The 112,831-nt window shown below is 67.7% G+C and carries 106 protein-coding genes, 1 tRNA gene and 4 pseudogenes (2 of these 111 running past the window's edge); 57 read left to right on the top strand and 54 right to left on the bottom strand.

Features of this window, described 5'->3' with window-relative positions:
• Together MAA8898_RS07515 and MAA8898_RS07510 are read left to right on the top strand one after the other, a co-directional pair.
• Window positions 1–946 carry the 3' portion of a M16 family metallopeptidase gene (locus MAA8898_RS07515; RefSeq protein ID WP_094020364.1) on the top strand. It extends 407 nt beyond the left edge of the window, so the window shows 946 of its 1,353 coding nt (coding positions 408–1,353); its start codon lies off the left edge, out of view; its stop codon occupies window positions 944–946.
• Window positions 943–2,262 (top strand): M16 family metallopeptidase, encoded by a 1,320-nt coding sequence (locus tag MAA8898_RS07510; protein WP_094020363.1) that lies wholly within the window; start codon window positions 943–945, stop codon window positions 2,260–2,262. The genes MAA8898_RS07515 and MAA8898_RS07510 overlap by 4 nt, the downstream gene beginning before the upstream one ends.
• A gap of 102 nt (window positions 2,263–2,364) precedes the next feature.
• Here MAA8898_RS07510 and MAA8898_RS07505 read toward each other — a convergent pair whose 3' ends face one another.
• The 4 genes from MAA8898_RS07505 to MAA8898_RS07490 all read right to left on the bottom strand — a co-directional run bounded on the left by MAA8898_RS07505 (window position 2,365) and on the right by MAA8898_RS07490 (window position 7,817).
• A complete protein-coding gene (locus MAA8898_RS07505; RefSeq protein ID WP_245853276.1) occupies window positions 2,365–2,958 on the bottom strand; it encodes a methyltransferase family protein in 594 nt (197 codons plus the stop codon).
• Between the two features lie 147 nt (window positions 2,959–3,105).
• The gene (gene purH, locus MAA8898_RS07500; protein WP_094020361.1) at window positions 3,106–4,695 is read right to left on the bottom strand and encodes a bifunctional phosphoribosylaminoimidazolecarboxamide formyltransferase/IMP cyclohydrolase; all 1,590 of its coding nucleotides are present in this window, start codon (window positions 4,693–4,695) and stop codon (window positions 3,106–3,108) included.
• Between the two features lie 37 nt (window positions 4,696–4,732).
• On the bottom strand, window positions 4,733–6,481 hold the full coding sequence (locus tag MAA8898_RS07495) for a heparinase II/III family protein (RefSeq protein ID WP_094020456.1): 1,749 nt from the start codon (window positions 6,479–6,481) through the stop codon (window positions 4,733–4,735).
• An 88-nt stretch (window positions 6,482–6,569) separates the two neighbouring features.
• On the bottom strand, window positions 6,570–7,817 hold the full coding sequence (locus MAA8898_RS07490; RefSeq protein WP_094020360.1) for an RsmB/NOP family class I SAM-dependent RNA methyltransferase: 1,248 nt from the start codon (window positions 7,815–7,817) through the stop codon (window positions 6,570–6,572).
• Window positions 7,818–7,937: 120 nt separating this feature from the next.
• On the opposite strand from MAA8898_RS07490, the gene MAA8898_RS07485 reads away from it, so the two are divergent.
• A complete protein-coding gene (locus MAA8898_RS07485; RefSeq protein WP_094020359.1) occupies window positions 7,938–8,129 on the top strand; it encodes a DUF1674 domain-containing protein in 192 nt (63 codons plus the stop codon).
• 169 nt (window positions 8,130–8,298) lie between these two features.
• On the opposite strand, the gene dapB is transcribed toward MAA8898_RS07485, so the two are convergent.
• The gene (gene dapB, locus MAA8898_RS07480; RefSeq protein WP_094020358.1) at window positions 8,299–9,108 is read right to left on the bottom strand and encodes a 4-hydroxy-tetrahydrodipicolinate reductase; all 810 of its coding nucleotides are present in this window, start codon (window positions 9,106–9,108) and stop codon (window positions 8,299–8,301) included.
• Between the two features lie 113 nt (window positions 9,109–9,221).
• Between dapB and rbfA the strand changes: the two genes are divergently transcribed.
• The 6 genes from rbfA to lpxK all read left to right on the top strand — a co-directional run bounded on the left by rbfA (window position 9,222) and on the right by lpxK (window position 14,969).
• Window positions 9,222–9,617: a 30S ribosome-binding factor RbfA gene (gene rbfA, locus MAA8898_RS07475; RefSeq protein WP_094020357.1), complete on the top strand. Its 396-nt coding sequence runs from the start codon at window positions 9,222–9,224 to the stop codon at window positions 9,615–9,617.
• Between the two features lie 4 nt (window positions 9,618–9,621).
• Entirely contained in the window at window positions 9,622–10,374 is a 753-nt protein-coding gene (locus tag MAA8898_RS07470) for a phosphodiester glycosidase family protein (protein WP_094020356.1), read from the top strand.
• A 102-nt stretch (window positions 10,375–10,476) separates the two neighbouring features.
• A complete protein-coding gene (locus tag MAA8898_RS07465; protein WP_094020355.1) occupies window positions 10,477–11,820 on the top strand; it encodes a TldD/PmbA family protein in 1,344 nt (447 codons plus the stop codon).
• Window positions 11,807–12,580: a 3'(2'),5'-bisphosphate nucleotidase CysQ gene (locus MAA8898_RS07460; protein WP_094020354.1), complete on the top strand. Its 774-nt coding sequence runs from the start codon at window positions 11,807–11,809 to the stop codon at window positions 12,578–12,580. Before MAA8898_RS07465 ends, MAA8898_RS07460 begins: the two co-directional genes overlap by 14 nt.
• Window positions 12,581–12,759: 179 nt before the next feature.
• Complete coding sequence (locus MAA8898_RS07455; protein ID WP_245853274.1) at window positions 12,760–13,968, top strand: 3-deoxy-D-manno-octulosonic acid transferase; 1,209 nt, start codon at window positions 12,760–12,762, stop codon at window positions 13,966–13,968.
• Window positions 13,968–14,969 carry a tetraacyldisaccharide 4'-kinase gene (gene lpxK, locus MAA8898_RS07450; RefSeq protein WP_094020353.1) on the top strand — a complete coding sequence of 334 codons (1,002 nt, stop codon included), beginning with the start codon at window positions 13,968–13,970 and terminating at the stop codon, window positions 14,967–14,969. The genes MAA8898_RS07455 and lpxK overlap by 1 nt, the downstream gene beginning before the upstream one ends.
• Window positions 14,970–15,047: 78 nt before the next feature.
• Here the strand turns inward: lpxK and MAA8898_RS07445 are convergent, their stop codons facing one another.
• A complete protein-coding gene (locus MAA8898_RS07445) occupies window positions 15,048–15,923 on the bottom strand; it encodes an N-formylglutamate amidohydrolase (RefSeq protein WP_094020352.1) in 876 nt (291 codons plus the stop codon).
• Between the two features lie 150 nt (window positions 15,924–16,073).
• On the opposite strand from MAA8898_RS07445, the gene MAA8898_RS07440 reads away from it, so the two are divergent.
• Window positions 16,074–16,148, top strand: a tRNA-Val gene (locus MAA8898_RS07440).
• A 99-nt stretch (window positions 16,149–16,247) separates the two neighbouring features.
• On the top strand, window positions 16,248–16,373 hold the full coding sequence (ykgO, locus tag MAA8898_RS07435) for a type B 50S ribosomal protein L36 (protein ID WP_005859170.1): 126 nt from the start codon (window positions 16,248–16,250) through the stop codon (window positions 16,371–16,373).
• Window positions 16,374–16,538: 165 nt separating this feature from the next.
• Here ykgO and MAA8898_RS07430 read toward each other — a convergent pair whose 3' ends face one another.
• Both MAA8898_RS07430 and MAA8898_RS07425 read right to left on the bottom strand, forming a co-directional pair.
• Window positions 16,539–18,218, bottom strand: coding sequence for a peptidoglycan-binding domain-containing protein (locus MAA8898_RS07430; RefSeq protein WP_094020351.1), 1,680 nt, complete (start codon window positions 18,216–18,218; stop codon window positions 16,539–16,541).
• A gap of 149 nt (window positions 18,219–18,367) precedes the next feature.
• On the bottom strand, window positions 18,368–19,540 hold the full coding sequence (locus MAA8898_RS07425) for a phenylacetate--CoA ligase family protein (RefSeq protein WP_094020350.1): 1,173 nt from the start codon (window positions 19,538–19,540) through the stop codon (window positions 18,368–18,370).
• A gap of 91 nt (window positions 19,541–19,631) precedes the next feature.
• Here MAA8898_RS07425 and MAA8898_RS07420 point away from each other — a divergent pair, with 91 nt between their 5' ends.
• Entirely contained in the window at window positions 19,632–20,450 is an 819-nt protein-coding gene (locus tag MAA8898_RS07420) for a hypothetical protein (RefSeq protein ID WP_094020349.1), read from the top strand.
• A 52-nt stretch (window positions 20,451–20,502) separates the two neighbouring features.
• Here MAA8898_RS07420 and MAA8898_RS07415 read toward each other — a convergent pair whose 3' ends face one another.
• The 9 genes from MAA8898_RS07415 to MAA8898_RS07375 form a co-directional block, all read right to left on the bottom strand.
• Window positions 20,503–20,898, bottom strand: coding sequence for a cupin domain-containing protein (locus MAA8898_RS07415; protein ID WP_094020348.1), 396 nt, complete (start codon window positions 20,896–20,898; stop codon window positions 20,503–20,505).
• A gap of 63 nt (window positions 20,899–20,961) precedes the next feature.
• Complete coding sequence (locus MAA8898_RS07410; protein WP_094020454.1) at window positions 20,962–21,786, bottom strand: ABC transporter ATP-binding protein; 825 nt, start codon at window positions 21,784–21,786, stop codon at window positions 20,962–20,964.
• Window positions 21,787–21,892: 106 nt separating this feature from the next.
• On the bottom strand, window positions 21,893–23,191 hold the full coding sequence (locus MAA8898_RS07405; RefSeq protein ID WP_094020347.1) for an ABC transporter substrate-binding protein: 1,299 nt from the start codon (window positions 23,189–23,191) through the stop codon (window positions 21,893–21,895).
• Window positions 23,192–23,299: 108 nt separating this feature from the next.
• A complete protein-coding gene (locus MAA8898_RS07400; RefSeq protein ID WP_094020346.1) occupies window positions 23,300–24,376 on the bottom strand; it encodes a branched-chain amino acid ABC transporter permease in 1,077 nt (358 codons plus the stop codon).
• Window positions 24,377–24,386: 10 nt separating this feature from the next.
• Complete coding sequence (locus MAA8898_RS07395; RefSeq protein ID WP_094020345.1) at window positions 24,387–24,725, bottom strand: hypothetical protein; 339 nt, start codon at window positions 24,723–24,725, stop codon at window positions 24,387–24,389.
• The gene (locus MAA8898_RS07390) at window positions 24,718–24,966 is read right to left on the bottom strand and encodes a hypothetical protein (RefSeq protein ID WP_094020344.1); all 249 of its coding nucleotides are present in this window, start codon (window positions 24,964–24,966) and stop codon (window positions 24,718–24,720) included. The genes MAA8898_RS07395 and MAA8898_RS07390 overlap by 8 nt, the downstream gene beginning before the upstream one ends.
• A gap of 133 nt (window positions 24,967–25,099) precedes the next feature.
• On the bottom strand, window positions 25,100–26,017 hold the full coding sequence (locus MAA8898_RS07385; RefSeq protein ID WP_094020453.1) for a branched-chain amino acid ABC transporter permease: 918 nt from the start codon (window positions 26,015–26,017) through the stop codon (window positions 25,100–25,102).
• A 129-nt stretch (window positions 26,018–26,146) separates the two neighbouring features.
• Window positions 26,147–26,959 carry an ABC transporter ATP-binding protein gene (locus tag MAA8898_RS07380; protein WP_094020343.1) on the bottom strand — a complete coding sequence of 271 codons (813 nt, stop codon included), beginning with the start codon at window positions 26,957–26,959 and terminating at the stop codon, window positions 26,147–26,149.
• A 373-nt stretch (window positions 26,960–27,332) separates the two neighbouring features.
• A complete protein-coding gene (locus MAA8898_RS07375) occupies window positions 27,333–29,297 on the bottom strand; it encodes an AMP-binding protein (RefSeq protein WP_094020342.1) in 1,965 nt (654 codons plus the stop codon).
• A 384-nt stretch (window positions 29,298–29,681) separates the two neighbouring features.
• Here MAA8898_RS07375 and MAA8898_RS07370 point away from each other — a divergent pair, with 384 nt between their 5' ends.
• Together MAA8898_RS07370 and MAA8898_RS07365 are read left to right on the top strand one after the other, a co-directional pair.
• Window positions 29,682–31,595 carry a PAS-domain containing protein gene (locus MAA8898_RS07370; RefSeq protein WP_094020341.1) on the top strand — a complete coding sequence of 638 codons (1,914 nt, stop codon included), beginning with the start codon at window positions 29,682–29,684 and terminating at the stop codon, window positions 31,593–31,595.
• A complete protein-coding gene (locus MAA8898_RS07365) occupies window positions 31,592–32,290 on the top strand; it encodes a response regulator transcription factor (RefSeq protein ID WP_094020340.1) in 699 nt (232 codons plus the stop codon). The genes MAA8898_RS07370 and MAA8898_RS07365 overlap by 4 nt, the downstream gene beginning before the upstream one ends.
• A 38-nt stretch (window positions 32,291–32,328) precedes the next feature.
• Here MAA8898_RS07365 and MAA8898_RS07360 read toward each other — a convergent pair whose 3' ends face one another.
• The 5 genes from MAA8898_RS07360 to fdhF all read right to left on the bottom strand — a co-directional run bounded on the left by MAA8898_RS07360 (window position 32,329) and on the right by fdhF (window position 38,517).
• Entirely contained in the window at window positions 32,329–33,246 is a 918-nt protein-coding gene (locus MAA8898_RS07360) for an HNH endonuclease (RefSeq protein WP_094020339.1), read from the bottom strand.
• 67 nt (window positions 33,247–33,313) lie between these two features.
• Window positions 33,314–33,955, bottom strand: a complete 642-nt coding sequence (locus MAA8898_RS07355) for an alternative oxidase (protein WP_094020338.1) — start codon at window positions 33,953–33,955, stop codon at window positions 33,314–33,316.
• A gap of 138 nt (window positions 33,956–34,093) precedes the next feature.
• On the bottom strand, window positions 34,094–34,279 hold the full coding sequence (locus MAA8898_RS07350) for a hypothetical protein (RefSeq protein ID WP_094020337.1): 186 nt from the start codon (window positions 34,277–34,279) through the stop codon (window positions 34,094–34,096).
• Window positions 34,280–34,347: 68 nt separating this feature from the next.
• Complete coding sequence (locus tag MAA8898_RS07345) at window positions 34,348–35,550, bottom strand: hydantoinase/carbamoylase family amidase (RefSeq protein WP_094020336.1); 1,203 nt, start codon at window positions 35,548–35,550, stop codon at window positions 34,348–34,350.
• Between the two features lie 183 nt (window positions 35,551–35,733).
• Window positions 35,734–38,517, bottom strand: a complete 2,784-nt coding sequence (gene fdhF / locus MAA8898_RS07340; protein ID WP_094020335.1) for a formate dehydrogenase subunit alpha — start codon at window positions 38,515–38,517, stop codon at window positions 35,734–35,736.
• Between the two features lie 274 nt (window positions 38,518–38,791).
• Here fdhF and MAA8898_RS07335 point away from each other — a divergent pair, with 274 nt between their 5' ends.
• The 13 genes from MAA8898_RS07335 (at window position 38,792) to MAA8898_RS07275 (ending at window position 50,490) form a co-directional block, all read left to right on the top strand.
• Window positions 38,792–39,655, top strand: a complete 864-nt coding sequence (locus MAA8898_RS07335) for a branched-chain amino acid aminotransferase (RefSeq protein ID WP_094020334.1) — start codon at window positions 38,792–38,794, stop codon at window positions 39,653–39,655.
• Window positions 39,656–39,827: 172 nt separating this feature from the next.
• Window positions 39,828–40,283, top strand: a complete 456-nt coding sequence (locus MAA8898_RS07330; RefSeq protein ID WP_094020333.1) for a universal stress protein — start codon at window positions 39,828–39,830, stop codon at window positions 40,281–40,283.
• A gap of 43 nt (window positions 40,284–40,326) precedes the next feature.
• The gene (locus MAA8898_RS07325) at window positions 40,327–41,379 is read left to right on the top strand and encodes an alpha/beta hydrolase family protein (protein WP_094020332.1); all 1,053 of its coding nucleotides are present in this window, start codon (window positions 40,327–40,329) and stop codon (window positions 41,377–41,379) included.
• A gap of 84 nt (window positions 41,380–41,463) precedes the next feature.
• Window positions 41,464–42,027: a NifU family protein gene (locus MAA8898_RS07320; protein WP_094020331.1), complete on the top strand. Its 564-nt coding sequence runs from the start codon at window positions 41,464–41,466 to the stop codon at window positions 42,025–42,027.
• Window positions 42,028–42,181: 154 nt separating this feature from the next.
• Window positions 42,182–42,829 carry a tRNA (adenosine(37)-N6)-threonylcarbamoyltransferase complex dimerization subunit type 1 TsaB gene (gene tsaB / locus MAA8898_RS07315; protein ID WP_094020330.1) on the top strand — a complete coding sequence of 216 codons (648 nt, stop codon included), beginning with the start codon at window positions 42,182–42,184 and terminating at the stop codon, window positions 42,827–42,829.
• Complete coding sequence (locus MAA8898_RS07310) at window positions 42,819–43,232, top strand: GNAT family N-acetyltransferase (protein WP_094020329.1); 414 nt, start codon at window positions 42,819–42,821, stop codon at window positions 43,230–43,232. Before tsaB ends, MAA8898_RS07310 begins: the two co-directional genes overlap by 11 nt.
• 125 nt (window positions 43,233–43,357) lie before the next feature.
• Complete coding sequence (locus MAA8898_RS07305) at window positions 43,358–44,362, top strand: BMP family lipoprotein (protein ID WP_094020328.1); 1,005 nt, start codon at window positions 43,358–43,360, stop codon at window positions 44,360–44,362.
• A gap of 120 nt (window positions 44,363–44,482) precedes the next feature.
• Complete coding sequence (locus tag MAA8898_RS07300) at window positions 44,483–46,090, top strand: ABC transporter ATP-binding protein (RefSeq protein WP_094020327.1); 1,608 nt, start codon at window positions 44,483–44,485, stop codon at window positions 46,088–46,090.
• A 107-nt stretch (window positions 46,091–46,197) separates the two neighbouring features.
• Window positions 46,198–47,292, top strand: a complete 1,095-nt coding sequence (locus tag MAA8898_RS07295; protein ID WP_094020326.1) for an ABC transporter permease — start codon at window positions 46,198–46,200, stop codon at window positions 47,290–47,292.
• A 1-nt stretch (window position 47,293) separates the two neighbouring features.
• Entirely contained in the window at window positions 47,294–48,259 is a 966-nt protein-coding gene (locus tag MAA8898_RS07290) for an ABC transporter permease (RefSeq protein WP_094020325.1), read from the top strand.
• 89 nt (window positions 48,260–48,348) lie between these two features.
• Window positions 48,349–49,263, top strand: a complete 915-nt coding sequence (locus tag MAA8898_RS07285) for a sulfite exporter TauE/SafE family protein (protein WP_094020324.1) — start codon at window positions 48,349–48,351, stop codon at window positions 49,261–49,263.
• A complete protein-coding gene (locus MAA8898_RS07280) occupies window positions 49,263–50,018 on the top strand; it encodes a TIGR02186 family protein (RefSeq protein WP_370738615.1) in 756 nt (251 codons plus the stop codon). Before MAA8898_RS07285 ends, MAA8898_RS07280 begins: the two co-directional genes overlap by 1 nt.
• 40 nt (window positions 50,019–50,058) lie before the next feature.
• On the top strand, window positions 50,059–50,490 hold the full coding sequence (locus MAA8898_RS07275; RefSeq protein WP_094020323.1) for an acyl-CoA thioesterase: 432 nt from the start codon (window positions 50,059–50,061) through the stop codon (window positions 50,488–50,490).
• 205 nt (window positions 50,491–50,695) lie between these two features.
• Here MAA8898_RS07275 and uvrC read toward each other — a convergent pair whose 3' ends face one another.
• The 6 genes from uvrC to MAA8898_RS07245 form a co-directional block, all read right to left on the bottom strand.
• On the bottom strand, window positions 50,696–52,564 hold the full coding sequence (gene uvrC, locus MAA8898_RS07270) for an excinuclease ABC subunit UvrC (RefSeq protein WP_094020322.1): 1,869 nt from the start codon (window positions 52,562–52,564) through the stop codon (window positions 50,696–50,698).
• Between the two features lie 307 nt (window positions 52,565–52,871).
• Window positions 52,872–53,663, bottom strand: coding sequence for an SDR family oxidoreductase (locus MAA8898_RS07265; protein WP_094020321.1), 792 nt, complete (start codon window positions 53,661–53,663; stop codon window positions 52,872–52,874).
• A 10-nt stretch (window positions 53,664–53,673) separates the two neighbouring features.
• Window positions 53,674–54,621, bottom strand: a complete 948-nt coding sequence (locus tag MAA8898_RS07260; protein WP_094020320.1) for a calcium/sodium antiporter — start codon at window positions 54,619–54,621, stop codon at window positions 53,674–53,676.
• 1 nt (window position 54,622) lies between these two features.
• Entirely contained in the window at window positions 54,623–54,814 is a 192-nt protein-coding gene (locus MAA8898_RS07255; RefSeq protein WP_094020319.1) for a hypothetical protein, read from the bottom strand.
• On the bottom strand, window positions 54,811–55,608 hold the full coding sequence (locus MAA8898_RS07250; protein ID WP_094020318.1) for a S49 family peptidase: 798 nt from the start codon (window positions 55,606–55,608) through the stop codon (window positions 54,811–54,813). The genes MAA8898_RS07255 and MAA8898_RS07250 overlap by 4 nt, the downstream gene beginning before the upstream one ends.
• Window positions 55,609–55,755: 147 nt before the next feature.
• A complete protein-coding gene (locus tag MAA8898_RS07245; protein ID WP_094020317.1) occupies window positions 55,756–57,957 on the bottom strand; it encodes a primosomal protein N' in 2,202 nt (733 codons plus the stop codon).
• Between the two features lie 56 nt (window positions 57,958–58,013).
• Here MAA8898_RS07245 and fsa point away from each other — a divergent pair, with 56 nt between their 5' ends.
• Complete coding sequence (gene fsa, locus MAA8898_RS07240; protein ID WP_094020451.1) at window positions 58,014–58,667, top strand: fructose-6-phosphate aldolase; 654 nt, start codon at window positions 58,014–58,016, stop codon at window positions 58,665–58,667.
• Window positions 58,668–58,804: 137 nt separating this feature from the next.
• Here the strand turns inward: fsa and MAA8898_RS07235 are convergent, their stop codons facing one another.
• Window positions 58,805–59,647 carry a DUF6206 family protein gene (locus MAA8898_RS07235; protein ID WP_094020316.1) on the bottom strand — a complete coding sequence of 281 codons (843 nt, stop codon included), beginning with the start codon at window positions 59,645–59,647 and terminating at the stop codon, window positions 58,805–58,807.
• A 20-nt stretch (window positions 59,648–59,667) separates the two neighbouring features.
• The gene (parA, locus tag MAA8898_RS07230) at window positions 59,668–60,309 is read right to left on the bottom strand and encodes a ParA family partition ATPase (protein ID WP_094020315.1); all 642 of its coding nucleotides are present in this window, start codon (window positions 60,307–60,309) and stop codon (window positions 59,668–59,670) included.
• 168 nt (window positions 60,310–60,477) lie between these two features.
• Between parA and MAA8898_RS07225 the strand changes: the two genes are divergently transcribed.
• Window positions 60,478–61,149, top strand: coding sequence for a hypothetical protein (locus MAA8898_RS07225; protein WP_094020314.1), 672 nt, complete (start codon window positions 60,478–60,480; stop codon window positions 61,147–61,149).
• 70 nt (window positions 61,150–61,219) lie between these two features.
• Here the strand turns inward: MAA8898_RS07225 and MAA8898_RS07220 are convergent, their stop codons facing one another.
• Window positions 61,220–61,636 carry a DUF4864 domain-containing protein gene (locus tag MAA8898_RS07220; RefSeq protein WP_094020313.1) on the bottom strand — a complete coding sequence of 139 codons (417 nt, stop codon included), beginning with the start codon at window positions 61,634–61,636 and terminating at the stop codon, window positions 61,220–61,222.
• 62 nt (window positions 61,637–61,698) lie between these two features.
• Window positions 61,699–63,276 carry a lysine--tRNA ligase gene (locus MAA8898_RS07215; protein ID WP_094020312.1) on the bottom strand — a complete coding sequence of 526 codons (1,578 nt, stop codon included), beginning with the start codon at window positions 63,274–63,276 and terminating at the stop codon, window positions 61,699–61,701.
• 100 nt (window positions 63,277–63,376) lie between these two features.
• On the opposite strand from MAA8898_RS07215, the gene MAA8898_RS07210 reads away from it, so the two are divergent.
• Window positions 63,377–63,799 (top strand): tellurite resistance TerB family protein, encoded by a 423-nt coding sequence (locus tag MAA8898_RS07210; protein ID WP_094020311.1) that lies wholly within the window; start codon window positions 63,377–63,379, stop codon window positions 63,797–63,799.
• 179 nt (window positions 63,800–63,978) lie between these two features.
• Window positions 63,979–64,407, top strand: coding sequence for a L,D-transpeptidase (locus MAA8898_RS07205; protein WP_094020450.1), 429 nt, complete (start codon window positions 63,979–63,981; stop codon window positions 64,405–64,407).
• 68 nt (window positions 64,408–64,475) lie between these two features.
• Here the strand turns inward: MAA8898_RS07205 and dacB are convergent, their stop codons facing one another.
• From dacB to MAA8898_RS07190, 3 genes are all read right to left on the bottom strand, one after another.
• Window positions 64,476–65,981 (bottom strand): D-alanyl-D-alanine carboxypeptidase/D-alanyl-D-alanine endopeptidase, encoded by a 1,506-nt coding sequence (dacB, locus tag MAA8898_RS07200; RefSeq protein WP_094020310.1) that lies wholly within the window; start codon window positions 65,979–65,981, stop codon window positions 64,476–64,478.
• Between the two features lie 58 nt (window positions 65,982–66,039).
• Window positions 66,040–66,621 carry a nicotinate-nucleotide adenylyltransferase gene (locus MAA8898_RS07195; RefSeq protein WP_094020449.1) on the bottom strand — a complete coding sequence of 194 codons (582 nt, stop codon included), beginning with the start codon at window positions 66,619–66,621 and terminating at the stop codon, window positions 66,040–66,042.
• Between the two features lie 210 nt (window positions 66,622–66,831).
• On the bottom strand, window positions 66,832–67,572 hold the full coding sequence (locus MAA8898_RS07190; RefSeq protein ID WP_094020309.1) for a choice-of-anchor E domain-containing protein: 741 nt from the start codon (window positions 67,570–67,572) through the stop codon (window positions 66,832–66,834).
• A 161-nt stretch (window positions 67,573–67,733) separates the two neighbouring features.
• Between MAA8898_RS07190 and ettA the strand changes: the two genes are divergently transcribed.
• Window positions 67,734–69,389: an energy-dependent translational throttle protein EttA gene (ettA, locus tag MAA8898_RS07185; RefSeq protein ID WP_094020308.1), complete on the top strand. Its 1,656-nt coding sequence runs from the start codon at window positions 67,734–67,736 to the stop codon at window positions 69,387–69,389.
• Between the two features lie 256 nt (window positions 69,390–69,645).
• Here ettA and MAA8898_RS07180 read toward each other — a convergent pair whose 3' ends face one another.
• From MAA8898_RS07180 to MAA8898_RS07170, 3 genes are all read right to left on the bottom strand, one after another.
• Window positions 69,646–70,305: a hypothetical protein gene (locus MAA8898_RS07180; protein WP_094020307.1), complete on the bottom strand. Its 660-nt coding sequence runs from the start codon at window positions 70,303–70,305 to the stop codon at window positions 69,646–69,648.
• A gap of 280 nt (window positions 70,306–70,585) precedes the next feature.
• The gene (locus tag MAA8898_RS07175; RefSeq protein WP_094020306.1) at window positions 70,586–71,155 is read right to left on the bottom strand and encodes an REP-associated tyrosine transposase; all 570 of its coding nucleotides are present in this window, start codon (window positions 71,153–71,155) and stop codon (window positions 70,586–70,588) included.
• Between the two features lie 102 nt (window positions 71,156–71,257).
• On the bottom strand, window positions 71,258–71,731 hold the full coding sequence (locus MAA8898_RS07170; RefSeq protein WP_094020305.1) for a DUF2938 family protein: 474 nt from the start codon (window positions 71,729–71,731) through the stop codon (window positions 71,258–71,260).
• 277 nt (window positions 71,732–72,008) lie between these two features.
• On the opposite strand from MAA8898_RS07170, the gene MAA8898_RS07165 reads away from it, so the two are divergent.
• The 3 genes from MAA8898_RS07165 to MAA8898_RS07155 all read left to right on the top strand — a co-directional run bounded on the left by MAA8898_RS07165 (window position 72,009) and on the right by MAA8898_RS07155 (window position 73,730).
• The gene (locus MAA8898_RS07165; RefSeq protein WP_141194813.1) at window positions 72,009–72,485 is read left to right on the top strand and encodes a hypothetical protein; all 477 of its coding nucleotides are present in this window, start codon (window positions 72,009–72,011) and stop codon (window positions 72,483–72,485) included.
• A 242-nt stretch (window positions 72,486–72,727) separates the two neighbouring features.
• On the top strand, window positions 72,728–73,339 hold the full coding sequence (locus MAA8898_RS27270) for a DUF1036 domain-containing protein (protein WP_094020303.1): 612 nt from the start codon (window positions 72,728–72,730) through the stop codon (window positions 73,337–73,339).
• A 184-nt stretch (window positions 73,340–73,523) separates the two neighbouring features.
• Complete coding sequence (locus MAA8898_RS07155) at window positions 73,524–73,730, top strand: cold-shock protein (RefSeq protein ID WP_094020302.1); 207 nt, start codon at window positions 73,524–73,526, stop codon at window positions 73,728–73,730.
• Window positions 73,731–73,761: 31 nt separating this feature from the next.
• Here MAA8898_RS07155 and MAA8898_RS07150 read toward each other — a convergent pair whose 3' ends face one another.
• Window positions 73,762–74,148 carry an acyl-CoA thioesterase gene (locus MAA8898_RS07150; RefSeq protein ID WP_094020301.1) on the bottom strand — a complete coding sequence of 129 codons (387 nt, stop codon included), beginning with the start codon at window positions 74,146–74,148 and terminating at the stop codon, window positions 73,762–73,764.
• Window positions 74,149–74,211: 63 nt separating this feature from the next.
• Window positions 74,212–74,904, bottom strand: a complete 693-nt coding sequence (locus MAA8898_RS07145) for a hypothetical protein (RefSeq protein ID WP_094020300.1) — start codon at window positions 74,902–74,904, stop codon at window positions 74,212–74,214.
• A gap of 134 nt (window positions 74,905–75,038) precedes the next feature.
• Between MAA8898_RS07145 and MAA8898_RS07140 the strand changes: the two genes are divergently transcribed.
• Window positions 75,039–75,473, top strand: coding sequence for an RbsD/FucU family protein (locus MAA8898_RS07140; protein ID WP_094020299.1), 435 nt, complete (start codon window positions 75,039–75,041; stop codon window positions 75,471–75,473).
• Between the two features lie 464 nt (window positions 75,474–75,937).
• On the opposite strand, the gene MAA8898_RS26175 is transcribed toward MAA8898_RS07140, so the two are convergent.
• The 8 genes and pseudogenes from MAA8898_RS26175 to MAA8898_RS07105 all read right to left on the bottom strand — a co-directional run.
• Entirely contained in the window at window positions 75,938–76,105 is a 168-nt protein-coding gene (locus tag MAA8898_RS26175) for a hypothetical protein (protein ID WP_176445091.1), read from the bottom strand.
• A gap of 42 nt (window positions 76,106–76,147) precedes the next feature.
• Window positions 76,148–76,336, bottom strand: coding sequence for a hypothetical protein (locus tag MAA8898_RS07135; protein ID WP_176445090.1), 189 nt, complete (start codon window positions 76,334–76,336; stop codon window positions 76,148–76,150).
• Window positions 76,337–76,401: 65 nt separating this feature from the next.
• Window positions 76,402–76,989: a hypothetical protein gene (locus MAA8898_RS07130; protein ID WP_094020297.1), complete on the bottom strand. Its 588-nt coding sequence runs from the start codon at window positions 76,987–76,989 to the stop codon at window positions 76,402–76,404.
• Window positions 76,990–77,161: 172 nt separating this feature from the next.
• Window positions 77,162–78,501: pseudogene (locus MAA8898_RS07125) on the bottom strand (urease subunit alpha).
• A gap of 511 nt (window positions 78,502–79,012) precedes the next feature.
• Complete coding sequence (locus MAA8898_RS07120; protein WP_094020296.1) at window positions 79,013–79,408, bottom strand: carboxymuconolactone decarboxylase family protein; 396 nt, start codon at window positions 79,406–79,408, stop codon at window positions 79,013–79,015.
• Window positions 79,408–80,223 carry a cyclase family protein gene (locus tag MAA8898_RS07115; RefSeq protein ID WP_094020295.1) on the bottom strand — a complete coding sequence of 272 codons (816 nt, stop codon included), beginning with the start codon at window positions 80,221–80,223 and terminating at the stop codon, window positions 79,408–79,410. The genes MAA8898_RS07120 and MAA8898_RS07115 overlap by 1 nt, the downstream gene beginning before the upstream one ends.
• 50 nt (window positions 80,224–80,273) lie before the next feature.
• A pseudogene (gene ureB, locus MAA8898_RS07110) lies at window positions 80,274–80,590 on the bottom strand (urease subunit beta).
• A gap of 169 nt (window positions 80,591–80,759) precedes the next feature.
• Window positions 80,760–80,945 (bottom strand): annotated as a pseudogene (locus MAA8898_RS07105) (urease subunit gamma); the annotation flags it as partial.
• A 724-nt stretch (window positions 80,946–81,669) separates the two neighbouring features.
• Here MAA8898_RS07105 and MAA8898_RS07100 point away from each other — a divergent pair.
• The 5 genes and pseudogenes from MAA8898_RS07100 to MAA8898_RS07080 all read left to right on the top strand — a co-directional run.
• Window positions 81,670–82,887, top strand: a pseudogene (locus tag MAA8898_RS07100) (transporter substrate-binding protein); the annotation flags it as partial.
• Between the two features lie 447 nt (window positions 82,888–83,334).
• Window positions 83,335–84,798: a methyl-accepting chemotaxis protein gene (locus MAA8898_RS07095; protein WP_094020293.1), complete on the top strand. Its 1,464-nt coding sequence runs from the start codon at window positions 83,335–83,337 to the stop codon at window positions 84,796–84,798.
• A 341-nt stretch (window positions 84,799–85,139) separates the two neighbouring features.
• Window positions 85,140–87,569, top strand: coding sequence for an FAD-dependent oxidoreductase (locus tag MAA8898_RS07090; RefSeq protein ID WP_094020292.1), 2,430 nt, complete (start codon window positions 85,140–85,142; stop codon window positions 87,567–87,569).
• Between the two features lie 80 nt (window positions 87,570–87,649).
• A complete protein-coding gene (locus MAA8898_RS07085; protein WP_094020291.1) occupies window positions 87,650–88,126 on the top strand; it encodes a DUF411 domain-containing protein in 477 nt (158 codons plus the stop codon).
• Window positions 88,127–88,230: 104 nt separating this feature from the next.
• Window positions 88,231–89,193: an aldo/keto reductase gene (locus MAA8898_RS07080; protein ID WP_094020290.1), complete on the top strand. Its 963-nt coding sequence runs from the start codon at window positions 88,231–88,233 to the stop codon at window positions 89,191–89,193.
• 3 nt (window positions 89,194–89,196) lie between these two features.
• On the opposite strand, the gene MAA8898_RS07075 is transcribed toward MAA8898_RS07080, so the two are convergent.
• The gene (locus MAA8898_RS07075) at window positions 89,197–90,015 is read right to left on the bottom strand and encodes a metallophosphoesterase (RefSeq protein WP_094020289.1); all 819 of its coding nucleotides are present in this window, start codon (window positions 90,013–90,015) and stop codon (window positions 89,197–89,199) included.
• A gap of 193 nt (window positions 90,016–90,208) precedes the next feature.
• On the opposite strand from MAA8898_RS07075, the gene MAA8898_RS07070 reads away from it, so the two are divergent.
• From MAA8898_RS07070 to MAA8898_RS07035, 8 genes are all read left to right on the top strand, one after another.
• The gene (locus MAA8898_RS07070; protein WP_245853270.1) at window positions 90,209–91,045 is read left to right on the top strand and encodes an ABC transporter substrate-binding protein; all 837 of its coding nucleotides are present in this window, start codon (window positions 90,209–90,211) and stop codon (window positions 91,043–91,045) included.
• Window positions 91,046–91,162: 117 nt separating this feature from the next.
• Window positions 91,163–91,975: an amino acid ABC transporter permease gene (locus MAA8898_RS07065; RefSeq protein ID WP_094020287.1), complete on the top strand. Its 813-nt coding sequence runs from the start codon at window positions 91,163–91,165 to the stop codon at window positions 91,973–91,975.
• Complete coding sequence (locus MAA8898_RS07060; protein ID WP_094020286.1) at window positions 91,975–92,703, top strand: amino acid ABC transporter ATP-binding protein; 729 nt, start codon at window positions 91,975–91,977, stop codon at window positions 92,701–92,703. The genes MAA8898_RS07065 and MAA8898_RS07060 overlap by 1 nt, the downstream gene beginning before the upstream one ends.
• Before the next feature lie 139 nt (window positions 92,704–92,842).
• Window positions 92,843–94,729: an SH3 domain-containing protein gene (locus MAA8898_RS07055; RefSeq protein WP_141194812.1), complete on the top strand. Its 1,887-nt coding sequence runs from the start codon at window positions 92,843–92,845 to the stop codon at window positions 94,727–94,729.
• 43 nt (window positions 94,730–94,772) lie between these two features.
• On the top strand, window positions 94,773–97,307 hold the full coding sequence (locus tag MAA8898_RS07050) for a DUF4384 domain-containing protein (RefSeq protein WP_094020284.1): 2,535 nt from the start codon (window positions 94,773–94,775) through the stop codon (window positions 97,305–97,307).
• A 13-nt stretch (window positions 97,308–97,320) separates the two neighbouring features.
• Window positions 97,321–98,046 (top strand): OmpA family protein, encoded by a 726-nt coding sequence (locus MAA8898_RS07045; protein WP_176445089.1) that lies wholly within the window; start codon window positions 97,321–97,323, stop codon window positions 98,044–98,046.
• Between the two features lie 195 nt (window positions 98,047–98,241).
• Entirely contained in the window at window positions 98,242–98,706 is a 465-nt protein-coding gene (locus MAA8898_RS07040; protein ID WP_094020282.1) for a MarR family winged helix-turn-helix transcriptional regulator, read from the top strand.
• Window positions 98,707–98,799: 93 nt separating this feature from the next.
• Complete coding sequence (locus MAA8898_RS07035) at window positions 98,800–99,675, top strand: FkbM family methyltransferase (protein ID WP_094020281.1); 876 nt, start codon at window positions 98,800–98,802, stop codon at window positions 99,673–99,675.
• Window positions 99,676–99,688: 13 nt separating this feature from the next.
• On the opposite strand, the gene MAA8898_RS07030 is transcribed toward MAA8898_RS07035, so the two are convergent.
• A complete protein-coding gene (locus tag MAA8898_RS07030) occupies window positions 99,689–100,813 on the bottom strand; it encodes a Gfo/Idh/MocA family protein (protein ID WP_094020280.1) in 1,125 nt (374 codons plus the stop codon).
• Between the two features lie 139 nt (window positions 100,814–100,952).
• Here MAA8898_RS07030 and MAA8898_RS07025 point away from each other — a divergent pair, with 139 nt between their 5' ends.
• The 8 genes from MAA8898_RS07025 to iolB all read left to right on the top strand — a co-directional run bounded on the left by MAA8898_RS07025 (window position 100,953) and on the right by iolB (window position 109,566).
• On the top strand, window positions 100,953–101,984 hold the full coding sequence (locus MAA8898_RS07025; protein ID WP_094020279.1) for a LacI family DNA-binding transcriptional regulator: 1,032 nt from the start codon (window positions 100,953–100,955) through the stop codon (window positions 101,982–101,984).
• A 195-nt stretch (window positions 101,985–102,179) separates the two neighbouring features.
• Window positions 102,180–104,081: a bifunctional 5-dehydro-2-deoxygluconokinase/5-dehydro-2-deoxyphosphogluconate aldolase gene (locus MAA8898_RS07020; protein WP_094020278.1), complete on the top strand. Its 1,902-nt coding sequence runs from the start codon at window positions 102,180–102,182 to the stop codon at window positions 104,079–104,081.
• Window positions 104,078–104,506, top strand: a complete 429-nt coding sequence (locus MAA8898_RS07015) for an OsmC family protein (RefSeq protein WP_094020277.1) — start codon at window positions 104,078–104,080, stop codon at window positions 104,504–104,506. The genes MAA8898_RS07020 and MAA8898_RS07015 overlap by 4 nt, the downstream gene beginning before the upstream one ends.
• On the top strand, window positions 104,503–106,320 hold the full coding sequence (gene iolD, locus MAA8898_RS07010; RefSeq protein WP_094020276.1) for a 3D-(3,5/4)-trihydroxycyclohexane-1,2-dione acylhydrolase (decyclizing): 1,818 nt from the start codon (window positions 104,503–104,505) through the stop codon (window positions 106,318–106,320). The genes MAA8898_RS07015 and iolD overlap by 4 nt, the downstream gene beginning before the upstream one ends.
• A gap of 92 nt (window positions 106,321–106,412) precedes the next feature.
• Window positions 106,413–107,312 (top strand): myo-inosose-2 dehydratase, encoded by a 900-nt coding sequence (gene iolE, locus MAA8898_RS07005; RefSeq protein WP_094020275.1) that lies wholly within the window; start codon window positions 106,413–106,415, stop codon window positions 107,310–107,312.
• A 6-nt stretch (window positions 107,313–107,318) separates the two neighbouring features.
• On the top strand, window positions 107,319–107,546 hold the full coding sequence (locus MAA8898_RS07000) for a hypothetical protein (RefSeq protein WP_094020274.1): 228 nt from the start codon (window positions 107,319–107,321) through the stop codon (window positions 107,544–107,546).
• A complete protein-coding gene (locus MAA8898_RS06995) occupies window positions 107,543–108,709 on the top strand; it encodes a phytanoyl-CoA dioxygenase family protein (protein ID WP_094020273.1) in 1,167 nt (388 codons plus the stop codon). Before MAA8898_RS07000 ends, MAA8898_RS06995 begins: the two co-directional genes overlap by 4 nt.
• A gap of 32 nt (window positions 108,710–108,741) precedes the next feature.
• Window positions 108,742–109,566, top strand: coding sequence for a 5-deoxy-glucuronate isomerase (gene iolB, locus MAA8898_RS06990; protein WP_094020272.1), 825 nt, complete (start codon window positions 108,742–108,744; stop codon window positions 109,564–109,566).
• Window positions 109,567–109,665: 99 nt separating this feature from the next.
• Here the strand turns inward: iolB and MAA8898_RS06985 are convergent, their stop codons facing one another.
• The 4 genes from MAA8898_RS06985 to nudC form a co-directional block, all read right to left on the bottom strand.
• Window positions 109,666–111,078, bottom strand: coding sequence for an FAD-binding oxidoreductase (locus tag MAA8898_RS06985; protein ID WP_306456391.1), 1,413 nt, complete (start codon window positions 111,076–111,078; stop codon window positions 109,666–109,668).
• Window positions 111,075–111,869 carry a DUF4198 domain-containing protein gene (locus tag MAA8898_RS06980; RefSeq protein WP_094020271.1) on the bottom strand — a complete coding sequence of 265 codons (795 nt, stop codon included), beginning with the start codon at window positions 111,867–111,869 and terminating at the stop codon, window positions 111,075–111,077. The genes MAA8898_RS06985 and MAA8898_RS06980 overlap by 4 nt, the downstream gene beginning before the upstream one ends.
• Window positions 111,870–111,931: 62 nt before the next feature.
• Window positions 111,932–112,393 (bottom strand): SRPBCC family protein, encoded by a 462-nt coding sequence (locus MAA8898_RS06975; protein ID WP_094020270.1) that lies wholly within the window; start codon window positions 112,391–112,393, stop codon window positions 111,932–111,934.
• Window positions 112,394–112,451: 58 nt separating this feature from the next.
• Window positions 112,452–112,831 carry the end of an NAD(+) diphosphatase gene (gene nudC, locus MAA8898_RS06970; RefSeq protein ID WP_094020269.1) on the bottom strand. The gene runs 586 nt beyond the window's last position, so 380 of the gene's 966 nt are visible here — the last part of the coding sequence; its start codon lies beyond the right edge, outside the window — the gene reads right to left on this strand; its stop codon occupies window positions 112,452–112,454.

The raw sequence follows: 112,831 nt of genomic DNA, 5'->3' as shown, positions 1-112,831 counted from the left end.
CCTGTCGGAGCAGGACATCCTGACCGAGCGCGAGGTCATCATCGAAGAGCGCAACCAGCGGGTCGAAAACAGCCCCGGCGCGCTGTTCCGCGAGCAGGCCAACGCCGCGCTCTACCTCAACCACCCCTACGGCACGCCGATCATCGGCTGGCGGCACGAGATGGAGCAGCTCGATCTCGACGACGCGCTGGCCTACTACCGCCAGTTCTACGCGCCCAACAACGCGATCCTGATCGTCGCCGGTGACGTCACGCCCGACGAGGTGCGCGCCCTGGCCGAACAGCACTACGGCCCGCTGCCGCCCAACCCCGAGCTGACCGAGCGCGCGCGCCGGACCGAGCCGTCCCACCTGGCCGCGCGGCGCATGGTCTACGAGGATCCGCGTGTGTCGCAGCCCTATGTCACCCGCACCTACCTGGCCCCGCCGCGCATGTCCGGCGCACAGGAAGAGGCGGCGGCGCTGACGCTGCTGACGCAGGTGCTGTCGGGCGGGCAGACCTCGGTCCTGACGCAAAAGCTGCAATTCGAGACGCAGAAGGCGGTCTACACCGACGCCTATTACGACGACACCACGCTGGACGCCTCCACCTTTGGGCTGGTCATCGTGCCCGCCCCGGGCGTGTCGCTGGACGAGGCCGAGGCCGCAATGGACCAGGCCCTGGCCGAGTTCATCGAGACCGGGGTGGACGCCGCGCAGCTGGACCGGATCAAGTTCCAGATCAAGGCGCAGCTGATCTATGCGCTGGATGACCCCGACCGCATCGCCCGGCGCTACGGCAACGCGCTGACCACCGGCCTGACGGTCGAGGACGTGCAGGCCTGGCCCGAGGTGCTGCAGGCGGTCACCGCCGAGGACATCATCGCCGCCGCCAAACACGTCTTTGACCGCCGCAAATCCGTGACCGGCCACATCAAGAGCGCTGCGGCGCGGGAGGTGACCCAATGATCCGCCGTTTCGTTCTGGCCTTCGGCCTGGTCTGCGCCGGCTTTGCCGCCCATGCCGAAATCAACATCCAGGAAGTCACCAGCCCCGGCGGGATCAAGGCCTGGCTGGTCGAGGAGCCGTCGATTCCCTTTGTGGCGCTGGAAATCCGCTTTCGCGGCGGCGCATCGCTGGACGCGCCGGGCAAACGGGGGGCGACCAACCTGATGGTCGGCCTGCTGGAAGAAGGCGCCGAGGGCATGGACGCCCGCGCCTTTGCCCAGGCGCGCGAGGAACTGGCGGCCGAGTTCCGCTACAATGCCGGCGACGATTCGGTGAGCATCTCGGCCAAGTTCCTGTCCGAGACGCGCGATGCCGCGGTGGACCTGCTGCGCGCCTCTCTGGTGGCGCCCAGCTTTGACGACGACGCGGTCGAACGGGTGCGCAAGCAGGTGCTCTCGGGCATCCTGTCGGACGCGACCGACCCGGACGAGATCGTCAGCGACGCCTTTTACAAGGCGATCTTCGGCGATCATCCCTACGGCTCCAACGACAGCGGCACCGCCGAAAGCGTGACCGCGCTGACCCGCGATGACCTGATCGCAGCGCACAAGGCGGCGCTGGCCAAGGACCGCGTCTATGTCGCGGCGGCCGGCGACATCAGCGCCGAGGACCTTGGCACGCTGCTGGACCGGCTGCTGTCGGACCTGCCAGAGACCGGCGCGCCGATGCCCGCGTACTTCGACGTCAAGACACAGGCCGGCGTGACCGTGGTGCCGTTCGACACGCCGCAGTCGGTGGCGATCTTCGGCCACAAGGGGATGAAGCGGGACGACCCCGACTTCTTTGCCGCCTACGTGATCAACACCATCTTCGGCGGCGGCGGCTTCGAGGCGCGGCTGATGAACGAGGTGCGCGAAAAGCGCGGGCTGACCTACGGCGTCTATTCCTACCTCTCGCCGCGCGACAATGCGGAACTGGTGCTGGGCCGGGTGGCCTCGGCCAACGACCGCATCGCCGAGGCGATCACCGTGATCCGCGACGAATGGACCAAGATGGCGACCGAGGGCGCCACGCCGCAGGAACTGGACCGCGCCAAGACCTACCTCACCGGCGCCTACCCGCTGCGCTTTGACGGCAACGGACCGATTGCGCAGATCCTGGTGGGGATGCAGATGGACGGGCTGACGCCCGACTACATCAAGACCCGCAACGCCCAGATCGAGGCGGTCACGCTGGACGACGTGAAACGCGTGGCCGCCGATCTGCTGCGCCCGGAAGAGCTGGTGTTCGTCGTGGTGGGCCAGCCGGTCGGCCTGGAAAGCACGGTCGGCCAGTAAGCCGCCGGATCGGACAAGACATAGGCCGGGGCATGTCCCCGGCCTCTTTCGTTAAAAGCCGAGAGCGTCGGTGAGCCGGCAGCGCGGATGTCCGCTCGGGCACTAGCTATCCCGAGGGGTTTCCCGGGGCCAACCGATCCACCGCGGAACCCGTGAGGCGAAGGTCTGGAACGCCGCGCCGTGGGTTTCCCGCAGCACGGCCTCTTCGGATCGGATTTGCAGTTCGGCGGAGGTCAGGAAAAGCAGCAAGGCCGCGATTCCCGGCAGGCTGGGATTGGCCAACGCCAGACCGGCCAGAAGGGCGGCTTGGCCCAGAAAGGTGGGATTGCGCGACACGGTGTAGAGGCCCCCGGTCACGAGCGCGCCAACGGCATCGGGTCGCACGCCAACGCGCCACGATGCGCCCATGGCCATCTGCGAGGCAAAGGCCAGCATCGCTCCGGCAACCGCCAGCATGTGCCCGGCCATGGCCAGCCAGTGGGGACCTCTCTGCCAAACCGGATCAAAGACGGAAACCGCAGGCGCGGCGATCCAGAGCAGCGGACCACCCAGCGCCAGGGCAAAGCTCGCCCGGAATCCCACGGCCGCGATTCGATCCTTTCCGCGCGCGGTTCCGAACAACCAGACAGACCGCTGCGCGGCCCGGGCGGCCAGGGCCGATCCGGCAAAGAACGCACCGAGGTAGAGCACCAGCACCAACAAGCTCGCGGCTTGAATAGCGGTCATCGACGGGCTCCGGGACAGCGGGCAGACCGGCAATTGCCGGCCAGACCCTCGGTTTCATCATGGACTGCCAGCGGCCGGGTCATATCCCCCGCCCATTCGGTCCTGCCCCACCCGCGCTCAGTGGCGGAAATGGCGCATCCCGGTGAACACCATGGCCAGCCCGGCTTCGTCCGCGGCGGCGATCACCTCGTCGTCGCGCATCGACCCGCCCGGCTGGATGACGCAGCTCGCTCCTGCCGCCGCCGCCTCCATCAGCCCGTCCGGGAAGGGAAAGAACGCATCCGAGGCCACGGCAGAGCCTTGCGTCAGCGGCGCAGGCAGGCCCAGCGCCTCGGCCATGCGCTCGGCCTTCTTCGCGGCGATCAGGGCGGAATCGACCCGGCTCATCTGCCCCGCGCCGACCCCCACGGTGGCCAGGTCGCGGACATAGACGATGGCGTTGGATTTCACATGCTTGGCCACCTTCCAGGCAAACAGCAGGTCGGCCATCTGCGCTTCGGTCGGGGCCTTCTTCGTGACCACCTTGAGGTCCGACAGCGCCCGCGCGCCGTTGTCGCGGTCCTGCACCAGCAGCCCGCCCGACACCTGCCGCCAGGCCAGCCCCGCCTGCGCCGGATCGGGCAGGCCGGGGGTCAGCAGCAGGCGCAGGTTCTTCTTGCCGGCAAAGATCTCGCGCGCCTCGGCCGAGATCGCCGGGGCGATGACCACCTCGGTGAAGATCTCGCAGATCGCCTGCGCCGTCGCGCCGTCCAACTCGCCATTCAGCGCCACGATCCCGCCAAAGGCCGAGGTGCGGTCGCAGTCATAGGCCTTCTGGTAGGCCTCCAGCAGGGTCGCGCCGCGCGCCACGCCGCTGGGGTTGGCGTGCTTGATGATCGCGCAGGCCGGCCCGTCGGCGGGCAGGAATTCCGACACCAGTTCATAGGCGGCATCGGTGTCGTTGATGTTGTTGTAGCTCAGTTCCTTGCCCTGCAACTGCTCGGCCACGGCCACCCCGGCGCGGTTGGAGCCATCGACGTAGAACGCCGCCGCCTGGTGCGGGTTCTCGCCGTAGCGCAGGCCCTGCGCCAGCGTCCCGGCAAAGACCCGGCGGCGCGGGGTCGTCTCACCGATGGCGCTGGCCATCCAGGTGCTGACGGCGGCATCATAGGCCCCTGTGCGGGCATAGGCGATCTGCGCCTGCCGCTGGCGAAAGGCCATCGTGGTCTGGCCGTCGTGCGCCTCCAGCTCGGCCAGCAGCGCGCCGTAGTCCTCGACATCGACCAGCGTGGTGACAAAGGCGTGGTTCTTGGCCGCCGCGCGGATCATCGCCGGGCCGCCGATGTCGATGTTCTCGATCATCTCGTCATAACCCGCGCCGCGCGCCAGCGCCGCCTCGAAGGGGTAGAGGTTGACCACCAGCAGGTCGATCGGCGCGATGCCGTGGGTTTCCATCGCCGCGACATGGGCCGCATCGTCGCGCAGCGCCAGAAGGCCGCCGTGCACCGCGGGGTGCAGCGTCTTGACCCGGCCATCCATCATCTCGGGGAATCCCGTCACATCCGCCACGTCGCGCACCGCCAGCCCCGCCTCGCGCAGCGCCTTGGCCGAGCCGCCGGTCGACAGCAGTTCGACCCCGCGCGCCGCCAGCGCGCCTGCCATGGCGATCAGGCCGGTCTTGTCGGAAACGGAAAGGAGCGCGCGGCGCACGGGTTGCAGGTCGGACATCGGTGATTCCCTCGGACGTTATCTGGACGATGACCGCTCAGACGGTCATGTCCGCCTCGTCACGGGTCAGGTCGCGGATCGCGAATGCGGTCTCCTGCGCCTTGGCCAGCGACCAGCGGACGCGCGTCGCATACTGCATCGCGCGGCCGGATAAAACGACCTGCTTCGTCGCACGTGGCTGAAGCCGCCCCTTTTCCAGGTAGACCGAGGGTTCCAGCGTCATTTCCACCGCCCCGTCATAACGGAACACCCAGATTTCGCCGGACCGCAGCGCCATCGACACCGCCGTGCCGCCCATGTCCAGGGCGACGTCCACGTCGGGGTGCAGGTGAAACCGCACCTCGTAGGGCAGCCCCGCCAGCCTGAGCGCGTCCATCGCCCGGTCAAAGCGTTTCTTCGACGGCCCGTCCAGCGCGACAAGGTAATCCTCGCCCTTCAGCGTGCGCCCGTCCAGCGACAGCTCCAGGCTGCGGGCATGGGTCAGTCCCTGCACCGTCACATAGCCATCGTGCCCGCCTTCAAAGCGCAAGCTCTCGGGCAGGTGGCTCATCTGGATCGGCACGTGGCGCGGCGCGTCCTCCAGCAGCTCGCGGCGCGCGTCGCCGATCCAGCGCGGCTGGCCCAGCCGGGCCGAGGAATAGCCTTGCAGGCACAGCGTGGAATGCGACGGCGTGGCCCGCCCCGCGCGCCGCCACTGTTCGCCAAAGCCGCCGCCCGAGCCGCAGTTGACGATCAGCGGCCGCCGCCCCGAGGTCAGCTCGAACGCAAGCGTCGAGGCATGGGCATGGGCCGAGGCCGCGCCCGCGGGCGGCGGGGCGGCGTCGACGATGATCGAGGAGCGCAGGGCCGACAGCCGGGCAAAGCCCATCGCCAGCCCGTCCGCCTGCCGCTTCTTGTTGCCCGAGGCCGCCAGCGCCCGGTCCAGCCGCCCTTCCAGACCCCGCCCGCCGCCATGGAACCGCGCCAGCCCGCCGTCCGCATGGCGCAGGGTGCGCAGGGTGGGGGCGATGCGGGCGATGGCGGTCAGGTGGTCCGGCTCGGGCTCCAGGTCGGCCTCGACCAGCGCCTGCTGCGCCCAGGTCAGCAGGGTAAAGACCTCCAGCAATTCCTCGGGGTTGCGGGTGGCGATGCCGCCCTGCGCGTCCACCTGTTTCGCGCAATCCGCGCCCAGCGCCTCGCGCGCGGGGGCGATATGCGCCTCCATCCCCTGCAACGACAGCCCGGCATAGAGCAGTCCGGTCATCGCCTCGAAGCGCGGCAGGCCGGGGGCGGCGACATGGGCGCGGCGCGCCAGAAAGCGGGTCTGCGCCGCCAGCGCGGCATAGAATTTCTCGCTGTCCTCGGCGCCGCGGCCGCGCAGCAGGAACAGCGCGTGATGGATCCAGCGGATCACCCGGCGGCCGGTCAGTTCCGGCGTCCAGCCGGGGCCGCGCCCCTTGCCATAGCGGGCGATCCAGTCCCAGAGCCAGTCCTGCGCCAGCGCGCGCGCCTTCATGTCGCCCACGGCGGCCAGGTCGTCGAGCCAGCCAAAGCCGTGGGTTTCCTCGGCGAAACTGCCGTCGGGCGGCTCAATCGCCCAGAGCAGGCGGCCCTCGGCCTCGACCAGGTGACCGGCGAACATCAGGTTCCCGGCGATCATCTGCCGCCCACGGGCGAAAAACCCCACGGTGCGCGGCTCAGGCTGCGAGACGAATCCTTCGGCCGGCCGCGTGCGGGCCGCCATGCGCGCCTGCATGCGGTTCATCATCCGCGCGTGCGCGGTCCGCCAGTTCCTGGCCGTGGACATCTCCATTGCTCTTCGACTGCCTCAGGTCGCCCGTTCCGGGCTTGTTGCCGGCAGGATAGCCGCGAAACCCGGGCAAGTCATCAAGGAGTTACCCCTTCGACAGCAGCGCCATGTAGAAGCCGTCCATGCCGCCCTTTTCGGCCCAGAAATCGGGCCTGAGGCGCAGCCCGCCCTCGTCTGACCGCCACTTGTCCTCGATCCAGGGCGCGTCCAGCGGCAGCACGCGCAGGTCCGGGTGGCGCGCCAGCGCCTCGTCGACCTGGCATTCGCCCTCGTCCGGGATCAACGAACAGGTGGCATAGACCAGCTTGCCGCCCGGCTTCAGCAGGCTCAGCGCCTTGTCGAACAGCGCCTCCTGCAGGCCGATCAGCTCGGTGATGCGTTCGCCCTGGTGGGCGTGCGGCAGGTCGGGGTGGCGGCGGATGGTTCCGGTGGCCGAACAGGGCGCGTCCAGCAGAACGGCGTCATACTGGCCCTCGTGCTCCATCGCGTCACCCGCCACCAGGGTGGCGCTCAGGCGCGTGCGGGCGAGGTTCTCGGACACCCGCTCCAGCCGCGCCTGCGACAGGTCGAGCGCGGTCACCTGCGCCCCGGCAGCGGCCAGTTGCAGCGTCTTGCCGCCGGGCGCGGCGCAGAGGTCCAGCACCGACAGGCCGGTGACGTCCCCCAGCAGCTTGACCGGAAGGGCAGCGGCGGCGTCCTGCACCCACCAGTCGCCCTCCGCGTAGCCGGGCAGCGCGCTGATCTGCCCCGCATCGCGCAGTCGCACCGAGCCGGTGGGCAGCAACTCGCCGCCCAGCGCCGACAGGTCCGCGCCCGGTTTCGGCGTCAGGTCCAGCGGCGCGCCTTCGAAATGCACCCGCTCCATGTTGGCGACAGCCTGCGGCCCCCAGGCCTCGACCAGCGGGTCGCGCAGCCAGCGGGGCAGACGCGGGAACCGCTGCTTGCCCCAGGCGGCGGGGCCGTCGGCGGCCACCTTGCGCAGCACGGCGTTGACCAGCCCCTTGGCGCTGGCCGTCCACTTGCCCTGGGCGGCGATCTCGACACAGTCGCTGACCACGCCATGCGCCGCGCCGCCGGCGCAAAGCTCGGCCGTGCCCAGCCGCAGGATGTTCATCACCCGCAGCGGCGGCGCCTTGCGCAGGTGCGGTTTCAGCAGCCTGTCGGCGCGCTCCATGCCGCGCAGGGTCATCACCGCCAGCCGCTGCGCCGCCGCCCGGTCGGCGGGGTCGAGCCGGTCCAGCCGGTCCGTCTCGGACAGGGGGCCGCCCTGCTCCAGCACCTGGTCCAGAAGGTCGACGGCGGCCAGGCGGGCGGGGCTGGGGGCTGCGGGCATGGGGGCTCCTTGCGAGTCTGGGCGGGTCTGCGGCGAGTCTGGGCGGGTCTGCGGCGGCGGGCAGGCTTGTCCCCCGAACCGACGGGCGTATATCAGGGGGGACCAGACGAGGAAAGACCGATGTCCGAAGACCCCAGACAGGACCTGCCCCCCGCCGCGCAACGCGCGCTGGCCGAGGCAGAAGAGCGCCGCGCCCGGGCCGAGGCCGAGGCAAAGGCCAACCCGCCACCACGGGAGCTGGGCGGCCGCGACGGGCCCGAGCCGGTGCGCTATGGCGACTGGGAGAAAAAGGGCCTCGCCATCGACTTCTGAGCGGGGCTTGGGCTCTCCGGTGGAAAAGACGGGGGCTCTGCCCCCGTCGCCTGCGGCGACTCCCCCGAGGTACTTGGAAAACCAAAGAAGCCAAACCCGCGCCCGCGCGTCGAGCGGAGCGCGCGGGTGGGCGGGTGGGGCGCGCTCCGGGCGGCGCGCGGGCGCGGGGTTACTTCAGGCCCAGCACGTCCAGCATGTCGTATTCGCCCGGATCCTTGCCCTGCCCCCAGACCGCCGCGCGCAGGGCGCCGCGGGCAAACAGCGCCCGGTCCGAGGCGATGTGTTTCAGCACGATCCGTTCGCCCTGGGTCGCAAAGATCACCTCGTGCTCACCCACGACGTCGCCGCCGCGGATGGCGTGAAAGCCGATGTCGCCGCGCTTGCGTGCGCCGGTCATGCCGTCGCGGCCACGGTCGGCCACATCGGACAGCGCCACGCCACGGCCCTCGGCCGCCGCCTCGCCCAGCATCAGCGCGGTGCCCGAGGGCGCATCGACCTTGCGGTTGTGATGCGCCTCGACGATCTCGATGTCCCAGTCGGCGTCCAGCGCCGCCGCCACCCGCTTTGTCACCTGGGTCAGCAGGTTCACGCCCAGGCTCATGTTGCCGGCCCGCACGACGATCGAATGCCGCGCCGCCAGGGCGATCTTGTGCAGGTCGTCGTCAGACAGCCCGGTGGTGCCGATCACGTGGACCAGCCGCGCCTGCGCTGCCAGCTCGGCAAAGGCCACCGTGGCCGCCGGCGCGGTAAAGTCGATCACCGCATGGGCGCGGGCAAAGCTGTCCAGCGGGTCGTCCGACACCATGACGCCCAGCGCCGCACCGCCCATCGCCAGGCCCAGGTCCTGGCCGATCCAGGGATGGCCGGCCCGCTCCAGCGCGCCGCAGAGGTGGAGTTTGTCGTGCGCCGCCACCTGCTGCACCAGCATCTGGCCCATCCGGCCCGACACGCCCGTGACGACTACGCCATAATCCTCCATGGTCCCCGCTCCCTTGGCTCAAAACTCCGGCACCTGTTACCGCCCTTCACAAGGGATTGCACGCCCTTCCGCAGCGCTTGGCAAAGTGCTGCGGCGGGCTTAAGTCTGGTTCCATGGCACGCAACAGATTCCAGGAGGGCTCCGGCCCCAGCCAACGCCAGCTCCGGGTGGCCGAGCTGATACGGCGCACCCTCTCCGAGGTGCTCCAGCGCGGCGACATCCACGACCCCGAACTCAACCGCCTCTCGATCACGGTGGGCGAGGTGCGGGTTTCGCCCGATCTCAAGATCGCCACGGCCTACGTCGTGCCGCTGGGCGGACAGCATGCGGACGACATGTTCGCCCTGCTCGACCGCAACAAGGGCGAGCTGCGCCGCGCCGTGTCGCAGGGCCTCACGCTGAAATACGCGCCCGAGCTGCGGTTCCGGCTGGACCAGACCTTTGACAACCTCGACGAGACCCGCCGCCTGTTCGCCGACGAGGCGGTGCGCCGCGATATCGAAGACTGAGCCGATGCGCCGTCTCGCTGCCCTCCTTGCCGTCGCGCTCGCGGCCATCGCCGGTCCGGCGCAGGAGGCCCGCGCGGTCAGCTGCCGCGACACCAGCTTTGAAGGCAAATCCTACACCCTCTGCGAGGTCGACGCCGCGATAGAGGACCTGCGCCTGTTCCGCGCCGACGCGGACGGCACCCCCTATGGCCAGTTCACCACGCTGAAATCGGCGCTGGACGCGCAGGGCCGGCAGCTGGTCTTTGCCATGAACGCCGGCATGTACCACCAGGACCGCGCCCCCGTGGGCTACTACCTCGAGGACGGGCGCGAGGAGATGCGCGTGCTCTCCGGCCCGTCGCGCGGCAACTTCGGGCTGCTGCCCAACGGCATCTTCTGCATCGGTGACGGCTGGGCGCGGGTGGTCGAGACGCGCGCCTACCTGTCCAGCCCGCCGCAGTGCCGCCATGCCACGCAGTCGGGTCCGATGCTGGTGATCGACGGCGCGCTGCACCCGCGTTTCCTGCCTGACAGCACCTCGCGCTACGTGCGCAACGGGGTCGGCACCTCGGCCGACGGGCGGCGCGCGGTCTTTGTCATCTCGCAGGACATCGTCACCTTTCACGAATTCGGCCGCTTCTTCCGCGACGTGCTGAAGCTGCCCAATGCGCTGTTCCTGGATGGCAACATCTCGCGGCTCTATGCGCCACAGATCGGGCGGGCCGACCTTGGCCGCCGCATGGGGCCGATCGTGGCGGTGACCGAACCGGCGCGCTGACCCCGTCCCGGGCCCCTCCCCGCCCCCCCGTTGCAACGTCCCGGCCTTGCCTCCACGCGCGCGGCGTCTTACCTCGGGGGAAATCCAGACCCCGAGGTGCCCATGTCCGATACGCCCGCCACGCTTGCCGCCGCCCTGATCGACGCCGCCCGCAGCGCGGGGGCCGATACGGCGGATGCCCTCGCGGTGGCGGCCACGTCGCTGTCGATCGACGTGCGCGGCGGGCGACTGGAACAGGCCGAACGCTCCGAGGACCGCGACCTCAGCCTGCGGGTCTTTGTCGGCCAGCGCATGGCGTCGATCTCCGGTTCGGACATCCGCCCCGAGGCGATGGCCGAAATGGCCGCCCGCGCCGTCGCCATGGCGCGCGAGGCGCCCGAGGACCCCTGGATCGGCCTCGCCGACCCGGCGCAGCTGGCCACCAACCGCGACGCCGGTCCGCTGCAACTGCACGACCCCGCGCCCGAACCCAGCCCGACCGAGCTGGAGGAAGACGCCCGCCGCGCCGAGGCCGAGGCGCTGCGCCACCCCGGCATCACCCGCATCGACAGCGCCGCCGCGCAGTACGGCGCGCAGGACATCGCCTTTGCCGCGACCAACGGCTTTGAAGGCAGCTACCGCCGCACCGCGCGCAGCCTCTACTGCGTCGCCATCGCCGGCGAAGGGCTGAAGATGGAGCGGGATTACGACGGCGATTCGCGCGTCTTCCAGTCCGAGTTGCGCAGCGCCGAGGACATCGGCGCCACCGCCGCCGCCCGCGCGCTGGAGCGGCTGAGCCCGCGCAAGCCGAAAACCGGCGCCTACCCGGTGCTGTTCGACGAACGGATTTCCTCGTCGCTGATCGGCCACCTGGTGGCCGCCGCCAACGGCGCGCAGGTGGCGCGCGGCCAGTCCTGGCTGCGCGACAGCCTGGGCCAGCAGGTTCTGCCCGAGGGCCTCAGCCTGATCGAAGACCCGCACCGCCCGCGCATCTCCGGCTCGCGCCCCTTCGATGCCGAGGGCTTGCCGACGCGCCGCCGCGCCGTGATCGACAAGGGCGTGCTGACCGGCTGGACGCTGGACCTGGCCAACGCGCGCAAGCTGGGGATGCAGAGCACCGCCAACGCGGCGCACGGCGGCGGCTCGGTCTCGCCCACCGCCTGGAACCTGGAGCTGACCCAGGGCACGCACACGCGCGCCGACCTGATGCGCGAAATGGGCAGCGGGCTGCTGGTCACCTCGATGATCGGTGCCACGATCAACCCCAACACCGGCGACTATTCGCGCGGGGCGGCGGGCTTCTGGATCGAGAACGGGCAGATCGCCTACCCCGTCTCCGGCGTCACCGTCGCGGGCAACCTGCGGCAGATGCTGCGCACGATCGTGCCCGCCAACGATGCCCGCCCCTGGCTCAGCCGGGTCGTGCCCTCGCTGCTGGTTGAGGGGCTGACCCTTGCCGGTGAATGACCTCGCGCTGCTGATCGACGCCGCGCGGCAGGCCGGAGAGATCGCCACCGGCTATGTCGGCGGCGCGCTGGACGTGCAGCTGAAAAGCCATGACGCCAGCCCCGTCACCGTCGCCGACCTGGCGGTGAACGACCGCCTGCACCAGGTGCTGCGCGGCGCCCGGCCCGATTACGGCTGGCTGAGCGAGGAAAGCCCGGACGCCCCCGCCCGCCTCTCGGCCCGCCGCGTCTTCATCATCGACCCGATCGACGGCACCCGCGCCTTCATCGAGGGTTCGCGCAGCTGGGCGCACGCGCTGGCGGTGGTCGAAAACGGCACGGTGATCGCCTCCGTCGTCTACCTGCCGATGATGGACAAGCTCTATTCCGCCAGCCTCGGCGGCGGCGCGCGGCTGAACGGGCAGGCCATCGCCGCCCGCGTCACCCCCCGCCCCGAGGACGCCGATGTGCTGGCCACCCGCCCCAGCCTCGAGGCCAGCCACTGGCCGGGCGGCGCGCCGCCGGTCAAGCGCAGCTACCGCCCCTCGCTGGCCTACCGCCAGAGCTTGGTGGCCGAAGGGCGCTATGACGCCATGTTCACCTTTCGCCCGACCTGGGAATGGGACATCGCCGCCGGGGCCCTGCTGCTGACCGAGGCCGGCGCCCGCATCACCGACGGGCATGGCGCCACGCTGCGCTTCAACGCCCCGGTGCCGCAGGCAGCCGGCATGCTGGCCGCCAATCCGCAACTGCACGCCGCCCTGCTGGACCGGCGGGCCTGAGCGCCACACCCCCGCCGCCTTGACCGGACCCGACGATTCGCTAGGGTCCACGCAGCCCGCAACCGGCGACGGCCCGAAGGACTATGCCCGATGTGCCCTCCGCTTTCCCCCCGTGACCCTGCATCCCGGCCGCCTGGCGCGACCTCGGGCCAGGCGCGTTGCGGTGAGGGCCGCCCGCGGTGACGCGGCGGGCACTCAGCCTGTCGGCCTACATGACCTTCGCCCGCAGCGCGACGGCGCCGGGCCCTGCCCCGGTCTGGCCGGAGCGACCCCAGGGCCCGCTGGTCTGGGGCTTTGCCGGAGACAGCGAACGCGGCCGCGCCATGGCCAGCCTGGGCAGCCGCCTGCTGTCGCAGCGCCCGAGGACGCAGGTCTGGCTGAGCGGCCGCATCCCGGAACGCCCCGGCCTGACCCAGGTCCCCTTGCCGCGCGACATGGCCGCCGACGATCTGCGCGCGGCGCGGCGCTTTCGCCCGGACATCGCGCTCTGGACCGGGCACACCCTGCGCCCCGGCCTGCTGTCGGCCCTGTCCGAGGGCGGCAGCCACATGATCGCGCTCGACCTGGACGATGCCCCTTTCACCACCGAGGCGCCGCGCTGGCTGCCCGATCCCACCCCGGCGACGCTGGCGCTGTTCGACAGCCTCTACACCACCGGCCCCGCCGCCAGCCGGCGGGTGCGGCGGCTGGGGGTCGAGTCCGCGCGTGTCCACGACGCGACGCCCTTTCTCGACACCGAGGCGCCGCTGGATTGCGCCATCAGTCTGCACGAGGAAATGGCCGGGATCCTCGCCGGCAGGCCTGTCTGGCTTGCCGCGCGGCTGTGTCCCGAAGAGGCGCGCGACGTGCTGATGGCGCACCGCCAGGCCAGCCGCCTTGCGCACCGGCTGCTGCTGGTCGTTGTGCCCGCCGATGCCCGGGCCGCCGAACAGATCGTGCCGCTGGTGGCCAATGCCCAGATGCGCGTCTGCGACTGGGACGCGGGCGAAACGCCGGATGAAAACACCCAGGTCCTGCTGACCCGCAGCCCCGAGGAACTGGGGCTGTGGTATCGCCTCGCCCCGCTGGCCTTTCTCGGCGGCTCGCTGGCGCCCGGCACCGGCGGCGGGACAGACCCGTTCGAGGCCGCCTCGCTGGGCACCGCCGTGCTCTATGGCCCGAACGTCGGCAACCATCTCGAAGCCTATTCGCGGCTGGTGGCGGCCGGGGCCGCGCGCATCGTGCGCGACGCCGATTCGCTGGGCGCGGCGGTGTCGCACCTGGTGGCCCCGGACCAGGCCGCGGCGATGGCCCACGCCGGCTGGGACGTGATCTCCTCCGGGGCGCGGCTGGTGGACCGTCTGCTGGCCGAGATCATGGACATCCTCGATCAGCGGAGCGCCGCCTGATGCGCCCGCCCGCCTTCTGGCAGACCCCACCCGAGGCACCCGCCTGGCAGGCCCGGCTGCTGGCCCCGCTGGCGGCGCTGACCGCGCGCGCCACCGCCCGCCGCACCGCCCGCCCGCCGCGCATCCGTCCGCGTGTGCCGGTGATCTGCGTCGGCAACGTCAACGCCGGCGGCACGGGCAAGACACCGACGGTGATCGCCCTGGTCCAGCGCCTGCTGGGCCAGGGCCTGACGCCGCATGTCGTGTCGCGCGGCTACGGCGGGCGCCTGGCGGGCCCGGTGCAGGTCGACCCGCTGCGCCACAGCGCCGAAGATACCGGCGACGAACCCCTGCTGCTCGCCGCCTTCTGCCCGGTCTGGGTCGCCAAGGACCGTGCCGAAGGTGCCTGCGCCGCCGAAGCGGCCGGCGCCGGGGTGCTGATCCTCGACGACGGCTTGCAGAACCCCGACGTGGCCAAGGATCTCACGCTGGTCTGCGTCGACGCGGTGGCGGGCTTCGGCAATGGCCGCTGCCTGCCCGCCGGGCCGCTGCGCGAACCCGTCGCCGCCGGGCTGGCCCGCGCCGACCTCCTGCTGTCGATCGGCCCCGCCCCGGCGCAGCAGCGCTTTGCCGAGACATGGGCCGCGCAGATTGCCCTGCCGCACCTGACCGGCGCGCTGGAGCCGCTTCAGACCGGGATGGAGTGGGAGGGCCTGCGCGCGCTGGCCTTTGCCGGGATCGGCCACCCGGAAAAGTTCTTTGCCACCCTGCGCGGCCTCGGCGCCGACATCCGCCGCGCCGAGGCGCTGGACGACCACCAGCCCTTTACCCCCGCGCTGGTCACCCGCCTGCTGCGCGAATCGCAGCTGTTGGGGGCGCAGCTGGTCACCACCGAAAAGGACGCCGTGCGCCTGCCCGCCAGCCTGCGCAGCGAGGTGCTGACCCTGCCCGTGCGGTTGCAGATCGACGATCCCGCCCCGCTGGACGCGGCACTCGACAGGGTGCTGGCGGGCGCGCGCTGAGACGGGGCCGGTCCGCGCGTCGGACGGCGCGGCACGGGTGGGTGGGTGGGGTGACGCGGCGGACGGCGCGGACCGGCCCTATTCGGCCGCCAGCTGCACCTGTCCAGACGATCCCCCCGACGATCCCAGCGTGACCAGCTCGGCCACCACCTTGCGCAGCATCAGGCGCATGTTCTGGAAATTGGCGTTCGGGCGGATGCTGGTCTCGTCCATGTACAGCGCGCGGTCGATCTCGATCTGGATCGCGTGCTGGCGGCGCGAGGGGCGGCCGTAATGCTGCGTGGTAAAGGCCCCGGCAAAGGGTGCGTTGCGCGCCACCACAAACCCCGCGTCGGCAAAGGCCGCCTCGACCCGCTCGACGATCTCGGCCGAGGCCGAGGCGCCGAACCGGTCGCCGATCACCACCTCGGGCCGCCGCGCGCTGTTGCGCACCGTGCCGTCCAGCGCCTCGTGCGGCATCGAATGGCAGTCGATCAGGATCGTCTCGCCGAACTGCGCGCGTGCCTCGTTCAGCAACCCCTGCAACCGCGCGTGGTAGGGCCGCCAGACCTCGGCGATTCGCCGGTCCGCCTCGATCCGCGACAGCTTGCCGCGATAGATCGCGCGGCCGTTGGCCACGACGCGCGGCACCACGCCCAGGCCGCTGGCCACCCGCGGGTTGTGCCCGGATCGGCGCAGCCCCTCGATCAGCGCCGGGTCCAGTTCATCCTCGGCCCGGTTGAGATCGACAAAGCTTCGCGGTGCCCCGGCCCGCAGCAGCGGCGCGCCGAACTGCGGCGCGCAATCGAACAGCCGGTCGACATAGGCATCCTCGGAACTGCGGATGGTGTGTTCGTCCAGCACCGTGGTGCGCAGAAAGGACCAGGGGTAGTCGCGCCCCGAATGCGGCGAGGCAAAGACAACGCAGGATGTGCGTTCCTCGGGCATGTGAAGGTGGAAGGGCGTGTCGGTCATCCGTGCTCCGTTTCGCTCCAAGATAGACCGATTCATGCGGCCGCCAAAAGCCCTTGATCCCCGTCAAGAAGCCATTTATAGACCCCCCACCAGCGCGATCCTCCCATGTATCCGGGCCACCGGGCAAGGGGGGCAAGCGGCGGACACTACGGGTGATTAGCTCAGCGGTAGAGCACTTCGTTGACATCGAAGGGGTCACTGGTTCGATCCCAGTATCGCCCACCATGAATTCATCGCCCGGAGATCCGGGGGGCTTGCCTCTCGGACTTTCGGGTTTTGGCCGCAACCAAAGGCGCTCGCGCGCCGCGACGAAAGGGGACGATCATGAAGGTCGCAAACTCTCTCCGCTCGCTCAAGAATCGCCATCGCGACTGCCGCGTTGTGCGCCGCAAGGGCCGCGTCTATGTGATCAACAAGACGCAGCGGAAGTTCAAGGCGCGCCAGGGCTGACCCCGGCATCGCCTGGCACCGCTTCGGCGGACCGCAAGATCGAATGAACCCCGCAGGCATCGCCGGCGGGGTTTTTTCATGCGCTCCGTTGGACGGCGGGCGGGGCAACCGGCAGGGCGACGGGCGCAGCCCTGAGCGGCGCCCGCCAACCCCCGGCCCCCGGCCTCAGTTGCCGCCGCGGATGCTGTCGGCCAGCAGCCGCACGACCGTCTGTTCGTCCATGTAGCCGGACACCCGCAGCCCGCGCGATTCCTGGTACTTCCGCAGCGCCGTCCGCGTGTTCGCGTCAAAGATACCGTCCACCTTGCCCGGGTTCAGTCCCAACTGGTCCAGCCGGTGCTCCGCCAGCTGCCGCGCCACGAAGTTCAGGTTCATCGCCTGTTCCTCGTCGCGCGCCGCCAGCGCGTTGCGCACCTTTTCGGCATCCTGCTGCAACTCGGCGATGCGCTGGTCCGCCTCGGCCCGGAACGCGCCGGTGGGCCATTTCTCGAGGTAGTCGCGGTAGGCCCCCACGGTGTTGGTCTGCGCCGCCTGCGCCCAGTCGCGCCGGTCCTGCCCCGCCGCCTGGTCCGCGCGCTGGTCGTCGATGCGTTTCAGCACCGCCTTGGCCTCGGCCGCAAAGCGGCCGTCGGGATAGGTCTTGAGGTAGTCGCGGAACCCGGCCTCGTCGCCGCGGCTCTCGACCCGACGCCAGAATTCCAGTTCCTCGCGGTCGCGGGCCTCCTGCTTGCGCCTGGCCTCGTCCTCCAGCTCGGCCGCGCGGCGCGCCGCCTGGACCTGCAACCGCGCGATCTGGTCGTTGCTCAGGTAGCTCGACACCGGCAGCCCCGCCGCCTCCTGCCAGTTGCGAATCGCCCCGCGCGTGCCGTTGCCGAACACGCCGTCGATACCGCGCGTGTCAAAGCCCAGGATGGTCAGCGCGCGCTGGATGGCGCGGCGCTGGTCGCGGTCCAGCTCCAGCGCCTCCTCGGCGCGCCGCTCGGCGTAGAAGGGTTCGGAGTCCAGCGCGCTCAGCCGCTGTCGCGCGGCGTTCACATGCGCGCCGTCGGGAAAGCCGTCCAGGTAGGTGCGGTAGCCATCGGCCGAATCGGCCTGCTGCGCCAGCCGCCAGGCCGCGTCGTCCGAGGCGCGCGAGGCCACCGGATCGGGCAGCGGCGGCTCGGCCGCGCCGGCCGGCGGCGCCACGTCCTCAGCCCGCACGATCACCTGCGTCGGCGGCGCGTAGCCTTCGACCGTCAGCTCGTATTCGATCGCCGCGCGGCGGACAAAGCGCCCGGTCCGCGCCATGTCGCGCACCGCGTAGCGCGCCACGTCCACCGCCGGGCCGCGCAGCACCGTCACCCCCTGCGGGATGTCCAGCACGCCCAGCCCCGGCGACAGAAAGCTGCCCAGCGCCGGTTCGGTCGCCGTCTCGCCCAGGATCAAAAAGGCACGCCCCTGGTAGGCCGCCAGCACCGTCAGCGCCGCGTCCAGCGGAAAGCCGTTCAGCAGCACGTCGATCTCGTCGACCTGCCCCGCCCCGTCGACCGGCAACAGGTAACTGCCGGTGTCGGAATGCACAAAGGCCCCGGTGAGCACGATCACCACCGGCCCGCCGTCGTCGTCCAGCAGTTCGCCGAATTCCCCGAAGGCGCGGCGCATCTCCTCGGCCGAGGCATCCTGCGCCAGCGCCACGTCAAAGCCGCGCTCGTACAACGCCTGCGCCGCCGCGCCCACGCGCTGCGCCCCGAACAGCGTCTGCACCGCCGAGTACCGGCTGTTGCCGATCACCAGCGCATCGCCCGAGGCCTGCGCCGTCGTCGCCCCCAGGACCACCCCCAACAGGGCCAGTGCCGCACCTCGCATCCGCAGTCCTCCGCTCATCTGCACGGGGCAAAGCCTACCCTCCCCCGCCCACAGGGCAAGCCATCCGCCACGGCGACGGCGGCAAAGGCCCGCTGCCACCGCCACTTTCGCGCGGAAACATGCCGATGCGACAGGGGTTTGGCCCCCGGTCAGTCGTATTTGCGCTGATCCTCGATCACCAGCCCGTCCCGCGGCAAGGCGCCGGGCGCGACCAGCTCGACCTTGCCTTTCAGCTTCAGCACCTCGGCCACGCTGCCCTCGTAGCGCGCCGGATCCTGCGCTTCGGTCTCGATTCGCACGGTCAACACGTCCATCTCGCCCTCGCGGGTGGCCACCACGCGGGCGCGGGCGATCTCGGCGTGTTTCGCCACCAGCTGCGCCACCTGCTCGGGGCGCACGAACATGCCCTTGATCTTGGTGGTCTGGTCGGCGCGGCCCATCCAGCCCTTGATCCGGCTGTTGGTGCGGCCGCAGGGGCTGGTCCCCGGCAGCACGGCACTGAGGTCGCCGGTGGCAAAGCGGATCAGCGGGTAGTCGGGGTTCAGCGTGGTCACCACCACCTCGCCCACCTCGCCCTCGGGCACCGGGTCGCCGGTGCCGGGCGTGACGATCTCGACGATGACATGCTCGTCCAGGATCATCCCCTCCATCGCGTCGCTTTCGTAGGCGATGATGCCCAGGTCGGCGGTGGCATAACATTGCAGGCAGCGGATGCCGTGATCGGCGTAGTACTGGCGCAACGACGGAAACAGCGCGCCGGCGCCCACCGCCGCCCGGGTGATCTTCAGCGCCAGGCCCATCTCGTCGGCCTTTTCCAGGATCACCTTCAGGTAATCCGGCGTCCCGGCATAGGCGGTCACGCCCACGTCATGCGCCGCGCGCGCCTGAAGCTCGGTCTGGCCGGTGCCGGCCGGCAGCACCGCCGCCCCCACCGCCCGCGCGCCGGACTCAAAGATCATCCCCGCCGGCGTCAGGTGGTAGCCGAAACAGTTCTGCACGATGTCGCCGTGGCCGATGCCGCAGGCATTCAGGAACCGCCCCATCCGCCACCAGTCGTGGCTGATGCCGCCCGGCTCGTAGATCGGCCCGGGGCTCTGGAACACATGGGCCAGGTTCGACACCGGCAGCCCGCCGAACGGCGGCTGCGCCGCCTGCCGCGCCACCAGCTCGGACTTGCGCAGCACCGGCAGCGCCGCCAGCCCCGCCAGCGTCTCCAGCGGCGCCATCCCGTGGCGCGCCAGCTGATCGTTCAGTGCCGCCAGTTGCGCCGCCTCGCGGGCGTCCCGGCTGCGCGTCTCAAGCTCGTCGAAATAGGCGCTCATCCGCACTCCCCATCGATATTTGATCTGAAACAAGGTATCCTGACGCGTTCCGGCGCAGGGTGTCCGCACCCCGGAAAGAGGAGGATGGCCCGTGCCCAAGCGTTATGACAGCCGCATCCGTTTCGATGACGAAACGCAGGTGATGGAGGTGGATTTCTCCGACTTCACCTTTGACAATTCGGCCACCGTCAACCGGTTCTACGACCGGCTCGAAGAGCGCATCGCCGAAACCGGCGAGGAACTGTGGTTCTTCCTCATCAACCTCAACGGCACGCGCATCGACAGTTCGGCCTGGGTCGCCTACGCCCGGCGCGGCCGCGCGCTGAACCTGTCGCATTCCATGGGCTCGGTCCGCTTCGATGCCTCGCCCGAAACCGCCGCCCAGATCCTGCGCGCCGCACAGACCGAGGCGTTTGACCCCAACCTCTTCACCAACCGGGCCGAGGCGCTGATCCGCATCAGCCAGATGCCCAGCAAGCGCCGCACCCGGGTCCAGCATGACCCCAACTACACCCAGGACGACTTTCTGCGCCGCATCTCCTTCGATGCCGAGACGCACATCATGGAGGCCGATTTCTCCTGGTTCACCTTCAACCACTCGCGCGACGTCAACGATTTCTACGACCACATCGAAGCGCGCATCGCCGACACCGGCGAGGACAAGTGGTTCTTTCTCATCAACTACGAGGGCACGCAGATCCTGCCCGCCGCCTGGGTGCAGTACGCCCACCGGGGCAAGCTGCTGAACGTCGCCCATTCGCTGGGCTCGGTGCGCTACGCCCCCGGGTCGGAAACCGAGGCCGACATCCGCCTGCGTGCCGAAAGCCAGGACTTCCGCCCCAACATCCGCAACACCCGCGCCGAGGCGCTGGAGCGCATCGAAGAGATGCGCGCCACGGCACAGGTCTGATCCGGCCCGCGCGCGGTGCGGGCCGGCGGTCTCCGGACCGGCGGTCATGGCATCACTCCACGGGCCAGCTGAACGGTTCGTAGACGCGCACCACGTGGGTGGTCAGCACGACGATGTCCGCTGTCCCGAGGTTGGTATAGGGCCCGTGCCCGTCCCCGGCCGAATGGAACATCACCGTGCCCTCGGCCAGCGTGATCTCCTGCCCGTCGCCGATCCGCAGCTTGCCCCCGGTCAGCACCACCAGGTGCTCGTCGCCGGCATGGGCGTGCCGCTCGATGACGCCGCCGGGCTTGAGCGTGACGCGGGTGATCCGCACCGTCATGTCCGGCGCATCGGTCAGCGGCTCTTCCTGCAACACCTCCCGCACCACCAGGTCCGAGGCCACGGCCGGCATCGCCGCCAGCGCGACGGCGCCGCACAGGCTCAGGGCTTGGGCAAAACGGATCATCTCGTCACTCCTTGTCGTGTCGCCGGCACGGGGTGCGCCGGTCGCTGTCGCTCCGGTCCCGGCTCAGGCCAGCCAGCGCTTGCGGCGGCGGTAGGACCGCACGTCGCGGAACGACTTGCGACCCTCGTCCGACATGCCGAGGTAGAATTCCTTGACGTCCGGGTTCTCGCGCAGCTCGGCCGCGGGCCCCTCCATCACCACGCGCCCGTTCTCCAGGATGTAACCGGAATGGGCGTATTTCAGCGCCACGTTGGTGTTCTGCTCGGCCAGCAGGAACGACACGCCCTCGTTCTCGTTGACCGATTTCACGATCTCGAAGATCTGCTCCACCAGCTGCGGCGCCAGCCCCATGCTGGGCTCGTCCAGCAGCACAGTCTCGGGCCGGCTCATCAGCGCGCGGCCGATCGCCGTCATCTGCTGCTCGCCGCCCGAGGTATAGCCCGCCTGCGACTTGCGCCGCTCCCTGAGGCGGGGGAAATAGCCATAGACCATCTCCAGGTCCGCCAGCACGGCGGCCTTGCCGTCGCGCCGGGTATAGGCGCCGGTCAGCAGGTTTTCCTCCACCGTCAGGTGGCCGAAACAATGCCGCCCCTCCATCACCTGGATCACCCCGCGCTTGACCAGCGCCGCCGGGTCCAGGTCCTGCACCCGCTCGCCCTTGTAATGGATGGTGCCCTTGGTCACCTCGCCGCGCTCGCTGTGCAGCAGGTTCGAGATCGCCTTCAGCGTGGTGGTCTTGCCTGCGCCGTTGCCGCCCAAGAGGGCGGTGATCCCGCCCTTTTTCACACTCAGGCTGACGCCTTTCAGCACGAGGATCACGTGGTTGTAGATCACCTCGATGTTGTTGACCTCCAGCAGCGCGTCGTCGGTCCGTCCTGCATCCAGCATCGCCGTCTTCCCCATCCGCCGGGCGTCTCTACCGCCCCGGGCTTCTTCTTGGTCCAAATACTCGAAAGACCCCGGCGACGCCCGCGCGCCGCCGGGAAGGACGCGCTCAGTTGGTCGCGTCGCAGGCTTCGTTCACCGGCCAGGGCGCGTTGGCGTCGGCGTATTCCTTCGCCTTCTCGGCCGCCAGCGCGCGGTAGCTGTCGACGTTTGCGGTCAGCAGGTCGGAGACCTTGACGAACTTTTCGCCGTCCCATTCCAGCATCCAGCCGCCGGAGTGACCGGTGTGGTTGGCGCAGGAGGTCTTGAACGGCGGCAGCATGCCGGTCAGGCCCAGCTCGTCGATGCGCTCGGCGGTCATGTCGAGGTTCTCGAGGCCCCAGCGCAGCTGCTCGGCGTTGATCTCCGCCGTGCCGTACTGAGCCTGTGCCACGCGGACGGCCTCGGACAGGATCGCCGAGATCACGATGCCGCGCGAGTAGAACACGCCCGAGGACTCGGTCGCGTCGGTCTTGCTCAGGCCGGCGTCGATGACATGGGTCCTGATGTCCTGCATCACCGGTGCATCCGGGTTCGGGAAGGACCAGCTGATCGACTTGTAGCCCTTGCCGTCCGCGCCCACCAGCGCCAGGTCGGCATCATGCCCCGACCACCACACGCCCAGGAAGTTCTCCATCGGGAACTTGGTCTTGACCGCCTCGGTGATGGCGCCGGCGTTCATCGCGCCCCAGCCCCACATCACCACGTAGTCCGGACGCTCGCGGCGGATCTGCAACCACTGCGCCGACTGGTTCTGCATCTCCTTCAGGCCGACCGGGATCGGCACCATGGAAAAGCCCTTTTCGGCCGCCAGCTGTTCCAGCACCGGGATCGGCTCCTTGCCGAACGGGTGGTCGAGGTGCAGAAAGGCGATCTTCTTGCCGTCCAGCGACCCCTGGCTTTCCAGGTACTGGATGATCATGTCGGCGGCATCCCAGTAACCCGCGGGCGTGTTGAACGACCACTGGAAGGTCTTGCCGTCCATCATCGGGCTGAAGCCGTAGCCCGGCGCCAGGATCGGGATCATGTCGACGTTGGTCTTGGGCAGCACCTGAAGGGTGATGCCGGTCGACCACGGCTGGGTCACGATCGCCTTGCCCTTGGTCTTTTCGTAGCACTCCACGCCCTTCTCGGTGGAATAGCCGGTCTCGCATTCCTCGGCGTTGATCATCACGCCGCCGATGCCGCCGTCCCGCTTGTTCAGCATGGTCATGTAGTCGGCCTGGCCGTTCATCAGCGGGATGCCGGTCGCGGCAAAGGGCCCGGTCCGATACGCGAGGTTCGGGGCATAGAGTTCCTGCGCCATCGACGCGCCTGCGGTCAGCGCCGCAAGTGCCCCGGCCAGCGCCAGTTTGGTGAAGTGTTTCATGTCTTTCCTCCCTTGGATTGGCTCAAATCGGTGTCTTGTCTTGTGTCTTGGTCTTCCCGGGCCGCCGCAGGGTGCGTGCTGGCACGCACCTTCCGTCAATACGGGCCGTCAATACGGGAACGGCCAGAGGATCAGCTTCTCCCGCATCAGCCGCCACAGCTGCGCCAGCCCGTGCGGCTCGACGATCAGGAAGAAGATGATCAGGCTGCCCACGATCATGATGTTCAGATGCTCGACCATCGAGGACGAGATCGGCAGGCCCAGCGCATTCGGCAGCAGGTTCAGCACCACCGGCAGCCCGACGATCAGGATCGCGCCCAGGTAGTTGCCCAGGATCGACCCCAGCCCGCCGATGATGGCGATGAACAGGATGCGGAACGACAGCGGGATGTCGAACAGGTTCGGCTCTGCCGCCCCGCGCCACATGAAGACGAACAGCGCCCCCGCCACCCCCACGATGTAGGACGAGATGGCAAAGGCCGTCAGCTTGGACCACATCAGGTTGATGCCGATCAGCTCGGCGGCGATGTCCATGTCGCGCGTCGCCTTCCAGGTCCGGCCCAGGTTGCCGCGCGTCAGGTTGATGCAGAGCATGGTGATCAGCGTCACCACCCCCAGCACCACGAAATACTGCGTCAGGCTGGAGGCCTGCGGCCCGGACACGTAATGCCCCAGGATCTCCAGGTTCGGCACCTGGATCGCGCCCGAGGCATTGTAGTTGTACAGCCAGGCCCATTTCTCGAACAGCCAGACCAGGAAGAACTGCGCCGCCAGCGTCGCGATGGCCAGGTAGAATCCCTTGATCCGCAATGACGGGATACCGAACGCCACCCCCACGCCCGCGCTGAACACGCCCGACAGCAGGATCGCCACGATCGGGTTCATCCAGGGCATGATCGTGATCATCTTGTAGCAGGCATAGGCGCCCACGCCCATGAAGGCCGCCGTGCCCAGGCTCAGCTGCCCGGCATAGCCGGTCAGGATGTTCAGCCCCAGCGCGGCCAGCGAATAGATCAGGATCGGGATCAGCAGCGTCTGAAAGACGAATTCCGACGCCGTGAGCGGAAAGACCACCCAGACAAAGACCAGGATGATCCCCAGCAGAACGGCGTCCTGCCGGACCGGGAACAGCGCCTGGTCCGCCTCGTAGCTGGTCTTGAACTGTCCCGCGGTGCGATAAAGCATCTGTGTTGTCCTACTTCTTGTCCTTCGGTGGCGTCCGGGTGCGCCGGACCGGCGCGGCCGGTCCCCCGATGCCCTCGATGTCGTCGCCGGTGTCTGCCTCGGGGCGCTGTGCGCCGCCCAGGCTCATCATCCGCGCCATGCTCTCCAGCGTGAAGGCCGCGGCGCCCAGGCTCATCGCCATGGCCCCGGCGACGCCGGCGCGCATCATGTGAACGGCCGGTTCCGCCTGCGCCGCCCAGTCGTCCGCGTCGCCCAGCCCGTTGGCGCCGCGGGCCAGGTCGGCCGCGTCTTCGATCGGTTTCGACCGGCCGCGCGGCGACCGGTCCTGCTGTTTCGGTTTCTCAGGCATCCAGTCCCTCGTCCGCATCGTGGCGCGCGCGGCTGCGCGTCGGTTTCGCATACCCCGTGGCCTCGGCGTGCCGGACCAGCCAGAAATAGGCCCACAGCCCCACCGCCGCCCCCGCCGCCGCCAGCAGCAGTGCGACGACCATGCGGCCGCCTGCGTCCGGGTTGGCGGTCAACGCCAGGTAGCCGAAAGCCCAAAAGCCGGACCAGGCCACCACGTTCAGGATTGCGATCAGTTTCGACATCGGTTCCAGTCCTCGTTTCGCCGACTTCCGCAGGGCGGGGGTCTCCCCGCCGCCCCGGTCTCGTTCACTCGGCGTGGCGGGGCAAACCCCGCCCTACCCTTTCCGCGACCGGCCCGGGCAGACCCGGGCCGCGCTACACCCTCTCGATGATGCGCTCTCCGAACAGGCCCTGCGGCCGGAACAGCAGCACGATCAGCGCCAGCACAAAGGCAAACCAGGTCTCGGTGTTGCCGCCCAGCAGGGGCTGACCCCAGTAGATCTCGAACAGCTTTTCCAGGATGCCGATCATCAGCCCGCCGATGATCGCCCCGGTGATGCTTTCCAGCCCGCCCAGCATCAGCACCGGCAGCGCCTTGTAGGCGATCACCTCCAGCGCAAAGCTGACCCCGGCCCGCGCGCCCCAGGCGATGCCCGTGACCAGCGCGATGATCCCGGCGATGAACCAGACCAGCACCCAGATCGTCTGCAACGAGATGCCCACCGACAGCGCCGCCTGGTGATCGTCGCCCAGCGCGCGGATCGCCCGGCCCATCTGGGTGTAGTTCAGGAACGCCAGCAGCGCCGCCACCAGCAGACCCGCCACCACCACCACGGTGATGTCCAGATGCGTCAGGATCAGCAGCCCGCCCCAGGGCTCCAGCACCGTGTCGCCGGTGGGAATGCCCAGTTCCGAGGTGATCATCACCTTGTTCTCGCCGCCAAAGATGATCTCGCCGCCGCCGATCAGGAACAGCGTGATGCCGATGGTCGCCATGAACAGGATGATGTCCGGCTGCCCGACCAGCGGCCGCAGCACCACCCGCTCGATGCTAACCGCCAGCACGAACATCACGCCCAGCGTCAGCAGCACCGCGATCCACGCGGGGATGCCGAAGGAATGCAGCCCCACCAGCGTCAGCGCGGCAAACACCACCATGATGCCCTGGGCAAAGTTGAAGATCCGGCTGGAGCGGAAGATCAGCACGAAGCCCAGCGCGATCAACGCATAGAGGATGCCCGAAACCAGCCCCTCCCACAGCACCTGCAACAGGAAATCCGGCGCCTCGATCATGTCGACGAAGGGCTTGATGAAGATGTTGTTCAGAAAGTCCAAATCAGCACTCCCCTGCCGAAATCCCGAGTTGTACGTTTTGACCCAAAACACAGGTCAAAACGTACCTTTTGTACAAGAGGCCCCGCATCAGTGCGGCACCCCCAGGTAGGCGTCGATCACGTCCTGGTTGCGGCGCACCTCGTCCGGTGTGCCGTCCCCGATCTTCTTGCCGTAGTCCATCACCACCACCCGGTCGGACAGGTCCATGACCACGCCCATGTCGTGCTCGATCAGCGCGATCGTGGTGCCGAACTCGTCGTTCACGTCCAGGATAAAGCGGCTCATGTCCTCTTTTTCCTCGACGTTCATGCCGGCCATCGGCTCGTCCAGCAGCAGGATCGACGGCTCCGCCGCCAGCGCCCGCGCCAGCTCCACCCGCTTTTTCAGACCGTAGGGCAGACGGCCCACCGGGGTCTTGCGGATCGCTTGAATCTCAAGGAAATCAATGACTTTCTCGACGACCTCGCGGTTCGCCATCTCCTCGTTGCGGGCCTTGCCCCACCAGATCGCCTGCGCCGCGATGCTGGCATGCATGTGCGTCAGCCGGCCGGTCATCACGTTGTCCAGCACGGTCATCCCCTCGAACAGCGCGATGTTCTGGAAGGTCCGCGCCACGCCCATCCGCGCCACCTCGTAGGGCTTCATCGGCGGACGCTTGGCCCCCTTGTACCAGACCTCGCCCACGGTCGGCGTGTAGAACCCCGAGATGATGTTCAGCATCGAGGACTTGCCCGCCCCGTTCGGCCCGATGATCGCCCGGATCTCCCCCTCACGGATGTCAAAGGAGATGTCGTTGATCGCCGTAACCCCTCCGAACTTAAGGGTAATGTTCTTCATCTCCATCAGCACGCCGCCGATCTGGCGGCCGTCCGCGGTGACGTATCCCTCGGTGTCTTTCATGCTTTCGCCCTCTGAAGAAGCCAAGACGGTCCAACGTAGAGGCCCCGTTGGCGACCACAAAAGCGCACGCAAACACCTTTTGCCGCACAGGCAACTTGACGGCTTCTACTTGGGAGGCTCGACCACCAAAGGATGATTCGAGCATGGAACACACACAGCTTTCGCTTTTCGTTCACGGGGCTATTAGTGAGTCGCTTCGACGAGGTGAGAAAAGCTCTACGGCATTTGAAGCTGTGTGCGTTCTCAACGGTATTGACCCGGTGTCTGCCCCACTCTGGTGGAAGACCTTGGTACAACAAACGTACCACGAAAAATAGCGCAACGCCCAAGGGATGGTGGGCGGGGCGATCCGCGCAGCGGGAGCGTCCGACCATCATTCCGCCGCCATCGCCTTGGGCGCCACCGGGACCACCTTGGCGTCGCGGATCTCCAGCGTCGCCTTGATCTTGCCCTTGCGGCCGTCCTCGTAGGTCACTTCCGTTTCGGTGTAGATGCTGTCCGACCCGTCGTAGAGCGCCTCCACCAGGTCGGCGAACTTTTCGCCGATGATCTTGCGTCGCACCTTGCGGGTCCGCGTCAGCTCGCCGTCGTCGGCGTCCAACTCCTTGTGAAGAATGAGGAACCTGTGGACTTGGCAGGCCGACAGCATCGAATCCTGCGCCACGCTTTCGTTCACCTCCTCGACGTGCTTTTGCACCATGTCCAGCACCCTGGGGTGCCCGGCCAGCTCCTGATAGGAGGCATAGGCGATATTGTTGCGCTCGGCCCAGTTGCCCACCGCCGTCAGGTCGATGTTGATGAAGGCGCAGCAGCGGTCGCGCCCGGCGCCAAAGACCACCGCCTCCAGGATGTTGGGATAGAACTTCAGCTTGTTCTCGACGTACTTGGGCGCGAACAGCGCGCCATTCGACATCTTGGCCACGTCCTTGGCCCGGTCGATGATCCGCAGATGCCCGGTCTCCGGCTCGATAAAGCCGGCATCCCCGGTCGCCACCCAGCCCTCGGCATCCTTGGTCGAGGCGGTGCTTTCGGGGTTCTTGTAATACTCCACAAAGGTCCCGGGCGAGCGGTAGAAGACCTCGCCGCTCTCGGCGATGCGGATCTCGACACCCGGCGCGGGCACCCCCACGGTGTCCGAGCGCACCTCGCCGTCCGGCTGCACGGTGATGAAGACCGAGGCCTCGGTCTGGCCATACAGCTGCTTGAGGTTGATCCCCAGCGAGCGCCAGAAGTCGAAGATCTCCGGCCCGATCGCCTCGCCGGCGGTATAGGCCACGCGCACCCGGCTCATGCCGGCGCGGTTGCGCACCGGCCCGTAGACCAGCACCTGCCCCAGTGCGTATTTCAGCCGGTCCATCAGCCCGACCGGCTTGCCGTCCAGGATCCTGGGCCCGACCCGGCGGGCATGGGCCATGAAGTGGTCGAACATGCGCTTCTTCAGCTTGCCCGCGTCCTCCATCCGGATCAGCAGCGCGGTGATGCGCTCCTCGAAATAGCGCGGCGGTGCAAAGAAATAGGTCGGCCCGATCTCGTGCAGGTTTTCGTACATCGTGGCGGGTGCTTCGGGGCAGTTCACGCAGAACCCGGTCCAGTAGGCCTGGCCGATCGAAAAGATGAAATCGCCCACCCAGGCCATCGGCAGGTAGGCCAGTACCGAATCCGAGCGCCGCAGGTCGTCGAACTGCGACGAGGCTTTGGCGCTTTCGATGATGTTGCGGTTCGACAGCACCACGCCCTTGGGCTTGCCCGTGGTGCCCGAGGTGTAAAGCATCACGCAGGTGTCGTCATAGCCCAGCGCCTCGCGCCGCCGCTTCAGCTCGGGCAGGAATTCCTCGCGCGCGGCGCGACCCTGGTCCTGAACGTGGCTGTATTGGTGCATCTGGCTGTGGTCGTATTTCCGCAGGCCGCGCGGATCGACATAGATCAGGTGTTCGAACTGGTGCAGGCGGTCCTGCACCTCGATCACCTTGTCGGCCTGCTCCTGGTCGGCGACGATGGCGAAACGCGCGCCGCAGTGGCTCAGCACGTATTCCATCTCTTCGGCCACCGCGTCCTGGTACAGCGGCACCGGCACGGCGCCGACGCTCTGCGCCGCGACCATCGACCAGTAGAGGCTGGGCCGGTTGCGGCCGATGATGGCGATGAAATCGCCGTTGTTCACGCCGAGGTTCAGCAGGCCCAGCGCCAGCGCCTCGATCTCCTGTTCGGTTTCCGCCCAGGTCCAGCTCTGCCAGATCCCCAGTTCCTTTTCACGGTAGGCGGGCGCATCGCCGAACTTTGTGGCGTTGCGGTGCAGAAGTGCCGGGATCGAGCGCAGACCCTCCGCGCCCTCAGCCATATGTGCCAAGTGTCGTCCTCCCCGTGCCGGTCCCCCGACATCCCTTGCGCCCGTCATGGCGGGCCGACCGCTTGTCGCGCGATTCTGACCCCATTTGGACAAGCGGCAGGCTCCGGGTCAACTTTTTCCTGAGCTTTTCCGAATTGTTACGAATTCTAACAAGGCAAATCCCTGCGCCCGGTGCCAGGCGGACATGGGTTTTCTTCCACGGGAAGGATCACCGGCCACCCTTCGTCGCGCTGGACGCAAGGCCCACGCGCGCCGAAGGGATCGCCCGGGGCGCGCGCCCGGGCCGGCACCTGTGCGGCGGCGGGCTTTCCCAGACGACACGGAGTGCGCTACCGTCCCCGCCCAAGGAGGCGCCCACATGCAAAATGCCAGTCGATGACACCCCTTGCCCTGACCCAGGCCGGGCTGAACCTGATCCAGCAGGCGCTGACGATCTACGACAGCGACCTGCGCCTGGCCGTCTGCAACGCGCCCTTTGCCCAGATGTTCGACCTGCCGGCCAATCTCACCACCCCCGGCGCGCGGTTCGAGGACACCATCCGCCACCTTGTCGAACGCGGCGAGTATGGCCCGGTGGACGATCCCGAGACCTTTATCCGCGACCGGGTGCAGACCGCCCGCGCCTTCGAGCCGCACTACATGGAGCGCACCCGCGCCAACGGCCGCACAATCAGCGTCGAGGGCGCGCCGCTGCCGCGGGGCGGCTGGGTCACGGTCTACACCGACATCACCCAGACCCGCGCGCAGGAGCAGCTGTTGCGCACCCGCTCGGAACTGCTGTCCGAAGAGGTGCTGAAACGGTCCGAGGAACTGGCCCGCACCAACCGCCGTCTTGCCGCCACCAACAAGGCGCTGGAAGAGGCGCGCCGCGAGCTGGCCGAGATGGAGGCCCGCACCCGCACCACGACCGAGATGATGCCCGCCCACATCGCCCGCGTCGATGCCGGCGGGCACTACACCTTTTCCAACAACCGGCTGGGCGACGTGATGCCGGGGCGGCCGGCCTCGATCCTCGGGCTGCACATCTCGCAGACGCTGGGGCCGCAAGCCTACGCCAAGGTGCGCCCCTTCCTCGAGACCGCCCAGCAGGGCCGCCAGTCGACCTTTGAATTCACCGACGAGATGTCGTCGCGTCGCATTCGCGGTGTGTTCACCCCGGACCCGCTGGAGCCCGGCGTCTACATCCTGTCGATGGACGTGACCGAGGAAACCCAGGTGCGCGCGGCGCTGCAACAGACCCGGCGGCGCGAGATCGCAGCGCAGCTGACCTCGGGGCTGGCACATGACTTTTCGAACCTGCTGACCATCATCCTGGGGATGCAGTCGAAACTGGCGCGCATGGGCCTGGGACCCGAGGCCGAGCCGTTGATCGCCGCCACGCTCTCGGCGGCGCGGCGCGGCGGCCGGCTGCTGGACCGCATCGCCGACATGACCAGCCAGCGCGGCTGGCAGCCGGTGCCGCTGGCGCTGGCGCCGTTTCTCGACGAATTGCGCACGCTGGCCACGCCCTCGCTGCCCGAGGGCATCGCGCTGGAGATCGCCGTCGCGACGCAGGGCACCGTCCTCGCTGATCCAGGCCTGTTGCAGGACGCGCTGCTGAACCTGATCCTGAACGCCCGCGATGCCTGCGGCGCGCAGGGCCGCATCAGCGTCACCGCGCAGGAAATCCAGGACACCTGGCTACAGATCGCGGTCGAGGACAGCGGCCCCGGCTTTTCGCCCGCCGCGCTGGAACACGGGCTGGCGCCGTTCTTCACCACCAAGGGCGGCGAAGGGTCGGGCCTGGGGCTGGCCATGGTCTACGACATGACCAAGCTGGCCGGCGGGTCGGTCCGGCTGGCCAACACCGGCCACGGCGCGCGCGTCTCGCTGCGCCTGCCGTTGCGCCGCGCCGGGGCGCCCGTCGCCACCGGCCTTGCCCTGCTGGCCGAGGACAGCCCCGACCTGCGCGAGACCATTCGCGGCATGCTGACCGATCTTGGCTACGCGGTGGTCGAGGCCGCCTCGGTCGACGAGGCAGTCAGCCTGGCCGAGGGCCTGCCGGACATCGCGCTGGTGCTGTCGGACATCTCGCTGGAGGGCGACACGCCCGGCCTGGCGCTGGCCCGCCGCCTGCCGGGGGCGCCGTTGCGCTTCATGACCTCGCTGCCCGCCGACCACCCGCTGCACCGCGAGGCGCAGGCGCTGGCCCCCGTCCTGCCCAAGCCGTTCAGCGCCGAGGACCTCGCCGGGTTCCTCGCCATAGGCCCCTTTCCCGCGGACAGCAATTCGGCTACCCCCGCGCCATGACCAGCCCCCTCGTCACCATTCTCGACGACGAACCGGCCATCCGCGAGATGCTGTCCGAAGCGCTGACCGAGGCCGGGTTTCGCACCCTGTCGTTCGGCCGCGCCACCGAATTCGAGGCCGCGCTGCGCCGTGCCACGCCGGATGTCTGCCTGGTCGACCTCGGCTTGCCGGACCGCGACGGGCTGTCGCTGGTGCACCGGCTGGCGCTGGAACAGGGCGCGACGGTGATCATCATCTCGGGGCGCGCGCAGGTGCAGGACCGGGTGACCGGGCTGGAACTGGGCGCCGACGACTACATCATCAAACCGTTCGATCCCGCCGAGGTCGTCGCCCGCATCCGCGCCCGCCTGCGCGGCCCGAAACGCGCCGCGCCCTCGGACACCGCGCGGTTCAACGGCTGGACCGCGCATTTCGACCGCTACGCGCTGGAGGACGAGACCGGGCAGGAAACCCCCTTCAGCCACGCCGAGGGCGAGGTGCTGCGGCTGTTCCTCGAAAGCCCCAAGCGGCTGATTTCGCGCGCCCACATGCAGGAAACCCTGGGCGGGGCGGCGGGAGAGAGCTTTGACCGGGCGATGGATGTACGCATCTCGCGGCTGCGGACAAAGCTGCGCGAGGACCCGAAGAACCCGCGCCTGATCAAGACGATCTACGGCGCGGGCTACATCTTTCTCGGCGACGTGCGCTGGAGCTGAGGGCGCAGGGCGGGGTTCACCCCGGCGCCCGGCGCGCGTCAGCCGGTCATCGGCGGCCCACGGCCAAACACGTTTTCGCGGTGATAGCGCAGGTAATCGGGATGCGGCTGGTCGCGCCGGTCTCTTGGCAGTAGCAGGCGCTGGCGTGGATGAATCAGCCGCCCCACCACTTCGCCGGGCACCTTGTTGTGTGACACGAGGATCGACATGTCCTCCGCTACCGAGATCAGCCCCCGGTCGAACATCCAGTGCAGCGTCCCCGACAGCGCCAGGCCGTTCTGCACGATGTCCGGCCCCTTGTCCCTGACCGGCCGGATGTGCGCCGCCTGCACCTCGGCCCGGCCGCCGCCATTGCGCAGCGACAGGCCCGAAATCGCACAGCGGCCACCATAGGCGCGCTTGACCATCCTCTGGAACGCCGCATCACGATAGGGCCGTTCCGTCAGCAGCCGGACTCGATCCCGCGCCAGCGGCGCCGGGTGGAACGGCACTTGCTCGTCGTCGAACTGCGGCTTCACCTGTCGGGGCAGCGCATCTTCATCCACAATCTCGGTGAGCCCAGCATTCACGATCCGGGCAAATTCCTGCGGGGTCAGCCGCCGCACCGCCGAGGTGTTCAGCCCGCCGGAAAACGGCCTCCCGTCCGGCCCGCCCAGCCGTTCCTCGTAGACCCGCCCGGCGGTATCGACGCGCGCCACAAGGCTTTCGAACTGCAACAGCGACGCCCGGTCCAGGTGGGCAAAGTACCATCCGTCCCGCTCCGGGTCCCCGGTGATGGCCGCGACCCGTTGCACCGCGACATAGCCGAACCGGCCCTTTTTGCCTTCGTAGAACACCACCCAGTCGCCCAGCGTCTCCTCGACCATGCCAAGGTACTGCGCCGGAAAGTTGTAGGCCTCTCCGGGGCGGTCGCGGTAGATCGAGTCCGGGTTCTGGATGAAGACGGCGTTGGCCAAGCGGGGGTCCTCCGGCGCGGACGGTGCCTGGCGGCACCGCCAGCGTCAAGCCGGAGGATGGCCCTGCCTAAAGGTGCTGCCCGTCCCGGATCAGGTCGGCAAAGCCGTGGTTGGTGTCGCGGTGATGCGCCTCGTCGGCGCGCACCTGGATCACCACGTCGCGCAGCCGCGCATACCGTGGCAGGTTCCAGTAATCCAGCGCGATCTTCGGCGCAGGCACGTTCTCGATCCGCCCGGCGTCGATTTCGGCCAGGTACTGGGTGTAGCTGATCACCGCCTCTTCCTCGAGATAGCCGACGATCCGGTGCGCGGTACGCGGCGCCAGCAGGTAGGTGAAGAAGAACACGTTGTAGAAGACCGCCTGCGCCACCATGATCAGCCCCCGCTCCAGCCGCGTCGGCTGGGCGATGTGGATGAAGGTCATCAGGTGCATGCGCTCGTTTTCGGCCTCGTCCAGCAGCTCGCGGATCCAGCCCTGGTCGTCGCGGATGTGCCGCACCGCGCGGAGGTGCTGCAACAGCCCGCCCACCATGCCGGGCACCGCCGCAACGGTTTCCAGCACCACGGCGCGATGGCCATAGCGCTTGGCGAAAAAACGGTCGGCAAAGACCCGCATGATCTTGACGATGCGCAGCGCGATGCGGTCATGCACATCGGTCGGCGCGTGATGAACGTCCAGCGCCACGTCACGCTGAGGCGCGGTGTCCATTTGGGTAAAGTCCTGTCTCTCTTTCATTTTCCAACCTCTGTCAGTCTTGCGACAGAGATAGGATTGAAACATGCGTCTTGGATGCGACATTTGACACCGGGCGCCTGATCCACGCCGCCCGATGCAGGCGCGCCCCGCCTAGGGCCCGGAAAAGGTATAGCCGGCCGTGCCCAGCATCTGCTGCACCCAGGGCAGCACGGAGACGGCCAGCACGCCAACCACCGCCCCGATCCCCAGCCGGATCGGCGCGGCCCCCAGTTTCGGCCCGGCCAGCCCGAGCAGACCACAGACAGAGGCGTAGAAGGCGATCGAGACAGGGTCCATGGCGGTCACTCCTTTGCGCCAGCCTAGCCCACGATGGATCCTCGCGAAACCGTGTTCGCCGCAGGCCCTCAGCCCGCCAGACGCGCCACCGCGCCTGCCAGCACCTTCAGCCCGGTCACAAGATCCGCCTCGGCCATGTCCTCCGCAAAGTCGTGGCTGATCCCGCCGATGGACGGGACGAACAGCATGGCCGACGGCATCAGCCGCGCCATGTTCGACGCGTCGTGCAGCGCGCCCGAGGGCATCTCGCGCCAGTTGCCCGGCGCTTCCGCCTCGGCCGCCTCCCGCAGCGCGGCGCGCAGGCCCGCGTCCATCGCCACGGGCGCGATCCCCAGCATCGGCCCAAAGCCCACCGTCATGCCGCGCGCGGCGGCGACCTCCTGCGCGGTCTCGCGGATCACCGCCTCCATGCGGTCCAGCCGGTCGACCTCGCCGTCGCGCCATTGCATGGAGAACGACACCCGCCCCGGCACGATGGAATGCGCGTTGGGGTGCAGGCTGACATGGCCGATGGTCCAGACCGTTGCCGGGGTCACGATATTGCGCAGCCGGTCGTTCAGCAGGGTGTTGAAGGCCGAGAGCCCCTGGAAGGCGTCCTTGCGCAGCGCCATCGGCGTCGTCCCGGCGTGGTTCTGCTGGCCCTCGTAGGTGATCACCATGTCGCGGATGCCGACGATGGCCTCGACCACGCCGACCGCCTCGCCCGTGCCGTCCAGCACCGGCCCCTGCTCGATGTGCATCTCCAGGAAGCCGGCAAAGCGCGCCGGATCAACCCAATCGCCCAGCCTGTCCCCCATCGCCCCGCGCGCCTGCGCCAGGGTCACGCCCGCCGGATCGGTCAGCCCGTCGACCTGCGCGCGCGGCAGCGCCCCGGACCAGGCCGCGCTGCCCGTGGTCACGCCAAAGCGCCCCTCCTCGTCCTGGAAGGACACGCAGGACACCGGCGGCCCGCCGGCCTCGCGCGCCGCCCGGGCGATCTCAAGCCCCGCGATCACGCCCAGCGCCCCGTCCAGCCAGCCGCCCTCGGGCTGGCTGTCGGAATGCGACCCCACCAGCAGCGAACGCCCCTCGGCAAGGCCGAAGAGCGAGCCCATCGGATCGAACACCGGCTCAAGCCCTGCCGCGCGCATCCGCCCGGCCAGCCAGTCGCGCGCCGCGATATCCGCGTCGGAATAGGCCGGGCGCACCACGCCCTTGCCGACGCCCGATGCGCCAAAGCCGCGCAGGGTATGCAGGTCCGACAAGAACCGCGCTCCATCGACAGGAAGCATCGCCCCCTCCATCTTCGGTCTCATATATCCCGCGGCGCGCGAGGGGCTGGCCCCTCGCCCAGGCCTTGCCACATATCCCCCGCGCCGGCGCAGGGCGACCTGATCCGCACAGGCGGCCCGAGGCAGAGGCCGCAGGCCGGCGCCGAGACAGCCTGCGCGCGCCGCAAGGCGCGCACATCTAGATCACTCCGCCGCCACCTGCCCTGCGTCCACCTTCTCGACCCGCACCGCGGAATACTTGAACTCGGGGATCTTGCCAAAGGGGTCCAGCGCCGGGTTGGTCAGGATGTTGGCCGCCGCCTCGACATAGGCGAATGGCAGAAACACCATGTCCTCGGCCACCGCCCGGTCCGCCCGCGCCATCACCTGGATCGAGCCGCGCCGCGTCGTCAGCCGCACGAGGCCCCCTGGCTCCACCCCCAGCTTGCGCAGAGTCGCGGGGTGCAGCGAGCAGTTGGCCTCCGGTTCCACCGCGTCCAGCACCGTCGCCCGCCGCGTCATCGACCCGGTGTGCCAGTGCTCCAGCTGCCGCCCCGTGGTCAGGATCATCGGGAAACGCTCGTCCGGGACCTCGGCCGGCGGCGTCACCCGCGCAGGGGTGAACTTGGCCCGCCCCGCGCGGCGCGGAAAGCCGTCGCCAAAGACCACCGCCTGTCCCGGATCGTCGGGCCCGTTGCAGGGATAGGTCACGGCATGTTCGGTCGCCAGCCGTTTCCAGGTGATGTGGTGCAGCGAGCGCATCGACATCTTCATCTCGTCGAAGATCTCGCGCGGGTCGTCGTAATCCCAGTCCAGCCCGATGCGCCGGGCCAGGTCGACGATGATCTCCCAGTCCTCGCGTGCCTCGCCCGGCGGCTCGATCGCCTTGCGCGCCATCTGCACCTGCCGGTTGGTGTTGGTCACCGTGCCGGTTTTCTCGGGCAGGGCCGAAGCGGGCAGGATCACGTCGGCATAGTTCGCCGTCTCGGTCAGGAAGATGTCCTGCACCACCAGGTGATCCAATTGCGCCAGCGCCTTGCGGGCGTGTTCGACGTCCGGGTCGGACATCGCCGGGTTCTCGCCCAGGATGTACATGCCCTTGATCTCGCCGCGGTACACGCGGTCCATGATCTCGACCACGGTCAGGCCGGGCGTGGCCTGGATCTCGGTGCCGCGCCAGATGTGCTTGAACAGCGCGCGCACCTCCGGGTCGGTCACCGACTGGTAATCCGGCAGCACCTGCGGGATCAGACCGGCGTCGGACGCCCCCTGAACGTTGTTCTGCCCGCGCAACGGGTGCAGGCCGGTGCCCGGCCGCCCGACATGGCCGCAGAGCAGCGCGAGGCTGATCAGGCAGCGCGAATTGTCGGTGCCGTGGATGTGCTGGCTGATGCCCATGCCCCAGAAGATCATCGCCCGCTCGGCCCGCGCATAGGTGCGCGCCACGGTGCGGATGGTCTCGGCATCTATGCCACAGAGCTCGGACATGCGCTCGGGGGTGAAGGCGCGGATATGGTCGCGGAACTCGAAGAAACCTTCGGTAAAGCCCTCGATGTATTGCCGGTCGTACAGCTTTTCCTCGACGATCACGTTCATGATCGCGTTCAGCAGGGCCACGTCGGTGCCCGGGCGGAATTGCAGCATGTGCGCTGCGTGCCGCTTCATCGCAGTGCCGCGCGGGTCCATGATGATCAACTGGCCGCCGCGCTTGGTGAACTGCTTGAAGAAGGTCGCGGCGACGGGGTGGTTTTCGGTCGGGTTGGCGCCGATCACGATCGCCACGTCGGCGTTCTCGATCTCGTTGAAGGTCGCGGTCACCGCGCCGCTCCCGACGTTCTCCATCAGCGCCGCCACCGAGGAGGCGTGGCACAGCCGCGTGCAGTGGTCCACGTTGTTGTGGCCAAAACCCTGGCGGATGAACTTCTGGAACAGGTAGGCCTCTTCGTTGGTGCACTTGGCGCTGCCGAAGCCCGCGACCGAAGCGCCGCCGTAGTAGGACCGCAGGTCCGCCAGCCCGTGCGCCGCGGCGTCCATCGCCTCGGCCCAGGTCGCCTCGCGGAAATGGGTCAGCGGGTTGTTCGGATCGACGTTCAGACCCTTTTCCGGCGCGTCCTTGCGGCGGATCAGCGGCTTGGTCAGGCGGTGGGGGTGGTGGATGTAGTCATAGCCAAAGCGGCCCTTGACGCAGAGCCGCCCTTCGTTCGCGGGGCCGTTCACGCCCTCGACATATTTGACCTTGCCATCCTTGATCTTGATCGAGACCTGGCAGCCGACGCCGCAGAACGGGCAGACCGACTGCACCGCCTTGTCGAAATCGGCGCGGTCGCCGACCTGGTTCTCGTCCACCACGGTGGCGGGCATCAGCGCGCCGGTGGGGCAGGCCTGGACGCATTCGCCGCAGGCCACGCAGGTCGACGCGCCCATCGGGTCGGCGAGGTCGAAGACCGGGTAGGCGTCATGCCCGCGCCCGGCCATGCCGATGACGTCGTTGACCTGCACCTCGCGGCAGGCGCGCACGCACAGCCCGCACTGGATGCAGGCATCCAAGTTGACCTTCATCGCGATGTGGCTGTCGTCCAGCAGCGGGATCCGCTCGGCCTCAAGCGTCGGAAAGCGCGATTCCGAAACGCCGGTGGCCTCGGCCATGTCCCACAGGTGGGAGGACTTGTCGTGCGCCGCGTTGCGTTCGGGCTGGTCGGCCAGCAGCAGTTCCATCACCAGCTTGCGCGCGGTCTGGGCACGGGCGGTGGCGGTCTTGACCACCATCCCGTCGCTGGGTTCGCGGATGCAGGAGGCGGCCAGCGTGCGCTCGCCCTCGATCTCGACCATGCAGGCGCGGCAGTTGCCGTCGGGGCGGTAGCCCGGCGCAGGCTTGTGGCACAGATGCGGGATCTTCAGGCCGCGCCCGTTGGCGACCTCCCAGATCGTCATCCCCTTCTCCGCCTCGACCTCCTGGCCATCCAGCGTGAATCGGATCGTGTCGGACATGCGTGCCTCCCGTTATCTGCCTCGGTTTAATCATGTCCCGCGCGGCAGGCGCGTTTCAATCCCGACCTTCAGCGGCATTTTTGCGGCCCGGAGGTTTCCGAAGCGCGGCGGTTGCACCTCACCATGCCCTGGGCGGCCTCCGCCGGGGCCCTGCGCGACCAAAGGCGACCGTAGTCGCCTTTGGATCACGGCCGCGCCCGGGGGCCATATCCCTCTGGACCTCGCCCGCCCTGCCGCCTAGCCTGCGCGCGGGCACTCGGGAGGAAGCAGAGAGATGGCGACCGGCAAGAACATCCGTACCTTTTTCAACGGCAGCTGGCACGACGGCGACGTGATGATCATGCGCGCCGCCGACCATGGCGCCTGGCTGGGGTCGTCGGTCTTTGACGGTGCGCGGTACGTGCAGGGCGTGGCGCCCGACCTCGAAGCACACTGCGCCCGGGTCAACCGTTCGGCCGAGGCGCTGATGGTGACGCCGACCGTCACGGCCGAGGACATGGTCGACCTGGTGCGCGAAGGGCTGAAGGCCTACGCCCCCGGCACCGCCGTCTACATCCGGCCGATGTACTGGGGCATCGACGGCGACGTGACCGCCATCGTCCCGCAGGCCGAGACCACCGGCTTTGCGCTCTGCCTCGAAGAGATCCCCATGGCCCCGGAAACCGCGACCGCCACGCTGGGCCGCACCCGGTTCCGCCGCCCGGTGCTGGAGGACGCGGTGGTCAACGCCAAGGCCGGCTGCCTCTACCCCAACAACGCCCGGATGCTGACCGAGGTGCGCAAGCGCGGCTTTTCCAACGCGCTGGTGGCCGACGCCATGGGCAACGTGGCCGAAACCGCCACCGCCAACATCTTCATGGTGCGCGACGGCGTCGTGTTCACTCCGATCCCCAACGGCACCTTCCTGGCCGGCATCACCCGCGCCCGCCACATCGCCAACATGCGCGCCGACGGCATGGAGGTCATCGAGACGGTGCTGAGCTTCGAGGATTTCAACAGCGCGGACGAGGTCTTCATGTCCGGCAACATGAACAAGGTCACCCCGGTGACCGGCTTCGAGGACACCAGCTACCAGGTGGGGCATGTGACCAAGCGCGTGCGCAAGATGTACTGGGACTGGGCGCTGAGCGGTCACTGAGCCAAGCGCCGCCTGCTGGCGCGCGGCGGACGCCCCTCGCCTTCCGCATCCAGCGATCTCGTGCCTGGTTTGCCCGGTCCTGACCGCCACGTTGCGCCACCCGCGCGGCCGTGACAAGGCTGGACAGCCGCGGGACGCTTCGCCATGATATTCGGTCAGGAGAAAGACCCCCATGCGCAAGTTCCTTGTCGTGCTCGATGACAGCCGCGAATGCCTGAACGCCATGCGCTTTGCCGCCATGCGCGCCGCCAAGACGGGCGGCGGTGTCGCCATCCTCTCGGTCATTCCGCCGGACGAGTTCAACCACTGGATCGGCGTCGGCGACATCATGCGCGAAGAGGCCCGCGAACGCATCCACGCGCATTTCGAGGTCTTCGCCAAGTGGATGCGCGACAAGCAGGGCGTCGACCCGGAACTGGTCATCCGCGAGGGCGACGCGGTGACCGAGATCCTCGCCCAGGTGCGCGACGACCCGGACATCGGCATCCTGGTGCTGGGCGCCGCCCCGGACAAGAAGGGGCCCGGACCGCTGGTCAGCCAGATGTCGCGCTCGGCCGGATCGCTGCCGATCCCGCTGACCATCGTGCCCGGCGACATGTCCAAGGAGCGGCTTGAAGCCATCACCTAGATGTGAAACGCGTGACGCAAAACTGCGTCAGGTTTTTCGCGCCATGAAACGTCTTCTCCTTGCCCTCGCGGTGCTGGCCGGTCTTGCGGCGACCGCCTTTGGCCTGGCCCTTGCCGCCGCCACCCGGCCCTTCGATCCGCCGGCCACGGTTCCCGGCTATCGGCAGGCACAGCTGGAGGTCGCACACCGCGACGTGCCGCTGTCCGTGCACGTCTGGTATCCCGCGACGCAGGGCACGCCTCAGTTGATCGGCCAGAACGCCCTGTTCTACGGCCATCACGTGCGTCCGGACGCCCCTTTGCCCGGCCAGGCGCCGGTCGTGGTGCTGTCGCACGGATCGGGCGGCAACGCGGTGCAGCTGGGTTGGCTGGCGGCGCACCTCGCCAATCGCGGCTACCTGGTGATCGCGGCCAACCATCCCGGGACCACGTCGCGCGACAGCCTGCCCGCCCGGACGGTGATGGTGTGGGAACGCACCGCAGACCTGACCGCCCTGCTCGACTGGATCGATTCGGGCGGGCTGCCGGGGTTCGCGGTCGCGGGTGGCGTCACTGCGGCGGGCTTTTCGCTGGGCGGGCACACGGCGCTGGCCGCGGGCGGCCTGCGCGTGTCCAAGGCGGCGTTCATCGCCTATTGCGACCGGAATGCCGGCAAGGTGGATTGCGGCTGGATGCAGGCGAGCGGCGTCGATTTCACGACCATCGACGCCACCCGGTACGAGGCCGACCTGTCCGATCCCCGCGTCACCCGGGTCATCGCCATCGACCCGGCGCTGCCGCAGGCCGCCACCGAAGACAGCCTCGCCGCCATGGCCCTGCCCGTGCAGGTCGTCAACCTGGGTGAGCCCGACACCATCCCCGAGGCGATGCGCGCCGACGGCATCGCCGCGCGGATGCCGCAGGCGCGCCATGTCGCGGTGCCCGGGGCGGCGCATTTCAGCGCCCTGCCGCGATGCAGCTGGCTGGGTGTTGCCGTGATCGGCCTTGCCGGAGACGACAACATCTGTTCGGATCGCGGCCTGCGGCCACGTGATGAGGTCCAGCAGGACATCCTGGCCCGCATCGACGCGTTCCTGCCCCCCGCCACGCCGCACTGACCCGAGTTTAGAATCGTTCCAATCCTTGACGCCCCGCCCCCCGGCGCGCATATAGAGGGGTACGCCAGAAAAGGGTGATCCAAGATGTTCATTCAGACAGAATCCACGCCCAACCCCGCGACGCTGAAGTTCCTGCCCGGCCAGACCGTGCTGGACATGGGCACCGCGGATTTCCCGAATGCCGATGCCGCGGGCGGTTCGCCGCTGGCCCAGCGGCTGTTTGCGGTCGAGGGCGTCACCGGCGTGTTCTTCGGCAACGACTTCGTCACCGTCACCAAGGGCGACAGCGCCGACTGGGACCACCTGAAGCCTGCAATCCTGGGCGCGATCATGGAGCATTTCCAGTCCGGTCAGCCCGTGATGGCGGATGGGGCGGTGCAGACCGGGGGCCATGCCGCGCATGATGGCGCGGACTCCGAGATCGTCGGCCAGATCAAGGAACTGCTGGACAGCCGGGTGCGCCCCGCCGTGGCGCAGGACGGCGGCGACATCACCTTCCACGGCTTTGACCGTGGCGTGGTCTACCTGCACATGCAGGGCGCCTGCGCCGGCTGCCCGTCGTCCACGCTGACGCTGAAGATGGGCATCGAGAACCTGCTGCGCCACTACATCCCCGAAGTGACCGAGGTGCGCCCCGTCGCGGTCTGAGCCGGAAAGGCTTTTCGAAAAGCCTTTCTCAACGCGCTTGCAAGCGCGTTTGCAAAGCGCCTTGCAAGGCGCTTTCTCAAAGCCGCTTCGAAGCGGCTTTGCCCTGCCCCGCCCGGGTTTGCATCCACTGACGCGCGCGGCGATAAGCACCGACATGATTCTCGGCTTCGACACCTCTTCCGCCCATGTCGCCGTGGCGCTGCTTGACGGGCAGGTCATCCGCGCCGCCGCGCAGGAGCCCATGGCCCGCGGCCAGGCCGAGCGGCTGTTTCCCCTGATCGAGGAGCTTCTGGCCTCGAGCGGCACGAGCTGGGACGACCTGGCGGCCATCGGCGTCGGCACCGGGCCGGGCAATTTCACCGGTGTCCGGCTCTCGGTCGCAGCAGCGCGCGGTCTTGCGCTGTCGCTGGGCATCCCGGCGGTCGGCGTGAGCCTGCTGGAGGCCGCCGCGTTCGACACGCCCGGTCCCGTCCTCGCCTGCATCGCGGCCCCGCGCGACCAGGCCTACGTGCAGTCCTTCGGCCGGTTCCCGGAGATTCCCGCGCAGCTGGTCGCCCTGGCCGACCTTCCGGCCAACTGGGCCGTCCCCGGACTGACCTGCACCGGCTCCGCCCCCACGGCCGTCGCTGCCCGCCTCAGCGCCAACAGCGCCCCGCCGCGCCACGCCCCGGCCGAGGCCATTGCCCGAATCGCCGCGCTGCGATGGCGCGACGCACCGCTCCGCCCGGCGCCGCTGTACCTCAAGCCCGCCGACGCCGCGCCGTCGCGCGATGCGCCGCCGCACATCCTCGATGACGCCTGAGACCCTCGCAGCGCTGGCCGCCCGCGCCTATACCCACATGCGCCCCTGGAGCGCCGCGCAATTCGCCGAGACACTGGCCGGACCGCACACCCTGCTGGCGGCAACCGGGCATGCCTTCGTGCTCGGCACCGTGGTCGCCGGCGAGGCCGAGATCCTCGCGCTGGCCGCCGACCCGGAGGTCCAGCGGCAGGGGGAAGGAACCCGCGCCCTGGCCATTTTCCACGCCGAAGCGACCGCCCGAGGCGCCACTGCCTGCTTTCTCGAAGTCGCCGCCACGAACGCGCCTGCCCGCGCCTTCTACGCAGACCGGGGCTACGCCGAGGCGGGCAGACGGCGCGGTTACTACACCCGCCCGGACGGCACCCGCGACGACGCCGTGATCATGACCCGGACTCTGCCCTGACGTCAGGCCACCACGCGGGACCGCTTGGTAAAAACCGGTTGACCCCTCCCGCGCCCTGCGGCTTTGATTGGCCCATCACAAACGGAACGGGCGGCTTATCCGCCCGTCACACCAGGGAGCCCTCCATGACCTTCTTTGCCAAGACCCTCGGCACCGTCGCCGCGCTGGCGCTGACCGCCGGCGCCGCGCTGGCCGACCCGGCGCTGATCTACGACCTCGGCGGCAAGTTCGACAAATCCTTCAACGAAGCCGCCTACAACGGCGCCGAGCGGTACAAGGCCGAATCCGGCGGCGAATACCGCGACATCGAGATCCAGTCCGAAGCCCAGCGCGAACAGGCGCTGCGCCGCTTTGCCGAGGCCGGCTTCAACCCGGTGATCACCACCGGCTTTTCCTATGCCGAGCCGATCGCCGCCGTGGCCGGCGACTACCCGGACACCAAGTTCGTCAACGTCGACGGCTGGCTGCCCGAAGTGCCGCCGAACGTCCTGCTGATCAACTTCCAGGAACACCAGGGCTCCTACCTCGTCGGCATGATGGCTGCGATGAAGTCCGAAAGCGGCACCGTCGGCTTTGTCGGCGGCATGGACATTCCGCTGATCCGCCACTTTGCCTGCGGCTACGCGCAGGGCGCCAAGGCGGTGAACCCGGACATCAAGATCATCGCCAACATGACCGGCACCACCCCCGCCGCCTGGAACGACCCGGTGAAGGGCGCCGAACTGGCCAAGGCGCAGATCAGCCAGGGCGCAGACATCATCTACGCCGCCGCCGGCGGCACCGGCCTTGGCGTGCTGCAGACCGCCGCCGACGAGGGCATTCTGTCGATCGGCGTCGACAGCAACCAGAACTACCTGCACCCGGGATCGGTGCTGACCTCGATGCTCAAGCGCGTCGACGTCGCCGTCTACGAGGCGATGACCGCGGGCGCCGACCTCGAGACCGGCAAGTTCATGACGCTGGGCCTGGCCGAGGACGGCGTGGGCTATGCGCTGGACGACAACAACGCCGCGCTTGTGTCCGACGAGATGAAGACCGCCGTGGACAAGGCGCGCCAGGACATCATCGACGGCACGCTCGAAGTCACCGCCTACTACACCAACGACAGCTGCCCGGCGCTGGACTTCTGATCCCCGATCGGGCCGGGGCCATGCGCTCCGGCCCGCTTCCCCTGCTTCACAGGCCGCGCGCCTGCCCCGCAAGGCCGCCCCTGTCCGGGCGGACAGGCATCCCTGTCACAAGGCCAAGCCATGACCGACACCCCCGCCATCGAACTCAAGGGCATCTCCAAGTCCTTCGGCCCCGTGCAGGCCAACAAGGACATCGCGATCCGCGTGATGCCCGGCACGATCCATGGCATCATCGGCGAGAACGGCGCGGGCAAGTCGACCCTGATGTCGATCCTCTACGGCTTTTACAAGGCTGACGCGGGCGAGATCTTCATCAACGGCCAGCGCACCCAGATCCCCGACAGCCAGGCCGCCATCGCCGCCGGCATCGGCATGGTCTTTCAGCACTTCAAGCTGGTGCAGAACTTCACCGTGCTGGAAAACGTCATCCTCGGCGTCGAGGACGGCCCGCTGCTGAATCCCTCGCTGGCCAAGGCCCGCGGCGTGCTCAAGAAGCTGGCCGAGGACTACGCGCTGAACGTCGATCCCGACGCGCTGATCGAGGATCTCTCGGTCGGGCACCAGCAGCGGGTCGAGATCCTCAAGGCGCTCTACCGCGAGGCGCAGATCCTGATCCTGGACGAGCCCACCGGCGTGCTGACCCCGGCCGAGGCAGACCACCTGTTCCGCATCCTCGAGGGCCTCAAGCGCGAGGGCAAGACGATCATCCTGATCACCCACAAGCTGCGCGAGATCATGGAGATCACCGACACCGTCAGCGTGATGCGGCGCGGCGAGATGACGGCGACGGTCAAGACCTCGGAGACCTCGCCCGAGCAGCTGGCCGAGCTGATGGTCGGCCGCAAGGTCCTGCTGCGCGTCGACAAGAAACCCGCCACCCCCGGCAAGATGGTGCTGGAGATCGAGAACCTGCGCCACGTCGACGAACACGGCGTCGAGCGGCTCAAGGGCATCTCGCTGCATGTCCGCGCCGGCGAGATCCTGGGCATCGCCGGGGTTTCGGGCAACGGCCAGTCCGAACTGCTGGAGGTGCTGGGCGGAATCACCGCCGCCACCGGCACGATCCGCGTCAACGGCGAGGAGATCGACCTCACCGGCAAACATTCCGACGGCCAGTCCCGCCGCCGCCGCGGCATCGCCCATGTCCCCGAGGACCGCCAGCACGAGGGGCTGATCATGCCCTTTACCGCCTGGGAGAACATCGTCTTCGGCTATCACAACGAGCCGAAGTATCAAAAGAACCGCTGGCTGATGGACAACGAGGCCATCCACAAGGACGCCGAGGCCAAGATCGCCCATTTCGACGTGCGCCCGCCGAACCCGAACCTCGCCGCGCGCAACTTTTCCGGCGGCAACCAGCAGAAGATCGTGCTGGCCCGCGAGATCGAGAGCGATCCCGACATCCTGCTGGTGGGCCAGCCCACCCGCGGCGTCGACATCGGCGCCATCGAGTTCATCCACCAGCAGATCATCAACCTGCGCGACGCCGGCAAGGCGATCCTTCTGGTCTCGGTCGAACTGGACGAGATCCTGTCGATGTCCGACCGCATCGCGGTGATGTTCGACGGCCAGGTGATGGGCGAACGCCTGCCGTCCGAAACCAACCAGACCGAGCTGGGCCTGCTCATGGCCGGGGTGACCGAGATGCCGGACAAGCCGATGATCGCGGCGATCGACGAACAACTCGCCGCGAAAAAGGCCCGGCGGGAGGCGATGAAACGTGGCTGACCTTCTGCACGCCGACCCCGGCTTCTTCCTGGCCGAGATTCTCCCGCCGGAGCCATCCGGCCGTGCCGCGCGCCCTGCCGCCGGACAAGCATTGACCGGAGCCCGCCATGGATAAGATGCCCGCCTGGGCCGATGCGGTCCTCGTCCCGCTGTTCTCGATCGTGATCGCCGCGTTCCTGTCGGCGCTGGTGATCCTCGCCATCGGCGAAAACCCGATCACCGCCTTCCAGATGATGGTCAACGGCGCGCTGATGAAATCCTCGGGCTGGGGCTACACGCTCTACTACGCCACCAACTTCATGTTCACCGGCCTCGCCGTTTCGGTCGCCTTCCATGCCCGCATGTTCAACATCGGCGGCGAAGGCCAGGCACTGATGGGCGGCCTGGGTGTCGCGCTGGCCTGCCTTTTCATCCCCTGGCCGCACTGGACCGTGGCACTGCTGGGCGTCACCGTCATCTCCGGGCTGTTCGGCGCGGCCTGGGCGCTGATCCCGGCCTGGCTTCAGGCCAAGCGCGGCAGCCACATCGTGATCACCACGATCATGTTCAACTTTATCGCCGCGGCGCTGCTGAACTACGTGCTGGTGCACCTGCTGCGGCCCAAGGGCGCGATGGAGCCGGCCACCGGCCGGTTCCCCGAGGCGACGCACCTGCCCAGCTTCCAGCAGATGTTCTCGACCTCCGAGACGATCCTGTTCCGCGGCTCGCCCGCGAACGTCACCTTCTTTCTCGCGCTGCTGGCTTGCGTGGCAGTCTGGCTGCTGATCTGGCGAACTCGGCTGGGATACGAGATCCGTGCCTTTGGCCATTCCGAGACCGCCGCGCGCTACGCAGGCATTTCGCCGGTCAAGATCACCGTCGTGTCGATGCTGATCTCGGGCGGCCTCGCGGGCATGATGGCGCTGAACACGACGATGGGCGAGGCCGAGCGCCTGGTGCTGAACGCCTCCGAAGGGGCCGGTTTCATCGGCATCGCGGTGGCGCTGATGGGCCGGTCCCACCCGGTGGGTGTCTGCCTTGCGGCGCTGCTGTTCGGCTTTCTCTACCAGGGCGGGGCCGAGCTGGCGTTCTGGGCCAGCATCCCTCGCGAACTGGTGACCGTGATCCAGGCGCTGGTGATCCTGTTCACCGGGGCGCTGGACAACATGGTGCGCATGCCGCTGGAGAAACTGTTCCTCGCGCTGCGCCGGAAGGAGAGCTGAGATGGATCTCGCCACCCTCATCCAGGTTCTCGAATCGACGATCCGCCTCTCGACCCCGCTGCTGCTGGCCTGCCTCGCGGGCCTGTTCTCGGAACGCGCGGGAATCTTCGATATCGGGCTGGAAGGCAAGATGCTGATCGCCGCCTTCTTTTCGGCCGCCATGGCCTATTACAGCGGCAACGTCTGGGTGGGCCTGCTGGCGGGCATCGCCGCTTCGCTGGTGCTGTCGGCGATCCACGGCCTGGCCTCGATCACCTTTCGCGGCAACCAGCTGATCTCGGGCGTGGCGCTGAACTTTCTCGCCTCCGGTATCACCGTGCTGATCGCGCAGGACTGGTTCAGCCAGGGCGGCAAGACACCCACGCTGGAGGGCAACGCGCGCTTTCACGACGTCCACCTGCCCTTGGCCGATACGCTGGAGCCGGTGCCGGTGATCGGCCCGATCTACGCCAACCTGATCTCGGGGCACGCGCCGCTGGTCTACGTGGCGCTGCTGATGGTGCCGCTCAGCTGGTGGGTGCTGTTCCGCACCCGCTTTGGCCTGCGCCTGCGCGCCGTGGGCGAGGCGCCAGAGGCGGTCGACACCGCCGGCATCTCGGTCGTGCGGCTCCGCTTTGCCGCCGTGGCGATCTGCGGCGTGCTCTGCGGCATCGCCGGAGCCTACATGGCGACCGGCCTGCAACCCTTCTTCGGCAAGGAGATGACCGCAGGCCGTGGCTACATCGCGCTGGCGGCGCTGATCTTTGCCAAGTGGCGGCCCTGGTACGCGCTGGGCGCCTGCCTGCTGTTCGGCTTCCTGCAGGCGGTGGCGCTGCGGTTCCAGAACATCGACCTTGGAGTCTTCGTGGTGCCGGTGCAGGTGATGGACGCGCTGCCCTACATCCTGACCGTGGTCATCCTGGCCGGTTTCGTGGGCAAGGCGATCCCGCCGCGCGCCGGTGGCGAGCCCTACGTCAAGGAACGCTGAGCCGCACCGCCACGATACCCCGCGACACTGTCGCGAGAGGTCCGCGTGCTGCACTTGCATAGCGATCCTGCTTGGGTCTAGCTTGAACCATGCAGGTGTACCTTCCCATCGCCGAAGTCTCCGTGAACATCTTCCTCCTCCTCGGCCTCGGCGGGCTGGTGGGGATCCTGTCGGGCATGTTCGGCGTTGGCGGCGGTTTTCTCCTGACCCCGCTGCTGTTCTTCATCGGCGTCCCCCCGGCGGTGGCGGTGGCCACCGGCGCCAACCAGATCGTCGCCTCTTCGGTGTCCGGCCTGCTGGCCCACCTCAGGCGCAAGACGGTAGACCTGAGGATGGGCACCGTGCTGCTGGTCGGCGGCCTGATCGGTGCGGCGCTGGGCGTCTACATCTTCAACCTGCTCAAGTCCCTGGGCCAGGTCGACCTGCTGGTGCGGCTCTGCTACGTGGTCTTCCTGGGGATCATCGGCGCGCTGATGTTCGTCGAAAGCCTGAGCGCCCTGCGCAAGACCCGGCGCGGCGCCCTGCCGCCCCGCAAGAAACACAACTGGATCCACGCGCTGCCGTTCAAGATGCGGTTCCGCACCTCGGGTCTCTACATCTCGGTGGTGCCGCCGGCGCTTGTCGGCATGTCGGTCGGCGTGCTCTCGGCGATCATGGGGGTCGGCGGGGGCTTTATCATGGTTCCGGCGATGATCTACCTGCTGAACATGCCGACCAAGGTGGTGATCGGCACCTCGCTGTTCCAGATCATCTTTGTCACCGCCTTCACGACGATGCTTCACGCCACCACGAACTACACGGTGGACGTCATGCTGGCCGTGCTGCTGCTGGTGGGGGGGGTGATCGGCGCGCAGGTCGGCACGACCATCGGCATGCGGCTCAAGGCCGAACAGCTGCGCATCCTGCTGGCGTTGCTGGTCCTCATGGTCTGCGGCAAGATCGCGCTCGACCTTCTGCTGCGGCCCTCGGAACTCTATGTCATCGCCGAAGCGGGGCAAGGCTGATGCGCCTGTTGCTGGCCTGCCTCCTGTTATTCGCGCTGCCCGCCCGGGCCGAAGAGGTGGTGCTGGGGCTCAGCCAGGACACGGTGCAGATCTCGACCGATTTCGACGGCTCGAACATCCTGATCTTCGGTGCCGTAAAGCGCGAGTCCGCCATTTCCGAAGAACCCCTGCAGGTCATCGTCGCGGTCGCCGGGCCAAAACAGCCGCTGACCGTCTGGCGCCAGGCCCGGCGCTACGGCATCTGGGTCAACAATGATTCCGTCGAAGTCGACAGCGCGCCCAGCTTCTACGCCATCGCCACCTCCGCGCCATGGGGAGAGACGATCTCCGACACCGAGGACCTGCGCCACGGGATCTCGATCCCGCGCGCCATCCGCTCGGTCGGCGCCCCGATGAACGTGCCCGATTCCCAAAGTTTCACCGAGGCGGTGATCCGCATCCGCACCCGCGAGGGCACTTACCAGCTGATGGAAAACGCCGTCACTTTCCGCCAGCAGACACTGTTCGACACCGCGATCGAGATGCCCGCCGACCTGATCGAAGGCGCCTATCCCACCCGCATCTTCCTGACCCGCGGCGGCAAGGTGGTATCCAGCTACGAGACCAGCATCGATGTGCGCAAGGTCGGCCTGGAACGCTGGCTCTTTGGTCTGTCGCGCGAACAGCCCTTTGTCTACGGGCTGATGTCGCTGGTCATCGCCATCGCCGCAGGCTGGGGCGCCTCGGCCGCCTTCCGCGTTCTGAGGTCGCAATGATCCCGGACACCGCCGTACCCCTGTCCCCGGAGCAGACCAGATGAGCCGCCCACCCCCCGGCACACGCGCCGACTACCGCGCCTTTCGCACCCTGCCCACCCGCTGGATGGACAACGACGAATACGGCCACATGAACAACGCCACCTACCTGTCGTTCTTCGACACGGCGATCAGCCTCTGGCAGCTGGACAGTGGCATCCAGATCCGCGGCCCCGAGGCGATGCGCCTGCTGACCGTGGAAACCGGCTGCCGCTACCACGCCGAAACCGGCTTTCCGGACCTGATCACCGCCGGGCTGCGGGTCGGCCATCTGGGGTCCTCATCCGTTCGGTTCGAGGTTGGACTGTTCCGCAACGACGACACCACGGCCAGCGCCGAGGGCTTCTTCACCCAGGTCCTGACGGGCGACGACGGCCGCCCGGCGCCGATCCCGGACATGATCCGTACGCGTCTCGCTGGCCTTTCAGCCTGAACACAACGCGGACCCGGGCTTTCTTCTGGCTAAAAATATCCCGGGGTGAATTGGTCCCGGACCCCGTCCGGGGCCAAGAGGGGCAGCGCCCCTCGACTGCTGCGTGCACCCGCACGCAGCGAAACCTGTCGCGCCAAAGGCGCGCCAATTGGATTGTGGCCGAAGGCGCGCCAATTGGATTGTGGCCAAAGGCGCGCCAAAAGGATCACGCCTTTTCGTTGAAAAACGCGTAGATCCGTTCCGCCAGCGCGTCGTTCACCCCCTCCACCGCCTTCAGGTCGGCCAGGTTGGCGCGGCTGACCGCCTTGGCCGAGCCGAAATGCGCCAGCAGCGCGCGCTTGCGCGCGGCGCCGACGCCGGGCACCTCGTCCAGCGGGTTCGCCATCTGCGACTTTGCCCGCTTGGCGCGGTGGGTGCCGATGGCAAAGCGGTGCGCCTCGTCGCGCAGGCGCTGCACGAAATACAAGACCGGGTCGTTGTGGCGCAGCGCAAAGGGGCGCTCTCCGGGGCGATGGAATTCTTCCTTGCCGGCATCGCGGTCGATCCCCTTTGCCACCCCGACAAAAGGCACGTCCTCGACCCCGTGCTCGGCCATGATCTGCGCCACCGCCGAGACCTGCCCCACGCCGCCGTCGATCAGCATCAGGTCCGGCCACAGCCCCTTGTCGCGGTCCGGGTCGTCCTTCAGCAGGCGCGACAGGCGGCGCGTCAGCACCTCCTTCATCATGCCGAAGTCGTCGCCCGGCACCAGCTCTTCGCCGCGGATGTTGTACTTGCGGTACTGGTTCTTCAGAAAGCCCTCCGGCCCCGCCACGATCATCGCGCCCACCGCGTTGGTGCCCTGGATGTGGCTGTTGTCGTAGACCTCGACCCGCTGCGGCGGCGCATCGAGGCCAAAGGCCTCGGCCAGCCCGCGCAACAGCTTGCCCTGGGTCGCCGTCTCGGACATCCGCCGAGCCAGGCTTTCGCGGGCGTTGCGCGCCGCGCCCTCGACCAGTTCGGCCTTCTCGCCCCGCTGCGGCACCGCAATCTCGACCTTGCGGCCCAGCTTGCCCGACAGCGCGTCGGCCATCAGGTCGTCGTTCTCGATCCCGTGCGACAGCAGCAGCAGGCGCGGCGGTTCGTGGCTGTCGTAAAACTGGCCCAGGAAGGCCTCCATGACCTCCTCGGCGCCCACGTCCTCGCCCACGCGGGGATAGAAATCCTTGTTGCCCCAGTTCTGGTTGGCCCGGATAAAGAAGACCTGCACGCAGGCCTGCCCGCCCTCCATGTGCAGCGCCACAACGTCCGCCTCGGCCACACCCGCCGGGTTGATGCCCTGCGCGGTCTGCACCTGGGTCAGCGCGCGGATGCGGTCGCGCAGGGCGGCGGCGCGTTCGAACTCCATGTCGTCGCTGGCCTGCTGCATCTGGCGCGCCAGCGTCTCCTGGATCTGCGTCGACTTGCCGGACAGAAAGCGCTGCGCGTCGGCCACGCTCTCGGCATAGCCGGCCTCGTCGATCTTGCCGACGCAGGGCGCGCTGCACCGCCGGATCTGGTAGAGCAGGCAGGGCCGGGTCCGGCTGGCAAACATGGAGTCGGTGCAGTTGCGCAGCAAAAACACCTTCTGCAACTGGTTGAGCACCCGGTTCACCGCCCCCGCGCTGGCGAAGGGGCCGTAGTAGGCGCCCTTGTCCTTCTTGGCGCCGCGGTGCTTGCGGATCTGCGGAAAGGCGTGGTCGCTGACGAGGATGTTCGGAAAGGATTTGTCGTCCCGCAGCAGGACGTTGAACTTGGGCTTCAGCTGCTTGATGAGGTTCTGTTCGAGCAGCAGCGCCTCAGTTTCGGTCCGGGTGGTCAGGAACATCATCGACGCGGTTTCCGAGATCATCCGCGCGATCCGCCGCGAATGCCCCGAAGGCCGGGCGTAGTTCGACACCCGCGCGCGCAGGTTGCGCGCCTTGCCGACGTAGAGCACCCTGCTCTGGTCATCGAGCATTCGGTAGACGCCGGGCGAGCCGTCGAGCGTCTTGAGATAGGCCTGGATGACCTCGTGCCCGCGGGCGCCGTCGGTCGCTTCGATTTCCCCGTTCATTGCGCCTTTCCCGTTCCCCGTGCGCACCTCGCCGATTCTGCTACTTGCTGCAATGCCGCGAAGGCCGGTTCAAGTCCGAATGCATCCCCGGTTTCTGTGGACAACTCTGTAGGCAAATTCCGGGCAACCGTGAATTTCCCTTGTTTCGCTGCGACTTCTTACGGGTGCCTAAATTTTAGGCACATTTTCAAGCGATTGGTTTCAAAGGGTAAATTTCTTGCCCCGTACAAATCCTTGATATGCTTCACCTTTTTGTAACGCTTTTGTCAATGCTGGCTTACCGGTGCAAAACTTTTCTGTCCGGCCCTCATTCGACCCCCATCACGTCCGGTGTCTGCCAGCCCAGGTGCTGCCCGCCGTCGACGCAGATCAGCTGTCCGGTGAGGCTTTTCGCGGTCACAAGGTAGGCTAGTGCGCCGCAGATGTCGCCCGGGTCGGCGCCCCTGTTCAGCACCGTCGCGGCGCGTTGCCGGGCAAAGGCATCGGGGTCCTGCCGTCCGCCCTGCAGGGTCGGACCGGGGCCGATCGCGTTCACCCGGACACGCGGGGCCAGCGCCTGTGCGGCGGTCTGCGTCAGCGTCCACAGCGCCGATTTCGCCAGCGTGTAGGTCATGAACTCGGGCGTCAGCTTGCGCACCCGCTGGTCGATCATGTTGACCACCAGGCCCTGCGCCACCGGCTCGCCGCCCGCGTCCAGCACCGGGTCGGGCACCTGCGCCGCCAAGCCCTGCGTCAGCACGAAGGGCGCGCGCAGGTTGCTTTCGAAATGCCGGTCCCAGCTGTCGCGGGTCGCCCCGGCGATGTCGTCGAACTCAAAGATCGAGGCGTTGTTCACCAGCAGCGTCAGCGGCCCGCCCAGCGCCTGCGCCGCGCGCGGCACCAGCGCTTGCATCTCGGCCTCGACCAGCAGGTCGGCCTGCAGCGCCTCGGCCTGCCCGCCGGCCGCGCGAATCTCGGCCACGGCTTCCTGCGCCTCGGCCTCGGAGCCTGCGTAGTGCACCGCCACCGCGTATCCCTGCCGTGCCAAGTCCAGTGCCATGGCCCGGCCCAGGCGTCGTGCCGCCCCGGTCACCAGTGCGCGCCTTGCCGCTCCGCTCATCGTCGTCTCCCTATGTCAGTACGATGACGACATAGCTCACGTAGAGCACCGACAAGACCACGCCCCAGGAACGCGTCAGGTCTCGGCCAAAGAACACGAAGGGCATCAGCAGCAGGGAGGATCCCAGCATCACCCACAGGTCGAACTGGAGGAAGCCGGGCGCCACCTCGATCGGCGTGATCAGCGAGGCCACCCCGATGATTGCCAGCAGGTTGAACAGGTTGGAGCCGATCACGTTGCCGATGGCCACATCCGCCTGTCGCCGGATCGCCGCCATGACGGTTGTTGCCAGTTCGGGCAACGAGGTGCCCAGCGCCACCAGCGTCAGGCCGATCACCGCGTCCGGCACGCCGATCATGCGCGCGATCTCCTCGGCGCTGTCGACCAGCAGGTCCGCGCCCAGCGGCAGGCCGATCAGCCCCAGCGCCAGGAACAGCGAAATCTTCCACCACGGCATGTCCGGGTCTGCGCCCTCGGGCTCTTCGAGGTCCTCGACCACCTCGCCCGCGGCGCGATGGGCCAGCGCGTCGCGCAACTGGCTGGCCAGGATCACCGCCAGCACCGCCAGCATCAGCGCCGCCGCCATCCAGTCGAACACCCCGCGAAAGGCCAGTGCGATGAACAGCACTGTGGCCGCCATCATCTGGACAAAGCTCTTGCGGGTGTCGCACTGGCTGGTGTGCATCACGGTGATCATCGCCGGAATCCCCAGCACCAGCAGCACGTTGGCCGTGTTCGACCCCACCACGTTGCCAAGCGCGATGCCGGGCGCGCCCTCCATCGCGGCCTTGATCGAGATCAGCAGCTCCGGCGCGGAGGTGCCAAAGGCGACGATGGTCAGGCTGACGATCAGAGCCGGGATCCCCACCCGCAGCGACAGGTTGACCGCGCCCTTGACCAGCGCATCGCCGGCCAGCAACAGGATCAGCAGGCCCAGGGAGGCATAGACGAACACCATCTCAGCTTCCTTTGCCGCACTCGCAGGGACCCTTGCCGATCCGGTAGCGGCCGCATTTGGGGCATTTCGCCGAACTCAGGCGGGCCTTGTCACGCAGGTTGCGCAGCTGGCGCGCCCCCGGCACGCGCAGGCGGCCGAACATCGCCAACACCCCGATGAAGATCAGGAACAGGAAGACAATCTTGACGATCAAGACAGGCCAAACCGCGCGAAATCCGCGCGTTCCTCGATCTCGCCCAGCGCGCCCTGCGTCACTTGCGCCCCGAACCGCGGGAACAGCGGCTTGCGCTGCTCGAACCGCTTGAACCGTACCTTGTCGCCAAAGCGCTGTTTCATGATCGGGACCAGGTGGCCCAGCCCATCGGCCAGCCCCTCGTCCACCGCCGACTGGCCGATCCAGATTTCGCCGGTAAAGAGGTCGGGGTTGTCGGTCAGCTTGGCGCCGCGGCGGCTCTTGACCTGGCCAATGAAGGTCTCGTGCAGCTGCCCCAGAAGTCGGTTCAGGCGCTCGACATCCTCGGGTTTCTCCGGGCTGAACGGGTCCATCATGCTCTTGGACTTGCCAGCGGTGTGTACCCGCCGCTCGATCCCCTGCCTTTGCAGCAGTTCGGACAGGCCAAAGCTTGCCGAGATCACGCCAATGGAGCCGAGGATGGAGCTGGCGTCGGCGATGATCTCGTCCGCCGCGCTGGCGATCCAATAGCCGCCCGAGGCGGCGACATCCTCGACAAAGGCCACCACGGGCACCTCGGTTTCATCCGCCAGCCGCCGGATGCGCGCGCCGATCAGCGCGCTCTGCACCGGCGAGCCGCCGGGCGAATTGATTTCCAGCGCGACCGCGTCAGGCTTGGACTTGAAGGCCTTTTCCAGCACGCCGGCCAGCGACCGGTCGCTCAGGCTGGACCGTCCGGCCACGCCGATTGCGCCCTGAAGGCGCACCACCGCGACCCGCGGCGCGGATTTCATGAAGGGGATCCATCGTCTCATGCCGAGCCATGTAGAGGCCACCCCGGGAACAAACAAGGCAAGGCCTGAAAAGACCCCCTGTTGTGGCGCAATCGCCGCGAGCGCGCCACTTGAGGGACGGTGGGCGGGGCGGCGTTGCCGCAGGCAACCAGCGTCCGCCCCCGTCCCTCAGAAGAAACTCTGCGGGTCGATGTCGATGGCCATGCGCAGATCGCCGCTCAGCCGCACCTGCCCGGCCCATTCCGCCAGCGCCGCCTGCAGGGCCGCGCCCTTTGGCGCCTTGACCAGCAGCCGCACCCGGTGCCGCCCCCGGACCCGCGCGATGGGCGCGGGCGCGGGGCCGTAGACCTCGGCCCCGACCCGCCGCAGCGGCCCGTCGTGCCGCGCCAGGTGGTTGCCCAGGTCGAACACCTTGCCCACGTCCGAGCCGGACAGGATCACCCCGGCCAGCCGGCCATAGGGCGGCATACCGGCGACCCGCCGCTCCTCGGCCTCGGCCTTCCAGAACGCTTCCTCGTCACCGTCGAGGATCGCGCGGATGACCGGGTGTTCGGGCTGGTAGGTCTGCAACAGCGCCTCGCCCGGACGTTCGGCCCGCCCGGCGCGCCCCGCCACCTGCCGCATCAGTTGAAAGGTCCGCTCGGCCGCGCGCAGGTCCGACCCTTGCAAGCCCAGATCCGCGTCGATCACCCCGACCAGCGTCAGCAGGGGAAAGTTGTGCCCCTTGGCCACCAGCTGCGTGCCGATCACGATGTCCGCCGCCCCGGCCGCGATCGCCTCGATCTGCGCCTTCAACTCGCGCGCGGTGCCGAACAGGTCGGACGACAGCACCGCGATGCGTGCCTGCGGAAACAGCGCCGCCGCCTCCTCGGCCAGCCGTTCGACCCCCGGACCCACCGCCGCCAGCTTGCCCTCGACCTGGCAGGACGGGCAGACCTCGGGCAATGGCCGCGTCTCGCCGCACTGGTGGCAGACCAGCCGTTTCAGGAAGCGATGTTCGACCATGCGCGCGTCGCAATGGTCACAGCCGATCTGCATGCCGCAGGCCCGGCACAGCGTCACCGGGGCATAGCCGCGCCGGTTTAGGAACAGCAGCGCCTGCTCTCCCTTCTCCATCCGCACCGTCACCGCCCGCTGCAAGGTGCCCGAGATCCAGCGGTTCGACGGCAGGTCCTCGGCCCGCATGTCGATCGTCCGCATCCCCGGCATGACCGCCGGTCCGAAGCGCGACACCAGGTCCAGCCGCGTGTATTTGCCCGCATCGGCATTGGCCCAGCTTTCCAGCGAAGGCGTGGCCGAGGCCAGCACCACCTGCGCCCCCAGGATCGAGGCGCGCAACACCGCCATGTCCCGCGCGTTGTAGAGAACCCCGTCCTCCTGCTTGTAGGAGGTGTCGTGCTCCTCATCGACGACGATCAGGCCCAGGTCGCGGAACGGCAGGAACAGCGCCGATCGCGCGCCCACCACCATCTGCGCCTGCCCTTCGCCGACCATGCGCCAGACGCGCCGCCGCTCTGTCATGGTCACGCCGGAGTGCCACTCGGCCGGGCGCGCGCCGAACCGCGCCTCGACCCGCGCCAGGAACTCCGCCGACAGGGCGATTTCCGGCAGCAGCACCAGCGCCTGCCGCCCCGCGCGCAGGCATTCGGCCACCGCCTCGAGGTAGACCTCGGTCTTGCCGGACCCTGTCACCCCCTTCAGCAGCACCGTGCCGTAGGCGCCGGAGCGTTGCCCGGCGCGCAGGACCTCGGCCGCCAAGGCCTGGTCCGGGGTCAGGTCCTTGCCGCCATGGTCCGGGTCGAGCGGGGCAAAGCCGGTGTCGCGCGGCGTGTCCTCCTCGAGAATCGCGCCGCTCTTGACCAGGCCCTTGACCACCGATGTGGTCACACCGGCCATCTCCGACAGTTCCGACAGCGTCAGCGCCAGGCCGCCCATTTCGCGCGCCGCCGCGATCACCCGGCCGCGCGCCTCGGTCATGCGGTCCGGCTCTCCCTCACCCAGGCGGTAGACCTTGCGCATCGAGGGCGGATCGCCCAGCCCCGGCGCCCGCGTCGCCAGCCGCAGCATCGCCGACAGCGGCGTCAGCGTGTAGGCACCGGCGCGTTCGAGGAACAGCCGCATCTCCTCGCGCATCGGCGCGGCATCCAGCACCCGGCCCACGGCGCGGATCTTGCTTGCGTCGAAATCCCCGCGCCCCGGCCCCCAGACCACGCCCAACACCTTGCGCGGGCCCAACGGCACCTCGACATAGGCGCCCAGCCAGCAGCCGCCCTCCGGCGCACGGTAATCCAGCACGCGGTCCAGCGGCTGCGTGGTGAGAACCCCGACAAGGGAACCCGCTTCGAAGAAATCCGGGGTAGTGATCGGCATGCAAAAGGGGTAAAGCCCAAGGCAGGAAAGTCCAAGACACCATGGAGGCGCTGCTCATGAAATTCTTTGTCGACACCGCAGAGATCGACGCCATCGCCGAGTTGAACGATCTGGGCATGCTGGACGGGGTCACCACGAACCCCTCGCTGATCATGAAATCCGGCCGCGACATCCTCGAGGTCATCAAGGAGATCTGCGACCTGGTTTCCGGCCCGGTCTCTGCCGAGGTCGTCGCGCTCGAGGCCGAGGCGATGATCGCCGAAGGCCGCAAGCTGGCCGGGATCGCCGAGAACATCGCCGTCAAGGTGCCGCTGACCTGGGACGGCCTGAAGGCCTGCAAGGTCCTGTCGGGCGAGGGCAAGATGGTCAACGTCACCCTCTGTTTCTCGGCCAACCAGGCGCTGCTGGCGGCCAAGGCCGGCGCGACCTTCATCTCGCCGTTCATCGGCCGGCTGGACGACATCAACATCGACGGGCTCGACCTGATCGCCGACATCCGCGAGATCTATGACAACTATGGGTTCGAGACGCAGATCCTGGCCGCCTCGATCCGCTCGCCCAACCATATGTCGGAATGCGCCAAGATCGGCGCCGACGTGGCCACCGCGCCGCCCTCGGTCATCAAGGCCATGGCGAACCACGTGCTGACGGACAAGGGCCTCGAAGGCTTCCTCAAGGATGCGGCCAAGGCGGGCATCAAGATCGTCTGACCGATTGCGGCGAGGTCGGAATGGGGGCTCTGCCCCCAAACCCCCGGGTGTATTTGGACAGAGAAGAAACATGGGGCGTACCCAATGTTTCCTTTTGGTGGGGATACACCCGGCGCTACGGCCTGCATTGTGTAGACTCAGACGTTGGGCTCGCCCTGCAACCCCAGCAGCTTGCGGAACCCTGTCCAGTAGCCGGGCAGGCGCGGCGGTTCGGCCAACCCCTTCAGCGCCTCTCCGGCCCAGGGCGCCATTTCGCGCGCCGCGAAATCGCGACCCCAGTCCAGGTAGGCACCCGCGTGTTCGGGACGCAACCGGCAGGCCGAACCCACGAGACCGACCAGGGTTTCGGGTGGTGAATACCATTCGTCCTGAATGCCCGTGACGCGCGTCTGCATCAGCGGCCCCACCAGCCGCATCAGCCGCTTGTCCGAGAAGGTCAGCAACATCCGGCCCATTTCCGCGCGCGTGTAGTGGATCAGCGGCGGGAAGGTGTCGAAGAACACCGCCTCGCCATCGACGATGGCGAAGTTGCGGATCGAGGGGTGAAAGCCGATGCGCCCCTCCTGCCCACGCGCCCAGAGCCAGAAACGCGCGATCACCAGACCTGCCGCCTCCATCATCTGCAAGGTTTCCTCCAGCGGGGCGCGCTGCATGCGCGGGCGCATCAGGCTGTCTTCGGGCAAGGCCTGCTGGACGATCGCGGGAACGGTGATGCCATCGAGGTCGACCAGGTGAAAGGCGGTCTCCGGCAGGGGAACGCCACCCGCGCGCAGGGCAGCGACGTAATCGTCGTGGCAGCGCGCCAGCCGCTCCAGCGCGGCGCTGTCCGAGAGACCCCGGTAGACCTTGATCACCCGGTCCGACAGCGGCCCCTGCGTCGGTCGGAACGGCGCGCAGAAATAGCCAAGGCGCGAGATGGTCTTGCCCCGGGCTTCGGCGTCGGCGCGGATCAGGCGGGTGAGTTCGGCGATATCTGTCATGGGGCCTCCTGCGCGCCCGCTTACCCGGTCCCGAGGCGCTCCGCCACCTCTGCCAGCAGCGCGGCGATCTCGTCGCGCGCCGGGGTCCGGGTGCCCTCCTGCGCGCCGCGGCCTTGCCCCATCGCCTCGGCATAACCCACGCGGTTGCCCAGCGAGGCCTGCGCCACGTCGGCGCCCAGCCGCGCGGCCGCGGTCGCCACCTCGGCGTTCAGGCGCGTGCCGGCGCGGGTGCGGTTCATCACCAGCAGCGTGTCGCGGTTTTCCCGCGCCGCAAGGTCCAGAACGCCTTCGGTGGCCCACAGGTCGATGTGGCTGACCGAGACCGGAACCACCACCAGGTCGGCGACGCGCAGCGCCGGGCGCAGGTCGCTGTCGGCCTTGGGCGGCGTGTCGATGATGACGATGTCGTTGGCGGAGGACAGCTTGCGCACCTCGTAGGACACGCCCCAGGCCGAGGAGGTGGCAAAGTCCAGCCCTTCGCAGGTCTCTGGCGCGGTTTCCATGCGCGTCATGAACCAGCGGCCGAGGCTGCCCTGCGGATCGAGGTCCACCAGCGCCACCTTGCGCCCCAGCCCGCGGAAGCCCAGCGCCAGGTGCGCGGCGAGGGTCGTCTTGCCGCTGCCGCCCTTCTGCTGCGCTACCGTGATGACCCGTCCCGCCATGCGCTCTCCCCCGCTGCCGCTCCGGGCGACTGTGCCCCCGCAGCAGGCGGGAATCCAGCCCCTTTGGACCTTGCGACTCAGGACGTGCCTGCGTCGCGGGTCCATTCACAATCTGTTAACCATTGCAAACCTAACCTGAATCCAGCTGCCGCTGCCAGGAGCCCGACGATGCGTCCTGCCGCCTTTCTTCTCAGGGCGTTCGTGTTCATGTGCCTCGGCGCCATGGCGCAGGCCGGGGCGTGGCCGCGCAAGGCGGGCGAGGGATTTGCCACCATCGCCGTACGGCTGGGCTGGCCGCAGGACATGGGCGACTGGACCTCGCTGGAACCGACGCAGGACTATTCGACCCTGTACCTGGAATATGGTCTGACGGACCGGCTGACGCTGGGCCTCGACCTCGGGCATTCGGTTTCGGGCGGCGGCAAGACGGTGATTTTCCTGCAATACCCGGTCCGGCAGGCCGACACCGGGGCGCAGGTGTCGGCGCAGCTCGGCTTTGGCGTGATCTCGGGTGAAAGGATCATTCGCCCCGGGCTGTCGGCCGGATGGAGCCTGAAACGGGGTTGGGTGTCGGTCGACGGCGTGGCGGAAACCTATCTCGACGACGGTCGCACCGATCTGAAACTGGACATGACCTGGGGACGCAACCTTGCCCATGACCGCAAGCTGATCGTCCAGTTGCAGACCGGGCAACCCGACGGGCGCGACCCCTTTGCCCGGCTGGCGCCCTCGATCGTGCTGCCCCTGCGCGGCAGGTTCAAGCTTGAGGCTGGCGCCACCTGGGGGCTGACCGGCGACACCTCCATGGGCCTCAAGCTGGGGCTCTGGACCGACTTCTGACAGGGGCAGCGGCCGGGGACGGTGGGCGGGGCGATGTTGCCTGCCGTGCGACGAGCGCCGTGCGAGGGCCTCAGGCCGCCACGTCCGGCGCGGGCACCACCTCGACACCCGAGATCCGCCAGGCGCCGTCCACCTGTTCCATCCGGTACTCCAGGACAAAGCGCCGACCCTCGGCATCCTCGATCAACACCTGCTGCCAGGGCGCGCCGTCGCGCTCGCGCAGCGCGCCGAACTGCACATCCGAAGGCCGCCAGACCATCGGGTAGCCGTTGCGCACCATCGCGCCGAAATTCTCGGGCGTGCCGAACATGCCGCGGATGCCCGGACTGGCATAGGTGAAGGCGGTGACAAAATCGTCCTGCAGGAAGGCGTCGATCTGGCTGCGGATCGTGCCTTCGATCTGCGGATTGGGCGTCAGCACCTCCTGCGCCCAGACCGCCCCCGCCAGGCCCAGCCCGGCGATCATTCCCAGTACAGCGTTGCGCATGGCATCCTCCTCATGGCTGACCCAAAGGTAAGCCATGAGGCGCCGTCGTCAAAACGGGATCGTCAGGCCAGTTCGCCCGCCAGCGCGGTTTCGATCAGCGCCACCGTCTCGTCGACGCCGTAGAGCGCGATGAACCCGCCAAAGCGCGGCCCCTGGCTCTGGCCCAGCAGCACCTCGTAGAGCGCCTTGAACCAGTCGCGCAGCGGCTCGAAACCATGCGCCTTGCCCACGGCGAAGACCAGCGATTGCAGCGTCTCGTCGTCGGTCGGGCCGTCGTGCGCCTTCAGCTGCGCCGCGAGGTCCGCAATCGCTGCGCGCTCCTTCTCGTCCGGGGCGCGGAACACCTTGTTCGGCTTGACGAAATCCTCGAAGTAGCGGACCGCAAAACCCGCCGCCGCGTCCAGGTCGGGATGCGTTTCGGGTGTCGCCTCGGGGGCGTAGCGGTTGATGAAGGACCACATGGCCTGCTTGTTCTCCGCATGCGCCGCGCTGGCCAGGTTCAGCAGCATCGAGAACGGCACCACCATCCTGGACTCGGGCACCTCGCCGCCGTGGATGTGCCAGACCGGGTTGTTCAGCTGTGTCGCCAGATCCTGATCCGGATAGGCGCGCAGCTGCTGGTGGTATTCGTCCACCGCCTTAGGGATCACGTCCCACCACAGCCGCTTGGCGGTCTTGGGCTTCTGGAACATGAAATAGGACAGCGACTCGGTTGCCGCGTAGCTCAGCCATTCGTCGATCGACAGGCCGTTGCCCTTCGACTTCGAGATCTTCTGGCCTTGGTCGTCCAAGAACAGCTCGTAGGTGAAATGCTCCGGCGCGGGCACGCCCAGCGTGCGGCAGATGCCGTCGTAGATCGGTGTATTGGTCGAGTGGTCCTTGCCGTACATCTCGAAATCGACGCCCAGCGCCGCCCAGCGCGCGCCGAAGTCCGGCTTCCACTGCAGTTTCACCTGTCCGCCGGTCACCGGCAGCGTCCATTCGCGCCCCTGCTCGTCGTCAAAGGTGATCTCGCCCTTCGCCGCATCGACGTTCTTCAGCGGCACGTAGAGCACGCGGCCGGTTTCGGGATGGATCGGCAGGAAAATCGAATAGGTCTGCTGGCGCTCTTCGCGCAGCGACTTCAGCATGATCTTCATCAGGTCGTCATAGCGCTCGGCGCAGCGCAGCAACGTCGCGTCAAACTGGCCCGACTTGTAGAAATCGGTGGCCGAATAGAACTCGTACTCGAACCCGAAGGTGTCGAGAAACCGCCGCAGCATGGCGTTGTTGTGGTGGCCGAAACTTTCGAACTCGTCGAACGGATCGGGGACCGAGGTCAGCGGCTTTTGCAGGTGCTGTTGCAGCATCTCCTGGTGCGGCACATTGCCCGGAACCTTGCGCATTCCGTCCATGTCGTCGGAAAAGCAGATCAGCCGCGTCGGGATGTCGCTGATCGCCTCGAAGGCGCGGCGGATCATCGTCGTCCTCAGCACCTCGCCAAAGGTGCCGATATGCGGCAGGCCCGAGGGGCCGTAACCCGTCTCGAACAGCACGTAACCCTTTTCGGGGGGCGCTTTTTCATAGCGTTTGAGGATCCGGCGCGCCTCTTCGAAAGGCCAGGCCTTGGCACTCATGGCGGCATCGCGCAGATCGGACATCGGGTCGCTCCTCGGGGACGTGTTGAGCGCGCTTCCTATTGCCCCCCCGGGGCCGCGTCAATAAATTGCACCGAACCCGGCAACCAGAGCGAGGCGCCCCATGTCCGAAGACCCCCATCCGCTGAGCCCGCAGGACTGCCTTGTCGCGCTGATGATCGCGATCTCGGCCTCGGACGAGAACATGCGCACGGCCGAGCTGATGAAGATCGACTCGACGGTCAATCACCTGCCGATCTTCGCCGACTACGACGCCGATCGCGTACGGGAAATGTCGAGCCTTGTCTTCGAGCTGTTCGAACAGGAAGACGGCCTCGACGCGCTGTTCGGACTGATCCGCGACAACCTGCCCGAACGGCTGAACGAGACCGCCTATGCGCTGGCCTGCGACGTGGCCGCCGCCGACGGCGCGCTCTACGAGGCCGAGCTGCGGCTGCTGGAAGAGATTCGCTACGAGCTGAACATCGACCGCCTGCACGCCGCGGCGATCGAACGCGGGGCGCGGGCGCGGCACCTGAAGGCTTGATCTGGCGCAAATGCGTCCGGGTTCCCCGCCAAGCGTTGCATAATTCCCATAGTTCCGAGTCAGTTGCACGCCACCTGTGCAGAGTCGGGATTACCCGACTCCCCCCCGGCTAACCGCTTGGTAATCTCTCTTCAGGCATTTTTTCGCCGAAGCTGCCAAGCTTGTACCTGGAGGGACTGATGAACAGAATTTTCGCTGCCGCGGTGGGCGCGGCCATGCTCTGCCTTGCGCCACTGATGGCCGCCGCTGCGCCGCTGGTGGCCAAGGTGGACGTATCGACCCAGACGATGACCGTGATCTACAACGGGCAGGTTGCCTATCGCTGGCCGGTGTCCACCGCGCGCCCGGGCAAGATCACGCCGACCGGCCAATGGAACGCCCAGTGGCTGTCCAAGTATCACCGGTCGAGCATCTACAACAACGCGCCGATGCCTTTCGCGATCTTCTTCAACGGCGACTACGCGATCCACGGCACCGACCAGATCAGCCGCCTGGGCCGCCCGGCCTCGGCCGGCTGCGTGCGCCTGCACCCCGAACACGCCGCCGTGCTGTTCGAACTGACCCAGCAGGTCGGCAAGGCGAACATGAAGGTCGTGATCGACAACTGACCTTTGCGGACTGCAAACACAGACAGGCCCCGCCCCGGCGGGGCCTTTTCATGTGTGCACGTCCTGGGTCAGCTGTGGTACAGCACGCTCCAGCGTTCGATCAGCGCCTGTTGCAGCACCTTGGCCCGGCTGTTCCACTCGCGTCCGCCATCCGGACGCTCGCGCTGGTCGCGGGTCAGCTTGTCCCGGCGCGGCAGGTCGGCCGAAAAGATCGCAAACACCAGTTCCGTGCCATCCGGCAGGTCGATGAACCCGGCCAGCCCGCTAACGAAGTTCAGCGTGCCGGTCTTGGCATGCACGCTGACAGGATGATCCTCGACCACCCTGTAATCGTCGTCGCGCAGCGGGATGGGCTTCAGCAGGGCCTTGATGCCCATGCTTTGCCGCAGCGCGCGCAGAGCGCCGGTCATCTGCCCGGCGGTCACCCGGCTGCGGTCGCCCAGGCCCGAGTGATCGACCAGCGCCATGCCCGGCACGCCCAGCGCCTGCTGCGCCCAGGCGTTCATCTCGGCGGCGGATTCTTCCAGCGACGCCGGGACCTTGCCGGTCCGTTTCGCCGTTGCGGTCAGGCCGACCACCTCGGCGGTGAGGTTCGTGGACCATTTCAGCATGTCGCGCAGGATGATCCGCAGCGACACGCTTTCCCGGCGTGCCAGTTCCGTGCCCTCGGGGGCGGCCGTGGCCAGCCCCGGCGCGCCGACCGTGATCCCGTTGGCGCGCAACAGGGTCTGAAAGACCTCGCCAGCGTAGACTTCGGGCTTGCGCACCGGCAGCCAGCGTGCCCCGCCATCGCCCAGCGCGCCCTGCGCGACCGTCCACTTGTCGCGCCCGCCGGCGTCCTCGTAGGTGTAGACTGGCACGATCCGGTCTGCGAGCGCCATCTGCGCCACTCGCACGTCCGGCGTATGCGCCGCCGCGCGGGCCTGCATGGTCACGGCGTAGCCGCCGCCCGCCTTGCGCCATTCGAAATGCACGCGGTTGTAGTTCAGGTTCATCCCCGACACCGACGGGTTGTAGCCCACATGCTCGGGCTGGTCGGGGTCGATCCCGGTCAGCATCGGCAGGGCGCCGCCCCAGACCTTGAGCCCGCCGGTGACCTTGGTCACCCCGGCCTGCCGCACCGCCCCGGCCAGGTCGGCCAGTGCATCGGAATCGAGCGTGGGGTCGCCGCCGCCCGCCAGCACCAGGTCGCCGTCCAGCACGCCGTCGCGGATCGGGCCGCTGGCGACCACCCGCGTCACGAAACGATACCCCGGCCCCAGCACGTCCAGCGCGTAACCGGCCGTCAGCGCCTTGGCCACGCTGGCCGGCGGCAGGCTGAGTTCCGGGTCATGCGATTCGAGCGTCTCGCCCGTGGTCGCGCGCATCACGGCAAAGCTGGTGTTGCCGTTCAGCCCGGCCTTTTCGAGCAGCGCCTCGGCCGGCGGAAGAACGGCCTTGCGAAAGTCGTCGGCCCGCGCCTTGGGGCGCAACGAGGTCTCCGGCGCACCGGCCCACCCCGGCAACACCAAGCTGCCGGCGACAAACCCCGCGGACCCGCCCAGGAAGGAACGTCTGGAAAACCCTTGCGTCATGGCGCCGATCTAAGCGAATCCCGGCCGCCCCGGCAACCGGCAAGTGCCGCACGCCGTTTCACGATTTCTCACCTGTCACCCAATGGCCCGCCGCCCGGATCGCGGACGAGCTGAGGTCCACCATCGGCATGTTCACGAAACACCAGACCGGCGGCCGCGCCAGGCCCAGCAGGCGCGAGGCCGGCGCCGGAAGCCGGGCCGCCCGGTAGATCCGCGCCGCCGGTGCCGTGCGCGCCGCCGTGCGCAGACCGGGGCGCGCCAGGACGCCGACCGGCACGCTGTCGAGGATCTGTCGCCAGCTTTCCCAGAGGTGGAACTGCACGAGATTGTCGGCCCCCATCAACCAGACGAAACGGACGCCGGGAAAGCGGTGCCGCAGCACGCCGAGGGTGGCGGCGGTGTAGCGGGTGCCCGCGCGCGCCTCAAAGTCGCTGATCCGGATGCGCGGGTCGTCGACCAGCGCGCGGGCCGCCGCCATCCGTTCGGCCAGCGGCGCAGGGGGATTGGGTTTCAGCGGGTTGCCCGGGCTGACCAGCCAGACCACCCGGTCGAGATCGAACAGCTTGAGCGCCTCGCGCGACAGGTGCAGGTGCCCGGCGTGCGGCGGATCGAAGGACCCGCCGAGCAGACCCACGCGCACGCCCCTGGGCAGCGCCTGACCGGCCAGGGTCCGGCCCAGGTCCACGCCGATCGGACCGCGCACCGCGCCCGGCCCGGAATGCTTTGGCCCTCGCGGCACGCCAGCTCCCTCAGGTTGCCGCGCGTCGGCGCGACCTTCCTTCCGGATAAGGCCTTCCATGTCCCTGCGCAAGAACACCGGCCGCGGGCACCAGCCCTCTGCCAGGCGTCGTCAGGCCGACCCTCGGCGGCTGCGCGCAATGACCCCGAGAATGCCCAGCGCGCACAGCAGCAGCGGCAGACCGGCGGGCAGCGGGACCGACGCCGGCGTCTCGTCATAGGTGTAGGTCACGCTGGCGAACAGGTTGGATGCCGCGACGGTCGATATCCGGGCCTCCGGGGTCCAGCTTGGCAGGTAATGCAGCGATACGTCGAAAGCGCCCGCGCCGGTGTAGGACGCGAAGGCCCCGGGACCTATCGGCGGGGGAATGGATCCAGCCATGTTGATCGTCCTTGGATCGCTGCACACGACCCCTTCGGCCGCGGTGCATGTCAGGTCCCTCACCGCTGTCAGCGTGTAGACCGGAATGCCGAAATATCCGGCGATCTTCAGTGTCAGCGTGATCGCCTCATTATCGCAGTCCGTTCCCCGTGCCACACAGTTGTAGAAACCACCTGTGGCCGTGCCCGTGATGCCGGCATGGATGTCCACACCAGTCAGGACACCCAAGGATGCATCGAATTTCTGCAGGGAAATGGTCTGAAAGAGAGGACCCGGGAAGACATCCGGAGAGCCCGGAACCGAAGAGGACACGAACGGCCCGGGCAAAGACTCGGCATAGGTCAGGGTCGCGGCTGTCGCCGCACTCGCAGAGACAAGGCACGCTGCCACCAGCGCCCCGCCGACAATCCTGTGCATGGAAACCTCGAAGAAAAAAGCCTCGTCCGCGGCGGGGCGGATCCGGTCGGACATGAACCCGAAGCCTGAATCGCCCCTTCCGGGCGACGCTTGAAATATGCCACGCCTTCCCCGCGCGACGAAACGAAATCGCCTGCCTCCTCCCCGCCCTCGGTTGCAAGCGGCAGGCCGATGCCCTAGAGCTTCGCCCTGATCTCAAAAGCCGGAGTCGCGTTATGGCAAGCTATCAGTATGTCTACCACATGGACGGCGTGTCCAAGACCTATCCCGGTGGCAAGAAATGCTTTGAGAACATCCGCCTGAACTTCCTCCCCGGAGTCAAGATCGGCGTTGTCGGCGTCAACGGCGCCGGTAAATCGACCCTGCTGCGCATCATGGCCGGCCTCGACAAGGATTTCTCGGGCGAGGCCTGGGCCGCCGAGGGCGCGCGCGTCGGCTACCTGCCGCAGGAGCCGAAGCTGGACGAGACACTGAACGTGCGCGACAACGTCATGCTCGGCGTCGCCGAAAAGAAGGCCAAGCTGGACAAGTACAACGAGCTGGCGATGAACTACAGTGACGAGACCGCCGACGAGATGGCCGCGCTGCAGGACGAGATCGACAGCCAGAACCTGTGGGACCTCGACAGCCAGATCGACGTCGCGCTGGAGGCGCTGCGCTGCCCGCCGGACGACGCGATGCCGGCCAACCTGTCGGGCGGTGAACGCCGCCGCGTGGCGCTGTGCAAGCTGCTGCTCGAAGCGCCCGAGATGCTGCTGCTCGACGAACCGACGAACCACCTCGACGCCGAGACCATCGCCTGGCTGCAAAAGCACCTGATCGACTACAAGGGCACGATCCTGATCGTCACCCACGACCGCTACTTCCTGGACGACATCACCAGCTGGATCCTCGAACTCGACCGTGGCCGCGGCATCCCCTACGAGGGCAATTATTCCGCCTGGCTGGAACAGAAGGCCAAGCGCCTGGCCCAGGAAGCGCGAGAGGACAAGGCCAAGCAGAAGACGCTGGAGCGCGAACTGGAGTGGATGCGGCAGGGCGCCAAGGCGCGTCAGGCCAAGTCAAAGGCCCGGATCCAAGCCTACAACGAGATGGCCGGCCAGTCCGAGCGCGAAAAGCTGTCGCGCGCGCAGATCATCATCCCCAACGGCCCGCGCCTTGGCCAGAAGGTGATCGAGGTCAACGGCCTCAAGAAGGCCATGGGGGACAAGCTGCTGATCGAGGACCTGACGTTTTCGCTGCCGCCGGGCGGCATCGTCGGCGTGATCGGCCCCAACGGCGCGGGCAAGTCGACCCTGTTCAAGATGCTGACCGGACAGGAAAAACCCGACGGCGGCAGCATCGAATACGGCGACACGGTGAAACTGGCCTACGTCGACCAGTCGCGCGATGACCTCAAGGCCGACGCCACCGTCTGGGAGGCGATTTCCGGCGGAGCCGAGATCATCAAGCTGGGCGATGCCGAGATCAACAGCCGCGCCTACTGCGGCGCCTTCAACTTCAAGGGCGGCGACCAGCAGAAGAAGGTCGGCCTGCTGTCCGGGGGCGAGCGCAACCGCGTGCACATGGCGCGCCTCCTGAAAGAGGGCGGCAACGTCATCCTGCTGGACGAACCGACCAACGACCTGGACGTTGAAACGCTGCGGGCGCTGGAAGACGCCCTTGTGGATTTCGCCGGCTGCGCCGTGGTCATCTCGCACGACCGCTTCTTCCTCGACCGTATCTGCACCCACATGCTCGCCTTCGAGGGCGAGGCGCATGTGGAATGGTTCGAGGGCGGCTTTACCGACTACGAAGAGGACAAGAAGCGCCGTCTGGGGGCGGATGCGCTGGAGCCGACGCGATTGAAGCACAAGAAGTTCACCCGCTAGGGTGAATTTCTTGGTTTGCCGGGCGGGTTCGAGGCGTGCGCGATAGCGTATTTGCGAAGCCGGAATGCGTGCGGCACTCGTTTGGGGTCCGTTAGGTGACAGGGAGCCGACACCGGTAGCAGCACAAGACAGCCAGCCGACGCTGCACATCAGGCTGGGTCAGGTCGACAGGTGCCTGGCTCGGCGAACCCCAGAGGACGCGTCGCCGGTTGCCTCCACAGCCGCCAGGTCCGTCCGAAACGGGGTCCGTGTCACGTCAATCCGCGCAATAGACAAGGAAGGACGCGGTCTTCTTTTCGAGATTGAATGCATAGGGCGACACGGAACAGCGGTCATTCAATTTCAGGACTTGCGACTGGTAGGTTTCAACACTGTCACTGCGCCCTGCGGCAAGATCGGCGATGTTCAACCCGACGTAGTTCCGTCCGTTGTAGATGTCGACCGTGTGCAGCGCAAACAACAGGGTTTCGGTCGAGACGGCACGGCTTTCGCCGATCGCCATGGTGAAGCGGTCTCCGCTCCTCATGACTTGCAAAGGATCGGCAAGCAGGCTGCTGTCGATGATATCTCGTCCGCTCGCCGCCGAGTTCGCAGCCTCCGAAACCGCGAGAACCGCCTGCATCGTATCCGCGATGCACTTGGAGTAGGACTGATCGGCATCGGTTCCGGGATTGTAGGAAAGCGTTTCGAGCACCATCCCAACCTGGCCGGCGTTCATCGATGACCCGCCCCCGCCGGCAAGCGCTGCAAACGTCGTTGTCAGTTTCGAATCAAGGTTCCCCTGGATTTCGGGGCTGAACCCGGCTGCACAAACCGCGCCGACCGCGCGGATGACCGAAATGTCCAGTGTCTGCGATTGGGCGACGGAATGAGATCCCAAAACCGATAGGAAAAAGGCAAATCCAAAAATCCGCATGTCCGGCGTTTCTCCTATTGAACCTGTCAAAACGATAGCGCCCGAGGGTGGGAAAATCCACTTTGTTTGACGTTGCCTTGGCGCGCCCCGGTTTGCCTGACGCGTTTCGAGAAGCGCGCCCTGATCATCCCCCATCGCTGCGAATGTGACGGGTCCTCCTCGGGCAGGGTCCTGCGAGCGCAGGTGGGGGCGCCACCAAAGCCCATGCGTGACAAACAGGGCTTGGAGAACCCGTCACAAAGGCACCCGATCCGCACGAAGCCCGCGCGGCGACCCCGCCTTACGCAGCCCACCGGCCCGCGCGCATGTCCCGATGCACCGAGGAATAGGGCCAATCCTCGGGCCTTTCCACAAGCCCATGTTTCACCGGGTCGAGGATGCAATACTGCATGTGGGCAGCTTGATCCGCCTCGTCCCGAATGTGATGCTCCCAAAACCGCCGCTGCCAAATGCCCGCGTCCTGCTTTGTGACCTTGCTCGGGCTGCGCGCTGCGCGGAGCCGCTCCGCCTCGGTGGGTTGCAAACCCACCCTACGGTCCGTGGGTAGGGTGGGTTTGCAACCCACCGCCTGCTCCGATTTCAACCGCACGAGCTTCGAGAACCGTGCCTTGATCGCCCCCCATCTGTCCGAGTAATTCGGATCATCGAAGGGCAGGGTCCAGACCGCATGCATGTGATCCGGCAGGACGACCCAGGCATCAATCCCGAAGGGCCGCCGTTCCCGCGTCACCTTCACCGCTTCGCGCAGGATCGCAATCTCATCCATCAGCAGCGTGCTGCCCCGCTCTGCGAGGCAGACGGTGAAAAAGACGGTTCCCCCTCGGACATCTGGACGTCGATAGTTCGGCATGCCGCATGATTGTTCGAGTACGGTTAATGCCCGGTAACCGTCAGACTGAACCCCGCCCCGCGATCCCGCCGGCGTGGTGTCGCCGAACGGGGTTCCGTCCACCTACCCCAACAGCGCCGTCGCCCACATCCCCAGCCCAAAGACCGTGTGCGCCACCAGCCCCTTGATCCGTCCCACCCAGGGCGCGGGCGTCTTCGACAGCGCCCAGCCCAGCCCCATCCCCGGTTGCAGCAGGAACCAGCCGCCGGAGATCGTGACAATCGCCCAGAGCCACGCCTGCCAGAAGACCGGATTGCCGAACCACGCGCGGCCCACATTCAACGCAAAGACCACGCCGTAGACCACGCCCACAAAATAATGAAACGCCCAGCCCAGCGCGAGTTCGCCCCGCACCGGGGGCACCGCGCCGATGTCGTCGTGAAACACCCGGCCCCGGAACAGCCCCGCCACCCAGCGGCCGACGTTGCCCCAGTTCGGCATCCCCTGCCCTGCCACCCGGTTCAGCAGCAGCGCCCAGAGGTCCATCGCCACTGTGCCGCCGATGCCGATCAGCACCCCTGCCCAGATCACGCCCATGTGGTCCCTCCCCTTTGCGCCACCTTGGCGGCAGATCGCGCCGGACGCAATCGCGGCGCCCGATCCTGCCAGGAGCCGCCGACCCTCGAAGGGCCGCCAAGGCCCATCCGTCCTCTGCCCGCTGCGGAACATGTGGCCCTGCCGTCATGGTCCCTGCCGCCGCCCCGCATGGCCGCGGATCCTCCAACTGCGCACCGGCCACCCCTCTGCCATGAGAACCATGGTATCCTGCCCAGGCGTCCCGCAGTCAGCGGGGGCGCTTGCTTAGGAGAAAGTCATGTATTCCAGCCGTTTTTCCGCCCTTTTGGCGTCTCTTGTTGTCTTTGCCAGTCCCACCCTTGCCGAAACTGTCTCTGCCAAGGGGGTCGGCCACGGCGCGTCCTCCACCCAGGCGATGCCGGTGTCGGAAGGCCTCGTGGCCGTCCACGTCTCCACGATGTACAAACATTTCGAAACCGAGAACCCGAACAACCCCTTCGCCGCGGCCACCGGCCCCTGTTTCGGGGCGATCCTGATCGACAAGGGGGCCGTGTCGGGTGACGGCCTGTGCCACTACACCGACGGCGACGGCGACGTGGCCGTGATCCGGTGGACCGCCAAGGGCCTGAGCGCCGAGGGCCGCACCCAGGGCGAATGGATGGTCAAGGGCGGTACCGGGAAATGGGCCAGCATCACCGGCGGCGGCACCTTCGACGCCGGAGGCCAGGGCGACGACTACACCAACGTCGTCGACGGCGAGTTGACACTGAACTGATCGCCCATGCGGCGGGGTCCGATGAGCCCCCGCCGCAGCCCCTTCAGCCCATGTTTCGACCCGGTGCACCTGGACGCCGCGCCCCCTGCATTGCGCCCATCGAGATGACCCGCGCCTGGCGCATGTGCGCCGTCGTTCCGCGACCTCTTGCACCGCACTTCTGCCGCGCCGCGCAAAGCCAATCATGAAGAGGACGCTGCCACCTCGGATATCCTGACGGCAGCGGGCAGGCATCTCCGCCAATTTGCCCCGGTTCGGCTCACTCCTGGCCGACGCCCCGGACGGGGCAGCGGGGACAGCACGCCCGCGAGATCGCGGTCGGACCCGCGCCCGGCAAACCGTGTGAGCGAGGTTGCCCCAGTCTGCGGAGTTACAAGGACAAATCGACCAAGGGATTTCCGTGGGACCGCATTCTCAAGCTGGCGTTCTGCCTCCTTCTGGCGGTCGGAAGCCTCCCGAACCGCGCACACAGCCAGTCCTCCGGGGGCAACTGGTTCTCGGTCGTCTTCCTGAACGCCTGCAACAAGCGCATCCAGACCGCGGTCCACTATCGCGATTTCCAGGGCAACTGGGTGACCAACGGGTGGTGGACGCTGGAACCGGGCCAGACGGCGCTGGTCGGGCACACCACGAACCGGATCTGCTACATGTATGCCGAAAGCATCGGCCCGGTCTTTGGAACCGCCGGGCGCGTTTCGACCATATCCGCGGGTCGTCCAATACCTACGGTTGCACGAGCGCACCATGAACATGAGCAACTGGGGCAGCTGGATGGAACGGTTCACCTGCAACTGATCCCGGGCTGTCGGCCGCCGGAAAATGGCACCCGGGAACCGTGCATCGGTCAGCCTTGATGCACGGCTAAGGCCGCTGATCCCTCTTGCTCCGACTCGGCAAATCTGCGACAAATAAGCCCGCTAAGTTACCACTATCGCCTACTGTCTGCCTGTTTTCGGCGACAGAGCAACCGATACTGCTCTGACCGACGCCGGGCCGCTGCACTTCCGCGAGCGGCAAGAATGACAGGAGACGCACGGAATGGCCACCGGCACCGTGAAATGGTTCAACACCACCAAAGGCTACGGCTTCATCGCGCCCGAAGGCGGCGGCAAGGACATCTTTGTCCACATTTCCGCGGTCGAACGGTCTGGCCTGACCGGCCTCAAGGACAACCAGAAGGTCAGCTTCGAGCTGCGCACCGGCAAGGACGGCCGCGAAAGCGCGACCGACCTGCAACTGCTGTGATCGGCTTCGGGACCGGCCGCCGCGGCCGGTCTCATGCCTCTGGCGGCACCGCCCGCTTGTTTCCCGCCTCGTCGATCGCGACATAGGTAAAGACCGCTTCGGTCACCTTCTCGCGCTTGCCGATCCGTCCGCGCAGCGCCCAGGCTTCGACGCCGATCGCCATGGAGGTCCGCCCGACCTTCAGCAGCCGGGCATAGATGCACAGCACGTCGCCCACCTTGACCGGCCGGATGAATTTCATCGCATCCACCGCGATGGTCGCCACGCGCCCCTGTGCGCGCTGACCGGCGACGATGCCGCTGGCAATGTCCATCTGTGCCAGCACCCAGCCGCCAAAGATGTCGCCGTTCACGTTGACGTCCGCCGGCATCGCCAGCGTGCGCAGCGTCAGATCCCCCTTGGGGCCGTCGTCGTCCATGTGAATGCCTCCCTGCCGCCCGCAGCCTGTCCGATTTCCCGCCCGTTGACCAGCCTGCGAAGGTCAGCCCGGCGGCAGGCAGACCCCCTCGTATCCGCGCCCGCCGGTGCGGGTCCAGCGCGATGGCCGGTCCGGCGTGCGGCAGGCGACCACCGTCAAGCCGCCGGGATTGGCGGGCAGCGAGGCCAGCCGCGCCTCGCCGGGGTCGAACGACGCGGACTGGCCGGGGGCCAGCGTCATCGACTGCACGCAGGGCGCCGGGTTGACCTCGTTCGGCAGGCAGAGGCCGACCGTGATGGGGAAATCGCAGATGTTGGTCACGCTGCGCGGCTGGACCTGGCCCAGCATCCCCTTGGTGCAGCCATTGACGTCCGCCCGCAGCGAGGCCGGCTGGTACATGCCCGTGGCCCAGTCCAGGAACGGCGGAACCGTCACCGCCGCCACCAGTGCGGCCAGGATGCCAGCCCAGATCGGCACGCGCCTTGCCTGGTCCTTGCGCTCGAACAGGGTCAGCACCAGCAGCGCCACCCAGAGCCCGATGAAGATCGCGCCGCCGGTGAGGTCCTTCAGGATCGGGATCCCGCTCCAGGCGCGCAGGACGAGGTCCAGCGCGGGCGGCCCGGCATAGGCCCCGACGACGAAGACCACCAGCAAGCCCAGACCCGGCAGGCGGCCGCCGCGCCGCCTGACGATCAGCCGGACCAGCAGCGCCACCACGACCCCCGCCAGGATCGACCCGTCCTCAACCTCTGGCATGCCGCCCCCTGTACCTGTCACATGCGCCAGACTTGACGCATATCCCCCCGCGCCGCAATGAGGCCGCCTGTCTTCGCTCTTGCGCGGGACGGCGCGCAGGTCTTTCATGGTCCGGAAAACCGGAGGTTTCCAATATGCTGCGCAACATCCCCGCCATCCTGTCGCCCGATATCCTGCACACCCTGCGCGCCATGGGTCATGGCGACGAACTGGTGATCGCGGACGCCAATTTTCCTGCCTACTCAATGGGATGCGAGGTCATGCGCCTGGACGGTATCAGCGCGACAAAGGTGCTGGAGGCGGTGCTGACGCTGATGCCGCTGGACAGCTTTGTCCCCGACCCGGCGCACACCATGCAGGTCGTCGGCGACGCCGAGGCCGTGCCAGAGATCGTCAAGGAATTCCAAGGAATTATCGACCGGACCGCCGACCACCCCGCGCCCATCGCAACGCTGGAACGCTTTGCCTTCTATGAGCGGGCCAAGACCTGCTTTGCCGTCATTCAGACCGGGGAATCAAGGCTTTATGGCAACATCATCGTCAAGAAGGGGGTTATTCCGCCAAAGTGACCCGGCGGGTACGGGAAACATGACTGTCTGAAACTCCGTCCATGTCCCATCTTTGGAAGCACAGAAGGAGACACAAGATGACCAAGCACAGCCAACCCGCCCCCACCGCCCCCAAGACCCCGGTCCCCGGCACCGCCAACAAGCCCGCAACCTACCGCTTCACCGACTGGGCGGCCTTCTGATCCGCCCGTCGGCTTTCTGAAAAGACGCGTCTTTCCCGGCACTTGACAGACCCGCCGGGGCAACCGCACCCACCTCCCCTGGCCAGAGCGCGCCGGCCAGCGGCAGGTTAGACATACAGTCCCGCCCCGCCCATTGAGGCGCACACCCGGGACACGGCCCGCACGCCCCTAAAGCTCGGCAATCTCGCGGATCTGCGTCAGGACCCCGTCCGCGCCCTCGCCGTGCCGCAGCGCAGTAAAAACAAAGGCCGCGCCCTGCCGGTTCGCCTCGCACATACGTTCTCAGGCGGGCTGCGAGGCCCGCGCCAGTGCATCCAGCGCGGCATCCGGCCTCTCGCCGCGCCAGGCCAGCCCGAGCCACAGTGCATCAGCCTTGCCTGCCCCCTGCTCCAGCACATCGCGCAGCCAGTCCTCCAGCATCGGCGCAATCACCGGGTCGCGGCGGATCACCAGCAGCCCGTCGCCGACCTGGCAGGGGGGCGATGTGCCAGGTCAGCCGGGCGAGGCTGTCCCCTCGCACCTCTGCCGCACGGCCTCGATCGCCTCCCGGCGGCCGCCCGTCAGGACCTGCGCCCCCACTTCCAGCGCGGTCGTCTGTTCCAGGTCGACGACAAAGGCCAGCCCGCCCGCCGCCACCAGCCGCCTGCGCCACAGTAAACGCGCCTCGTCATCTAGCACCACGACATCGGCCACCGCGCCGGACCGGTGGCCTGCCGTGTCGAATCGTTACGCCCCAAGACGTTCGCTCACTCGACAACCTCCATGTTGGTATAGCTGTAGCGGTTCGGCCCGTCCGAGCTGTCGCTGCCCGCGTAGTACGAGAACTGGAGCGCCGGCAGGTAATAGAGGATGTCCACCAGGGCCTCGTCACCCGGATCATAGCGGATCTGGATCTCGACCATCTCGTATTCGCAGGCGCCGAAGTTGATCAGGCCGCCGGGGCCGAAGTCGTAGGTCTGGCGCTCGGGGTTGAGATCGTTGCCATTGCTGATGACGATGTCATAGACCACCTGCCCGCCCGGCGACGGCAGCGCCAGATCCTCGGCCCGGCCGGGAAAGGCATAGGTGGTGCGGGTGGCCAGATCGGGTTTGCCGTCGACCATGTCGACCAGTTCCACCAGATAGATCCCCTGCGCCAGCATCGTGCGCGAGACGGCACCGTCGGCGGTGGTGTAGGTCGCCTCGATCATCGCGGGTCCGACACGGCGGTAGACCTCGGTGTCGACACCATCGACGGTAAAGCGGATGCCCTTGTCGAGGTCGGCGAGGGTGGGACAGGCAAAGGCCACCGGGGCGGGCATCGCGAGGCAGGTGGCCACGGCAAGGATACGCATTCTTCTCTCCTGGTCGAAAGCGACCGGTTTGTTCGGTTGAGGGGCAGTCCGGTCGGCTTTCGGCGCCGGACGGGCAAGGCAGGCGGGTAACACGTCGGATGCCTTCATGTTGCGCGAGACCCTGTTTCAATACAAGGCGCCCGGCATGTGCCCGACCTGTCCCCGATCGGGGTCAGAACGGGAAAAAGCGTTGCGCCATGGGCCGTTCGGTGGCCGGTTTGCAGGTCGACAGTTCGCGGTCGCCGCGCATCTCGTGGGTTTCCGGGTTCTCCTCCACCTGCGGCATGGCATCGTTCAGGATCAGGTCCTTCTTGCCGATGCCGGGGGTGTTGCGGACCGCCTGCGTGTTCTTGGCCGGGCCCGGCGCCTTTCCGATGCCCTCGGCCTGCGCGGCCTCGGACACGAAGACCACGGCCGAGCGTTCCACGCCGCGCCCGCAGGCGCCCCACATCGGCCGGGTGTGGACCGGCTGCGGCGTCGGGATCGAGGCATTGGGATCGCCCATGAGCGCGCAGACGATGGTGCCGCCGATCAGCACCATGTCCGGCTTCACGCCAAAGAAGGCCGGGTCCCACAGCACCAGGCCGAAACGTTTGCCCACCTCTATGCTGCCGATTTCATGCGCAGGGGCATGGGCGATGGCCGGGTTGATGGTGTATTTCGCCACGTCGCGCCGCCCGCGCCCTCGGTGTGAAAGGCGTGGATGCTGCGACCCTTCATGGCCTTCACCGAGTTCTCGACAAAGCCACTTTCGTTCAACGTATCGGTGTGGATCATCACCTGCACGTCCATCGCATCCGCCACAGAGAGGCGGCAGTCGATGGCCCCCGGCGTTGTGCCCCAATCCTCATGCAGTTTCAGCGCGCAGGCCCCGGCAATCACCTGTTCCTCCAGCGCAGCGGGCAGCGAGGCATTGCCCTTGCCCGCAAAGGCAAGGTTCATCGGAAAGGCATCCGCCGCCTGCAACATCCGCCCGATGTGCCATGGCCCCGGCGTGCAGGTGGTGGCCAAGGTGCCATGCGCGGGCACGGTGCCGCCCCCCAGCATGGTGGTCAGGCCGGAATGCAGCGCGTCCTCGATCTGCTGCGGGCAGATGTAGTGGATGCGGCTGTCAACGCCCCCGGCGGTCAGGATCCTGCCCTCATCGGCGATAGCCTCGGTCCCCAGGCCGACGATGATGTCTTCACCGGGCTGAGTGTCGGGGTTGCCAGCCTTGCCGATCTTGTGGATGCGGCCATCGCGCAGGCCCACGTCCGCCTTTCAGATGCCGGTATGGTCGAGGATCAGCGCGTTGGTGATGACGGTGTCCACCGCGCCCCCGGCCCGCGTGGTCTGCGCCTGCCCCATGCCATCGCCGATCACCTTGCCGCCGCGGAATTTGACCTCTTCGCCGTAGGTCGTGAGGTCCTTTTCCACTTCGATGATCAGGTCGGTGTCGGCCAGACGCACGCGGTCGCCGGTGGTGGGGCCGAACATCGCGGCATAGTCGGAGCGTTTGATCTTTGCGGGCATGGCGCCCTCTCGACACATTTCAGATTGTTACGCTGTCCGGCACTTCGTCGTTCGGACGAGGTGCAAGTTATTGGAGCTCCTTGCTTTTCTAAAACACAAAAAACGTGAAGCTCCGGTTAAGCTCCTGAAATATATACAAGAAAAATTTCAAATATCATCAAATATATTTACCTAGAGCTTTGAGATTTCACGTGAGGCAACTGATTTTCAGTTAGTGGGTCAATAGAGATAAAAATTTAACAACATGCAGATTTAGAAAAGCGCCTTTAATTTGAGCTCGCCAAAACAAAGCTGAAAGCACCCCAATGTCGACCACCGCCTTCTGGCTCCAGGCCATCGCCTACACGGTTTTCATATTGACCATCCTCGGCCAATGGCGTGGCTGGTGGTAAGTAAGGCCCGGCCCGGCGGCACACCGGCCCCCCCCCCCGACCACCCCCCCCGGGGCGGGGGCTTCACTCCCAAGCCGCGGTCGGGGTCAGCCCGGCTCTGTCGTGCTCATCACCGAACGTCACGCCTGAAAAGCCTCGTCCACCGGCACCTGCAAGGCGCTCGCCAGCGCGTTGGTCTGGTTCGCCATCCCGAGGACAGCCAGCAGTTCGCCGTACATCTCGGGCGTCATGCCCTTGGCCCGCGCGCTCGCGGTATGGGAATGGGCGCAATACTCGCAGCCGTTGCTGGCCGAGACGGCGATGTAGAGCATCTCCTTGACCAGTGGGTCCAGCGCGCCGGGCGCCATCACCACCTTCAGCCGCTCCCAGGTCGCCTTCAGCAGCGCCGGGTCATGCGCCAGCGCGCGCCAAAAATTGTTGACATAGTCGGTGCCCCGCACCGCGCGGATGTCGTCGAAGACGGCCAGCGCCTCGGCGCTGGCCTCCTCGTCGCTCAGAAGACGGACCGTCGCCATCAGACCATCGCAAAGATGCGCGCCGGACCACCCGAGCCGCGGCCGTGCTTCGGCGCGCCGACAATCAGCGTCGCCCCGGCGGCGGGCACGTTGCCCAGGTTGGCCAGGTTCTCGATGCCGTAGCGATTGGTCGGCAGCCAGGCGTAATGGGTCGCAAAGGTGGTCGAGTTGCCGGGGTCCAGCGACAGCGTGTCCACCGCGATCGCCACCGTGCCCGTCTCCTCGATCAGCATCTGCGCCGCCTCGACGTGGAAGCCCGGGAAATGCATCACCCCTGCGGCGTCGGCGTTGCGAAAGCCATCGGTGGCCACCTTGGCGGCCCAGCCCGAATCCATCGCCACGCAGGCCCCTGCCGGGATCTCGCCATGCGCCGCGATCCAGGCCTTGATGTCGTCCGGCGTCACCATGGCGTCCGGATCCTCGGCCGCGCGGGCGGCGATGTCGATCTTGACCAGCGGGCAGACGAGGTTTTCGACCGGGATCTCGTCCACCGACTGGCCGTCCGCCGAAAAGTGCAGCGGCGCGTCGACATGGGTGCCGGTGTGTTCGTTCACGGTCAGGCTGTAGAGGTTGAACCCGTCCTTGGCGAAATCGAAGCCCTTGTCATAGGAGATCCCCGGCGCGCCGAAATAGGTCGGAAAGGTCTCGTCATAGGTGTGGGTCATGTCCCGCACCCCGCCATGCGCGGCGGCAAAGGCCGGCGACGCTCCCGCGCCCAGCATGGCGCCCGCGCCCGCGACGGCGCCCGCCTTGAAGAAGGACCGCCGCGACAGCATCCTGTCCTTGACGGCATTCATCACGCATACATCACACATGGTCTGGGTCTCCCTGTTTGGTCCCGTTCGTGTGACCACTCTCTGCCGACTCAGGGGGCTCCGTCCAGCGCGCCCGTCACGTGCTGATTGAATTCGTAGATCCTTGTCGCGCAGGAGACCGGCACCAGACACACTTCGCGCGCCTGCCCCGGCTCGAACCGCCCCGCCGTTCCCGCCGCGATGTCCAGCCGCCAGCCGCGCGCCGCCGCGTGGTCAAAGTCCGGTACCGGGGTCGCCTCGGCGAAATGGCAGGGCGAGCCGACCTGCATCGGCCGGTCGCCGGTGCTGGACTCCTTCAGGGAACCGTCCCGCGCGCCGCGTTCAGGGTCGTTATGCCCTCGGCAGGAAAGACCTCGCCAGGGATCATCTGCGGCACCAGGACACCAGGGCGGCCACGACCAGCAATGCCCCGGCCGCCAGCGCCAGCCAGACTTCGGCGCCTTGCGGGTGCATGAGTCCATGACCGCCCCCGGTGCGATCAACTTTCTATTCCCTGTTTCCTTGGGGTCTTCTTGGAAAACAGTCAAAAGTCACCGGACCGGGCTGTCCACCTGCATCAGGTCGGCGACGGAGCGGCCTTCGCGCGCCCGCGACCACCGCATCGGTGATCAGCGCAATCGCCTCGGGGTAGTTCAGCTCACGCCGCGGGCCAGCCGCTTCCGCGCCACCTTGGCGGCCATCGTGACCAACAGCGTGTCCCTTTCGTGCGGGGTCAGTTGCATGTCGTCCAAGTCTCCTGGAAATCGGCAGGGTGGCCCGGCCGAGCCGGTCGGGAACCGGCAGCAGGCTGCGCCGCAGGACCATGCGGTCAGGCGGGTGTCGCCCCGCGCCACGTCCAGCGCAGCGCGATAAATTCGCTCGGCCGCCTGCCTGGTCAGCGTCAGGAGCACCCCCGCCCCGGCGCGGCACCGGAACAGCGCCCGCGGGCGGCCGGACCTGCGCAGACGCTCGATCGCCCAGACCGGTCTCCGGGCCTGGGTGCTCAGGATCAGCGAAACGCGCCTGCGCTGCATGGCCACCCCAGCCATGGCGGCATCCAGGGTCCTCGATGCCTCGTTCATCCGCAAAGGGCGTGTCATTGTCTGTCCGAAGATCAACCTGCGGCCGATACCGGCACCCTGTTCACGCAACGGCAACTGGAAGGCTGCACATCAGCCCCACAAACCGGGACCGCATGCCCGAAAAACGACCAGGACCCGCCGATACCGCCCAAACAGTCACCAAATCGCCGCAGTCCAACAGCTAAACCGCCGCGGGATTGACCACGGGCAGTTGCGCCAGATGGTTCGGGGCGCCCGCTGCCACGATTTCGGAGAAGGCGCGTATGGCGACCCGATTGGGTCGCAGATCGTTCCGGCCGCCACACTGGATGCAACATGACCCTGCGGACAAGGGCGCCAGGCGGAGGGATGTTCCGCACCAAGGGACACAAGCGGGGAGACAGGAGTGAATCGTGTCACCAAACTGCTGTCCGGCGCCGCCGCGCTGGCGATCATCGCAAGCGGCGCCAGCGCCCAGGATTGCCCCATCAAGGTCGGTGTCCTGCACTCGCTGTCCGGAACGATGGCCATCTCGGACACGACGCTCGAGAACCCCATGCTGATGCAGGTGGTCGACCCGGCTTCCGACTGGCCCCCGTTTGCCGAATAGGCGCGCAACCTGCTGACCGCGCACAACGGCGACGTGATGTTCGGCAACTGGGCCTCGGTGTCGCGCAAGTCCGTGCTGCCGGTCATCAAGGAACTGAACGGCCTGCTTTTCTACCCGGCACAGGGCGAAGGCGGGGTATCGTCCAGGAACGTCTTCTACACCGGCGCCGCATAAAACCGGCAGGCGATCCCGGCCGTCGACGGCTTCCTCAAGAAACTGGGCGTCGAAAAGTACGCCCTGCTCGGAACCACTACGTCTACCCGCGCACCTTCAACAACACCCTCGAGAACGACCTGAAGTCCGAGGGCATTGCCGCCGGGGACATCTTTGTCAACGACACCCCTTCGGCCATTGCGACTGGGCGACCATCGTCGGTGACGTCAAGGCGCCGGGCGCTGACGGCAAGCAGGTCGGCGTGATCTCGACCATCAACGCCGACGCCAACATCGGCTTCTGCTAGGGGCTGGCAATTGCCGGCATCTCGGCCGACGACATCCCCGTCGCCTTCTCGGTGGGTGAGGAAGAGTGTTCGGGCCTCGACACCTCCAACCTCGTCGCCCATCTGGCCGCGTGAACCTACTACATGTCGGCCGACTCCGACGCCAATGCCGAGTTCATCAAGACCTGGCCCGCCTTCATCGGCGACGAGAAGCGCGTGACCACCGACACAATGGAAGCGCATTGCATAAGCTTCAACATGCGGGTGAACGCGGTCACCGCCGCCGGCACCACCGATGTCACGCCGTGCGGTCGGCGATGTGGGGCCAGGAGTTCCCGAACCTGACTGGCGGCACCGCCGTGACGGGCGTGATCCACCACCTGTCCAAGCCGGTGCTGATCGGCCAGATCCGCGCCCACGGCCAGTTCGGCATCATCTCATCGACCGATCCGGTCCCGGGCGACGCCTGGGCCGACTTCCTGCCGGAATCGGCGGTGCTCGAGTCCAACTGGAAAGACCTCCAGTGCGGCATGTACAACACGCAGACCGCGACCTGCGTGCTGATCAAGTCGAACGGCGGCGTGCGCCGCGTCAACGCCGAGTCGCTGGTCCGTATCCAGCTCTCCGACCCCGATCTGGCCCACCGCGCCGCAGGAGTGAACGCCATCGCCCGCGGTCTCGACCCCAGCCAGATCGACCCCTTGGCCGAGTCCATCGCCGATGAGCCCGACGCCGCGCTCAAGCGCCGCAAGGACCGCCTGCAGAACTGCCTCGCCGCCCGCTTCGGCGCGCTGGAACGCGGGCGGGTGATCCACAACGCCGCCAAGGCCGAAACGCCGCGCGGCGTGCTGCGGCGCAAGGTGTCTGTCTGATCCACGCGGCGGGCTTGTCCCCGCAAAGTCGACAAATCGAAACAATCCCGCCGGAACGACCGTCGCGACAACGTGATCCCGTGGAGGGTTCTTAACACATCGTCCCTCTAATGCCCGCCAACGACCTTCGCTCGACGACGGAGCCTCCGGATGACCGACACACTCTCCAAGAAACTCGCGCACTTCCACCTGGATGGCGAGAATGCGGCCCTGCTGCGCGAAGTGGGCAGCCTGCTGATCCCCGAACTGGACGCCATCCTGACGGCGTTCTACGTCCGGGCCAACGCCAACCCCGATACGGCCAGCTTCTTCGCCGACACCGACCGGATGGACTTTGCCCGCAACGCACAGAAAAAGCACTGGCAGCGCCTGCTGTCGGCCAATTTCGACGCGGACTACATCGCTTCGGTCGACCGGATCGGGCGCACCCATGCCCGCATCGACCTGCCGCTTGATGCCTACATGTCTGCGTACACGCTGGCCACCTCGGACCTGATCGCCGCGCTGGTCAAACGCCTGCCCTGGCGCAAGCGCGGGCGGCTTCCGCAGCTGGTTGGCGTGCTGACGCGCGCCTTTGCGCTGGATATCGAACGGGTGGTGGAAACCTGCTTCCGCATCCAGGCGGAGGAACGCACCGCCGCCTTCACGCACCTGAGCACGGCCATCGAGCGGCTGGCCGAAGGCGACCTGACCCATGTCATCCCCGGCCCCGACGACAGCGATTATCCCCGCCGCTACGATGACTTGCGGCTGAAGCTGAACCGCGCAACCGCCAACCTGCGCGGCACCATGTCGACGGTTGCCGGCACCATCGAGAACCTGGTCAGGATCATCGCCGAGGTGTCCTCGGCCGCCGACGACCTTTCGCACAGGACCACAAACCAGGCCGCCTCGCTGGAAGAGACCGCCGCCGCCGTCCAGGAACTGGCGGAAAACGTGGCCAGTTCCGCAGGCAACACCGCCGAGGCCAACAGCGTCGCCGCCGCCGCCGCGCAGACCGCCACGCAGGGCGCACGCACCGTCGAAGAGGCGTCGGGCGCCATGTCGCGGATCCGCAGCGCTTCGGACCAGATCACGCGCATCATCGGGCTGATCGACGACATCGCCTTTCAGACCAACCTGCTGGCGCTCAACGCCGGGGTCGAGGCCGCCCGCGCCGGTGCCGCCGGGCGCGGCTTTGCCGTGGTCGCCGAAGAGGTGCGGGTGCTGGCGGGCAATGCCTCGGATGCCGCGCGCCAGATCAGCGACCTGGTCAGCAACAGCTCCAGGGAGGTCGCCACCGGCGTCGACCTGATCGACAACGCCGCGCGCAGCCTCAAGGCCATCGTGGAAAGCTTCGAACAGGTCTCGGGTCTTGCCTCGGCCATCGCCGCTGCCTCGGCCGAGCAGTCGACCGCCCTGTCCGAGGTCAACTCGGCGGTCAGCCAGATGGACAACGTCACCCAGCAGAACGCGGCCATGGTCGAACAGACCACCGCAGCCACCTCGATCATGCGCAAAAACGCGGCCGAGGTGAAAAGTGCCCTGGCCGGCCTGACGCTGAAGGCCCAGCCCGGGACCAGCGCATCGGCCACCACGTCGAATGCCGCGCCAAGGCGCAGCGCTGCCGCCTGACCTCACACGGCGTCGCCCTGCGCGGTGCTCCGGTCCGGGTCCCGCCCGTGCAGCACGAAGCCGCGCGACGCGCGCCTGCCCTGCGCGAAACAGCCCGCACGCAACAGGGGTGTTGCGCAGATTGCCCGCCCGCTGGCGCGGCGCGGCGGGATGAGCCGGGGCTGTCGCGTGCCGACAGGGTCCCCCTGCGGAACAACGCGTTTGAGGACATCGGCTGGCAAGCGGTGAAATGCGGCTGAAGGCTTTTGGAAGTCCGGTTTCCAAGACACGGAAACCGCAACCAGCCCCTTGCGATGCAACCCGGACTCCCCTCCCGATGGCCGCGCCAACAGGAGGCCCACATGAAAACGACCACTCGTGCCGTGGTGATCGGCGGCGGCATCGCCGGCTGTTCCACCCTCTACCACCTGACGCAGGAAGGCTGGACCGATGTCATGCTGCTCGAACGGGACGAGCTGACCTCGGGCACCACCTGGCATTCCGCCGCGCAGGTGACGAATTTCGGCATGACCCAGACGATGGTCGGACTGAAAAGCCACTCCATCGCGCTCTACAAGGAACTGGCCGAAGACCCCGACTACCCGATCACCTACCACCACGGCGACGGCGGCATCCGGCTGGCGAACACCGCCGCCCACATGGACGGCTACCGCCACTTTGCCTCGATGGCGCGCGGCATGGACGTGCATTTCGAGGTGATCGACGCCGCCGAATGCGCCCGCCGTCACCCGCTGATCTCGACCGACAACCTGATCGGCGGGCTCTGGGATCCGCTGGACGGCGATATCGACCCGGCGCAGCTGTGCCAGGCGCTGGCCCGCCGCGCCCGTCTCGCCGGGGCAGAGATCCACCGCAACACCCCCGTCACCGCCCTGCGCCAGCTGCCCGACGACAGCTGGATCGTGACCACGCCGCAGGGCGAGGTCCACGCCGAGGTGGTGGTCAACGCCTGCGGCTACCGGGTGAACGAGGTGGGTGCCATGATGGGCGTGCATCACCCGGTCATGTCGATGGAACACCAGTATTTCGTGACCGAGGAAATCCCGCAGATCGCGCAGGCGGGCCACCGCATGCCGCTGATCCGCTGCCCGATCTCGGACTACTACTGCCGGCAGGACAAGACCGGCCTGCTGATCGGGTTCTACGAGCAAGGCTGCAAGACCTGGGGCATGGACGGCATCGACCCCAAGTTCACCAACGCGCTCTGCCCCGACGACCTCGACCGCATCATGGACGTGCTCGAAGGCGCCTTTGCCCGGATGCCCGCCCTGCGCGAGGCCGGGATTCACACCATCGTCAACGGCCCGATCACCTACACCATCGACGGCGCGCCGCTGGTCGGCCCGATCCCGGGCAAGCGCAACGCCTTTTGCATCATCGGGTTGCGTGCCGGTCTGGGCGAGGGCGGCGGCCACGGCTGGCTGCTGGCGCAACAGATCGTGCACGGCGAGGCCTGTTATGACACCTGGGTGATCGATCCGCGCCGCTTTGGCCCGCATACGAATGTCGAACTGACCGCGCGCATGGCCATTCAGGACTACCAGAACGAGTTCCGCTTTCACTTTCCCAACGAACACCGCCCCGCCGGCCGCATGGCGCGCACGACGCCGCTGACCCCGGTCCTCCGGGCCGAGGGCGCGCATTTCACACCCATCAACGGCTGGGAACGGGCCGAGGTTTTTGCCCCCGCAGGCCTGCACGTCACCCCCAGCTTTCGCTTTGACGAGGCGCACGCGCTGGTCGGCCAAGAGGTGCAGGCGGTGCACACGGCAGTGGGGCTGGCCGAGGTCAACGGCTTCAACCGGCTGGAGATCACCGGCGCCGACCGTCATGCCTTTCTCGACCGTCTGTGCTGCGGCCGGGTCACGAAACGTGTGGGCCGGGTGGGCCTGGGCTACCTGCTGAACGACCACGGCATGATCAAGGCCGAGGCGACCTTTGCCAACCTGCCCGCCTCGGACCGGGGGCCGGCCCGGGTCTGGTACGGATCGGCGGCGGCCTCGGAACAACATGACCGTGACTGGCTGCTGATGCATCGGCGCCCCGGTGAGTACGTGCAGATCCGCAGCCTGACCGATGACATGACCATCCTTGTTCTGGCCGGTCCGCGCGCCCGCGCCGTGCTGTCCGAGGTCGCGCGCGGCGATTGGTCCGCGCAGGTCTTTCCGTGGCTGTCGGTGCGCGAATGTTTCGTGGGCTATGCCCCCGCCACGGTCCTTTCGGTCAGCTTTTCCGGCGAACTGGCCTACGAGATCCACGTGCCCACCCCCTCGCTCTACGCCGCCTACACCGCCCTGCGCGAGGCGGGCGCGGCGCATGGCCTGCGCCTGTTTGGCAGCCATGCGGTCGAGTCCATGCGGTTGGAAAAGAGCTTCCTGCACTGGAAGGCCGACCTCGTGACCGAGTTCACCCCGTTCGAGACCGGGCTGGATCGCTTCGTCGACCTGGCGAAAGAGTTCCACGGCAAGGCGGTGCTGCTGAACCGGCACGACGCGGGCCCGCGCAAGCGGCTTGTCACCCTGCGCCACGACGCGCCCGACCGCCGCGCCACGCCCGGCGCCTCGATGATGCTGGACGGCAAGGTGGTGGGCACCGTCACTTCGGGGGCCTACGGGTTCCGCACCGGGCTGAACCTTGCGCTGGGCTTCATCGATCCGGCGCTGGCCGCGCCCGGCACCGCGCTGCACCTCGACCTGCTGGGCGAGATGGTCACGGCCGAGGTCATCGCGCCCAGCCCCTATGACCCGCAGATGACGCGGCCCCGGGGATGAGTGCCGGCGCAGGCCCTTGACCTTCCCCCTGCGGGAACCCCTACTTCGGTGCAAAGCGCCAGGAAAAAGGACCAACAGCCATGCCGACGCCCCGCCTTGACCGCCGCCAGATCCTGCTCATGGCCGCCGCCGCAACGGCGCTGCCCGGGTCGCTGCACGCCGCCGGTGGCCCCGCCATCCATGTTGTGAAAGACCCCAATTGCGGCTGCTGCGGCGCCTGGATCGAGATCCTCCAGGCCGAAGGGTTCGAGGTCAGCATCGAACACGCCCGCCCCGATGAACTGGCCGGCTACAAGATGGCCAAGGGGATCCCGCCGGAAATGGCCTCGTGTCACACCGCGCAGATCCAGGACTACATGATCGAAGGTCACGTGCCCGTCGCCGACATCCGCCGCCTGCTGGACGAACGTCCCGAGGCGGTGGGCCTGTCGGTGCCGGGGATGCCCTTCGGTTCGCCCGGCATGGGACCGGAGTCGCAGCGCGAGGCCTACGACGTCCACCTGATCCGGCGCGACGGCAGCACGCAGGTCTTTTCCAGCTATCCCGCCGCCGCATGACCTTGCCCCGGACCGGCGCGCCCTTGCCTGCGCGCGCCGATCCGGGCACTGATGGGCGGACGACACGGGGCCGCCAGAGCCCGCCCAAACCCGGAGGATCCCCCATGCCCCGCTACGCCCTTGGCAAGACCGACCTCGAGGTGACCGAGCTTTGCTTTGGCGCTTCCGCGCTGGGCGACATGCCCTACACCTACGGCTATTCCGTCGACGAGGCCCGCGCCCGCGCCACCATCGAGGCGATCTTTGACGGCCCGGTGAACTTTCTCGACACCTCGCGCAACTACGGCTTTGGCCGCTCCGAGGAACGCATCGGACAGGTCATCAAGGCGCGCGGCGGCCTGCCCAAAGGGTTCGTGTTGTCCACCAAGCTGGACCGCGACATGGAGACCGGCCGCTTTGATGCCGCCCGCGTGCGCGCGTCCATCGAGGAAAGCCTGAGAGCGCTCAACCTCGAGTCCGTGCCGCTGCTGCACCTGCACGACCCCGAGCACGCCCGCGACCTGACCGAAATCACAGGCGAGGGCGGCGCGCTGGACGAACTGTTCAAGCTGAAGGAAGAAGGGCTGGCGCAGGCCGTGGGCCTCGCCATGGGGCGGCTTGACGTGATGGAGCCGATCCTGCGCGCCTATCCCTTCGACGCGCTGATCTCGCACAACCGGTTCACCCTGCTCAACCGCTCGGCCGAGGCGATGTTCGATTACGCCTATGACAACGACATCGCCGTGCTGAACGCCGCCCCCTTCGCCAGCGGCGTGCTGGCCAAGGGCAGCGCTGCCATGCCGCGCATCACCTACCAGGCGGCCGACGACGCGGCGCTGGCGCCCGTACGCGCGATCGAGGAGGTCTGCGCCCGCCACGGCGTGCCGACGGGCGTCGCGGCGCTGCAATTCTCGCTGCGCGATCCGCGCGTCACCTCCACCGTGGTCGGCGTGTCCAAACCCGAGCGCGTGCAGCAGACGCTGGACTGGGCGGCGATGAAGCTGCCGCAGGCTCTGTGGGACGACCTGTCCGCCCTGCCCTTTTCCGCCGAGGACCCGGAGGCCAGCCGCGTCTACAAGCCCGGCTGAGGCTCAGGCCTTTTCCACCCAGTCCTGCCAACTGCCACCGTGCCAGATCACCTCGCCCTCCCAGGCAAAGGGGATCTGGTGGATCACCACGTCCTCGCCCCGGATCAGCACCACGCGGTAGGACGGCTCCAGCGGCCCCATCCCCGACATCAACGAAGGAGACAGGTTCGGGATGGTCTGGTGCACGGTCGAGGTCACGCCGGAAAACGGGATGCCCGCCAGCGTGCCGCTCAGCGGCTCATGCACATGGCCAAAGAAGATATGCGCGATCCGGTCCCGGTTGGCGACCAGCAGCGCCCGCAACGGCGCCTGGTCGGCGTCGTTGAGCGACAAAAGGTCGGTCGCCGGGTCGCCCAGGTGCAGCACGTTGTGGTGGAAAAAGACAAAGGCGCGTTGCGTGCCCGCCAGCTGTTTGGCCAGCCAGGCGCGGCGCGGTTCGCAGAAATGCCCGGCGTGGGTCTCGGGCTGGATGGTGTCGCAATAGATGAACCGCCCCTCGGGCAGGTCCTCGGCATGCTGGATATGGCCGGCATCGTCGCGCGGATGGTCGGGGAAGGTGGCCAGGAACCCCTCGCGCGTGTCGTGGTTGCCCACCATCAGCCGCACCGGCACGGGCATCCCCTTCAGCGCCACCTTCAGCGCGGCATAGGCCTCCGGCTCGGCCCAATGGGTCAGGTCGCCGGTGATGATCAGCCGCGCGGCGTCCGCATGATGCCTCGCGATATGCGCCAGCGCCTGCGCCAGCCGCGGCGCCGGGTCGATCCCGTCGACCAGCTTTCCCGGCGCGGCAAGGTGGATATCGGACATGTGGATGAATTTCACGCGGCGCTCTCCCTGCCGAATCGCCCGCTCGCCGGACTTTGCCGCCAAGGTGACAACGGCGCGCGCCCGCCGTCCACCGCAGAGTCGCGTTGCCACGGCGAGGCGCGCCATGGCCGCAAGACGCGATGGAAAGCCCGCCTTTTAGCGGCACAAATTGACAACCCCCGCAGACGCGGCAAATCTGGCGCCAACCATGATCCGACAGGGAACGCCGATGAAACTCGTCACCACCGCCCTTTTCGCCTGCGCCGTCGCCGCGCCGGCCTTTGCTCAGAACGACTGCGCCGCCGGCAAGACGCTGACCGACGGCACGCTCACCATCGCCACCGGCAACCCGGCCTACTACCCCTGGGTGCTGGACGACGCCCCCGAAAGCGGCAAGGGCTTCGAGGCCGCCGTCGCCTATGCCGTCGCCGCCGAGATGGGCTTTGGCCCTGATCAGGTGACCTGGGTGCGCACCTCCTTCGACCAGTCGATCCAGCCCGGCGCCAAGGATTTCGACTTCAACCTCCAGCAGTTCTCGATCACCGAGGAACGCGAACAGGTGGTCGACTTCTCTCTGCCCTACTACAGCTCGGCCATGGCCGTTCTGACCACGCAGTCGGTGGTCGACGGCGGCGCGCAGGCCACGGTCGACAGCCTCAAGACGCTGCTCTGGGGGGCGGACGCCAACACCACCGCCGTGCCGATGCTGACCGACCTGATCGGCCCGGACAAGCAGCCGATGCTCTACGGCGACAACGTCGACGTGACCGCCGCGATGCAGGCCGGCCAGATCGACGCTGCCCTGTTTGACCTGCCGACCGCGCTCTACCTTTCGGCGGTGGTGTTGGAAAACGGCGCGATCCTGGGCCAGTTCCCGCCGGAGCGCAGCGCCAACCCCGACCAGTTCGGCCTGCTGATGGAGGAAGGCAGCCCGCTCAGGGACTGCGTGAACGCCGCGCTGACCGCGCTCAAGGACAGCGGCAAGCTGGCCGAGATCGAGGCCGAGTGGCTGCAGGAGACCACCGGCGTCCCGGTCATCCAGTGACGCCGCGCCGGGGCCGCCGTGCCCCGGCCCCGGTTTCTTCTCTGCACAAATACGCCCGGGGGAGTCCCGGACAAGGTCCGGGGCGGGGGCAGAGCCCCCTCCCCTTGAAAAGGTCTCATGCCGACACGCCGCCAGGTCTTTGAAGCGCGCCAGCGCCGCCGCGCCAACCTGATCGCCGCCACCTCCACGGTGGCGGTGATCCTGGCGTTGGTCCTCCTCGTGCCGCTCGCGCCCGGATGGGACCGCGTCCAGCGCAGCTTCTTCAACGGCGAAGTGCTGGCCAAGACCTTCCCCGGCCTGCTCGAGGCCTTCCTGCTCGACATCGCCATCTTTGCCTGGTGCGCCCCGCTGATCGCCGCGCTTGGCCTTGCCATCGCCATCGCGCGGGACCTGCGCAGCCCCGCGCTCTACCCGCTGAAACTGGCCGCGGTCCTGTTCACCGACGTGTTCCGCGGCCTGCCGGTGATCCTGGTGATCTACCTGATCGGCTTCGGCATTCCCGGGCTGGGCTTGCCGCGGCCATGGAATTCACCCTACATCTGGGGCTCGCTGGCGCTGGTCCTGGTCTATGCCGCCTACGTCGCCGAGGTGATCCGTTCGGGCATCGAGTCGATCCACGAAAGCCAGCGCGCCGCCGCCCTCTCGCTGGGCCTGTCGTCGTCGGACGCGATGCGCTTTGTCATCCTGCCGCAGGCGATCCGCCGTGTCGTGCCCGCCAACATGAACCTGTTCATCGCGCTGCAAAAGGACGTGGCACTCCTGTCCTTCATCGGCCCGGTCGAGATCTTCCGCCAGGCCGGCGTCTACAAATCCCTGCTGGCGAACTTCACCCCCTATGTCGGCGCGGCGCTGATCTTTCTCGCGATCACCATTCCCGCCACCCGCTACGCCGACCACCTGATGAACCGCCAGCGCAAGGCGCGCAGCTGATGGCGACGCTGGTCCTGAAGGATATCCGCAAGAGCTTTGGCAGCAACGCCGTGCTGAACGGCATCGACCTGACGGTCGAGACCGGGCGGATGATCTGCCTGATCGGCGCGTCCGGGTCGGGCAAGTCGACGCTGCTGCGCTGCATGAACCTGCTGGAGCCGATCGACGACGGGGAAATCCTGCTGGATGGCGTCGACATCTCCGAGCCGGGGTTCGACCCGCAGCCGGTGCGCCAGCGCATCGGCATGGTGTTCCAGAGCTTCAACCTGTTCCCGCACATGACCGCGCTGGACAATGCCCTGCTGGCACCGCGCCGCATCCACGGCCAGAGCCGCGCGCAGCTGGAACCGCAGGTCGCCGCGCTGTTCGCCCGCTTCGGCCTGGCCGACCGGATGCACCACTACCCCGACCAGCTGTCAGGCGGGCAGCAGCAGCGCGTCGCCATCGTCCGTGCCCTGGCGATGAAACCTGAAATCATGCTGTTCGACGAGATCACCTCGGCGCTGGACCCCGAACTGGTGGGCGAGGTGCTGGACGTGCTGCGCCAGCTGCGCGCCGAAGGCATGACCATGGTGCTGGCAACGCACGAAATGGGCTTTGCCCGCGAACTGGCCGACGAGGTCTGTTTCCTGCACGAGGGCCGCATCCTCGAATCCGGCCCCCCGGCGCAGGTGCTGGGCGCCCCGCAGCAGGAGCGCACCCGCGCCTTTCTGTCCCGCGTTCTGTGACGGGTGGCGGGCCGTTTCGGCTGTGCTGCCCGGGGGGGTAAGGAATCCCGGGGTGGGGTTTTCCCTCGTTGACGGGAAGGCCCCTAATGACCCAACATGAAACCACTATGGGAAATAACCTTTTTTGAAAGGGACCGTCGTGCGTACCGCCGCTGCACTGGCAACACTGACCGCCGCCACGGGCCTGATGGCATTCCTGCCGTCAATCGCCCCGGCGCAGGAGTTCGTCGGTTTCGACCGGTCGAGCTTCGGCCGCGTCGTGCTCAGCCGCAACCAGGCGGCCGGTGCCGGAAACGACATCACCCTCGAAATGGCCATCGGCGATTACAACAACGAGCCGATCCTCAACTATTCCCCGAAAAGCGTGTTTGCCCGGCTGGGCCTGTCGGTCGGCCGGCTGGACATCCTGACCGACACCGGCGTCTACCCCTGCACCGCCTTCATCGTGGATGAACGGCACATCCTGACCAATCACCACTGCGTGCCCGGCATCCTCGAGAACGAGCGCGCCGGCGCCACGCGCATCGACTCGGTCATGTTCATCGCGGGCTACCGCCAGACCGGGGTCGAGGAAGGCACGCGGCGCTTCACCGTCATTCCCACGCCGGTCGAAACCTCCAAGGCACTGGATTATTCGGTGCTGGAGGTGCTGGGCGATCCCTCGGCCGAGTTCGGCAAGCTGGAACTGGCCGCCGCGGTGCCCAACGACAACGATCCCTACTGGGTGATCGGCCACCCGATGGGCGAGGCGCAGCGCATCAGCCGCGAAAAATGCCGCGCCAATGCCCCGGCGTTGTCCAATCACCAGCTGCTGCACACCTGCGACACGCTTCCGGGCAACTCCGGTTCGCCGGTGATCGACGCCAGCCTGCAAAAGGTCATCGGCCTGCATCACGCCGGGTCCAACCGCGACGCGGTGAACTATGCCATCCCGATGGTCGACATCCTGGCCGAGTCCAAGGTCCTGAAAGCCGCCTTTGCGCCCGAACCCCAGGCCCCCGACAGCAAGACCGACCAGACCGACACCGTGGTCCCGCCCTCCGTCGGCGAGGAAGAGACCGTGATCAAGATGTGCGACGCGCTCTTCGAGGAGGCCAAGGGATTCGGCCAGTGCTTTGCCTACGAGGCCTTTCTCGAGGTCTGCGGCGATCACACCTACGCGATCCTCGCCAAGTCCTACGTGGCCCGCGAATGCGATGCGCCGGACGAAACCGCCCCGGTCGTGACCCCGCCGGTGACACCGCCGGTCACGCCTCCCCCGGTTTTCACCCAGCCGCTGCGCCCCTGGTGCGACTCGACGAATCTCAACGCGACCGAACGCACGATCTGCGGCGACCGCTACCTCGCCGGGCTGGATGAAGAGATGGAAAAGGCCTACGCCAACCCCGCCCGCCGCGTCAGCGCGACCGAACAGGGCGCCTGGCGGCTGGCCACGCGGGACCGCTGCGGCGCCGACACCGATTGCCTGTCGCGCGTCATCATCGAGCGGATCACCTACCTCAAGACGCCCGACCGGACGCCGCCGCCCGCGACCGGCCACAGCTACACCATGTACGTCACCGGCACCGACCACCTGAACGTGCGTTCGGGACCGGGCGTGCAGAACGGCGTCGTCAGCCGGATCGACTTTGGCGACAAGGTCACCGTCTTCGACGAGCGCGACGGATGGAACAACGTGCGCCTGTCGAACGGCCAGACCGGCTGGGTGTCCAACCGTTACCTGGCGTCGAACAAGCCGCGCGAGCAGCCGGTCGCCCAGTGCACCGCGAAGGTCGTCAACCTGAAACCCTACACCAGCCAGACCCGCAACGACGGCTCCGGCTTTCTCAACATCCGGACGCAGGCCAGCACCCGCGGCCAGATCATCTCCGAGACCTATCTCGGCGACACTCTCAAGGTGCTGAACCAGAGCGGCAACTGGGTCCAGGTCCAGTGCCTCTCGGGACAGTGCATGAACCCCTATCGCGGCTCGGGCGGCGTCACCGGCTGGGCCTCGAAAAAGTACCTCTCCATCCGGTGCCGGTAATCTGAATTCCACCCCAAGACCTCTTTCAACAGGAGACAAAGTTATGAAACCCAATGTTCTGAAGAAGGTGAGTGTCATTGCGCTGACAACCGCCTTCGCCTTGCCCGCCGCGGCGCAGGACCAGACCAAGCTGATCGAGCCTGAAGACCTGGAGTATTCCCTGCCCGCAGACGCAACCGATTACGAGAAGGCCGCCTATGGCGTGCTTCAGAAGTATTGCTCGGACTGCCACCAGCAAGGCGCGCTGGGCGACGGACTGGAAAAGCCCAAGGCCGGTTTCGGCCACGTGCTGGACGTGCGCCGCCTGGCCCATGACCCCAAGTTCGTCAAGATCGGCGACCCCGCCAACTCCAAGCTGTACCAGGTGATCGCCGGCGGTGCGCCCGCGATGCCCGACAACTGCTGGGATCCCAGCTGCGTGCCCTCCGAGACCGAACTCAAGCAGTTGCAGGACTGGATCGTCGCGCTGGCCGACACCGCGCCCGAACCGCGCAAGTTCATCACCCTGGCCGATGAATACGCCATGGCCCATGCCGACCTTCAGGCGCAGCCGACCAACCGCCGTGACCGCATCCGCTACATCTCGATGCGGCCGATGTGGAACGATCCGGAGGTGACCGACGACAACTACCAGGCCTACCTTCACGCCACCGTCAAGCTGCTGAACGCGCTCAGCTGGAACCCGAACGTCTACAAGTTCGAAAAGGTCGACCCGCACGGCGTCCTGCTGCGCGTCTTCCTGCCGGACCTCGAATGGTCGCACGACACATGGGGCTATCTCGAGGCCGAGTATCCCTATGCCATGGTCAGCGACACCGATCCCTATCTCGGCTCCTTGCAGTCCCTGTCGGGCACCATGGTCCCGGTGATCCGCGCCGACTGGTTCACCGCGACGGCATCGGTTTCGCCGCTGTACTACGACATGCTGGGCCTGCCGGACACGGTCCAGGGGCTTGAGGCCAAGCTGAACCTCAACATGAGCAAGAACATCCTGAACGAGCAGGTCGTGCGCGCCGGCTTCCAGGACTCGGGTGTGTCGACCCACAACCGCCTGATCGAACGGCACGCCATGGGGACGGGCTTTTTCTGGACGTCCTATGACTTTGCCGGATCGAAGGGCCGTCAGAGCTTCTTCGAATACCCGCTGGGTCCGATCGACGCCTACGGCCCCGAGCTTGCGTTCGAGCATGACGGCGGCGAGTCGATCTTTACCCTGCCGAACGGCTTTCACGCCTACTACCTCAACACCGCCGATGGCGCGCGCCTGAACGTCGGCCCGACGCAGATCGTGCGCGACACCGACTATCCGGACGGCACCGGCGAGGTCGTCAACGGCATCTCCTGCATCTCGTGCCACTCCAAGGGCATGCGCTTCAACGACGATACCGTGCGCGATGTCGCCCTGAACAACCTGTCGCTGCCGCCCTCGGCACGCCAGACCATCGACGCGATCTACCCGGGCAAGGATGTCGTCAACGAGTACTTCCAGCGCGACATGGAGGCCTTCCTGGCCACGCTGGAAAGCGCGGGCATCCCTCCGGAAACCAAGGCCGCAGGTCTTGAGCCGGTGCGCGGGCTGTTCGTCTACCACGTCGACTACTTCATCAACTTCGACCAGGCCGCCAACGAACTGGGCCTGACCACCGATGACCTCCGCCGCCGCATGGCCTTTGTCGGGCATGAGATGGCCGGCCTGCTGACCCGCCTGGACGTGTCGCCGATCGCGCGGGACGAATGGACGGCCGCCTACCCTGTCCTGCTCGAGAAACTGACCGACTACCGCCCGTACAAGACGCAGTACGTCGCGACGGGCAACTACTCGCACTCGGTCAAGCAGGTGGTCAAGGGCACCGACTACGAACCGCCGGCCGCCAAGGTCGTGACGATCAAGGATGACGGCTACAAGGACGTCAAGGTCATCAAGGACGACGACTACAAGGCCGCCGACTACAAGGATCCGACCTACACCGCGCCGGACGCCAAGACCTATGTCGTGAAGGGCGACGAGCCGATCAAGACCCATGCCGACGCCAAGAAGTACGGCGACGACTACGACCCGCTTCAGCACTCGGTCACCGCGCAGAGCCATCTGACGGTCTACACCGACAAGCCTACCTACAAGGTCGGCGAAGAACTGCGGGTCTTCATCGAACCGCGCCACGACTGCCGCCTGACGCTGATCTCGATCGACGACGATCATGACAGCTGCGTCCTCTACCCCTTCCCGGGCCTCGAGGACATCGTGATCCCGGGCGGTACGCAGTACGTCTTCCCGCCGCGCGGTGCGCTGCGGACCTCCGAGCCGGGCCTCGAGACCATCCTTGCCATCTGCAACGGCGGCCAGGATGCCATCGACGCGGTGACCCGCGACACCTCCAAGGTCTCCTGCTCGGTCGGCCACCAGGCCATCGCCAAGGACCGCTACGAAAGCGTCGTGAACGAGACCCTGGTGCTGGACCTGAACGGCGACGGCAAGGACCAGAAGAAGACGGACAGCGGCGTCGACTACCGCGCCGTGTCCAAGTACAACCCCGACGTGACCAAGGCACAGATCTCGGTCGTGGTTCGGGAGTACTGAGGAGATGAGAGCGATGCGAAAGCTGACCCTGAGCGTCGCTCTCTGCCTTGGCCTGCCGGTGGCAGGCCTCGCGCAGAGCGGCGAAATCTTCATCCCCGGCCAGGACGCCGTGATCGAGTTCAAGCCCCAGCCGCAGAACCGCATGGCGGCCTGTCTGCTGGATGCCAACGCGGCCAACTGCGCCGACATCAACATCGACCCCGGCAAGCCCACGTTCGAAAGCGCCTCGCCGGACGTCCAGTTCGAAACCCTCGTGCTGGACCTCGACGAGAAAAAGGTGGTGGTGAGCACTGTACCGCCGCCGGAACCGCCCAAGTACGACGCGCCGCAGCCGCCCACCACCGGCAAGGTCGTGCTGCCCTCGGTGGCGATCACCATCGAATTCGACTACGACAGCGACCAGGTCCGCCACGACCAGCGCGCCAAGATCGACAACCTGATCGCGGCGCTGAACGACCCGGCGCTGAAAGGCACCTCCTACGCGGTCGTCGGCCACACCGACGCGGTGGGCTCCGACGGCTACAACTGCGACCTGTCGCTGCGCCGGGCCGCGTCGGTGACGCGGCTGCTGGAAGGCGCCTATGTCGGCGTGCCGCTCTACCCGGTGGGCTGGGGCGAATACGTGCTCAAGAACGAGTACGACCCCCGCGCCGCCGAGAACCGCCGCGTGACCTTCCTGCGGCTGCCCGACATTCCGGGCGCGGTGCTCCAGACCGCCACCTCGGTCTGCCAGTACTGACCCGGCGCAGGGCGGCAGTCACGCACAGCTTGACGGGCAGCGGCATCGCCGCTGCCCGTTTCCGTTGCGGGCACATGCCGTGCTGCCGCGTGCAATCCGCCAGGGCAGGGTCATTCCGGCTGTCAACGGACGGCGATTCCGGGTAGGCTTTTTCTGGGCCCCGTCATCCCACGGGCGCCGGAAGAGGTCCGCACGATGACGGATGAAGACGTGTCCACCCAGGTGACACCGCTGGAACAGTTCCTGACCTACCGGCTTGCCCGCATCCAGTCCAAGCTGACGGCCAAGGACAGCCGCATGCTGCGCGAGCTTGCCGGGATCACCTCGACGCAATGGCGCATCATCGCCATTCTCGGCTGTCACGGATTGTGCACCGCCGCACAGCTGTCCCGCATCGCCACGATGGACAAGGGCCTGATCAGCCGGACCGTCAAGTCGCTTCAGGCCGAAGGGCTGATCAGCACCACCCGCAAGGCCACCGACAACCGCGCGATGTACCTGGACCTGACCGTCGCCGGGCGCGATATCTTTGATCGCATGATGCCCCGCATGCAGGCCCGGCAGACCGCGCTGCGGGCCTACCTCGACGGGCTTCCGACCGATATGCTGAACCGCGCCTTCGACTGCCTGGAACGCGCTGCCGAGGACCCGGCGTTCTAGACCCGGACGGCAGCGGCCTCGCGGGGTGACCTCCCCGGCGAAAGGCGCTATCCAGACGCCACGCCCCCGCTTCCAGGCCCGGAGAAGACCCCGATGACGCAGGACCAGACGCTCAGGATCGGTCGCGCGACCCTGTCCCTCCCGCCCGAGCACCGGCTGCCGCGGATCATGGCGGATCACCCGCACTACGATTACCTCTACTGGAACATGATCCGCGCGATCCTGGCCGACAACGCGATCGCCGACGGGCCGCTGATCGACATCGGCGCCAATGTCGGCGACACGATCTGCCACTTTCGCCGCTTTTCCAACGGGCCGGCCTGGGGCATCGAACCGGACCCCGGCTATTTCGCCTACCTCGCGCGGAACATGGCGCAGTTCGACGACATCCGCCTGAGCCATGCCATCGCCGCGCCGGACGCGGCGCAGAACCGGGTCAGGCTGAGTGTCCAGCACGGCACCGGCTCCTCCTCGCTGGATGACGAGGCGGCCGAGGTCTACCTGGGCGACCGCGTGTCGCCGCAGGAGATCGTGGCGGCGCTGACGCCGCAGACCGTGCTGAAATCAGACACCGACGGCTTTGACGGACGGATCATCCGCACGGTGACCGAGCTGATGGCGCAGGGCCGGGTCCGGCCAGCCGTCATCGCCTTCGAAGGGCCGACGCGGCAGCAGACCGAGCGGGGCGAGACCGACAGCCACCTTGGCGCGCTGCACCGGCTGCAACAGCTGGGTTATCGGGTGCACCTGCTGACCAACACCGGGCTGCCGGTCGGCACGGTTGGCAGCAGCGCCAGCGCGCTGGACCTGATGTTTGCGGCGCACCGCACCACCCTGCTGGCCGGACAGATGATGTGCCCCTATCTGGATTTCATCTGCGTCGCGCCCGGGCTGGGGGCGAACGCGCTGTTCCACCCGCCCCGCGTGGCCAAGGCGCTCTGGGCGGACATCCACCGCCCCGATCCCTGAGCCGGGGACAGCGTCACAGGGTGATGCGGGCGCACCCCTGCCGGGCGCTGTCGGCGATGGCGTGGATCACACGCTCAAACCCCAGCGCATCCGGCATCGACGGGTAGCATTGCGCACCGTCGCGGATCGCGGTCAGCAGGTCGGCGGCCTCGATGGTCTTGAGATCCGCAAAGCCCAGCTGGTGCCCCGGCGCCGGGACAAAATTGCCAAAGGGCGGATGGTCCGGCCCGGTCAGGATGGTGCGGAACCCCTGTTCGGCCTTCGGCCCCTCGTTCAGGTAGACCTGAAGTTCGTTCATCCGCTCCTGCGCGAAACAGATCATGCCCTTGGTGCCGTGCACCTCCCAGTCGAGCTTGTTCTTGCGGCCCCAGGCCGAGCGCGAGGTCGAGATCGAGCCATGCGCGCCGCTGGCAAAGCGCAGCAGCGCCGTCGCCGTATCCTCATTCTCGACCGCCGCGCGGCCAGAACCGTCCGGCAGGGGGCGGGTCTCATGGATGATCTGGGTATCGGCGACGAGGCTTTCGATCGGCCCGGCCAGCCCCACCACCATCGACACCAGGTGACAGCCCAGGTCGCCCAGCGTGCCCAGGCCCGCGTCCTTCAGCCGCGCGCGCCAGGTCCAGGCGAGGTCGGGATCGGCCTGGTAATCCTCGTCGACCCAACCGCGCACATGCACCACGCGGCCGATCCGGCCCTCGTCGATCAGCTTTTTCGCGTGCAGGTAGGCCGGGTTGCGGATGTAGTTGTAGCCGACCATCGTGGCCGTCCCGGCGGCCCGCGCGGCTTCGGCCATCTCCTCGGCCTGGGCCAGGGTCAGCGCCATGGGCTTTTCGCACCAGACATGTTTGCCCGCCCGCAGCGCGGCGCAGGCCATCTCGTGGTGCAGGTTGTTCGGCGTGGTGATCGAAACGACATCGACGCGGGGATCGGCGACCAGCGCGCGCCAGTCGTCGGTCGCCCGGGCAAAGCCGAATTGCGTCGCCATCTCCGCGGCCTTCTGCGCCGGGGTGTCGCACAGCAGCTCCAGCCGCACCTCCGGCAGGTCACGCCCCATGACCGCCCGCACCGCGCGCCAGGCCAGGGCATGCGTCTTGCCCATGAAACCCGTCCCGATCAGCCCGATTCCCAGTTCCGGCATGGCGTCCTCCCCCAATGTCATCGCGATCCCTAGCCAAACCTGCCGGAAAACCACAAGGATTCGTCACCGGAAGGATTGGAATCCTCTCATTTTCCCGCAATGTGAGGCAAAGCCTTCTCTCAGACTTGCAGGTTCCCTCATGGCCAAACGTCCGACGATCACCGACTTGGCCCGCGAATCCGGGGTCAGTGTTGCCACGGTGGACCGCGTCCTGAACGGCCGCGCCAAGGTGCGCGAGGAAACCGCGCGGCGTGTCTACGAGGCGGCGCAGCGCATCGGCTACCATGCCGCCGCGCTGATCGGGCAGCGCATGTTCGCGGACCTGCCCGAGGTGCGGTTCGGCTTTGTCTTTCCCAAGGCCCGGCAACCGTTCTGGCAGGACGTGGCCCGCGCGATGGAGGCGGCGGTGGCGCGCGCACCCGGCATCCGCGGCCGAATGCGTGTGGAATTCGCCCCCTCGCAAAGCCCCGGCGACATCGCCGGGCTGATGCTGGACCTGGCCCGCGACAGCGACGCCATCGCCGCCTCGGCGGTCAACCACGTGCAGATCACCGACACGGTGAGCCAGTTGCAGGCGCGCGGCATTCCCTGCTTTGCCATGCTGAACGATTACGCGCAGGGCGTCCGGCAAAGCTATATCGGCCTCAACAACATGAAGGCCGGGCGGATCGCGGCGCACATGATGCTGAAGGCGGTGGCGCGTCCGGGCAAGCTGGCGGTCTTTGTCGGCGGCTACCGCTGGCACGGGCACGAACTGCGCGAAACCGGCTTTCGCAGCTATTTCCGCGAATACGGGCCGGACTTCGCCGTGCTCGACACCATGGTGAACCTCGAGACGCGGCAACTGACCTACGAAACGACGCTGGAACTGCTGCAACGCCATCCCGACCTGCGCGGCCTCTACTGCGCCGGCGGCGGGATGGAGGGGGCTATCGCCGCGCTGCGCGAGGTGCGCGCGCCCGGGCAGGTGGCGATGATCCTGCACGAGCTGATCCCCGAATCCCGCGCCGCCCTGGCCGACCGCTATGCCGAGATGGCGATCGCCACCCCGCTGGAGAAGCTGTGTACCGACACCGTCGCGCTGATGGTCGAAGCGACGCGGCTACAGTCCCCACCGACCCCGGGACAGCACTTTCTGCGGCCCGACCTCTACCTGCCGGAGTCGGTGTGAGTCCGCCGACCGATGGTGTTTCCTCTCAAAGAGCTCAGGACATGACTTGCCCACCCTCTCAAAATCTTTCACGAATGAAAGGAAGCAAGTGGCGGGGAATTGACCGCCGCCCCTCTCCCGCCACAGGTTTGCGCCACCACGCGCCCCACCGGGGAGGAAGGCGCGTTTCTCGACGTTCCGGAAAGGTTTGACGGCATGGGCAAGACCCTGGATGTGATCACCATTGGCAGGTCGTCGGTCGACCTCTACGGCGCGCAGGTCGGCGGGCGGCTCGAGGACATGGCGAGCTTCAACAAGTACATCGGCGGATCCCCCACCAACATCGCGGCGGGCACCGCCCGGCTGGGGCTGAAATCGGCGCTGATCACCCGCGTCGGCGACGAGCACATGGGCCGCTTCATCATCGAGGAACTGCGCAAGGAAGGCGTCGACACGCGCGGCATCGTCACCGACCCCGAGCGCCTGACCGCGCTGGTGCTGCTGGGCATCCGCGACCAGTCGCAGTTTCCGCTGATTTTCTACCGCGAGAATTGCGCCGACATGGCGCTGTGCGAGGACGACATCGACCCGGCCTTCATCACCCAGGCGCGCGCGGTCGTGGCCACCGGCACGCACCTGTCGCACCCCCGGACCGAGGCGGCGGTGCTCAAGGCGCTGAGTATCGCCCGCGAAAACGGCATGTTGACCGGGCTCGACATCGACTACCGGCCCAATCTCTGGGGCCTGGCCGGGCACGGCGCGGGCGAGGAACGCTTTATCGCCTCGGACAAGGTCACGGCCAAGTTGCAGGCCACGCTGCACCTGTTCGACCTGATCGTCGGCACCGAGGAAGAGTTTCACATCGCCAGCGGCACCACGGACACGATCCAGGCGCTGCGCGCCGTGCGCGCGGTGTCCGCCGCGACGCTGGTGTGCAAGCGGGGGCCGATGGGCGCGGTCGCCTTCACCGGCGACATCCCCGACACGCTGGACGAGGGCCAGAGCGGTCCGGGCTTTCCGATCGAGGTGTTCAACGTGCTGGGCGCGGGCGATGGTTTCATGTCGGGGCTGCTCAAGGGCTGGCTGACCGGGCAGGACTGGCCCACCGCGCTGACCTACGCCAATGCCTGCGGCGCCTTTGCCGTGTCGCGGCACGGCTGCACCCCGGCCTACCCGTCCTGGACGGAGCTGCAATTCTTCCTGAAACGCGGAGTCAGGGAAAAGGCGCTGCGCAAAGATACCGAGCTGGAACAGGTCCACTGGGCGACCAACCGCAAGGGTGACTGGTCCACCATGCGGGTCTTTGCCTTTGACCACCGGATGCAGTTGGAAGAGCTTGACGGCGCGACCCCGGCGAAGATCGGCCAGTTCAAGACGCTGTGCCTGGAGGCCTGCGCGCAGGTGGCGGACGGGCGGCCCGGCTATGGCCTGCTGTGCGATTCCCGCCTGGGGCGCGATGCGCTGTATCAGGCCGCCGGGCGCGGTCTCTGGATCGGCCGCCCGGTGGAATGGCCCGGCTCGCGCCCGCTGATGCTGGAGCCTGAGATCGGGCCGGATTTCGGCGGGCTGAACGAATGGCCGCTGGAACACGTGGTAAAGGTGCTGTGCTTTGCCCACCCGGACGACGACGCGGCCACCTGGGCGCACCAGGAGGAAACCGTCCTGCGGCTGTTCCACGCCGCGCGACGCAACCGGCTGGAATTCCTGCTGGAGGTGATCCCGTCCAAGGTCGGACCCGTGGACGACGACACCACCGCGCAGGTCATCCGCCGCTTCTACGACATCGGCGTGACCCCCGACTGGTGGAAGCTGGAGCCGATGCAGAGCGATGCCGCCTGGACCGCAACCGTCCAGGCCATCGAGGAGAATGACCCCCACACACGCGGGATCGTGGTGCTGGGCCTCGCCGCCGCCGAGGACGCGCTCAGGGCCAGTTTTGCGGTCGCCGCGAAATACCCGCTGGTCAAGGGCTTTGCCGTCGGCCGGACGATCTTTGGCGATGCGGCCCGGGTCTGGATGACCGGCGGGATCACCGATGGCGAAGCCGTCGAACAAATGCGGGACACCTATGCACGTCTCTGCGGCTACTGGGATATCGCACGGAGGATTTCGGAATGAGCAGACACGTCGGCGTCACCTTTTCCCCGGTCTCGGGCACCGGTGCCGGGCTGGGCCACACGGAAACCGGGCACGCCGTGATCGCCGACCGGCCGCAGGGCAAGGTCGGCGGCACGGGCCTGGGGCTGAACGGCGCCGAACTGCTGGCCTCGGCGCTGGGCGGCTGCTTCTGGAACGACCTGCATTATGTCGCCGCCGAACGGTCGGCGGCGGTGCGCGTCGTTACTGTCAAGGCCGAGGTCGAGCTGGCCGGAACCCCGATGCGGATCGTCCGCGCCAGGATCGCAGCGCGGCTGGACGGACCCGACGCCGCCGCCTGCCAGGATGTGTTCGACCGCGCACGTGAAACCAGCACCGTCGCCAATTCACTGACCGGCGCGCTTGCCATTTCCTTTGAACGACTGACCAGCGGGGACACCAAATGACCACGATCCGACTGACCGCCGCGCAGGCGATGGTGCGCTATCTCTCGGCGCAGATGAACGAGGACGGCGAAAGGTTCCTCGCGGGCTGCTGGGCGATCTTTGGCCACGGCAACGTCGCCGGCCTGGGCGAGGCGCTGTACGGCGTGCGCGACACCCTGCCCACCTACCGGGGCCACAACGAGCAGACCATGGCGCACGCCGCCATCGCCTATGCCAAGCAGTCGCAGCGCAAGCGGGCGATGATGGTCACCTCTTCCATCGGGCCGGGCGCGACAAACATGGTCACCGCCGCCGCCCTGGCGCATGTCAACCGCCTGCCCGTACTGCTGGTGCCCGGCGATGTCTTTGCCCATCGCGGCCCGGACCCGGTGTTGCAGCAGGTCGAGGATTTCGGCGACGGCACGGTGTCCGCCAACGACTGTTTCCGCCCCGTGTCGCGCTACTTTGACCGGATCACCCGGCCGGAACAGCTGCTGACCGCCCTGCCCCGCGCCTTGGCGACATTGACCGACCCGGCGCAATGCGGCCCGGTCACGCTGGCCTTTTGCCAGGACGTGCAGGCCGAGGCGCATGACTACCCCGCACAGTTCTTCGCGCCGCGCACCTGGTACATGCGCCGCATCCGCCCCGATCACCACGAATTGCACCGCGTGGTGGAAAAGATCCGCGCGGCGAAACGCCCGGTCATCGTCGCCGGGGGCGGCGTGCACTACTCGGACGCCTGCCACGACCTGCAAAGCTTTGCCGAGGCGCACAACATCCCCGTGGTCGAGACGCAGGCCGGCAAGTCCGCGCTCGCCTGGGATCACCCGCTGAACCTGGGGCCGGTCGGCGTCACCGGCGCGGGTTCGGCCAATGCCCTCTGTGCCGAGGCCGACCTGGTGCTGGGCGTCGGCACGCGGTTCCAGGATTTCACCACCGGGTCGTGGTCGGTCTTCCCCAAGGCGACGCTGGTCAGCCTGAACGTCAACGCCTACGACGCGGTGAAACACGGCGCGCTGCCGCTGCAATCGGACGCAAGGACCGGGCTGACCGAACTGGCGCTGGAACTGTCGTCCTACCGGGCCGAGGATGCCCCCGAGGGCCTCAAGGCCGACTGGTTCGCCAAGGTCGACCCGCTGACCGACGCGCCCAGGGACGGCAACGCCCTGCCGACCGACATGCAGGTGATCGGCGCGGTGCAGCGCGCCTCCGGCCCCGACACCGTGGTGATGTGCGCCGCCGGCACCATGCCGGGTGAGCTGCACAAGCTGTGGAAGGCCCCGCGCCCCGGCGCCTACCACATGGAATACGGTTTCAGCTGCATGGGCTACGAGATCGCCGGCGCCATGGGCATCAAGATGGCCCAGCCGGACCGCGACGTGGTCTGCTTTGCCGGCGACGGCACCTACATGATGGCCAACTCCGAACTGGCCACCGCCGTCATGATGGGGATCAAGTTCACGCTTGTCATCACCGACAACCGCGGTTTCGGCTGCATCAACCGGCTTCAAATGGGCACCGGCGGGGCCGAGTTCAACAACCTGCTGGACCATGCGGTACACAAGACCCCGTCGAACATCGACTTTGCCGCCCACGCGGCCTCGATGGGGGCTGCGGCGGTGCATGTCACCTCGATCGCCGAACTGGAGGACGCGCTGGCCCGCGCCAAGCAGGCCGACGGCCCCTTTGTCGTGGTCATCGACACCGACCCCTACCCCAGCACGCCGCACGGCGGCTGCTGGTGGGAGGTGGCGGTGCCCGAGGTGTCCGAGCGCGCCGAGGTGACCGCGAAACGCAAGGCCTACGAGGCCGCGCTCAAGGCCCGGACCTGAGCAGATACGGCCGGCCGGATACCCCGGCCCGCCCCCGACCCAAACGACCAACCGCCGCCCAACCCCGGCGCGCGCAACGAAAGCAAGAGACCATGAGCGTCAAGATCGGCATTTCCCCCATCGCCTGGCAGAACGACGACCTGCCGGACCTCACCGCCGCCTACACGATGGAGCAGGCGCTGCAGGAAAGCCGCGAGATCGGCTATACCGGCGTCGAGCGCGGCCAGCGCATGCCGCATGACACCGAGGGGCTGCGCGCCTACCTCGAGAATTACGACATCGCGCTCTGCGGCGGCTGGTGTTCCGGCAACCTGCTGGTCAACGACGTGGCACAAGAGATCGAAGCCGTGCGCCAGCAGGTCGACCAGTTCATCGCGCTGAACAGCCCCTGCATCGTCTACGCCGAATGCTCGAACACCGTGCAGGGCCAGATCGGCACCCCCGTGAACAACCGCCCCAAGCTGAGCCGCGACGAAGTCACCGCCTATGCCGCCAAGCTGTCGGAACTGGCCAGGTGGATGGCCGACCGGGGGATGCCGATGGCCTACCATCACCACATGGGCTCGATCATCGAGGATGAGGACGATGTGAACTGGCTGATGGAGGGCGCTTCCCCCGAGGTCAGCTTGTGCTTTGACACCGGGCACCTGCTGTTCGGCGGTGGCGACGTGATGGCGACGCTGGACCGCTGGTCGCACCGTGTGCGCCACGTCCACTTCAAGGACATCCGCCCCGAGATCGTCACGGACGTGCGCGCGAACGACCGCAGCTTTCTCGACGCGGTGATCGCGGGGGCCTTCACCGTGCCCGGTGACGGCTGCATCGACTTCCTCGCCGTGGCGCAGAAACTCAAGGCGATGGACTACAACGGCTGGATCGTGGTCGAGGCCGAGCAGGACCCGGCCAAGGCCCCGCCCTACGAGTACTCGAAGAAAGGCTACCAGCACATCCTGTCGGTCTGCGCGCAGGCTGGCCTGACGGTCGAGGGCTGAGCGCGGATGAAAGACGCCTTCGACGTCCAGCACCCGTTCTTCCTGCCGCTCTGGCGGCGGATCGTGACCGTGGCGGCCTGCCTCGGCTGGGCGGTCGTCGAACTCAGCGGCGGCAATGTCTTCTGGGCGATCCTCTTCGCCGCCCCCGGCATCTGGTGCGCCCACCAGTTCTTCATCGCCTTCGACGAGGAAGGCATCCGCCAGAAGCTGAAGGACAAGGAGGACCCGTCATGAAGGACGCGGTGTATTTCGATGTGGCCTCCTGCGACCTGGCCGAGTTCGCCCGGCTGACCGGCCAGACGCTGCGCCTGTCGGACCTGCGGTTCGCCGCGGCGGTCGAGCACAACGTGCCGGTCTACGACGTGCCCGCCCTCCAGGCCGTGCTGGGCGACCCGGTGCAGCGCCGGGCGCTGCTGGCCGAATGGGGCCATGTTCTGGGCCTGTCGGCCGGTGTGCTTGTGCTGAAGACGGCCTATGCCGACACCGCGCCCATCGACACGGCCACCGCGCTCTTTGACCGCATCATCGACCGGGAAAAGGCCGCCGGAGTTGGCGCCGGGGACCATTTCGCCAAGGCCGGCGCCAATGCCCGCATCTGGAACGCGCTGCAAAAGCACTGCCTCGAAGACCCGCGGGCCTTTGCCCTCTACTACGGCAACCCGGCCATCGCCGCGGTCTGCGAGGCCTGGCTCGGCCCGTTCTACCAGGTGACCGCGCAGGTCAACCTGGTCCGCCCCGGCGGGCAGGCGCAGACCGCGCACCGCGACTATCACCTCGGTTTTCAGACCGCCGAAGTGGCCGCGCGCTTCCCGGCGCATGCGCATGACCTGTCGGCGGTGATGACCCTGCAAGGCGCCGTCGCGCATTGCGACATGCCGGTCGAAAGCGGCCCGACCAAGCTCTTGCCCTTCTCGCAACTCTACCGCCCCGGCTACATGGCCTATCGGCGCGACGATTTCCGCGACCACTTCGAAGCGCATAGCATCCAGCTGCCGCTGGCCAAGGGCGAAGCGGTGTTCTTCAACCCCGCGCTGTTCCACGCGGCGGGCGAGAACCGCAGCCCCGACATCCAGCGCATGGCCAACCTGTTGCAGGTCTCCTCGGCGCTGGGCCGCGCGATGGAATCGATCGACCGCAGCGCCATGTGCCGCGCGCTCTATCCCGTCCTGCAGGACCTGCGCGCCGCAGACCTGATGGACGATGCCGAAACCGCCGCTGCCATCGCCGCGACCGCCGAAGGCTATGCCTTCCCCACCAATCTCGACAGCGACCCGCCACTGGGCGGCCTCGCTCCGGAAACCCAGGCGGCGCTGTTCCACCGCGCCCTGTCCGAAGGCTTCACGGCGCAGGCCTTCAACGCGGCGCTCGACGCCCAGGACAGGCGCCGCCGGCCCTGACCGGCGATGCCCCGCGACGAAAGGAAAGAGCCATGACCCAGCTTCTGCGCAAACCCTCCGGCACCTCCGGCAAGGTTCACGACGTGACCATCGAAAACGCCCGCACCTCGGAAAGCCCGGACTGGAACCACGTCGGCTTCCAGCTCTGGCGGCTCGGCCCGGACGGCCATGCCGAAGGCCGGACCGGCGCTCTGGAGGCCATCCTGGTGCTGGTCGAGGGCAAGGCCCATGTCAGCTGCACCGGTCATGACTTCGGCGAATTGGGCGACCGGATGAGCGTCTTTGACCGCATCCCGCCGCACGCGGTCTACATTCCCCGCGGCAGCGACTGGACCGTCACCGCCACCACCGACTGCACGCTGGCGGTCTGCACCGCGCCGGCCAGCGCAGACTACCCGGCCGCGCAACTCGGCCCCGAGGGGATCGGCCTCGTGACCCGTGGCAAGGGCGCCAACACCCGGCACATCCACAACATCGCCATGGAGGACCGCGACGTCGCCTCCGCGCTATTGGTGACCGAGGTCTACACCCCGTCCGGAAACTGGTCCTCCTACCCGCCGCACCGGCATGACGAGGACGATTTCCCGAACATGACCTACCTCGAAGAGACCTATTACCACCGGCTGAACCCGGCGCAGGGCTACGCGCACCAGCGGGTCTTCACCGAGGACGGAACGCTGGACGTGACCATGTCGGTGTCCGACCATGACGTGACGCTGGTCCCGAAAGGCCACCACCCCTGCGGCGCGCCCTATGGCTATGATCTCTATTACCTCAACGTCATGGCCGGCCCGCTGCGCAAATGGCGCTTTCGCAACCACCCCGATCACGACTGGATCGCCCGGCGCGACGCCTGAGGCGACCGGCCCGGCAGGCCGCACCACATCGCCACAGGCGGCCCGAGGGTCCTGCCGGAGGCGGGACCCGAGATACCCTGTGCGCCGCAGGCGCGCCGCTCAGTCCGGCACCACCTTGCCGGGGTTCAGGATGTTGTCCGGATCGAGCGCCCGCTTGATCGCCCGCATCATGTCCAGCGCCACCGGGTCCTTGCGCCGCGCCATGGAGGGCCGCTTGACCAGCCCGACCCCATGCTCGGCCGAGAACGACCCGCCCAGCGCGACCACCACGTCCTCGACCGCCTCCATCAGGGCCTGCCTGTGCCCTGCGGAATCGTGACCCATCTGCACGCAGTAGTGCACGTTGCCATCGCCCAGGTGGGCGACAACCGCCAGGCGGCCGTCCGGGTCCATCCGGGCGACCACGGCATCGGCCCGTTCGAGAAACTCCTGCACCTTGTCCAGTGGCACCGCCACGTCGCAGCCCATCACCGGGCGGCGGGAATAGGTCACCTCGGCTGCCGCCTCGCGGCGCGCCCACATCTCGGCGCGTTGCGCCTCGTTCCGGGCGACAACCGCATCCAGCACGGCGCCCTCTTCCAGCATCTCGCCCAGCACCTGCTCCAGGTAGCCGGCCAGCGGCACCTGCCCGTCGGGCCCCGGCGCAACATCACGCGCCGCCGTGGCGGCCAGTTCCACGAGGATGTTCACCTCATGCTCGGCATCGAAGGGCGGGCGCGTGTCGGGATGCAGCCGGTCATAAAGCGCGAGGTAGCTGGCGGGCATGTATTCAAACGCCTCGACCGCGCCGCCGGTGACATCCTGCAACCGGTTCAGCACCCCCAGCGCCGCCGACACGAAGGGCACGGCCACCATCGCGGTGGCCCGCGCGCCGGGGGCGGGCACCAGTTTCAGCACCGCGCGGGTGATGATGCCCAGCGTCCCCTCGGAGCCGATCAGCAGATGCCGCAGGTCGTAGCCGGTGTTGTTCTTGTGCAGTTCCGACATCAGGTTCACCACGCGCCCGTCCGCCAGCACCGCCTCCAGCCCCAGCACCAGGTCGCGCGTGTTGCCATGGCGCAGCACGTTCGACCCGCCCGCGTTCGTCGCCAGCAGCCCGCCAATGCGCGCCGATCCCCGCGCCCCAAAGGTCATCGGGAAACTCAGCCCCTTGTCGGCGGCAGCGGCATGCAGGTCGCTCAGGATCACCCCGGCCTGCACCACGGCCAGCCGCGCCTCGGGGCGGATCTGCTCGACCCGGTTCATCCGGTCGAGCGACAGCATCACCGCGCCCTCGGCATAGGTCCCGCCCGACACGCCGGTGTTGCCCGACACCGGCACCACCGCCACGCCCGTAGCAGCGGCCAGCCTGACGACCTCCGAAACCTCGGCCGTCGACCGGGGCCGCGCCACGCACAAGGGCGTCCAGGCATAGCCCCCGGTCCAGTCGTGCGACCAGGCGGCCATGTCGTCGCCCGTCCGCAGGCCGGCATCGCCCAGCAGCGCCCGCAGCGATGCGAGAAGATCACTCACCGAGGCACCGCGAAGGTCAGCGAGGCCCAGAGGCTTTCCCAGGCCGGATCGGTCTCGGCCATGACTTCACGTTCCAGCATGACCACCGCGTCCACGAGGTAGAAGTTGCCGGGGCTCACATCGACCACCGCGCGCCCCTCGGCATCGGTGCGGTAGAGGCGAATGGCCACCTCGCCCGCCGCGTTGCGCTCAAACAGTTCGACCTGCACGTCGGCGCGCGGCGTGCCCTGGTAGAGCACCTGCACCGGCAAGCCGCCGGAGAGGTCGTCGGTGTAGGGGTTGGCCAGCGCCACGATCTCGGTCAGCAGCCCCACCTCGCGGTCCGCGCCCGCACCGTCACCCACGGCGACAAGGCTCTTGGCATGGCGCGAATAGCGTTCCTGCACCCGCTCCTGGCCCAAGCCGCGCTCCAGGTGCCGGTCGATCGCCCAAGTGAAATCCTTGTGCGTGCAGAAGTTCACGAACAGCTCCCACTCGCGGTAGATCAGGCTGTAGTCGCGCGTCACATGCACGATGGTGACAAGGCCGGTGCCCGAAGGCACCATGTTCAGCGCCGGGCGATCACCGGCGCGGCCCTTGACCGTCTCGACCCCGTCACCCGTGACCAGATCGAAGCGGGTGAAGTTCAGCTCGTTGTAGCTGTATTTCGCGCCCTTCAGCTCGCTGCCGACCAGGATGTCGGCGACGATGGGCGCGCCCTCGGCGTAGTCGAAGGCCTGCGGTTCGATCCAGAACTCATGCGCCGCCAGCGGCGTCGCAAGAAAAACCAGCGCTGCAATCAGCGATTTCATCGGGCGGTCCTCCAGATCACACTACGGCACAACCTAGCGCCGCCCGCGCGGGCCGCAATGGGTCAGGCGCCGCTGCGCAGGCGCGCCTCGAGCCCGGCGGCCAGGTCGGCCATCCGCTTGCGGAACCGCTTGTCCATCCCGCCCTTGGCCAGCTTGAGCGACTGCACCAGCAGACGCGCCGACAGGGTCTTGGGCACCAGGACGGAGGTCACGTTGATCCGGGTCCGGTTCGGCGACAGGGCGACCACGTCCAGCGTGAAATCGACCTCCAGCCCGCCGGTGCGGCTGTGAAAGACCATGCGGTCCGGGCGGTCGAACTCGGTCAGGGTGATGTCGGCCTCACGCAGGCGGCCGCGAAAGCGGAAACTCACCTTCCAGGCCATGCCCGCGCCGGGACCCTCGGCCACGCGGGCCACCTCGGCCCCGCGCCGCATCGCCTGCCGTTCGATCAGGTCGAAATCCGCCATGGCGGCAAAGACCCGCTCCTGCGGGGCCTCGATGTCTTCGCGTGCACTAAGTTCCATCTGCCTGCTCTCGCCTTTTCGAGGTGTTGTTGCGGCGCACTCTAGCGCAACAGGCAGGTCAGTCCAGCCGGTCCGCCATCCAGTTGCGCAGCATGAAATGCGCAATAGCGCCTTTCCGGGCCGGCAACAGGCCCTGACGCAGCCCCGCCGCGGCCTCGGCCAGGTCCTCGCGCGTCACCCAGACCGCATCCTCCAGCTCGGCCGGGTCGATCCTGATCTCGTCGGTCAGCGCCTCGCCCTGGCAGCCGAACATCAGCGAGGCCGGAAAGGCCCAGGGCTGGCTGGCCAGGTAGCGCACGCGGCCGACGCGGACGCCCGCCTCTTCCCAGACCTCGCGGCGCACCGCCGCCTCGATCGTCTCGCCCGGCTCGACAAAACCGGCGAGGCAGGAATACATCCCTTCGGGCCAGTTCGCCGACCGGCCCAGCAGGCAGCGGT

This window comes from Antarctobacter aquimaris (assembly GCF_900184945.1).
GTDB lineage: Bacteria > Pseudomonadota > Alphaproteobacteria > Rhodobacterales > Rhodobacteraceae > Maliponia > Maliponia aquimaris.
Note: the sequence above shows the minus strand (reverse complement) of the source record. Positions and strands in the feature narration are given on the sequence as shown.

Bases quoted from the DNA above. Each gene is read 5' to 3' on its own strand.
- MAA8898_RS07510 (WP_094020363.1), top strand. From the start codon at position 943: ATGATCCGCCGTTTCGTTCTGGCCTTCGGCCTGGTCTGCGCCGGCTTT.
- purH (WP_094020361.1), bottom strand. From the start codon at position 4,695: ATGTCCGACCTGCAACCCGTGCGCCGCGCGCTCCTTTCCGTTTCCGAC.
- MAA8898_RS07495 (WP_094020456.1), bottom strand. From the start codon at position 6,481: ATGTCCACGGCCAGGAACTGGCGGACCGCGCACGCGCGGATGATGAAC.
- MAA8898_RS07490 (WP_094020360.1), bottom strand. From the start codon at position 7,817: ATGCCCGCAGCCCCCAGCCCCGCCCGCCTGGCCGCCGTCGACCTTCTG.
- MAA8898_RS07485 (WP_094020359.1), top strand. From the start codon at position 7,938: ATGTCCGAAGACCCCAGACAGGACCTGCCCCCCGCCGCGCAACGCGCG.
- dapB (WP_094020358.1), bottom strand. From the start codon at position 9,108: ATGGAGGATTATGGCGTAGTCGTCACGGGCGTGTCGGGCCGGATGGGC.
- rbfA (WP_094020357.1), top strand. From the start codon at position 9,222: ATGGCACGCAACAGATTCCAGGAGGGCTCCGGCCCCAGCCAACGCCAG.
- MAA8898_RS07470 (WP_094020356.1), top strand. From the start codon at position 9,622: ATGCGCCGTCTCGCTGCCCTCCTTGCCGTCGCGCTCGCGGCCATCGCC.
- MAA8898_RS07465 (WP_094020355.1), top strand. From the start codon at position 10,477: ATGTCCGATACGCCCGCCACGCTTGCCGCCGCCCTGATCGACGCCGCC.
- lpxK (WP_094020353.1), top strand. From the start codon at position 13,968: ATGCGCCCGCCCGCCTTCTGGCAGACCCCACCCGAGGCACCCGCCTGG.
- MAA8898_RS07445 (WP_094020352.1), bottom strand. From the start codon at position 15,923: ATGACCGACACGCCCTTCCACCTTCACATGCCCGAGGAACGCACATCC.
- ykgO (WP_005859170.1), top strand. From the start codon at position 16,248: ATGAAGGTCGCAAACTCTCTCCGCTCGCTCAAGAATCGCCATCGCGAC.
- MAA8898_RS07430 (WP_094020351.1), bottom strand. From the start codon at position 18,218: ATGCGAGGTGCGGCACTGGCCCTGTTGGGGGTGGTCCTGGGGGCGACG.
- MAA8898_RS07425 (WP_094020350.1), bottom strand. From the start codon at position 19,540: ATGAGCGCCTATTTCGACGAGCTTGAGACGCGCAGCCGGGACGCCCGC.
- MAA8898_RS07415 (WP_094020348.1), bottom strand. From the start codon at position 20,898: ATGATCCGTTTTGCCCAAGCCCTGAGCCTGTGCGGCGCCGTCGCGCTG.
- MAA8898_RS07410 (WP_094020454.1), bottom strand. From the start codon at position 21,786: ATGCTGGATGCAGGACGGACCGACGACGCGCTGCTGGAGGTCAACAAC.
- MAA8898_RS07405 (WP_094020347.1), bottom strand. From the start codon at position 23,191: ATGAAACACTTCACCAAACTGGCGCTGGCCGGGGCACTTGCGGCGCTG.
- MAA8898_RS07400 (WP_094020346.1), bottom strand. From the start codon at position 24,376: ATGCTTTATCGCACCGCGGGACAGTTCAAGACCAGCTACGAGGCGGAC.
- MAA8898_RS07395 (WP_094020345.1), bottom strand. From the start codon at position 24,725: ATGCCTGAGAAACCGAAACAGCAGGACCGGTCGCCGCGCGGCCGGTCG.
- MAA8898_RS07390 (WP_094020344.1), bottom strand. From the start codon at position 24,966: ATGTCGAAACTGATCGCAATCCTGAACGTGGTGGCCTGGTCCGGCTTT.
- MAA8898_RS07385 (WP_094020453.1), bottom strand. From the start codon at position 26,017: ATGATCGAGGCGCCGGATTTCCTGTTGCAGGTGCTGTGGGAGGGGCTG.
- MAA8898_RS07380 (WP_094020343.1), bottom strand. From the start codon at position 26,959: ATGAAAGACACCGAGGGATACGTCACCGCGGACGGCCGCCAGATCGGC.
- MAA8898_RS07375 (WP_094020342.1), bottom strand. From the start codon at position 29,297: ATGGCTGAGGGCGCGGAGGGTCTGCGCTCGATCCCGGCACTTCTGCAC.
- MAA8898_RS07370 (WP_094020341.1), top strand. From the start codon at position 29,682: ATGACACCCCTTGCCCTGACCCAGGCCGGGCTGAACCTGATCCAGCAG.
- MAA8898_RS07365 (WP_094020340.1), top strand. From the start codon at position 31,592: ATGACCAGCCCCCTCGTCACCATTCTCGACGACGAACCGGCCATCCGC.
- MAA8898_RS07355 (WP_094020338.1), bottom strand. From the start codon at position 33,955: ATGGACACCGCGCCTCAGCGTGACGTGGCGCTGGACGTTCATCACGCG.
- MAA8898_RS07350 (WP_094020337.1), bottom strand. From the start codon at position 34,279: ATGGACCCTGTCTCGATCGCCTTCTACGCCTCTGTCTGTGGTCTGCTC.
- MAA8898_RS07345 (WP_094020336.1), bottom strand. From the start codon at position 35,550: ATGCTTCCTGTCGATGGAGCGCGGTTCTTGTCGGACCTGCATACCCTG.
- fdhF (WP_094020335.1), bottom strand. From the start codon at position 38,517: ATGTCCGACACGATCCGATTCACGCTGGATGGCCAGGAGGTCGAGGCG.
- MAA8898_RS07335 (WP_094020334.1), top strand. From the start codon at position 38,792: ATGGCGACCGGCAAGAACATCCGTACCTTTTTCAACGGCAGCTGGCAC.
- MAA8898_RS07330 (WP_094020333.1), top strand. From the start codon at position 39,828: ATGCGCAAGTTCCTTGTCGTGCTCGATGACAGCCGCGAATGCCTGAAC.
- MAA8898_RS07325 (WP_094020332.1), top strand. From the start codon at position 40,327: ATGAAACGTCTTCTCCTTGCCCTCGCGGTGCTGGCCGGTCTTGCGGCG.
- MAA8898_RS07320 (WP_094020331.1), top strand. From the start codon at position 41,464: ATGTTCATTCAGACAGAATCCACGCCCAACCCCGCGACGCTGAAGTTC.
- tsaB (WP_094020330.1), top strand. From the start codon at position 42,182: ATGATTCTCGGCTTCGACACCTCTTCCGCCCATGTCGCCGTGGCGCTG.
- MAA8898_RS07310 (WP_094020329.1), top strand. From the start codon at position 42,819: ATGACGCCTGAGACCCTCGCAGCGCTGGCCGCCCGCGCCTATACCCAC.
- MAA8898_RS07305 (WP_094020328.1), top strand. From the start codon at position 43,358: ATGACCTTCTTTGCCAAGACCCTCGGCACCGTCGCCGCGCTGGCGCTG.
- MAA8898_RS07300 (WP_094020327.1), top strand. From the start codon at position 44,483: ATGACCGACACCCCCGCCATCGAACTCAAGGGCATCTCCAAGTCCTTC.
- MAA8898_RS07295 (WP_094020326.1), top strand. From the start codon at position 46,198: ATGGATAAGATGCCCGCCTGGGCCGATGCGGTCCTCGTCCCGCTGTTC.
- MAA8898_RS07290 (WP_094020325.1), top strand. From the start codon at position 47,294: ATGGATCTCGCCACCCTCATCCAGGTTCTCGAATCGACGATCCGCCTC.
- MAA8898_RS07285 (WP_094020324.1), top strand. From the start codon at position 48,349: ATGCAGGTGTACCTTCCCATCGCCGAAGTCTCCGTGAACATCTTCCTC.
- MAA8898_RS07280 (WP_370738615.1), top strand. From the start codon at position 49,263: ATGCGCCTGTTGCTGGCCTGCCTCCTGTTATTCGCGCTGCCCGCCCGG.
- MAA8898_RS07275 (WP_094020323.1), top strand. From the start codon at position 50,059: ATGAGCCGCCCACCCCCCGGCACACGCGCCGACTACCGCGCCTTTCGC.
- uvrC (WP_094020322.1), bottom strand. From the start codon at position 52,564: ATGAACGGGGAAATCGAAGCGACCGACGGCGCCCGCGGGCACGAGGTC.
- MAA8898_RS07265 (WP_094020321.1), bottom strand. From the start codon at position 53,663: ATGAGCGGAGCGGCAAGGCGCGCACTGGTGACCGGGGCGGCACGACGC.
- MAA8898_RS07260 (WP_094020320.1), bottom strand. From the start codon at position 54,621: ATGGTGTTCGTCTATGCCTCCCTGGGCCTGCTGATCCTGTTGCTGGCC.
- MAA8898_RS07250 (WP_094020318.1), bottom strand. From the start codon at position 55,608: ATGAGACGATGGATCCCCTTCATGAAATCCGCGCCGCGGGTCGCGGTG.
- MAA8898_RS07245 (WP_094020317.1), bottom strand. From the start codon at position 57,957: ATGCCGATCACTACCCCGGATTTCTTCGAAGCGGGTTCCCTTGTCGGG.
- fsa (WP_094020451.1), top strand. From the start codon at position 58,014: ATGAAATTCTTTGTCGACACCGCAGAGATCGACGCCATCGCCGAGTTG.
- MAA8898_RS07235 (WP_094020316.1), bottom strand. From the start codon at position 59,647: ATGACAGATATCGCCGAACTCACCCGCCTGATCCGCGCCGACGCCGAA.
- parA (WP_094020315.1), bottom strand. From the start codon at position 60,309: ATGGCGGGACGGGTCATCACGGTAGCGCAGCAGAAGGGCGGCAGCGGC.
- MAA8898_RS07225 (WP_094020314.1), top strand. From the start codon at position 60,478: ATGCGTCCTGCCGCCTTTCTTCTCAGGGCGTTCGTGTTCATGTGCCTC.
- MAA8898_RS07220 (WP_094020313.1), bottom strand. From the start codon at position 61,636: ATGCGCAACGCTGTACTGGGAATGATCGCCGGGCTGGGCCTGGCGGGG.
- MAA8898_RS07215 (WP_094020312.1), bottom strand. From the start codon at position 63,276: ATGTCCGATCTGCGCGATGCCGCCATGAGTGCCAAGGCCTGGCCTTTC.
- MAA8898_RS07210 (WP_094020311.1), top strand. From the start codon at position 63,377: ATGTCCGAAGACCCCCATCCGCTGAGCCCGCAGGACTGCCTTGTCGCG.
- MAA8898_RS07205 (WP_094020450.1), top strand. From the start codon at position 63,979: ATGAACAGAATTTTCGCTGCCGCGGTGGGCGCGGCCATGCTCTGCCTT.
- dacB (WP_094020310.1), bottom strand. From the start codon at position 65,981: ATGACGCAAGGGTTTTCCAGACGTTCCTTCCTGGGCGGGTCCGCGGGG.
- MAA8898_RS07190 (WP_094020309.1), bottom strand. From the start codon at position 67,572: ATGTCCGACCGGATCCGCCCCGCCGCGGACGAGGCTTTTTTCTTCGAG.
- ettA (WP_094020308.1), top strand. From the start codon at position 67,734: ATGGCAAGCTATCAGTATGTCTACCACATGGACGGCGTGTCCAAGACC.
- MAA8898_RS07180 (WP_094020307.1), bottom strand. From the start codon at position 70,305: ATGCGGATTTTTGGATTTGCCTTTTTCCTATCGGTTTTGGGATCTCAT.
- MAA8898_RS07175 (WP_094020306.1), bottom strand. From the start codon at position 71,155: ATGCCGAACTATCGACGTCCAGATGTCCGAGGGGGAACCGTCTTTTTC.
- MAA8898_RS07170 (WP_094020305.1), bottom strand. From the start codon at position 71,731: ATGGGCGTGATCTGGGCAGGGGTGCTGATCGGCATCGGCGGCACAGTG.
- MAA8898_RS07165 (WP_141194813.1), top strand. From the start codon at position 72,009: ATGTATTCCAGCCGTTTTTCCGCCCTTTTGGCGTCTCTTGTTGTCTTT.
- MAA8898_RS07155 (WP_094020302.1), top strand. From the start codon at position 73,524: ATGGCCACCGGCACCGTGAAATGGTTCAACACCACCAAAGGCTACGGC.
- MAA8898_RS07150 (WP_094020301.1), bottom strand. From the start codon at position 74,148: ATGGACGACGACGGCCCCAAGGGGGATCTGACGCTGCGCACGCTGGCG.
- MAA8898_RS07145 (WP_094020300.1), bottom strand. From the start codon at position 74,904: ATGCCAGAGGTTGAGGACGGGTCGATCCTGGCGGGGGTCGTGGTGGCG.
- MAA8898_RS07140 (WP_094020299.1), top strand. From the start codon at position 75,039: ATGCTGCGCAACATCCCCGCCATCCTGTCGCCCGATATCCTGCACACC.
- MAA8898_RS07130 (WP_094020297.1), bottom strand. From the start codon at position 76,989: ATGCGTATCCTTGCCGTGGCCACCTGCCTCGCGATGCCCGCCCCGGTG.
- MAA8898_RS07120 (WP_094020296.1), bottom strand. From the start codon at position 79,408: ATGGCGACGGTCCGTCTTCTGAGCGACGAGGAGGCCAGCGCCGAGGCG.
- MAA8898_RS07115 (WP_094020295.1), bottom strand. From the start codon at position 80,223: ATGTGTGATGTATGCGTGATGAATGCCGTCAAGGACAGGATGCTGTCG.
- MAA8898_RS07095 (WP_094020293.1), top strand. From the start codon at position 83,335: ATGACCGACACACTCTCCAAGAAACTCGCGCACTTCCACCTGGATGGC.
- MAA8898_RS07090 (WP_094020292.1), top strand. From the start codon at position 85,140: ATGAAAACGACCACTCGTGCCGTGGTGATCGGCGGCGGCATCGCCGGC.
- MAA8898_RS07085 (WP_094020291.1), top strand. From the start codon at position 87,650: ATGCCGACGCCCCGCCTTGACCGCCGCCAGATCCTGCTCATGGCCGCC.
- MAA8898_RS07080 (WP_094020290.1), top strand. From the start codon at position 88,231: ATGCCCCGCTACGCCCTTGGCAAGACCGACCTCGAGGTGACCGAGCTT.
- MAA8898_RS07070 (WP_245853270.1), top strand. From the start codon at position 90,209: ATGATCCGACAGGGAACGCCGATGAAACTCGTCACCACCGCCCTTTTC.
- MAA8898_RS07065 (WP_094020287.1), top strand. From the start codon at position 91,163: ATGCCGACACGCCGCCAGGTCTTTGAAGCGCGCCAGCGCCGCCGCGCC.
- MAA8898_RS07060 (WP_094020286.1), top strand. From the start codon at position 91,975: ATGGCGACGCTGGTCCTGAAGGATATCCGCAAGAGCTTTGGCAGCAAC.
- MAA8898_RS07050 (WP_094020284.1), top strand. From the start codon at position 94,773: ATGAAACCCAATGTTCTGAAGAAGGTGAGTGTCATTGCGCTGACAACC.
- MAA8898_RS07045 (WP_176445089.1), top strand. From the start codon at position 97,321: ATGCGAAAGCTGACCCTGAGCGTCGCTCTCTGCCTTGGCCTGCCGGTG.
- MAA8898_RS07040 (WP_094020282.1), top strand. From the start codon at position 98,242: ATGACGGATGAAGACGTGTCCACCCAGGTGACACCGCTGGAACAGTTC.
- MAA8898_RS07035 (WP_094020281.1), top strand. From the start codon at position 98,800: ATGACGCAGGACCAGACGCTCAGGATCGGTCGCGCGACCCTGTCCCTC.
- MAA8898_RS07030 (WP_094020280.1), bottom strand. From the start codon at position 100,813: ATGCCGGAACTGGGAATCGGGCTGATCGGGACGGGTTTCATGGGCAAG.
- MAA8898_RS07025 (WP_094020279.1), top strand. From the start codon at position 100,953: ATGGCCAAACGTCCGACGATCACCGACTTGGCCCGCGAATCCGGGGTC.
- MAA8898_RS07020 (WP_094020278.1), top strand. From the start codon at position 102,180: ATGGGCAAGACCCTGGATGTGATCACCATTGGCAGGTCGTCGGTCGAC.
- MAA8898_RS07015 (WP_094020277.1), top strand. From the start codon at position 104,078: ATGAGCAGACACGTCGGCGTCACCTTTTCCCCGGTCTCGGGCACCGGT.
- iolD (WP_094020276.1), top strand. From the start codon at position 104,503: ATGACCACGATCCGACTGACCGCCGCGCAGGCGATGGTGCGCTATCTC.
- iolE (WP_094020275.1), top strand. From the start codon at position 106,413: ATGAGCGTCAAGATCGGCATTTCCCCCATCGCCTGGCAGAACGACGAC.
- MAA8898_RS07000 (WP_094020274.1), top strand. From the start codon at position 107,319: ATGAAAGACGCCTTCGACGTCCAGCACCCGTTCTTCCTGCCGCTCTGG.
- MAA8898_RS06995 (WP_094020273.1), top strand. From the start codon at position 107,543: ATGAAGGACGCGGTGTATTTCGATGTGGCCTCCTGCGACCTGGCCGAG.
- iolB (WP_094020272.1), top strand. From the start codon at position 108,742: ATGACCCAGCTTCTGCGCAAACCCTCCGGCACCTCCGGCAAGGTTCAC.
- MAA8898_RS06980 (WP_094020271.1), bottom strand. From the start codon at position 111,869: ATGAAATCGCTGATTGCAGCGCTGGTTTTTCTTGCGACGCCGCTGGCG.
- MAA8898_RS06975 (WP_094020270.1), bottom strand. From the start codon at position 112,393: ATGGAACTTAGTGCACGCGAAGACATCGAGGCCCCGCAGGAGCGGGTC.